Source organism: Mongoliimonas terrestris (genome assembly GCF_001927285.1).
Taxonomy (GTDB): Bacteria; Pseudomonadota; Alphaproteobacteria; order Rhizobiales; family Pleomorphomonadaceae; genus Chthonobacter; species Chthonobacter terrestris.
Map to the genome: position 1 here is coordinate 1 of NZ_MSIG01000012.1, position 111,894 is coordinate 111,894.

107 protein-coding genes and 1 tRNA gene (1 of these 108 only partly in view) are annotated in these 111,894 nt (G+C 70.2%); 49 read left to right on the forward strand and 59 right to left on the reverse strand.

Going from position 1 to position 111,894, the window contains the following annotated elements; translation table 11 throughout:
- Positions 1–219: 219 nt before the first annotated feature.
- On the forward strand, positions 220–1,107 hold the full coding sequence (gene cbbX, locus BUQ68_RS16400; protein ID WP_075217215.1) for a CbbX protein: 888 nt from the start codon (positions 220–222) through the stop codon (positions 1,105–1,107).
- 250 nt (positions 1,108–1,357) lie between these two features.
- Here cbbX and pqqE read toward each other — a convergent pair whose 3' ends face one another.
- From pqqE to BUQ68_RS16445, 9 genes are all read right to left on the reverse strand, one after another.
- Positions 1,358–2,482 carry a pyrroloquinoline quinone biosynthesis protein PqqE gene (gene pqqE / locus BUQ68_RS16405; RefSeq protein WP_075217089.1) on the reverse strand — a complete coding sequence of 375 codons (1,125 nt, stop codon included), beginning with the start codon at positions 2,480–2,482 and terminating at the stop codon, positions 1,358–1,360.
- Positions 2,479–2,778 carry a pyrroloquinoline quinone biosynthesis peptide chaperone PqqD gene (pqqD, locus tag BUQ68_RS16410; protein WP_075217090.1) on the reverse strand — a complete coding sequence of 100 codons (300 nt, stop codon included), beginning with the start codon at positions 2,776–2,778 and terminating at the stop codon, positions 2,479–2,481. Before pqqD ends, pqqE begins: the two co-directional genes overlap by 4 nt.
- 38 nt (positions 2,779–2,816) lie before the next feature.
- A complete protein-coding gene (pqqC, locus tag BUQ68_RS16415; RefSeq protein ID WP_075217091.1) occupies positions 2,817–3,599 on the reverse strand; it encodes a pyrroloquinoline-quinone synthase PqqC in 783 nt (260 codons plus the stop codon).
- Positions 3,596–4,543, reverse strand: a complete 948-nt coding sequence (pqqB, locus tag BUQ68_RS16420; RefSeq protein ID WP_075217092.1) for a pyrroloquinoline quinone biosynthesis protein PqqB — start codon at positions 4,541–4,543, stop codon at positions 3,596–3,598. The genes pqqC and pqqB overlap by 4 nt, the downstream gene beginning before the upstream one ends.
- A gap of 149 nt (positions 4,544–4,692) precedes the next feature.
- Entirely contained in the window at positions 4,693–4,770 is a 78-nt protein-coding gene (gene pqqA, locus BUQ68_RS24450; protein ID WP_139315263.1) for a pyrroloquinoline quinone precursor peptide PqqA, read from the reverse strand.
- A gap of 111 nt (positions 4,771–4,881) precedes the next feature.
- Positions 4,882–5,628 carry a trehalose-phosphatase gene (locus BUQ68_RS16430; protein WP_075217094.1) on the reverse strand — a complete coding sequence of 249 codons (747 nt, stop codon included), beginning with the start codon at positions 5,626–5,628 and terminating at the stop codon, positions 4,882–4,884.
- Positions 5,621–6,895, reverse strand: coding sequence for a glycerate kinase type-2 family protein (locus BUQ68_RS16435; RefSeq protein WP_075217095.1), 1,275 nt, complete (start codon positions 6,893–6,895; stop codon positions 5,621–5,623). Before BUQ68_RS16435 ends, BUQ68_RS16430 begins: the two co-directional genes overlap by 8 nt.
- 161 nt (positions 6,896–7,056) lie before the next feature.
- Positions 7,057–8,871, reverse strand: a complete 1,815-nt coding sequence (locus BUQ68_RS16440) for a YbhB/YbcL family Raf kinase inhibitor-like protein (protein ID WP_075217096.1) — start codon at positions 8,869–8,871, stop codon at positions 7,057–7,059.
- Between the two features lie 112 nt (positions 8,872–8,983).
- Positions 8,984–9,643, reverse strand: coding sequence for a protein-L-isoaspartate(D-aspartate) O-methyltransferase (locus tag BUQ68_RS16445; protein ID WP_075217097.1), 660 nt, complete (start codon positions 9,641–9,643; stop codon positions 8,984–8,986).
- 152 nt (positions 9,644–9,795) lie between these two features.
- Here BUQ68_RS16445 and BUQ68_RS16450 point away from each other — a divergent pair, with 152 nt between their 5' ends.
- From BUQ68_RS16450 to BUQ68_RS16470, 5 genes are all read left to right on the forward strand, one after another.
- Positions 9,796–10,506 carry a DUF4142 domain-containing protein gene (locus BUQ68_RS16450; RefSeq protein WP_075217098.1) on the forward strand — a complete coding sequence of 237 codons (711 nt, stop codon included), beginning with the start codon at positions 9,796–9,798 and terminating at the stop codon, positions 10,504–10,506.
- Between the two features lie 153 nt (positions 10,507–10,659).
- Positions 10,660–11,883 carry a BON domain-containing protein gene (locus BUQ68_RS24565; RefSeq protein WP_075217099.1) on the forward strand — a complete coding sequence of 408 codons (1,224 nt, stop codon included), beginning with the start codon at positions 10,660–10,662 and terminating at the stop codon, positions 11,881–11,883.
- A 147-nt stretch (positions 11,884–12,030) separates the two neighbouring features.
- Positions 12,031–12,615, forward strand: a complete 585-nt coding sequence (locus BUQ68_RS16460; protein WP_245293289.1) for an HPF/RaiA family ribosome-associated protein — start codon at positions 12,031–12,033, stop codon at positions 12,613–12,615.
- 118 nt (positions 12,616–12,733) lie between these two features.
- Positions 12,734–13,177, forward strand: coding sequence for a protein tyrosine phosphatase family protein (locus tag BUQ68_RS16465; RefSeq protein ID WP_075217101.1), 444 nt, complete (start codon positions 12,734–12,736; stop codon positions 13,175–13,177).
- 10 nt (positions 13,178–13,187) lie between these two features.
- Positions 13,188–14,336 carry an FAD-dependent oxidoreductase gene (locus BUQ68_RS16470; protein ID WP_075217102.1) on the forward strand — a complete coding sequence of 383 codons (1,149 nt, stop codon included), beginning with the start codon at positions 13,188–13,190 and terminating at the stop codon, positions 14,334–14,336.
- Positions 14,337–14,357: 21 nt separating this feature from the next.
- Here BUQ68_RS16470 and fdhD read toward each other — a convergent pair whose 3' ends face one another.
- Together fdhD and BUQ68_RS16480 are read right to left on the reverse strand one after the other, a co-directional pair.
- On the reverse strand, positions 14,358–15,173 hold the full coding sequence (gene fdhD / locus BUQ68_RS16475; RefSeq protein ID WP_075217103.1) for a formate dehydrogenase accessory sulfurtransferase FdhD: 816 nt from the start codon (positions 15,171–15,173) through the stop codon (positions 14,358–14,360).
- Between the two features lie 68 nt (positions 15,174–15,241).
- Positions 15,242–16,429, reverse strand: a complete 1,188-nt coding sequence (locus BUQ68_RS16480) for an acetyl-CoA C-acyltransferase (protein WP_075217104.1) — start codon at positions 16,427–16,429, stop codon at positions 15,242–15,244.
- A 119-nt stretch (positions 16,430–16,548) separates the two neighbouring features.
- Here BUQ68_RS16480 and BUQ68_RS16485 point away from each other — a divergent pair, with 119 nt between their 5' ends.
- The gene (locus BUQ68_RS16485) at positions 16,549–16,974 is read left to right on the forward strand and encodes a GFA family protein (RefSeq protein WP_075217105.1); all 426 of its coding nucleotides are present in this window, start codon (positions 16,549–16,551) and stop codon (positions 16,972–16,974) included.
- A gap of 161 nt (positions 16,975–17,135) precedes the next feature.
- The gene (locus BUQ68_RS16490; protein ID WP_075217106.1) at positions 17,136–18,482 is read left to right on the forward strand and encodes an alpha/beta hydrolase; all 1,347 of its coding nucleotides are present in this window, start codon (positions 17,136–17,138) and stop codon (positions 18,480–18,482) included.
- 82 nt (positions 18,483–18,564) lie between these two features.
- Here BUQ68_RS16490 and hmuQ read toward each other — a convergent pair whose 3' ends face one another.
- Together hmuQ and BUQ68_RS16500 are read right to left on the reverse strand one after the other, a co-directional pair.
- Positions 18,565–18,906 (reverse strand): heme-degrading protein HmuQ, encoded by a 342-nt coding sequence (gene hmuQ / locus BUQ68_RS16495; RefSeq protein WP_075217107.1) that lies wholly within the window; start codon positions 18,904–18,906, stop codon positions 18,565–18,567.
- 37 nt (positions 18,907–18,943) lie between these two features.
- Positions 18,944–21,223: a TonB-dependent hemoglobin/transferrin/lactoferrin family receptor gene (locus tag BUQ68_RS16500; RefSeq protein ID WP_075217108.1), complete on the reverse strand. Its 2,280-nt coding sequence runs from the start codon at positions 21,221–21,223 to the stop codon at positions 18,944–18,946.
- A 252-nt stretch (positions 21,224–21,475) separates the two neighbouring features.
- Here BUQ68_RS16500 and BUQ68_RS16505 point away from each other — a divergent pair, with 252 nt between their 5' ends.
- The 5 genes from BUQ68_RS16505 (at position 21,476) to trxC (ending at position 25,399) form a co-directional block, all read left to right on the forward strand.
- Complete coding sequence (locus BUQ68_RS16505) at positions 21,476–22,369, forward strand: heme/hemin ABC transporter substrate-binding protein (protein WP_075217109.1); 894 nt, start codon at positions 21,476–21,478, stop codon at positions 22,367–22,369.
- Entirely contained in the window at positions 22,366–23,448 is a 1,083-nt protein-coding gene (locus BUQ68_RS16510; protein WP_075217110.1) for a FecCD family ABC transporter permease, read from the forward strand. Before BUQ68_RS16505 ends, BUQ68_RS16510 begins: the two co-directional genes overlap by 4 nt.
- A gap of 2 nt (positions 23,449–23,450) precedes the next feature.
- Positions 23,451–24,245 (forward strand): heme ABC transporter ATP-binding protein, encoded by a 795-nt coding sequence (locus BUQ68_RS16515; RefSeq protein ID WP_075217111.1) that lies wholly within the window; start codon positions 23,451–23,453, stop codon positions 24,243–24,245.
- A gap of 353 nt (positions 24,246–24,598) precedes the next feature.
- Positions 24,599–24,949, forward strand: a complete 351-nt coding sequence (locus BUQ68_RS16520) for an ArsR/SmtB family transcription factor (protein ID WP_075217216.1) — start codon at positions 24,599–24,601, stop codon at positions 24,947–24,949.
- Between the two features lie 9 nt (positions 24,950–24,958).
- Positions 24,959–25,399 (forward strand): thioredoxin TrxC, encoded by a 441-nt coding sequence (trxC, locus tag BUQ68_RS16525; RefSeq protein WP_075217112.1) that lies wholly within the window; start codon positions 24,959–24,961, stop codon positions 25,397–25,399.
- Positions 25,400–25,479: 80 nt separating this feature from the next.
- Here trxC and BUQ68_RS16530 read toward each other — a convergent pair whose 3' ends face one another.
- Positions 25,480–26,772, reverse strand: coding sequence for an NAD(P)/FAD-dependent oxidoreductase (locus BUQ68_RS16530; RefSeq protein ID WP_075217113.1), 1,293 nt, complete (start codon positions 26,770–26,772; stop codon positions 25,480–25,482).
- Positions 26,773–26,908: 136 nt separating this feature from the next.
- Here BUQ68_RS16530 and BUQ68_RS16535 point away from each other — a divergent pair, with 136 nt between their 5' ends.
- From BUQ68_RS16535 to BUQ68_RS16555, 5 genes are all read left to right on the forward strand, one after another.
- Positions 26,909–27,244, forward strand: a complete 336-nt coding sequence (locus BUQ68_RS16535) for a rhodanese-like domain-containing protein (protein WP_075217114.1) — start codon at positions 26,909–26,911, stop codon at positions 27,242–27,244.
- A gap of 173 nt (positions 27,245–27,417) precedes the next feature.
- The gene (locus BUQ68_RS16540) at positions 27,418–27,618 is read left to right on the forward strand and encodes a YgaP family membrane protein (RefSeq protein WP_075217115.1); all 201 of its coding nucleotides are present in this window, start codon (positions 27,418–27,420) and stop codon (positions 27,616–27,618) included.
- Positions 27,619–27,633: 15 nt separating this feature from the next.
- On the forward strand, positions 27,634–28,623 hold the full coding sequence (locus tag BUQ68_RS16545) for an efflux RND transporter periplasmic adaptor subunit (protein WP_075217116.1): 990 nt from the start codon (positions 27,634–27,636) through the stop codon (positions 28,621–28,623).
- Positions 28,620–31,814 carry an efflux RND transporter permease subunit gene (locus BUQ68_RS16550; RefSeq protein WP_075217117.1) on the forward strand — a complete coding sequence of 1,065 codons (3,195 nt, stop codon included), beginning with the start codon at positions 28,620–28,622 and terminating at the stop codon, positions 31,812–31,814. The genes BUQ68_RS16545 and BUQ68_RS16550 overlap by 4 nt, the downstream gene beginning before the upstream one ends.
- Positions 31,815–31,942: 128 nt before the next feature.
- Positions 31,943–32,143 (forward strand): hypothetical protein, encoded by a 201-nt coding sequence (locus BUQ68_RS16555; RefSeq protein ID WP_139315260.1) that lies wholly within the window; start codon positions 31,943–31,945, stop codon positions 32,141–32,143.
- A gap of 197 nt (positions 32,144–32,340) precedes the next feature.
- On the opposite strand, the gene BUQ68_RS16560 is transcribed toward BUQ68_RS16555, so the two are convergent.
- The 11 genes from BUQ68_RS16560 to BUQ68_RS16610 all read right to left on the reverse strand — a co-directional run bounded on the left by BUQ68_RS16560 (position 32,341) and on the right by BUQ68_RS16610 (position 44,448).
- The gene (locus BUQ68_RS16560; protein WP_245293290.1) at positions 32,341–33,609 is read right to left on the reverse strand and encodes an ABC transporter substrate-binding protein; all 1,269 of its coding nucleotides are present in this window, start codon (positions 33,607–33,609) and stop codon (positions 32,341–32,343) included.
- Positions 33,610–33,858: 249 nt separating this feature from the next.
- Positions 33,859–35,445: an ABC transporter substrate-binding protein gene (locus BUQ68_RS16565; RefSeq protein WP_075217119.1), complete on the reverse strand. Its 1,587-nt coding sequence runs from the start codon at positions 35,443–35,445 to the stop codon at positions 33,859–33,861.
- 310 nt (positions 35,446–35,755) lie between these two features.
- Complete coding sequence (locus BUQ68_RS16570) at positions 35,756–37,225, reverse strand: MATE family efflux transporter (RefSeq protein WP_075217120.1); 1,470 nt, start codon at positions 37,223–37,225, stop codon at positions 35,756–35,758.
- Positions 37,226–37,307: 82 nt separating this feature from the next.
- Complete coding sequence (locus tag BUQ68_RS16575; RefSeq protein WP_083656648.1) at positions 37,308–39,149, reverse strand: dipeptide ABC transporter ATP-binding protein; 1,842 nt, start codon at positions 39,147–39,149, stop codon at positions 37,308–37,310.
- Between the two features lie 5 nt (positions 39,150–39,154).
- Positions 39,155–40,039, reverse strand: coding sequence for an ABC transporter permease (locus BUQ68_RS16580; RefSeq protein ID WP_075217121.1), 885 nt, complete (start codon positions 40,037–40,039; stop codon positions 39,155–39,157).
- A gap of 50 nt (positions 40,040–40,089) precedes the next feature.
- Positions 40,090–41,058: an ABC transporter permease gene (locus BUQ68_RS16585; RefSeq protein WP_075217122.1), complete on the reverse strand. Its 969-nt coding sequence runs from the start codon at positions 41,056–41,058 to the stop codon at positions 40,090–40,092.
- 251 nt (positions 41,059–41,309) lie between these two features.
- Complete coding sequence (locus BUQ68_RS16590; RefSeq protein WP_075217123.1) at positions 41,310–42,251, reverse strand: acetamidase/formamidase family protein; 942 nt, start codon at positions 42,249–42,251, stop codon at positions 41,310–41,312.
- Between the two features lie 214 nt (positions 42,252–42,465).
- The gene (gene arsC, locus BUQ68_RS16595; protein WP_075217124.1) at positions 42,466–42,882 is read right to left on the reverse strand and encodes an arsenate reductase (glutaredoxin); all 417 of its coding nucleotides are present in this window, start codon (positions 42,880–42,882) and stop codon (positions 42,466–42,468) included.
- A gap of 5 nt (positions 42,883–42,887) precedes the next feature.
- Entirely contained in the window at positions 42,888–43,589 is a 702-nt protein-coding gene (locus BUQ68_RS16600; protein WP_075217125.1) for an aquaporin, read from the reverse strand.
- Positions 43,586–44,095: an arsenate reductase ArsC gene (locus BUQ68_RS16605; protein WP_075217126.1), complete on the reverse strand. Its 510-nt coding sequence runs from the start codon at positions 44,093–44,095 to the stop codon at positions 43,586–43,588. Before BUQ68_RS16605 ends, BUQ68_RS16600 begins: the two co-directional genes overlap by 4 nt.
- A gap of 11 nt (positions 44,096–44,106) precedes the next feature.
- Positions 44,107–44,448, reverse strand: coding sequence for an ArsR/SmtB family transcription factor (locus BUQ68_RS16610; RefSeq protein WP_075217127.1), 342 nt, complete (start codon positions 44,446–44,448; stop codon positions 44,107–44,109).
- 282 nt (positions 44,449–44,730) lie between these two features.
- Here BUQ68_RS16610 and BUQ68_RS16615 point away from each other — a divergent pair, with 282 nt between their 5' ends.
- Entirely contained in the window at positions 44,731–45,075 is a 345-nt protein-coding gene (locus tag BUQ68_RS16615; protein ID WP_075217128.1) for a hypothetical protein, read from the forward strand.
- Positions 45,072–45,695 carry a DedA family protein gene (locus tag BUQ68_RS16620; protein ID WP_075217129.1) on the forward strand — a complete coding sequence of 208 codons (624 nt, stop codon included), beginning with the start codon at positions 45,072–45,074 and terminating at the stop codon, positions 45,693–45,695. The genes BUQ68_RS16615 and BUQ68_RS16620 overlap by 4 nt, the downstream gene beginning before the upstream one ends.
- A 70-nt stretch (positions 45,696–45,765) precedes the next feature.
- Here BUQ68_RS16620 and BUQ68_RS16625 read toward each other — a convergent pair.
- The 3 genes from BUQ68_RS16625 to BUQ68_RS23840 form a co-directional block, all read right to left on the reverse strand.
- A tRNA-Lys gene (locus tag BUQ68_RS16625) sits at positions 45,766–45,841 on the reverse strand.
- A 149-nt stretch (positions 45,842–45,990) separates the two neighbouring features.
- Positions 45,991–47,556 (reverse strand): 2-isopropylmalate synthase, encoded by a 1,566-nt coding sequence (locus tag BUQ68_RS16630; RefSeq protein ID WP_075217130.1) that lies wholly within the window; start codon positions 47,554–47,556, stop codon positions 45,991–45,993.
- A 163-nt stretch (positions 47,557–47,719) separates the two neighbouring features.
- Positions 47,720–47,857 (reverse strand): hypothetical protein, encoded by a 138-nt coding sequence (locus tag BUQ68_RS23840; RefSeq protein ID WP_175577832.1) that lies wholly within the window; start codon positions 47,855–47,857, stop codon positions 47,720–47,722.
- Positions 47,858–48,076: 219 nt separating this feature from the next.
- Here BUQ68_RS23840 and BUQ68_RS16635 point away from each other — a divergent pair, with 219 nt between their 5' ends.
- The gene (locus tag BUQ68_RS16635) at positions 48,077–48,250 is read left to right on the forward strand and encodes a DUF1328 domain-containing protein (protein ID WP_075217131.1); all 174 of its coding nucleotides are present in this window, start codon (positions 48,077–48,079) and stop codon (positions 48,248–48,250) included.
- A gap of 12 nt (positions 48,251–48,262) precedes the next feature.
- Here the strand turns inward: BUQ68_RS16635 and BUQ68_RS16640 are convergent, their stop codons facing one another.
- Positions 48,263–49,171 carry a PhzF family phenazine biosynthesis protein gene (locus BUQ68_RS16640; protein ID WP_075217132.1) on the reverse strand — a complete coding sequence of 303 codons (909 nt, stop codon included), beginning with the start codon at positions 49,169–49,171 and terminating at the stop codon, positions 48,263–48,265.
- A gap of 410 nt (positions 49,172–49,581) precedes the next feature.
- On the opposite strand from BUQ68_RS16640, the gene BUQ68_RS16645 reads away from it, so the two are divergent.
- The gene (locus BUQ68_RS16645; RefSeq protein WP_175577833.1) at positions 49,582–50,058 is read left to right on the forward strand and encodes a BA14K family protein; all 477 of its coding nucleotides are present in this window, start codon (positions 49,582–49,584) and stop codon (positions 50,056–50,058) included.
- A gap of 24 nt (positions 50,059–50,082) precedes the next feature.
- On the opposite strand, the gene BUQ68_RS16650 is transcribed toward BUQ68_RS16645, so the two are convergent.
- On the reverse strand, positions 50,083–50,790 hold the full coding sequence (locus tag BUQ68_RS16650; protein WP_075217133.1) for a hypothetical protein: 708 nt from the start codon (positions 50,788–50,790) through the stop codon (positions 50,083–50,085).
- 236 nt (positions 50,791–51,026) lie between these two features.
- On the opposite strand from BUQ68_RS16650, the gene BUQ68_RS16655 reads away from it, so the two are divergent.
- The 12 genes from BUQ68_RS16655 (at position 51,027) to BUQ68_RS16710 (ending at position 65,815) form a co-directional block, all read left to right on the forward strand.
- Complete coding sequence (locus tag BUQ68_RS16655; RefSeq protein ID WP_075217134.1) at positions 51,027–52,556, forward strand: class I SAM-dependent methyltransferase; 1,530 nt, start codon at positions 51,027–51,029, stop codon at positions 52,554–52,556.
- Positions 52,557–52,653: 97 nt separating this feature from the next.
- Positions 52,654–53,520 (forward strand): 50S ribosomal protein L11 methyltransferase, encoded by an 867-nt coding sequence (locus BUQ68_RS16660; protein ID WP_075217135.1) that lies wholly within the window; start codon positions 52,654–52,656, stop codon positions 53,518–53,520.
- Positions 53,521–53,610: 90 nt separating this feature from the next.
- Positions 53,611–55,425: an aminopeptidase P family protein gene (locus tag BUQ68_RS16665; RefSeq protein ID WP_075217136.1), complete on the forward strand. Its 1,815-nt coding sequence runs from the start codon at positions 53,611–53,613 to the stop codon at positions 55,423–55,425.
- A gap of 363 nt (positions 55,426–55,788) precedes the next feature.
- Positions 55,789–56,724, forward strand: a complete 936-nt coding sequence (lpxC, locus tag BUQ68_RS16670) for a UDP-3-O-acyl-N-acetylglucosamine deacetylase (RefSeq protein WP_075217137.1) — start codon at positions 55,789–55,791, stop codon at positions 56,722–56,724.
- A gap of 237 nt (positions 56,725–56,961) precedes the next feature.
- The gene (locus BUQ68_RS16675; protein WP_075217220.1) at positions 56,962–57,789 is read left to right on the forward strand and encodes an outer membrane protein assembly factor BamD; all 828 of its coding nucleotides are present in this window, start codon (positions 56,962–56,964) and stop codon (positions 57,787–57,789) included.
- 25 nt (positions 57,790–57,814) lie between these two features.
- Positions 57,815–59,479, forward strand: a complete 1,665-nt coding sequence (gene recN / locus BUQ68_RS16680; protein WP_075217138.1) for a DNA repair protein RecN — start codon at positions 57,815–57,817, stop codon at positions 59,477–59,479.
- A 293-nt stretch (positions 59,480–59,772) separates the two neighbouring features.
- Positions 59,773–60,375 carry a LysE family translocator gene (locus tag BUQ68_RS16685; RefSeq protein ID WP_075217139.1) on the forward strand — a complete coding sequence of 201 codons (603 nt, stop codon included), beginning with the start codon at positions 59,773–59,775 and terminating at the stop codon, positions 60,373–60,375.
- A gap of 126 nt (positions 60,376–60,501) precedes the next feature.
- Positions 60,502–62,661 (forward strand): NAD-dependent DNA ligase LigA, encoded by a 2,160-nt coding sequence (gene ligA / locus BUQ68_RS16690; protein ID WP_075217140.1) that lies wholly within the window; start codon positions 60,502–60,504, stop codon positions 62,659–62,661.
- Positions 62,662–63,051: 390 nt separating this feature from the next.
- Complete coding sequence (gene pncA / locus BUQ68_RS16695) at positions 63,052–63,684, forward strand: bifunctional nicotinamidase/pyrazinamidase (RefSeq protein ID WP_075217141.1); 633 nt, start codon at positions 63,052–63,054, stop codon at positions 63,682–63,684.
- A gap of 49 nt (positions 63,685–63,733) precedes the next feature.
- A complete protein-coding gene (locus BUQ68_RS16700) occupies positions 63,734–64,588 on the forward strand; it encodes a helix-turn-helix transcriptional regulator (protein WP_075217142.1) in 855 nt (284 codons plus the stop codon).
- Positions 64,589–64,784: 196 nt separating this feature from the next.
- The gene (locus tag BUQ68_RS16705; protein WP_075217143.1) at positions 64,785–65,519 is read left to right on the forward strand and encodes an AzlC family ABC transporter permease; all 735 of its coding nucleotides are present in this window, start codon (positions 64,785–64,787) and stop codon (positions 65,517–65,519) included.
- Positions 65,516–65,815, forward strand: a complete 300-nt coding sequence (locus BUQ68_RS16710) for an AzlD family protein (protein WP_075217144.1) — start codon at positions 65,516–65,518, stop codon at positions 65,813–65,815. Before BUQ68_RS16705 ends, BUQ68_RS16710 begins: the two co-directional genes overlap by 4 nt.
- A 14-nt stretch (positions 65,816–65,829) precedes the next feature.
- On the opposite strand, the gene BUQ68_RS16715 is transcribed toward BUQ68_RS16710, so the two are convergent.
- From BUQ68_RS16715 to mraZ, 17 genes are all read right to left on the reverse strand, one after another.
- The gene (locus tag BUQ68_RS16715) at positions 65,830–66,210 is read right to left on the reverse strand and encodes a type II toxin-antitoxin system VapC family toxin (RefSeq protein ID WP_075217145.1); all 381 of its coding nucleotides are present in this window, start codon (positions 66,208–66,210) and stop codon (positions 65,830–65,832) included.
- 2 nt (positions 66,211–66,212) lie between these two features.
- A complete protein-coding gene (locus tag BUQ68_RS16720) occupies positions 66,213–66,476 on the reverse strand; it encodes a type II toxin-antitoxin system Phd/YefM family antitoxin (protein ID WP_075217146.1) in 264 nt (87 codons plus the stop codon).
- A 135-nt stretch (positions 66,477–66,611) separates the two neighbouring features.
- Positions 66,612–68,387 (reverse strand): cell division protein FtsZ, encoded by a 1,776-nt coding sequence (ftsZ, locus tag BUQ68_RS16725; protein WP_075217147.1) that lies wholly within the window; start codon positions 68,385–68,387, stop codon positions 66,612–66,614.
- A gap of 115 nt (positions 68,388–68,502) precedes the next feature.
- Complete coding sequence (gene ftsA, locus BUQ68_RS16730) at positions 68,503–69,819, reverse strand: cell division protein FtsA (RefSeq protein WP_075217148.1); 1,317 nt, start codon at positions 69,817–69,819, stop codon at positions 68,503–68,505.
- Positions 69,816–70,589, reverse strand: a complete 774-nt coding sequence (locus BUQ68_RS16735) for a cell division protein FtsQ/DivIB (protein WP_139315261.1) — start codon at positions 70,587–70,589, stop codon at positions 69,816–69,818. Before BUQ68_RS16735 ends, ftsA begins: the two co-directional genes overlap by 4 nt.
- Before the next feature lie 137 nt (positions 70,590–70,726).
- Entirely contained in the window at positions 70,727–71,650 is a 924-nt protein-coding gene (locus BUQ68_RS16740) for a D-alanine--D-alanine ligase (protein WP_075217150.1), read from the reverse strand.
- 119 nt (positions 71,651–71,769) lie between these two features.
- The gene (murB, locus tag BUQ68_RS16745) at positions 71,770–72,723 is read right to left on the reverse strand and encodes a UDP-N-acetylmuramate dehydrogenase (protein WP_245293291.1); all 954 of its coding nucleotides are present in this window, start codon (positions 72,721–72,723) and stop codon (positions 71,770–71,772) included.
- Between the two features lie 133 nt (positions 72,724–72,856).
- Entirely contained in the window at positions 72,857–74,260 is a 1,404-nt protein-coding gene (murC, locus tag BUQ68_RS16750) for a UDP-N-acetylmuramate--L-alanine ligase (RefSeq protein WP_075217152.1), read from the reverse strand.
- A gap of 86 nt (positions 74,261–74,346) precedes the next feature.
- Entirely contained in the window at positions 74,347–75,477 is a 1,131-nt protein-coding gene (murG, locus tag BUQ68_RS16755; protein WP_075217153.1) for an undecaprenyldiphospho-muramoylpentapeptide beta-N-acetylglucosaminyltransferase, read from the reverse strand.
- 12 nt (positions 75,478–75,489) lie between these two features.
- Positions 75,490–76,647 carry a putative lipid II flippase FtsW gene (gene ftsW, locus BUQ68_RS16760; protein ID WP_075217154.1) on the reverse strand — a complete coding sequence of 386 codons (1,158 nt, stop codon included), beginning with the start codon at positions 76,645–76,647 and terminating at the stop codon, positions 75,490–75,492.
- A 14-nt stretch (positions 76,648–76,661) separates the two neighbouring features.
- The gene (gene murD, locus BUQ68_RS16765; RefSeq protein WP_075217155.1) at positions 76,662–78,071 is read right to left on the reverse strand and encodes a UDP-N-acetylmuramoyl-L-alanine--D-glutamate ligase; all 1,410 of its coding nucleotides are present in this window, start codon (positions 78,069–78,071) and stop codon (positions 76,662–76,664) included.
- 26 nt (positions 78,072–78,097) lie between these two features.
- Positions 78,098–79,183: a phospho-N-acetylmuramoyl-pentapeptide-transferase gene (gene mraY, locus BUQ68_RS16770; RefSeq protein ID WP_075217156.1), complete on the reverse strand. Its 1,086-nt coding sequence runs from the start codon at positions 79,181–79,183 to the stop codon at positions 78,098–78,100.
- A gap of 42 nt (positions 79,184–79,225) precedes the next feature.
- Entirely contained in the window at positions 79,226–82,105 is a 2,880-nt protein-coding gene (locus BUQ68_RS24570) for a UDP-N-acetylmuramoylalanyl-D-glutamyl-2,6-diaminopimelate--D-alanyl-D-alanine ligase (RefSeq protein WP_075217157.1), read from the reverse strand.
- 138 nt (positions 82,106–82,243) lie between these two features.
- Positions 82,244–83,986, reverse strand: coding sequence for a peptidoglycan D,D-transpeptidase FtsI family protein (locus BUQ68_RS16780; protein ID WP_425349547.1), 1,743 nt, complete (start codon positions 83,984–83,986; stop codon positions 82,244–82,246).
- A 5-nt stretch (positions 83,987–83,991) separates the two neighbouring features.
- Positions 83,992–84,384 carry a cell division protein FtsL gene (gene ftsL, locus BUQ68_RS16785; RefSeq protein ID WP_075217158.1) on the reverse strand — a complete coding sequence of 131 codons (393 nt, stop codon included), beginning with the start codon at positions 84,382–84,384 and terminating at the stop codon, positions 83,992–83,994.
- 1 nt (position 84,385) lies between these two features.
- A complete protein-coding gene (gene rsmH, locus BUQ68_RS16790; protein WP_075217159.1) occupies positions 84,386–85,411 on the reverse strand; it encodes a 16S rRNA (cytosine(1402)-N(4))-methyltransferase RsmH in 1,026 nt (341 codons plus the stop codon).
- Entirely contained in the window at positions 85,408–85,869 is a 462-nt protein-coding gene (gene mraZ / locus BUQ68_RS16795; protein WP_075217160.1) for a division/cell wall cluster transcriptional repressor MraZ, read from the reverse strand. The genes rsmH and mraZ overlap by 4 nt, the downstream gene beginning before the upstream one ends.
- 659 nt (positions 85,870–86,528) lie before the next feature.
- Between mraZ and BUQ68_RS16800 the strand changes: the two genes are divergently transcribed.
- Entirely contained in the window at positions 86,529–86,987 is a 459-nt protein-coding gene (locus BUQ68_RS16800; protein ID WP_075217161.1) for a MaoC family dehydratase, read from the forward strand.
- 19 nt (positions 86,988–87,006) lie between these two features.
- Entirely contained in the window at positions 87,007–87,447 is a 441-nt protein-coding gene (locus BUQ68_RS16805; protein WP_075217162.1) for a MaoC family dehydratase, read from the forward strand.
- A 26-nt stretch (positions 87,448–87,473) separates the two neighbouring features.
- Here BUQ68_RS16805 and BUQ68_RS16810 read toward each other — a convergent pair whose 3' ends face one another.
- Complete coding sequence (locus BUQ68_RS16810) at positions 87,474–88,409, reverse strand: helix-turn-helix domain-containing protein (protein WP_075217163.1); 936 nt, start codon at positions 88,407–88,409, stop codon at positions 87,474–87,476.
- Positions 88,410–88,656: 247 nt separating this feature from the next.
- Between BUQ68_RS16810 and BUQ68_RS16815 the strand changes: the two genes are divergently transcribed.
- From BUQ68_RS16815 to BUQ68_RS16835, 5 genes are read left to right on the forward strand one after another with little or no spacing between them, the layout of a single operon-like run.
- Entirely contained in the window at positions 88,657–89,697 is a 1,041-nt protein-coding gene (locus BUQ68_RS16815; RefSeq protein ID WP_075217164.1) for an amine dehydrogenase large subunit, read from the forward strand.
- Positions 89,694–90,224: a MauE/DoxX family redox-associated membrane protein gene (locus BUQ68_RS16820; protein ID WP_075217165.1), complete on the forward strand. Its 531-nt coding sequence runs from the start codon at positions 89,694–89,696 to the stop codon at positions 90,222–90,224. Before BUQ68_RS16815 ends, BUQ68_RS16820 begins: the two co-directional genes overlap by 4 nt.
- Positions 90,225–90,257: 33 nt before the next feature.
- The gene (mauD, locus tag BUQ68_RS16825) at positions 90,258–90,857 is read left to right on the forward strand and encodes a methylamine dehydrogenase accessory protein MauD (protein ID WP_075217166.1); all 600 of its coding nucleotides are present in this window, start codon (positions 90,258–90,260) and stop codon (positions 90,855–90,857) included.
- A gap of 32 nt (positions 90,858–90,889) precedes the next feature.
- A complete protein-coding gene (locus BUQ68_RS16830) occupies positions 90,890–91,429 on the forward strand; it encodes a methylamine dehydrogenase light chain (RefSeq protein ID WP_095407354.1) in 540 nt (179 codons plus the stop codon).
- 28 nt (positions 91,430–91,457) lie between these two features.
- Positions 91,458–91,973, forward strand: a complete 516-nt coding sequence (locus tag BUQ68_RS16835; protein WP_075217167.1) for a hypothetical protein — start codon at positions 91,458–91,460, stop codon at positions 91,971–91,973.
- Between the two features lie 90 nt (positions 91,974–92,063).
- Here BUQ68_RS16835 and efp read toward each other — a convergent pair whose 3' ends face one another.
- Complete coding sequence (gene efp, locus BUQ68_RS16840) at positions 92,064–92,633, reverse strand: elongation factor P (protein ID WP_075217168.1); 570 nt, start codon at positions 92,631–92,633, stop codon at positions 92,064–92,066.
- 116 nt (positions 92,634–92,749) lie between these two features.
- On the opposite strand from efp, the gene epmA reads away from it, so the two are divergent.
- Together epmA and BUQ68_RS16850 are read left to right on the forward strand one after the other, a co-directional pair.
- Complete coding sequence (epmA, locus tag BUQ68_RS16845; RefSeq protein WP_075217169.1) at positions 92,750–93,823, forward strand: EF-P lysine aminoacylase EpmA; 1,074 nt, start codon at positions 92,750–92,752, stop codon at positions 93,821–93,823.
- A gap of 131 nt (positions 93,824–93,954) precedes the next feature.
- Complete coding sequence (locus tag BUQ68_RS16850; RefSeq protein WP_075217170.1) at positions 93,955–94,440, forward strand: hypothetical protein; 486 nt, start codon at positions 93,955–93,957, stop codon at positions 94,438–94,440.
- A 453-nt stretch (positions 94,441–94,893) separates the two neighbouring features.
- Here BUQ68_RS16850 and BUQ68_RS16855 read toward each other — a convergent pair whose 3' ends face one another.
- From BUQ68_RS16855 to BUQ68_RS16885, 7 genes are all read right to left on the reverse strand, one after another.
- Positions 94,894–95,421: an adenine phosphoribosyltransferase gene (locus BUQ68_RS16855; RefSeq protein WP_075217171.1), complete on the reverse strand. Its 528-nt coding sequence runs from the start codon at positions 95,419–95,421 to the stop codon at positions 94,894–94,896.
- Between the two features lie 111 nt (positions 95,422–95,532).
- Positions 95,533–96,408, reverse strand: a complete 876-nt coding sequence (locus BUQ68_RS16860; RefSeq protein WP_075217172.1) for an S-methyl-5'-thioadenosine phosphorylase — start codon at positions 96,406–96,408, stop codon at positions 95,533–95,535.
- A gap of 203 nt (positions 96,409–96,611) precedes the next feature.
- Positions 96,612–97,490, reverse strand: coding sequence for a cytochrome c1 (locus BUQ68_RS16865; protein ID WP_075217173.1), 879 nt, complete (start codon positions 97,488–97,490; stop codon positions 96,612–96,614).
- A gap of 29 nt (positions 97,491–97,519) precedes the next feature.
- Complete coding sequence (locus BUQ68_RS16870; protein ID WP_075217174.1) at positions 97,520–98,812, reverse strand: cytochrome b; 1,293 nt, start codon at positions 98,810–98,812, stop codon at positions 97,520–97,522.
- A 26-nt stretch (positions 98,813–98,838) separates the two neighbouring features.
- Positions 98,839–99,402: a ubiquinol-cytochrome c reductase iron-sulfur subunit gene (gene petA, locus BUQ68_RS16875; protein WP_075217175.1), complete on the reverse strand. Its 564-nt coding sequence runs from the start codon at positions 99,400–99,402 to the stop codon at positions 98,839–98,841.
- Between the two features lie 494 nt (positions 99,403–99,896).
- A complete protein-coding gene (locus tag BUQ68_RS16880; RefSeq protein WP_245293292.1) occupies positions 99,897–101,822 on the reverse strand; it encodes an ABC transporter ATP-binding protein in 1,926 nt (641 codons plus the stop codon).
- 281 nt (positions 101,823–102,103) lie between these two features.
- Positions 102,104–103,966 (reverse strand): ABC transporter ATP-binding protein, encoded by a 1,863-nt coding sequence (locus tag BUQ68_RS16885; protein ID WP_075217176.1) that lies wholly within the window; start codon positions 103,964–103,966, stop codon positions 102,104–102,106.
- A 683-nt stretch (positions 103,967–104,649) separates the two neighbouring features.
- Between BUQ68_RS16885 and BUQ68_RS16890 the strand changes: the two genes are divergently transcribed.
- From BUQ68_RS16890 to BUQ68_RS16900, 3 genes are all read left to right on the forward strand, one after another.
- Positions 104,650–105,132 carry a tRNA (cytidine(34)-2'-O)-methyltransferase gene (locus BUQ68_RS16890; RefSeq protein WP_075217177.1) on the forward strand — a complete coding sequence of 161 codons (483 nt, stop codon included), beginning with the start codon at positions 104,650–104,652 and terminating at the stop codon, positions 105,130–105,132.
- 74 nt (positions 105,133–105,206) lie between these two features.
- Positions 105,207–106,148, forward strand: a complete 942-nt coding sequence (gene hemF, locus BUQ68_RS16895) for an oxygen-dependent coproporphyrinogen oxidase (protein WP_083656654.1) — start codon at positions 105,207–105,209, stop codon at positions 106,146–106,148.
- Positions 106,149–106,480: 332 nt separating this feature from the next.
- Entirely contained in the window at positions 106,481–106,720 is a 240-nt protein-coding gene (locus BUQ68_RS16900) for a hypothetical protein (protein ID WP_075217178.1), read from the forward strand.
- Positions 106,721–106,734: 14 nt separating this feature from the next.
- Here BUQ68_RS16900 and BUQ68_RS16905 read toward each other — a convergent pair whose 3' ends face one another.
- The 3 genes from BUQ68_RS16905 to BUQ68_RS16915 are packed head-to-tail and all read right to left on the reverse strand — an operon-like array spanning position 106,735 to position 109,195.
- Entirely contained in the window at positions 106,735–107,928 is a 1,194-nt protein-coding gene (locus tag BUQ68_RS16905) for a CCA tRNA nucleotidyltransferase (RefSeq protein ID WP_083656655.1), read from the reverse strand.
- Positions 107,925–108,572 carry a CoA pyrophosphatase gene (locus BUQ68_RS16910; RefSeq protein WP_075217179.1) on the reverse strand — a complete coding sequence of 216 codons (648 nt, stop codon included), beginning with the start codon at positions 108,570–108,572 and terminating at the stop codon, positions 107,925–107,927. The genes BUQ68_RS16905 and BUQ68_RS16910 overlap by 4 nt, the downstream gene beginning before the upstream one ends.
- Complete coding sequence (locus BUQ68_RS16915) at positions 108,569–109,195, reverse strand: DUF1285 domain-containing protein (RefSeq protein WP_075217180.1); 627 nt, start codon at positions 109,193–109,195, stop codon at positions 108,569–108,571. The genes BUQ68_RS16910 and BUQ68_RS16915 overlap by 4 nt, the downstream gene beginning before the upstream one ends.
- A 202-nt stretch (positions 109,196–109,397) precedes the next feature.
- Between BUQ68_RS16915 and BUQ68_RS16920 the strand changes: the two genes are divergently transcribed.
- The 3 genes in view from BUQ68_RS16920 to BUQ68_RS16930 are tightly spaced (at most 5 nt apart) and all read left to right on the forward strand, a layout consistent with a single transcriptional unit that may run on beyond the window.
- The gene (locus BUQ68_RS16920) at positions 109,398–110,408 is read left to right on the forward strand and encodes an AAA family ATPase (protein ID WP_075217181.1); all 1,011 of its coding nucleotides are present in this window, start codon (positions 109,398–109,400) and stop codon (positions 110,406–110,408) included.
- Positions 110,409–110,413: 5 nt separating this feature from the next.
- Positions 110,414–111,343, forward strand: coding sequence for a DUF58 domain-containing protein (locus BUQ68_RS16925; protein ID WP_075217182.1), 930 nt, complete (start codon positions 110,414–110,416; stop codon positions 111,341–111,343).
- On the forward strand, positions 111,340–111,894 hold the beginning of the coding sequence (locus BUQ68_RS16930) for a DUF4159 domain-containing protein (RefSeq protein ID WP_075217183.1). The gene runs 2,271 nt beyond the window's last position; the window shows 555 of its 2,826 coding nt (coding positions 1–555); its start codon is at positions 111,340–111,342; its stop codon lies beyond the right edge, outside the window. The genes BUQ68_RS16925 and BUQ68_RS16930 overlap by 4 nt, the downstream gene beginning before the upstream one ends.

Genomic DNA, 111,894 nt, shown 5'->3' on the forward strand with positions numbered 1-111,894 from the left:
GTCCGCGAAGGCGGACCAGCCACGCTTTGCCGCCGGCGAAGGATGCGTGGGTGGTCGGCCTTCGCAGACCATGACGATGGGGGTGGCGGGGTCGGACCACTCGCCCCCTTCCCCTTCGGCTGAAATGCGTGGATGGTCGGGGGGTTGCCGATCAGCACGGAAGGTGGGTCCAGTGTCCAGGCCTCCGGTATCATCCCGCGCCGCCGGGGCCCGTCCGGCATGACGGGCGGCGTCGATCTTCGCAGGGCCTTCGAGGACTCCGGCGTTGCGGCGGTGCTCGCCGAGCTCGATCGCGAGCTCGTCGGCCTGAAGCCCGTGAAGAGCCGGATCCGCGAGACCGCGGCGCTGTTGCTGGTCGACCGGGCGCGGGCGGAACTGGGGCTCGTGCACGAGACGCCGACCCTGCACATGAGCTTCACCGGCAACCCCGGCACCGGCAAGACCACCGTGGCGATGCGGATGGCGAGCCTTCTCCACCGGCTCGGCTATATCCGCAAGGGGCACCTGGTTTCCGTCACCCGCGACGATCTCGTCGGCCAGTACATCGGCCACACGGCGCCGAAGACGCGCGACGTCATCAAGAAGGCCATGGGCGGCGTGCTCTTCATCGACGAGGCCTATTATCTCTACCGGCCGGAGAACGAGCGCGACTACGGCCAGGAGGCGATCGAGATCCTGCTGCAGGTGATGGAGAACCAGCGGGACGATCTGGTGGTGATCCTCGCCGGCTACGGCAAGCGGATGGAGACCTTCTTCGAGAGCAATCCGGGTTTCCGCTCACGCATCGCCCACCACATCGACTTTCCGGACTACGCGGACGGCGAGCTGATCGAGATCGCCGAGCGGATGCTGGCGCGGCAGGCCTACCGGCTGTCGGACGCCGGCCGGGCGGCGTTCGCCGCCTATGTGGCGGCCCGGCGCACGCAGCCGCATTTCGCCAACGCCCGCAGCATCCGCAACGCGCTCGACCGGGCGAAGCTCCGGCAGGCCAACCGGCTGCTGGAGGAAGCGGACGGCGAGACCGGCGCGGACGCGCTGTCGACCATCGAGGCGGCAGACATCCTGAAGAGCCGGGTGCTGACCCAAGGGGGGCGGCTGGCGGGGTGAGCCGAGAGTGGCAGCGGTTACGGGGAGGACGGGAAGGCGTGGGTGGTCAGCCTGCGCGGACCATGACGATCGATGAGGATCGGGCTCCGGGTGTCGGACCGATCCTGACGGAAATGCTGATCAGCAGTCGGCAAGCGCCCTGCGCGCCACCGACCACCCTCCATCGTCTTGGTCCGCCTGAAGCGGACCATGACGATGGAGGAGGACGTAGTGGGTCCGGCCCGCCCTGCCCCCAAACGCCGCCCTGCCCTCAGAGGGTGCGGTACTCGTAGGCGGGGATCTCGCCGACTTCGCTTTCGGCTTCCGTCAGCGCCCGGATGGTGTCGCGGAGCGGCGACTTGATGCACATGGGGTCGGTCGCGGCGGCGTCGCCGGCGTAGGCCATGGCCTGGCAACGGCAGCCGCCGAAGTCGACGGTCTTGCGCTCGCAGGAGCGGCAGGGTTCCTGCATCCAGTCGGTGCCGCGGTAGGCGTTGAAGGACGCACTCTCGTTCCAGATCCAGGCGAGCGGCGTGTCGCGCGCGTTCTCGAAGGTGAGGTGCGGGATGGTGGCCGCCGCGTGGCAGGGCAGCACGGTGCCGTTCGGCTCGATGTTGATGCCGACCCGGCCCCAGCCACCCATGCAGGCCTTCGGGTAGATGGAGTGATGGTCCGGCGGCACGTAGTCGATGACGAGGATACCCTTCAGCCGCTCGCGCTCTTCCATCACGACGGCCGTGCAGGCGTCCACCATGGCGCGCGTCGGCAGCAGGGCGGCGCGGTTCTTCACCGCCCAGCCGTGGATCTGTGTGTTGGCGATCTCGATGCGGCGGGCGCCGAGTTTCACCGCAAGGTCAATGGTCTCGCGCACCTTGTGGAGGTTGCGCCGGTGCATGACGGCGTTGACCGTGAGCGGCAGGCCCTCGGCGCCGATCCATGCGGCAACCTTCATCTTATGGTCGAAGCCGCCGCGGTAACCGCCGACCAGATCGGCGGTTTCGGCGTCGGTGCCCTGGATGGAGAGCTGCACGTGGTCGAGGCCGCGGGCGGAGAGATCCTTCACGCGCGCCTCGGTGAGGCCGACGCCCGACGTGATGAGGTTGGTGTAGAGGCCGACCTCGCGGCCGACGGTGACGAGGGCCTCCAGGTCGCGCCGGGCGGCCGGCTCGCCGCCGGAGAAGTGGACGTGGAGCACGCCCATGGCGGCGGCCTGGGTGAGGACGCTCGTCCACTCCTCGGTGGTAAGCTCGTCGGCGCGCTTCACCATCTCCAGCGGGTTGGAGCAGTAGGGGCACTTCAGCGGGCAGCGGTGGGTGAGCTCCGCCAGCATGGCCATGGGCGGCGGCACGCGGCGGACGGCCTTCACGGGATCCGGCGAAACGACGGGCGCGTTCATGGCGCGATCTCCAGCATGCGCTTGTCCATCAGGTCCACGAGCATGCGGCGGGCGTCGCCGGCGATCTGCTCGCGGGGGGCGGCGTACTTCTCGGCGAGGACCCCCACGATCGCCGCGAAGGTGCGCGTGCCGTCCACCTCGCCGAGAATGGCGGCGGCGATCGGGTCCACCTTCACGGCGCGTTCCGGGGCGAGCAGCATGTGCGTCTCGCGCGCCTCGTCGAAGCGCAGGCGGACACCGCGGGCGATGCGCGGAACGGCGGTGTCGGGCAGGCGGTCCTCGGGCGTGGCGGTCATCGGGGTCCTTGCGCGGGTTCGAGGCGTCGAGGCGAGCCCTACTCGGCCGCCTCGCGGGTGACGGCCATGCCCTCGCCGGGGCGCCAGGCGCCGGGCGCCGGCATGGCGGGGTCCACATAGGCGAGCCAGAGGGCGTCGAGTTGGGCCCAGAGCACCTCCGTCTTGAAGGTGAGCGCGCCGAGGGCGGCCTGCTGCTCATCCACCGTGCGGGCGTTCTTCAGCACGTAGTCGAGCGCGAAGGTGGCGTCGCGCGGCGCCTGGTCGAGGCGGCGGCGGAAGTAGGCGATGACGCGCTCGTTGATGAAGTCGTAGTGGCCGAGCATGCCGGAGATACGCTCCTCGTGGAGCTGCGGGGCGAAGAGCTCGGTCAGCGACGAGGCGACCGCTTCCAGGAGGGATCGGTCGCGGACGAAGTGCAGATAGGCCTCGGTGGCAAAGCGGGTGGCCGGCAGGGCGCCGCGCTTGGACATGACATAGGCGCGGTCGAAGCCGAGGCCGTCGGTCAGCATCAGCCAGCGGTCGATGCCGCCCTCCCCGCCGTCGAGGCCGTCGTGGTCGGTGATGCGGTGCAGCCATTCCCGGCGCAGCGCGCGGTCCTCGCAGCGCGCCATCAGGGCGGCGTCCTTCTGCGGGATGATGGACTGGTAGCAGTAGCGGTTGAGCGCCCAGGCGCGCACCTGATCGAGGGTGCACTGGCCGCCGTGCAGCTTCTTATGGAAGGGATGCAGGCTGTGGTAGCGCTCAGCGCCGATCTTGCGCAGGGCGGCCTCCAGGTCGGCGGCGGTCATCGGGGTGCGGTCGGTGTCGTGGGCCATCGTCATGGGGTGACGTCCATTCCGTCGGTGGCGATCTCCCACCCCGCCTCCTCCACCGTCCGGCGCGCGGACGATCCCTCCCGGAGGGCCGGGTTGGTGTTGTTGATGTGGACGAAGATCCGGCGCTTCACCGGCACGTCCTCGAAGGCCGCGATGGACCCGTCCGGTCCGCTCATGGCCATGTGTCCCATGCGGCGGCCGGTCTTCTGGCCGACGCCGGCGGTGATCATCTCGTCGTCGGTGAAGACGGTGCCGTCGAAGAAGACGACGTCCGCGCCGGCGAGTCGGTCCTTGAGGCGCGCCGTCATGCGGGCGCAGCCGGGAACGTAGGCGACGCGTTCGCCGGACGGGCCGACGAGATCGACGCCGACGGTGTTCTCGCCTTCGAGGTCCGTCACCACCGTCTCGCCTTCCAGGTAGAGCGGCACCTTGCCGGGCACCGGGAAGAGCGTGGCGGTGACGCCCGGCACCAGGGTGAAGGGCGTGTCGAGAGCGACGGGCTCGAAGCGGACGAGAGTCCGGTCGAGCGCCTGGAAGATGGGGTTCTGGTCGATGACGCCCAGGATCTCGGCGGTGCCGAGGACCCGGAACGCCTGCTTCTCCCGCAGCCCCAGCAGGCCGGTCACATGGTCAATGTCACCGTTGGTGATCAGGACCGTGTGGATCGGCGTGTGCCGGCGCCCGACCACGGCCGGATCGGCCGGATGCAGCGCCGGGGTTCGGATGAGCTGAGTGGTGATCTCGGGGGAGGCGTTGAGGATGGCCCAGTCGGCACCGTTGGCGGTGACCGCCAGGGAGGACTGGGTGCGCGGCTCCAGGTCCTTCACACCGCGCCGGACGTCGGCGCAGTTGGCGCAGTTGCAGTTCCACTGGGGGAAGCCCCCACCGGCCGCGGCGCCGAGAACCAGAGCCCGAAGCCGCCCGTTGGCGGCTCCGTGCCCCGTGCTCATCTCGTCACCCGAAAGCAGTTCGCAACGAAGCGTTCAGACTTCGTCAGCGAGTCAATGTCCCCGATCGCAAGACCAGGAGCAGAACTCATCCGGCCTGATGATTTCGCCAAGCCGGAGAGCACTTTCGGGGCGCGAGACGACATTGGAAATCAGACTTCCGGCGGGAAGTACATGTTGATTTCCATGCCAACGCACATCTCTTCGATCTTCGGAGCAGTCCAGGCCATAGTTTCCTCCTGTGTGTTTGGCTGACAGTGGGACTTTTTCCCGATCCTGGCCGTCTTGCAAATTAAATCGATGTAATGATGTGGCGCACCGCGGGAAGCCCTTGCGAACAATCACTTATATCGATCGTGGTAGGCGTCGAGCAGGGCCCAGGTTTCGCTCTCCGAACCGATCACGTGGGCCGCATCCGGCGAGCGGCGGTGGACGGAGATGCCGAAACCGCCCGCCGTCCGGGCCGCCCGGAAGGCCGGCTCGTCCGGCGTGTCGTCGCCGATGTGGACCGGCACGCGGCCGGTGAAGGTCTCGGTCGCCATGAAGGCATCGAGCGCGTGGCCCTTGTGGGCGTCGAGCGGCACGATGTCGATGGCGACGCGCCCGCGCATCACCTTGAACTCGCCGTTGACGCGGTCGGTCAGGAGCGCGTGGAGCTGGCCGATGTAGGCGACGCCCTCCGTGTAGACGAGGCTGAGACCGCCGGGCTTCCACTCGATCTCCACGTTCGGGAAGAAGGCGGCCACGTCCTCCACGATCCCCTCGAACAGGCGCCGCTCCTCGGCGGTGAGGACCGGCATGACCCGCTTGCCGGAGGCGTAGCGCCGGTCCGCGCCCTGGAGCCCGCCGCAGGGCAGCACCAGAGGCGCGAGGAAGCGGTCGACCGATTCGACCGTGCGGCCGGTGAGGACCGCGAGCGCGCCGCCGAGGCGCTGCCTCAGGCTGTCGAGGAGCGCGATGCGCGCGGGCGTGATGCCGTGCTCCCGGGCGTCGTGGGTGGCGCCGATCAGGGTGCCGTCCACGTCGAGGAAGAGGGCGAGGCGGTCCGGCGGCGGCAGCCGCCCGGCAAGGGCTTGGAGGTCACTCAATCAGGATGGCTCGGAAGTCGTTGACGTTGGTACGGGTCGGCCCCGTCACCAAGAGGTCACCGAGCGTCATGAAGGCAGTATAGGCGTCGTTGCCCGCGAGGAAAGCCTTCGGATTGGTGCCGGACGCGAACAGCCGGTCGGACGAGGTGGTGTCGCAGAAGGCGCCGGCGTTGTCCTCCGAGCCGTCGATGCCGTCCGTGTCGGCGGCGATCGCCGTGACGCCGGGCACGCCGCAGATGCCGATGGCGAAGGCGAGAAGGAATTCCGCGTTGCGCCCGCCCCGGCCCTTGGCGCGCACCGTCACGGTGGTCTCGCCGCCGGAGAGGATCACGCACGGGCGGGCGAAGGGCTGGCCCTTGGCGACGACCTGCCGGACGAGGGCGGCGTGCACCTCGCCCACGTCGCGCGCCTCGCCCTCGATGGAATCGGAGAGGATGTAGGGCGTGAGGCCGGCCTCGCGCACCTTCGCGGCGGCGGCGTCGAGAGACATCTGGGCGGCGGCGATCACGTGGTGGCTGTCGCCGGCGAAATCCGGGTCGGTCGGCTTCGGGGCCTCGGCCTCGGGGCTGTCGAGCCAGGCCCGGGCGGCGGGCGGCAGGTCCATGCCGTAGCGCTCCACGATGGCGAGCGCGTCGGCGCGGGTGGTGCCGTCCGGAATGGTCGGGCCTGAGGCGACGAGCGCCGGGTCGTCGCCCGGGATGTCGGAGAGGACGAGCGAGACGACCCGCGCCGGATGGGCGGCACGGGCGAGCCGGCCGCCCTTGATGAGCGACAGGTGCTTGCGCACGCAGTTCATCTCGTGGATGGACGCGCCGGAGGCGAGCAGGATCTTGTTCACCGCCCGCTTGGCCTCCTTGCCGATGACGTCCGGCGGGAGCGAGAGCAGCGACGAGCCGCCGCCGGAGATGAGCGCGACCACCTGGTCGTCCGGCCCGAGATCCTTGACGAGGTCGAAGATGCGGCCGGCCGTTGCGGCGCCCTTCTCGTCCGGCACCGGATGGGCGGCTTCGACGATCTCGATGAAACGGGTCGAGTGGCCGTGTCCGTAGCGCGTGACGACGAGGCCCTCCACCGGGCCATAGCCTTTGGCGGTCCAGGCGTCCTCGAAGGCCGCCGCCATGGCGGCGGAGGCCTTGCCGGCGCCGACCACCACCGTGCGCCCCTTCACCGGCGCCGGCAGATAGGTGCCGATCACCTCCGCCGGGTCCGCGGCCGCCACGGCGGCATCGTAGAGGGATTTCAGGAATGCGCGCGGATCGGTCGTCACGTTTCGTCTCCTCCCCAGGATGGGATGCGGCCTCCTGGACCTACACCATCCGATGAAACGAGACGAGACCGCCGTCGAGACCGCGTCGTGTCGCAGCGGCGAAACATGGGGCGGGCAGGACGGTGCGGCCGGGGGCGGGGTCCCCGGCCGCATGGGTTGGCTCAGTTGCGGGCGAATGTGCCGACGATCTCGCCGGCGGCGAGCACATGGCCCTTCATGGCGTCCAGCACCGCCTGGCGGGTGGCGCCGGGCTTCAGGTCGAGGGTCTTGTCGAGGGCGAACACCTGGACGTGGTAGCGGTGGGCCTCATCGCCGACGGGCGGCTTCATACCGAAGTAGCCGGTGGCGCCCATGGAGTTGACGCCCTGCTTGAGGCCTTCCGGCTGCTGCAGGATGGGGGTCGTCGGCAGGCCTTCGCGCAGCGATGTGACCTCGGCCGGCACGTCGTAGACGATCCAGTGGGTGAAGGGCTTCGGCTGGTCCGCGTCCGGGTCGTCCATGACAAGGACGAAGGATCGGGTGCCCTCCGGCGCGCCGTCCCAAGAAACAGGCGGCGAGGCGTTGTCGCCATCGGCCGAGTACCGGGCCGGAATGGACTGGTCGGCGGCGAAGGCGGACGAGACGGAGAGGCTGGCGTCGCCGCTCGGCTCCACCATCGCGATGGCGATCTTGCCGTCCCGCGGCTGCTCGGTGGCACCGGTCGCCGGCGAGGATGCACTGCCGGTCGTCGGGGTGGCCGAGGCCTGACCGTCAGCGCCGGTGTGGGACACGCGGTAGATCACGCCGTTGGTGTCGTCGGAGACGAGCACGGCTCCGTCCGGCGTCACCGCAAGGCCGGTGGGGCGGCCGAGGAAGCCATAGCTGCCGTCCTCTTGCTGGATGAGGAAGCCCTCCAGGAAGTGCTCCACCACCGTCGGCCGGCCGGTGTCGTCCATGCGGATGCGGGCGATCTCGTAGCCGCTCGGCGGACGCCGGTTCCAGGAGCCGCGCATGGCGACGAAGGCGTCGCCGCGGTATTCCTCGGGAAAGCCGGTACCGTCGTAGAAGGCCATCTGCATAGGAGCGGCGTGGGGCGTGTAGCCGACCACCGGATTGGTGCTCTGCGCGCGCATGTCCTCCAGGGTGAGGCCTTCGGGCGGATTGTCCTGCGGGTTCAAGTCGCCCATGCCGTAGATGTAGGGCCAGCCGTAGTCCTTGCCCTCCTCGATGACGTTCACCTCCTCGATCTGCGCCTCGTCGCCCAGCCAGTCGATGCCGTGGTCGAAGCCGACGAAGGTGCCGGTCTCCGGCGCGAAGGCGAAGCCGATGGTGTTGCGCAGGCCTTTCGCAAAGATGGTGCGGCTGGTGCCGTCCTTGGCGGCGCGGAGGAGCGTGGCGCTCTCCGGGCTGCTCTCCGCGCAGGCGTTGCAGGTGGAGCCGACCGAGATGTAGAGCCGGTCGTCCGGGCCGACCGCCAGGGTGCGGTTCGGATGCTGGCCGGCGTCCGGCAGGTCGTTGATGATGCGGGTGAGCTCGCCGAAGGTGCCGTCGTCATTGATCGGCGCCGTGTAGACGTCGTTGACGGTGGCGAGGTAGACGGTCCGCCCGTCGATGGCGATACCGTGCATGTTCGGCCGGCTCGCCACGGTGCGCACGTCGTCGGCACGGCCGTCGCCGTTCTCGTCGCGCATCATGATGACGTCGCCGACGGTGCGGCGCGTGGCGTAGACGGTACCGTCCTCGGCAACCGCCAGCATCCGCGGGTTGATGAGGTCGGAGGCGAACACCGAGACCTCGAACCCGTCGGGCGCGCGCAGGAGCGCGGCCATTTCGTCGGCCGGCAGCTCCAGCTTTCGCGGTTCGAGCACGGTGCCGGTGATGGTGGCATCGGAATACTGGCCGACCGAGCCGACCGGCTGGGCGACCACGGGCGCCGTGCCGGCGGCGAGGAGAAGGGCGGCGCGCGCGAGGAGGCGCGGGGCGGTCGTCAAGGTCATGCGCGAGAAATCCCGTCCAGAGTGTGGGCCTCTGCCGAACAGGACCCACGGCGAATGGATCCGGGTGCACGATCACGAAAACGGGAGGGCGGAGCGGCCTGAAGCGAGCCGTCTAAGCATCCGGCGGGGTCTCGGCCCACCCATGCGCGCCAACGAGGGGCACGAAGGCGACGGGGCCGAGGGAGTCGCGGGCGAGCGAGCCGTCGGCGGTACGGGTGAGGCGGACGAGATCGAGGCGTGAGGGCTTCGGGCCGACCGGGATGATCAGGCGCCCGCCTGGCGCGAGCTGATCGATGAGCGGGTCCGGGATGTCCGGTCCGCCGGCGGTGACCACGATGGCATCGTAGGGCGCCCCGGCGGGCCAGCCGAGGGTGCCGTCGCCGACCACCACGCGGACCGATCCGAAGCCCTCGGCCGACAGCCGTTCGCGGGCGCCGTCCGCAAGCGCGTCCAGCCGTTCCACCGAGACCACGCGGCCGGCGAGGCTGGCGAGCACGGCGGCGCCATAGCCGGACCCGGTGCCGATCTCCAGCACCCTGTCGGTGGGCCGGAGGCACGCCGCCTCGGCCATCAGGGCGACGATGGTGGGTTGCGAGATGGTTTGCCCGGCGCCGATCGGCAGAGCCACGTTCTCGTAGGCGTGGTGGCGAATGTCGGCCGGCACGAAGGCCTCGCGCGGAACCGATGCCATCGCGGCGAGCACGCGTGCGTCGACGATTCCCTCGGCCCGTAATTGGGTGACCAGCCGCCGCCGGTCGTCTTCGATCGTCATGGGAACACCTTTGGCGTGGACCTCGGCTGGTGCCTTAAGCTGAAGCTAAGTCGCTCTTGAAAAAGGAACTTTCTCGCCTGACCAAGTGTTGCCGATGCAAGAACGGGTCCCTCGCCGCACAAGCGCGATCCCGTGTTCACGAGGAGAGATCCATGACCCTTCGTTCGCTTCGGCTCGCCGCCCTTTGCACCGTCGCCGCCATGGTGATGGTGACCGTTCCGGCGATCTCGCAGACCACCCCCACCGAGGTGCCGACCAATACGCCCGCCATCGCCCAGACCGGCGATGCGATGAAGGTGGACACCCCGACCTTCCTGCGGCTTGCCAGCAGCTCCAACCAGTTCGAGATCCTGTCGAGCCGGCTCGCCGAACAGCAGGCCAGCGACCCGCAGGTGAAGGCCTTCGCCGCCCAGATGATCGCAGATCATACGGCCGCCGGCGAGAAGATGCGCGCCGCCGTCCAGCAGGCCGGCCTGCAGCCGACCGCCATGCCGGAAACGGAAGGCGATCTCGACATGCGGCACAAGGAGATGCTGGACCAGATCGCGCGCGCCGAGGGCACCTTCGACGAGGCCTATGTGCGCGCCCAGTACCAGGCCCACCAGGAGGCTGTGCGGCTGTTCAACTCCTACGCGGAGAGCGGCGACCAGTCGGCCATCAAGGCCTTCGCGGCCGAGACCCTGCCGGTGCTGCAGCAGCACTTGGCGCACGTCTCCGAACTGCCGGGCGCCCCGGAGGGCGGCGGCACGCCGACCGGCGCCGTGGGCGGGCCGGAGAGCGAGGGCATGTCGTCGGACGGCACCCCGCCTGCTGGCACCAATCCTTTGCAGGGCAGCGGCGCGTCGCAGTCGCAGCCCCAGTAAGGCGGCCGAAGCCCGCCTTCAGCCGGCCAACGCCGGGATCCGCGACCGTCCGGCCTCGCGCGGCTCCCGTCCCACACGACCCGGGCGACCCCGTCGCGGCCCCAGTGCCGCGACGCGCCGCCCGCAGGCCGGAAATGCTTCAAGGAGAGATCCATGGCTCAGGACTGGCGTGATCAACGTGACCGTCCGGACGACCGCTTCCGGCAGGTCGACCCGCGCTCCCGCGGCCGCGAAGGCGGCGACTACGGGTCCTACCGCGGCCGCGAGGGCGGCGGTCGCTCCAACGACGACGGCTACCTGGACCGCGGCTATCAGGGCGGCGGCTGGAGCAACCAGGGCGCCGGCAGCGTCTCCGACAGCGGCTGGCACAGCCCGGACGACGACTTCCGCAACGACTACGGCACCGGCGCCGGCGACGTGGACCGCAGCGAGCCGCGCTACGGGAGCGGCCGCAGCCAGCCGGGTTTCCCGTCGTTCGGCGGCGGCGCTGAGGGCGGCGGTTATGGCGGCGGCGGACGCGGCGTGGCGTCGAGCGGCGGCCGCGGGTCCAGCGGCGGCGGCTACGGCGGATCCGGCCAGTCGGACGTCGGCGGCTACGGCGCCGCGTATCGTGGCGAGCGGGTGAACATGGACCGGCGCGGCGGCCTGGAAGGCGGCGGCATGGAGCGTGGCGGCGGCCTTGCGGGCGGCGGACGCGGGTTTGCCGGCGGCTATGTGGAGCCGGGCTACGCGTCCGGCGACTTCCGCGGCCAGCAGGGCGCCTTCCACGAGGAGCGCGGCTACGGCAACCGGCGCGACGACCAGGGCTGGTGGGGCGGCCCGACCGGCGACCGGCCGGGCTGGCAGCGCCTGGGTGAACAGGGCGGCCACCAGGGCCAGGGCCCTGTCCAGAGCGCGGGCGAGCATCGCGGGCGCGGTCCGCGCGGCTACCGGCGGTCGGACCAGCGGATCCATGACGACATCAACGATCGGCTGACCGACGATCCCATGCTGGACGCCCGTGAGATCGACGTGGAGGTCAAGGACGGCGAGGTCACCCTCACCGGGACCGTGGACAGCCGCCAGGCCAAACGCCACGCGGAAGATCTGGCGGAAAGCGTCTCGGGCGTTCTCCACTGCCAGAACAATCTGCGCATCCGGTCCACGGACCAGCCGAACCGGCCGGCGGCCGGCGGCATGGGCGGCTCCACGTCCGGGATCGGCGGCACCACCGGCGAGACCGGCGCCACGAGCGGACGCTCGAGCGGCATGCAGGCCGGCGGCGTTCCGGCCGGCACCGCCAGCCCGTCGACCTCGTCAGGAGCCGCGTCCGGCACCGCCTCGGTGACCGGGTCCGACACCGGATCGACCGGCGGCACCACCAACCGGCAACACTGAGGCCACTTGGCCAGGCGGAGCGAGGCGGGACCGCAAGCGGCCCCGCCCTTTTCTCGGCCGGGCGCGCCAGCGGCCGTCCCCCGGCACCGGCCGGGCGCGCAAACGGCCTTGCACCCCTCCCCCTCCGATCAGTCCAGCCAGGAGACCATGATGGACGTACCGCTGCAGATCGCCTTCAAGAACCTGGAGAGCTCCGCGTTCCTGGAAGCGCTCATTCGCGAACGGGTGGCCAAGCTGGAGCGTTACCACCACCACATCGTCGGCTGCCGGGTGCTGGTGGAGGTGCCGCACCGGGCTCCGGCCAGCGGCAAGGTGCCGATCGGCATCTCGGTCGAGGTGGAGGTACCGGGTTCCAAGAGCATCGTCGCCAAGGACCAGGAAGAGCGGCACGACAGCAAGAACGACCACACCACCGTGGTGAACCGCGCCTTCGACAAGGTGCAACGCCAGTTGGAAGACCACAACGCCATCCGCCGCGGGGAGGTGAAGGTGCACGAAGGCGCCGGCACCAGCGGCCGCGTGGTGCGGCTCTTCCCCGAGCAGAACTACGGCTTCATCGAGGTGGCCGGATCGGCGGACCTCTACTTCACCCGCAACGCGGTGGTCAGCGGCTCCTACGACGACCTTTCGGTCGGCGAGACCGTTGTGATCACCGTCGCCACCTCCGAGGGGCCGATGGGGCCGCAGGCGAGCAGCGTGCGACGGATCGGCCAGGAGGCCAAAGTGGTCTGACGAAACGGCCCGACGCATCCGGGCGCCCGGGCGGGCTTCGGCTCGCCCCGGCGCTTGGCCGCCGCGCCGGCGATGGTCTATGGTCGCGCGGACCCTTATCCGTCGGAGATTATCGCCCATGACCAGTCCCTTCCGGCCGCTCACCCAAGACGTCGCCGTGGCCCCGCAGATCGCCCTCGCCGACCTGAAGACCGCGGCGGAGGCCGGCTACCGGACCATCGTGAGCAACCGGCCGGACGGCGAGGACCCGGGCCAGCCGACGGCCGCCGAAGTGGCCGCGGAGGCGGAGGCCAACGGGCTCGCCTTCGTGCACCTGCCCTTCCAGGGCACCAACATGACGCCCGACCAGGTGAAAGCGCTCGCCGGCCTTCTCGCCGACCCCGAGACCGGCAAGGTGCTGGCCTTCTGCCGCAGCGGCACCCGTTCGTCGATCATCTATTCCGCCGCCGCCGTCGCCAACGGCAAGCCGCTGCCGGAGGTGATCGGCGACGCCGCCAAGGGCGGCTACGACCTCGCCCCCCACGCCCCGCTGATCAAGGCGCTCGCCGACGCGGCCCGCTGAGGCCGGCGCGATGCCGCGCGAGGTGGTGCTCGTCGGCGGTGGTCACGCCCACGTGCAGGTGATGACCGCCTTCGCCGAATCCCGGGCGGCGGGGCGACCCTGGCCGGACGCTAGGCTGACCCTCGTCTCGCCCGACGCGCGGACGCCCTACTCGGGCATGCTGCCCGGCCACGTGGCCGGGCTCTACGACCGCGACGAGATGCACATCGATCTCGACCGCCTCGCGGCCGCCACCGGCACCCGCTTCGTCCAGGCGGCGGCGACGGGTCTCGACCGGGCGGGCCGGCAGGTGCGGACGGCGGGAAGCACGGCCGTGCCTTACGATCTCGTCTCGTTCGACGTCGGCATCACGCCCGACCTTTCGGGCATTGCGGGCGCCGACAGCCTCGCCGTCGCCGTGAAGCCGATCGGCGGCTTCCTCGACAAGCTCTCAGATCTTCGCAGCGCCGCCGCAAGGGACGGCGGACCGGTTCGGCTGCTGATCGTCGGCGGCGGACCGGCCGGTGTGGAACTCGCCTTCGCGCTTCGCGCACGGCTGCGAGCCGATCGCGTCGCCATCGGGGCGGATCCGGACGCGGTTTCGCTGGTGCTGGCGACCTCGGGCCCGCTTCTGAAATCCCTGAACGCCGGGTTGCGCCGCCGGACGCGGGCCGCCCTCGCCGAGCGGGGGATCGTGGTTCGCGAAGGCGTGCGGATCGCCGCCGTGAGCGCGGACGGCGCCGTGACCGAGGCCGGTGAGCGGCTCCCGGCCGACCGGGTGGTGATCTCGACGAAAGCCCGCGCGCCCGCCTTCCTCGCCGACTTCGGCCTGCCGACGGGACCGGACGGCAGCCTGCTCACCCGCTTCACCCTTCAGAGCCTGACCGACCCGGCCGTGTTCGCCGTCGGCGATTGCGCCACCGTCGCCAACAATCCCAACCAGAAGGCCGGCGTGTTCGCCGTCCGGCAAGGGCCGGTGCTCGCCGACAATCTCGCCCGCGCTCTTGCCGGCAAACCGCTCCGGCCGTTCCGAGCCCAGACGGACTGGCTGGTGCTGATGACCACCGGCGACGGCAACGCCATCGGCGGTCGCGGCTCCCGCCTGGCTGTCTCCGGCCGCTGGGTCTGGCGCTGGAAGGACCACATCGACCGCGCCTTCATGGCCCGGTTCATGGGGTGACGGGGCGTTGGATGTCCGCCCTCAACCCGCCGCAGCGAGCGCCGGTTCGGGGAGTATGCGGTGGGGGTGGGTGAAGACCTCGAAGCTGTCGCCGCGGACGATGGCGGCGAGGGTGATGCCGGCGGCGTCGGCGGTGCGGACCGCGAGGGCGGTCGGGGCCGAGATGGCGGCAAGGACCGGGGCGCCGAGGACGGCGGTCTTCTGCACCATCTCGATCGACACCCGGCTGGTGATCACCACGATGCCGTCGTGGGTGGAAACGCCGGCGCGGGCAGTGTAGCCGATCAGCTTGTCGAGGGCGTTGTGGCGGCCGACGTCCTCGCGGACGGCGAGGAGCCCCTCCCCTTTCCGCCAGAAGCCGGCGGCGTGGGTGGCGCGGGTGGCGCGGCCGAGGGTCTGGACGTCCGACATGGCGTCCATGGCGGCGGCGATGTCGGCGCGCGAGACCGTGCCGCCGGCGCCGACGAGGCGGGCGGGCGCGCAGGCGGCCTGCAGGCTCTCCACGCCGCAGAGGCCGCAGCCCGTCGGCCCGGCGATCAGGCGCCGCCGTTCGGCGACGACCCGGCCAAGGTTGGGGACCAGCCACATCCGCAGCTCGAACCCCTCGTCGTGCTCGACGATCTCCAGGTCGCGGATGTCGGACGGCGCGCCGATGACACCTTCGCTCAGCGAAAAGCCGACGGCGAAGTCCTCCAGGTCGGCGGGCGTCGCCATCATGACGGCGTGGGTGGCGCCGTCGTGGACGAGGGCGATGGGCGTCTCGTCCGGCACCACGCGGTCGCGCGGCTCATGGGCCTTCGGGGAGACGCTGAGGGTGTCGACACGGACGGACGTCATCGGGGCTTCCTCTTCGCCGCCAATGTAGGGGCGCGGACGGCCGATGGGTAGCCCGTCCGCGCCGCCGGTCAGATCACCTCGACGGCGAGTGCAATGCCCTGGCCGCCGCCGATGCAGAGCGTGACGATGCCGCGCTTCAGGCCGTCGCGCCGCATGGAGTGCAAAATGCGCGTGGTGAGGAGCGCACCAGTGGCGCCGATCGGGTGGCCATGGGCGATGGCGCCGCCCTCCACGTTGACGATCGCCTCCGGGAAGCCGACCGCGCGCATGACCGCAAGGGCGATGGCCGCGTAGGCCTCGTTGATCTCCACCCGATGGACGTCGGCGAGCGTCCAGCCGGCCCGGTCGAGGGCCTGGGTGACGGCGGACACGGGGCCGAGGCCGAAGAGCTCCGGCTCCACCGCGGCAAGGCCGTAGGCGACCAGCCGGCCGAAGGGCGCAAAGCCGTGCAGGTCCGCATAGGCGCGGTCGGCGACGATCATGGCGGCGGCGCCGGCGTTGAGGCCGGGGGCATTGCCGGCAGTGATGGTGCCGGTGTCGCGGAAGGCGGGCTTCAGGCGGGCGAGGCTTTCCGCCGTGGTGTCGGGACGGGGCGCTTCGTCGGCCTCGAAGGACGTGGTCGCGCCACCCTTGCCCGGCACGGCGACGGGCACGATCTCGGCCTCGAACGCGCCGGCGGCGGCCGCGGCGGCGAAGCGCTGCTGGGAGCGGGCCGCCCAGCGGTCCTGCGCCTCGCGGCTGATCTCCATGCGGGCGACCAGGTCTTCCGCGTGCCAGCCGGAATGGCGGCCGGAAAAGGCGTCGTGGAGGCCGTCGGTCAGCATGGCGTCGAGGAGGTCGCCGGGGCCGAGCCGGTGGCCGAACCGGGCACCGGGGATCAGGTACGGGGCTCGGTCCATGTTCTCCATGCCGCCGGCCACCAGAGCGTCGCCGAGGCCGAGCCAGACCTCGCGGGCGGCGGACGCGATAGCCTCCGCGCCGGAGCCGCAGACCCGGTTGACGGTGACGGCCGGTACAGACACGGGCACGCCGCCTCCGATCGCCGCCTGGCGGGCGGGATTCATGCGGTTGCCGGCCTGGACGACGTTGCCCATGACGACCCCGGAGAGACAGGACGGATCGAGCCCGGCCCGGGTGAGCGTGCCGCGGATGGCGGTCGCGCCGAGGTCGACGGCCGGCACGCCCTTCAGGCTGCCGTTGAAGCCGCCGACGGGCGTGCGCACCGGGCTGCAGAGAACGACGTCGCGCGTGGTCATGATGCACCTCCCTCGCCCCCGAGACAGTTTGACGCACGCTGGCGGGGCCCGTCCAGAGCGCAAGACTGCGCATCATCCAGGCTGACCGAGGGGTGGATATCTCGCGGGCGGGGGAGCGCATGGACCAGGAGACCACGGCCGCGGGCGTCGCAATCGTGAGGACCGGCGGGTGCCTTTGCGGGGCGGTCCGGTTCAGCGCGCGCGGCGCGCCCGGCTTTCCGCACACCTGCTCCTGCGGGCAGTGCCGGCGGCATTCCGGCGCGCTCACCGTCGCCTGGGTGGAGTACCCGGCCGAGGCCGTCGCCTGGACCGGACCGGCCGGTCCGCCGGCGCGCTGGCGGTCCTCCGCCGGGTCGAGCCGCGCCTTCTGCCCGACGTGCGGCAGCACGCTCGGGGCGCTGGACGATGCGCCGGTGGTGGCGCTGGTCGTGGGGGCGTTCGATGTGCCTGACGATCCGGCGCTGAGGCCCGAGAGCCACTCCTTCGAGGCATCCCGACCGGGGTGGTGGTCGGTCTCCTGCGGGGCTGTGCCGCCGGTGGAATGAGGCGGAGCGGGTTCCGGGTCCGGGTCGCCGGGCACCATCGGGAAGTGCGCAAATCATCGTGAGCAATGCTGATCGGGAAGGTTCGGAACGGTGCGCTGCGGCGGTCGTTTCCAGGGAGAGGCGCGCCACGCGGGCGTGCACCGAAACACCTGGAGCTGCTCATGAAACCCGCTTCCCTCGCCGCCCTGGCGATCGCCCTGTCGGTCGGCACGTCGACCCTTGCCCTGGCCCAGACCACCCAGCCCGGCGCCACCACCATCAACCCGACCGAGACCGAGAACGACGCCGGCACCATCGAGCAGATGACGCCCGGCAACGATCCGGTGACGGGCCTCGACGCTCCGTCGCGCGGCGGTGCCGCAGCCTCCACCGGCGGCGGCAACGCCGGCGATGCGACCCGGACCGCCGCGGAGTCCGCCGCCATCGCGGCCGATCCGATGGCGCGCGCCGATGCCGACATGAAGACCGTGCTCGACGCGCTCGCCGGGCTGAACCCCAAGCCGATCGCCGACCTTTCGCCGGGTGATGCCCGCGAGCAGCCGACCCCGGCCGCCGCGGTGAAGAAGGTGCTGGAGGACCGCGGCGACAGCGCCGCGCCGTCCGACGCCGTGACGACCGAGGACGTGAGCTTCCAGGGCGCCGAGACCGAGATCCCGGCCCGCGTCTACAAGCCGGCGAATGCCGAGGGGCAGCTGCCGGTGGTGCTCTATTTCCACGGCGGCGGCTGGGTGATCGCCGACATCGACACCTATGATGCGAGCGCCCGGGCGATCGCCGAGAAGGCCAACGCCATCGTGGTGTCGGCGCATTATCGCCAGGCGCCGGAACACAAGTTCCCGGCCGCCCATGACGACGCCATCGCGGCCTACAAGTGGGTGTTGGAGAACGCGGACGACTGGGGCGGCGACCCGTCCAAGGTGGCCGTGATGGGCGAGAGCGCCGGCGGCAACCTCGCCATCAACGTCTCGATCGCCGCGCGCGAGCAGAACTTGGCTATGCCGGTGCACCAGGTGCTGATCTATCCGGTGGCCGGAACCGACATGGAGACCCGATCCTACATGGAGAATGCGGACGCCAAGCCGCTGAACAAGGCCATGATGGGCTGGTTCGTGGAACAGACCCTGGCGAACGACGACCAGATGTCCGATCCGCGCCTCGACCTCGTCGACGAGGCGGACGTCTCCGGCTTGCCGCCGACCACGCTGATCACGGCGGAGATCGACCCGCTGCAGACCGAGGGCCAGCAGCTCGCCAACAAGCTGCAGGCCGCCGGCGTGCCGGTGAACGGCCGCACATACCTCGGCGTGACGCACGAGTTCTTCGGCATGAACGCCGTGGTGGAGGACGCCGAGACGGCCCAGCAGCTGGTCGCGGACGACCTGCGGAGCGCCTTCGACACGGCCCCGTCCAACGCCGGCAATGCGGCGGCGACGGGCGGCTCGGACGACGCCGCCACCGGCGCGGTGACGCCGGCGAACGAGCCGGAGGCGCGTCCGGCGCAACAGTAATCCGGCGCGAGCCCCCTCCACAGACGCATGCGGCCGCCGGAGCGATCCGGCGGCCGTTTTGCGCATAGGGTGCGGCGGGCGGTCAGGCCGCGCTGTCGACGGTTTCGCCGGCGCGGTTCTCCATGATCACCGCCTGGAAGCCCTCGAACTGGGGGCCGCCGAGGTAGAGCGGCTTGGTGCTGCCGGCCCGGGCGTGCGCTTGGCGGAACTGCTCCGACTTGGTCCAGGCCTGGAAGGCCTCGAAGCTCTCCCACACCGTATGGGAGGCGTAGAGGGTGTGGTCGTCGTGGGCCGGGCCGCGGAGGAGGTGGAACTCCAGGTAGCCGGGGACCGTGTTGAGGTGGCGCTCGCGGGTCTTCCAGAGCGTCTCGAAGGTTTCCTCCTCGCCGCGGATCACACGAAAACGGTTCATGGCGATGTACATGGCGGATGCCTTTCTGTCGGTTGAGGGATAGGCGGGATCAGAACTGCAGGGTGGCGGTGAGCTTGAACGAGCGTCCGGGCTCGGAATAGTACTCCACCGGCTGGGCGAGGCCAGTCGAGCCGGGTGCGCCGGTGCCGGTCGGGTCCGGCACGTTGAGGGCGTCGTAATAGGTCTGGTCGAAGAGGTTGTAGACGCCGGCGGCGATGCGCAAGCCCTTGACCTGCTTGGGCTCGTACCAGCCGGTGAGGTCGACGACGCCGTAGCCGGGCGCCTTGAAGCCGCTGTCCACGTCGTCGCGGGCGGCGGCGAGCTTGGTGAGCACGTCAACGCCCCAGGTCTCGGTGGCGTAGCCGAGGCCGAGGATGGCCTGGAGTGGCGGGATGCTGTCGAGGTAGACGTCCGCGTCCGTGTCCTTGCCGCGCTGGACGGCGAGCGAGGCGAAGGCGCGCCAGTTCTCGGTGATGTCGACGCTGGCGCTCGCCTCCAGGCCGTAGATGCGGGCGTTCGCGATATTCTCGTAGCCGACGATGCCGCCCTGGGGGTAGAGGCCGCCGGGCGGGGCGATCTGCACCGTGTCGATGAAGTTCTTGTAGCGGGTGTCGAACGCTACGAGCGCCGCCTTGTAGCGCTCGCCCTCGTAGCGAACACCGACCTCGAAACCGTTGCTCGTCTCCGCCTCCAGGTCCGGGTTGCCGGTGCGCAGATAGGTGCCCTCCGCGCCGAAGCGCAGGTAGAGCTCGTTGACGGTCGGCGCCCGGAAGCCGGCCGCATACTGGCCGTATAGGACGACGTCGGGGGCGATGTCGTATTCGGCGAGGAGCTTGGGCGAAATGGCCCAATCGCTTGAGGATGATGGCAATTCGCCCGTGTAGGCGGCGCTGTTCGCGTAGTCGTCGGTCAGCTTGGGGTCGGCGGAATACCAGTCGAAGCGAAGGCCCGGCGTCAGCCGGAAACCCGGCGCGAGGCCGATCTCGTCTTCCACGAAGAGACCCACGGAGCGGGTGTCGACGGCCGGCATGTCGGCCTGATTGGTGTGCAAGTTGTTGCAGGCGACGTAGCGGCCCGTGTAGGGGCCTGTAGCCGGACAGCTGTCCGTGCCGGCGGAATACTGGGTGGTCTCGCCGGCGAAGAGGTCGAGGCCGGCGGTCAACCGGTGGGTGACGACGCCGGTCTCGAAGCGCGCGGTGGCGTCGCCGTTGAAGCCGAAGCCGGTGTCCTCCACGTCGTTCTCGCGGGTGAAGTCGCCGACGACGGAGGTGGTGCGGTAGGCGTCCACGGTGGCGGTGCGCACGAGGCGCTGCCAGTAGAGAATGGCCCGCGCCGCGTCCACCAGGCCGTCCTCCGGCGCCTCGTAGACATAGTCGAGCGACACGCGCTGGCGTACCACCGCCTCGCCGTTCCGGTAGTCGCCGGGCCGGTAGTTGCCGGTGAGGGTCTGGGTGGTGCGGCCGTCGAAGTCCTCGTCGCGCTCGAACATCTCGCCGGTGAGGCCCACCCGGTGGCCGCCGTCGAAGTGCTGGTGCAGTTTCACGAGGCCGCTGATCTGGTCGTAGTCCTCCGGGTTCGGCAGGGAGCGGGTGGCGCCGACACCGCCGACGCTGCCCTGGTTGTCGGTCTCGTGGCCGCGTCGATAGCCGCCCTGGACGAGGAGGAAGGTGTCCGCCACCCGGGTCGCCACGGCGGCGTTGCCGAACCAGCTGTCGTCGGCGGAATCATAGCCGGACTTGGTGAGGACCCCGAGGGTCTTGTCGCCCGGCAGGAGGTCCTCCGGGTCGAGGGTGCGCACGGCGACGACGCCGCCGAGGGCGCCGGAGCCGAAGGTGCTGCTGTCGGCGCCGCGCATCAGGTCGAGGGTGGACAGGCTGTCGAAGTCGAAGCTGTCCGTGCCGCCGTTCGCCTGCCGGGCGCCGTCCTGCAGGTAGGGGATGCGGATGCCGTCCACGGTGGTGAGCACGCGCGGGCCCTCCAGGCCGCGGATGTTCACGCTGTTGGTGCGCCGGTTGAAGGCGACGCCGGCGGTGCGGCGGGCAAGGTCGGTCAGGCTGTTCACCTGCGCCCGGTCGAGTTCCTGGCGCTCCACCGTTGTGGTGGACGGCATGGCGCCGGGGGCGGCGGCAGGGGCGGCGCCGCGCAGCGTCACCGGATCGAGCACCACCGGGTCGTCGGCCTCCGCCGTCGTTTCCGCTCCGACCTCGGCCGGTTGGGCGGCCGTCTGGGCGAGGGCGGCGGCGGGGGAGACAAGGGCGGTGCCAGCCGCCAGTACGGACAGGCGGACGACGCGATGGAGCCGGACAACGGACGATGGCAGCACGGGCATGGGTTCCTCTGTCGCCAGGACGCGCACCGCGGGCGGCGGTGGGACACGGGTGATGGGAAAGGGAAAGGAAGTGCTGGCGGGGCGGGCCGGGTCAGGGAGCGGCCGTCCATGGCTGACACTTGCGCTGGTACTTAAAGGTGAGTATCAGAGTCAAGTTATTTGTCGCGAACCCCTCGCGACCTTCACCCCGATGACCCGACCGACCGTCCGCCTCCGGCGCACGGCCCGGATGCGCTTTGCCTTGAGGCCCCCATGTCCCCTTCCCTCGCCCGTCTCCGCCGCCATTGGCTCGCCGTCGCCGGCGCCACCTTGCTCACCTTCGGCGCCGCCGCCGCGATCGCCGCGACGGCGGATCCGCGCCGCGTGGTGTCGGTCGGCGGCGCCGTGACGGAGATCGTCTATGCGCTCGGCGAGGACGCGCGGCTGACGGCGGTAGACACGACCAGCTACTTCCCCACTGAGGCAGGCGCCCTCCCGAAGGTCGGCTATTACCGGGCCTTGTCGGCGGAGGGGCTTCTCTCGGTCAACCCGGACCTTCTGCTCCTCCAGGACGGGGCCGGCCCACCGGACGCCCTGGCGGTGCTGAAGGCGAGCGGCATCGCCATCGCCGACGTGCCGGACGAGGTGAGCCCGGAGGGTCTCCAGGCGAAGATCCGGGCCGTCGGTCGTGCCCTCGGCGTGGAGGACAAGGCCGAGGCGCTGGCCGACCAGGTGGCGGCGGACTTCGAGGCGCTGGCGGCCGACGTGGCGCGGGTGGAGGTGCCGAAGCGGGTGCTGTTCGTGCTCTCGCTCGCCAACGGGCGGGCGACGGTCGGCGGCGCTGGCACGTCGGCCGACGCCATGATCCGCCTTGCCGGGGGCGTCAACGCGGCCGCCGACGTGGACGGCTTCAAGCCCATGGTGGACGAGGCCGTGCTGGCCGCGGCCCCCGACGTGGTGCTGGTGATGGCACGGCCCGGCGCGGAGATCCCGGCGACGGACGTGTTCGCCTCGCCGGGCTTTGCCGGCACGCCGGCCGCCGAGAAGGCCGGCTTCGTTTCCATGGATGCGCTCTATCTGCTCGGCTTCGGCCCGCGCACGCCGCAGGCGGCGCGCGACCTTGCCGCGTCGCTCTATCCGGACGTGGTGGAGCGCGACGCGCCGTGACGGAGGTGGCCGCCCTCCGCCGCCTCCGGCCGTCCGGCGACCGGACCGGCCGCGCCCTGGCGGTGACCGCCGGGACGCTGCTCCTGGCGCTGGCGGCCGGCGTGCTGTCGGTCTCCTCCGGGCCGACCGGCGTCGGCCTCGGCGATCTCCTCACCTATCTGACGGAGGGCGCGGCGGCGGTGGGCGACCGGGAGCGGCTGGTGCTGGAGGCGATCCGGCTGCCGCGCGCGATGCTCGGGGCGCTCGTCGGGGCGGCGCTCGCCGTCTCCGGCGCCATGATGCAGGGCCTCTTCCGCAACCCGCTGGCGGACCCGGGCCTCGTCGGCGTGTCGTCCGGCGCGGCGACGGCGGCGGTGGTCGTGATCGTGCTCGGCGCCGGCGTGCTCGGCCCGCTGGCCGCCCTCCTCGGGGTGCACCTCCTGCCGATCGCGGCCTTTCTCGGCGCTCTCGTCAACACGCTGGTGCTCTACCGGCTCGCCACCGCCAAGGGCCGGACCTCCACGGCAACGCTGGTGCTCGCCGGCATCGCGGTCGGCGCGCTCAGCGGCGCGGTCACCGGCCTGATGGTGTTCGGGGCGAGCGACGCGCAGCTGCGCGACTTCACCTTCTGGAGCCTCGGCTCCCTCGGCGGCGCCACGCCGGCCCGCATTCTCGCCATCCTGCCCTTCATCGCGGTGGTCTTCCTCGCCATCCCGTTCGTCGCCCGCGGGCTCGACGCCCTGGTGCTCGGCGAGGCGGAGGCCCACCACATGGGCGTGCCGGTGCAGACGCTGAAGCGGGTGGTGATCGTCTGCGTGGCGGCGGCGAGCGGCGCCACCGTGGCGGTGACCGGCACGATCGGCTTCGTCGGCATCGTGGTGCCGCACCTCATCCGGCTTGCCATCGGCCCCGGCCATCGCTTCCTGCTGCCGGCCTCGGCCTTCGCCGGAGCGGCGTTGCTGCTCCTCGCCGACACGGCCGCCCGCCTCGTGGTGGCGCCGGCCGAACTGCCGATCGGCATCGTGACGGCCCTTTTCGGCGCGCCGGTCTTCCTCGCCATCCTGATCAACCACCGCAACGGCCCCCTCTCGGGAGAGTGACCATGATCGACGCCGACGGCCTGATGCTGGAGCGCGCCGGACGGCGCCTCATCGACGACGTGTCGCTCCACCTGGAGCCGGGCACGCTCACCGCCGTCATCGGCCCGAACGGGGCCGGCAAGTCGACGCTCCTGCGCCTTCTCACCGGCGAGACCCGGCCGGACGGCGGCACGGTGCGCTACGGCGGCCAGCCGATCGGCGCGTGGACGCCGCGGGCGCTCGCCCGCCGCCGGGCGGTGCTGCCGCAGGCGTCCGCGCTCGCCTTCGCCTTCACGGTGCACGAGATCGTCCGCATGGGCGCTGTCGCCTCGGGGACGCGGGAGCCGGACCGGATCGCCGAGCGGGCGCTTGGTCAGGTGGGGCTCGGCGGGTTCGGCGGGCGGCTCTACCAGCATCTGTCGGGCGGCGAGCAGCAGCGCGTGCAGTTCGCCCGCGCCCTCGCCCAGGTGCCGGAGCCTGTCGACGGCGATACGCCGCGCTTCCTCTTCCTGGACGAGCCGACCTCCAGCCTGGATCTTCGCCACCAGATCGCGGTGCTCGATGTGGCCCAGCGGTTTGCCCGCGCCGGCGGCGGGGTCGTGGCGGTGCTCCACGATCTCAACCTTGTGGCGGAGTTCGCCGACACGGTGCTGGTGCTCCACGGCGGCCGTGTCGTGGCGGACGGGACGCCCGCGGACGCCCTTGCCGACCGGGTGATCGGGTCGGTCTACGGGGTGCACGGGACGGTCTGCCGGGTGCCGCAGGCCGGCACGCCCTTCGTGCTGCCGCAGTCCCGCCTCGCCGCTCCGCCGGCCTGACCCGCATGCCCCTCCCTGTGCCGGACCGACCGTCAGGGCAATCGCTCGAGACGAAGCGGAGCGGGATGTTCGTCCAGGTCGATCCGATCCGTTCGCCGTCATGGTCCGCGAAGGCGGACCACCCATGCATTTTTCGTGATTGAATTGCGAATCCGATCGGTTTCGGGTGGGTTGGGGTCATAACAAAGTCGTGGGTGGTCCGCCTTCGCGGACCATGACGGCGAGGATGGGGCATCCGCCGGCAGCCAGTCCCTGACCAAGCGCCATCAAGCGATTGCCCTGGGCCGACCATCCCATCCTTGCATTTTAGAGTATTCTAATATACGTGAGGAGAGTGTTTTTTGGAGACGGCGATGACGGACGACGCGCTGACCGGGACGGCGGCATCGGACCTTTGCGGGACCGGGCCGAGCGACCTGGAGATCCTGGAGGGCAAGGCCGAGCACGCGGCCCGGCTGCTGGCCGCCCTCGGCCAGCCGAAGCGATTGATGGCGCTCTGTCGGCTGGTCGACCAGGAGATGTCCGTCGGCGCGCTCGCCGAGGCGATCGGGCTCGGCCAGTCGGCGCTGTCGCAGCATCTGGCGCGCCTGCGCGACCTCGGCATCGTGGCGACCCGGCGGGACGGCCAGACCATCTACTACCGGCTCGCCTCCGACGATGCGCGCCGGCTGATCTCGGTGCTCTACGACATCTACTGCCGCTGAGGGAATGCCATGCCGGTCCACGTGGTCTGCCCCGCCTGCGCGGCGGTCAACCGGGTTCCGGACGACCGCCTCAAGGATGCCCCCGCGGCGCGTTGCCCCAAGTGCGGCGCCGCGCTCTTCCCCGGCACACCGATCGACGTGACGGGCGAGGATCTGCGCCGCCACGTGGCGCGCTCGGACCTGCCGGTGGTGGTGGACTGCTGGGCCACCTGGTGCGGCCCCTGCCGGATGATGGCGCCCGCCTTCGCCGAAGCGGCGGCGGGGCTTGCCACGCGGGCGCGCTTCCTGAAGCTCGACACGGACCGGGAGAGCGAGGCGGCCGGCGGGCTCGGCATCCGCTCCATTCCGACGCTCATCCTGTTTCGCGGCGGGCGCGAGATCGCCCGCCAGGCCGGCGCCCAGACGGCGCCGCAGATCCGCCGCTGGGTGGAGGCGCACGCGGGCGCCTGACTGGCCGAGTCGACTGGCCGAATTGACTGGTCGGACCGGTGGCCGGCGCCGCCCTTAGGCACGCGCCGGCCTGTCGCCCGTCAGACCGGTTCGTCGAAGCGGACCGCCTTCAGCTTGTCGATGCCGAGGGCCTGCAGGGCGAGGCGCTCGTCGAAGGGCTCGGACTTGCCCTGCCGGATCTTGTGCAGGAAGTACTTCTCGAAGCCGATCTTGGCCGCGTGCACCCACTTGCCCGACGACGACCAGTTGACGTTGCGCGGCGGGATCTGCGGCTGCGCCACGAAGGCGACGCCGCCGTCGCCGAAGTCGGCGAGGCAGACCGCGTTCCAGGTGGCCTCCGCGTCCGGCGCCTTGCCCTCCACCAGCCGGCCGATGTTGTGCGCCGTGGCGGTGACCATGCTCTCGATCATGAAGCCGGTCTTCGGCACGCCCACGGGCACCGGCGTCTTGCCGACCGGCGGGATGGCGACGCAGACGCCGACCGAGAAGATGTTGCCGAAGGCGGGGTTGCGCTGGTGCCGGTCGGCCAGGATGAAGCCGCGCGGGTTGGTGAGCCCCTCGATGCCGCGCACCGCCGACACCCCGCGGAAGGCCGGCAGGATCATCGAATAGCGGAACGGCAGGCTGTGGACCGCCTTGACCGACCCGTCGTCGGCGATCTCGCTCACCGTCATCTGCCCGGCGTCCACCTTGTCGATGCGGGCGCTGGTGATCCACTTCACGTGATGCTGGCGCATCTCGCTTTCGAGCAGCGACTTGGTGTCGCCGACGCCGTCGAGGCCGAGGTGGCCGATATAGGGCTCGGCGGTGACGAAGGTCATCGGCACCCGGTCGCGCACCTTGGCGTCGCGGAGCGCCTTGTCGAGCACGAAGGTGAACTCGTAGGCCGGGCCGTAGCAGGAGGCGCCCTGGGCGGCGCCGATGATCACCGGTCCGGGGTTGCGGACGAGGGTGTCGAACGCCTCCTTGGCCTTCAGGGCATGGTCGACGTGGCAGATGGACTGGGTGAAGCCCTCCGGGCCGAGGCCCTCGATCTCGTCGAAGGCGAGGTCCGGGCCGGTGGCGATGACGCAGTAGTCGTAGGAAACGGACGTGCCGTCGGTGAGGTCGATCCGGTTCTCCGCCGGATGGAGGCGGGCCGCTCCCTGCGGATGGAGTTCAATGTCGCGCCGGGCGAACACCGGCGCCAGGTCGACCTCGATGGCGGTCTTGTCCCGCCAGCCGACCGCCACCCAGGGGTTGGACGGCACGAAGCTGTAGGTGGAGCCCTTGTTGACCACCACCACCTCGTGGCCTTTCCCGAGCACGTCCCGTAGCTCGTAGGCCATGATGACGCCGCCGAGACCGGCGCCCAGAACCGCAACGCGTGCCATGTCGTCCTCCCCAAAGTGACGGCGCCGTCCTGGCGATCCGATCGGCGACGGATCGAACCGTCAGCGCGACCTTGCGGCACCTGAACCAACAGTATATTAGATGATACGAAGATACAAATTCTATTCGGAGTCGTCCATGTTCGGCCTTGGTCGTAGATCCCCGATCGCCACCCTCTCCCCCGCGGAGGCCCGCACAGCGGCGGAAGCTGGCACCATCCTGCTCGTGGATGTGCGCGAGGCGGGCGAATGGGCGGGTGGGCATGTCCCGGGCGCGGTGCACGCGCCGCTGTCGCGCCTCGCCACGGATGCCGCATCGCTGCCGACGGACCGGCCGGTGGTGTTCTACTGCCTGTCGGGCGCCCGATCGGCGCAGGCGGTTAGCCTCTGCCGACGGCTCGGGCTTGCGCACGACACCCACATGGCCGGCGGCTTCGGTCTGTGGCGGCACCAGGGCTTTCCGGTCACACGCTGAGGCGCTTTCCCGACACCGTGCATGGCCGCTCGGCCGGGTTCGCTCGGTCGGATCCGGCCGGCTGTTGGGGAGCGCTGTCGCGCCCGCGTCGGCCGCCGACGACGGCGGACAATGCGCTTGCGTTTTGCTCAGTATATTAGTATCTACTGAATTACAAACCTAAGGAGGCTGCCATGACTCTCGACAGGATGGTTCTCGCTTTTGCCGGCGTGATGGTGCTCGTCTCGGTCCTGCTCACCGCGACCGTGTCGCCGCACTTCGTGTGGTTCACCGTCTTCATCGGCCTCAACATGCTCCAGTCGGCCTTCACCGGCTTCTGCCCGGCCGCGATGATCTTCAAGGCGCTCGGCGTGAAGCCCGGCACCGCCTTCTGACACGGGAGAGGCTTGATGCGTTCGTATCCCGTCCGGTTCGCCGCCCTTTTTCTGGCCACCGCCCTCACGTCCGCGATGCCCGGCCTTGCGGTGCCGGCGGCGCGCGCGGCCACGCTGGTGGTCAACCCCGTGACCATCCCCGAGTGGAAGGCGGTCTACGGCCGGGTGGAGGCGCGCGACACGGTGCCGGCCCGCGCGCGGATCGGCGGCACGCTGGTGTCGCTGGAGGTGGCCGAGGGCGACACGGTAAGCGCCGGCCAGACCCTGGCGACCGTGCGGGACGACAAGATCGAGTTCCAGGTGAGCGCGCTCGACGCCAAGCTGCGCGCGCTCAACGCCCAGCTGGAGAATGCCATCGCCGAACTCGGCCGGGGCCAGACCCTGGTGGAGCGCGGCGTCGCCACCGCGCAGCGGCTGGACCAGTTGCGCACCCAGACCGACGTGCTCCGCAACGAGATCGCGGCGGCGGAGGCGGACCGGCAGGTGATCGTCCAGCAGGGGCAGGAAGGCGCCGTCATCGCGCCGACCGCCGGCATGGTGCTCACGGTTCCGGTGACGAGCGGCGCCGTCGTGATGCCCGGCGAGGCGATCGCCACCATCGGCGGCGGTGGCTTCTTCCTCCGCCTCGCCATCCCGGAGCGGCACGCGGGCACGCTCCGCCAGGGGGCGGAACTGGAGATCGAGACCGGCACGGACGTGTCCACCGGCCGTCTCGCCAAGATCTATCCGCAGATCGAGAACGGCCGCGTCATCGCCGACGTGGAGGTGGACGCCCTGCCCACCGCCTTCGTGGACGCGCGCCTTCTGGTGCGGGTGCCGATCGGTTCGCGGGAGGCTCTTCTGGTGCCGCAGGCGGCCGTCGTCACCCGATCCGGGCTCGATTTCGTCCGCGTGCAGACGAGCACGGGCACCGCCGAGCGGACGGTGGTTCTCGGCGAGGCGCGCGGCGGCGACGTCGAGGTGCTCACCGGCCTTGCCGGCGGCGACGAGGTGGTCCTGCCATGAAACTCGGCATCGCTGGCGGCCTGACGCGCGCCTTCATCGGCTCGGCGCTCACGCCCCTCTTCCTGGTGGCGGCCCTTGCCATGGGTCTCGTCGCCCTCCTGACGCTGCCGCGCGAGGAGGAGCCGCAGATCTCCGTGCCCATGGTGGACATCCATGTGGCGGCGCCCGGCCTTCGCGCCGAGGATGCGGTGAAGCTCGTCACCGAGCCGCTGGAGACCATCGTCAAGGCGATCGACGGGGTGGAGCACGTCTACTCCCAGACCCGCGACGACGCCGTCATGGTCACGGCGCGCTTCCTCGTCGGCACCTCGTCGGATGCGGCCGTGCTCCGGGTGCACGACCGGCTGCGCGCCAATCTGGATCGCATCCCCGTCGGCATCGCGGAGCCGCGCATCGTCGGCCGCGGCATCGACGACGTGGCCATCGTGGCGCTCACCCTGTCGCCGACGCCGGAGGGCGGCGACCGCATCACCGCCAACGACCTCACCCGCATCGCCCGGGAGCTGCGCACCGAGATCGCCAAGGTGGAGAATGTCGGCCTCACCTATCTGGTGGGCGAGACTGGGGAGGCCATCCGCATCGCGCCGGATCCGGAGCGCCTGGCGCTCGCCGGGGTGACGCTGCAGCAGCTCTCCGCCAAGGTCACCGGCGCCAACCGCGCCTTCCCGACCGGCCGCGTCCGCGACGGCGGCGGCCAGATCGACGTGGTGGCGGGCGAGACGCTGCAGACCCCCGCCGCCATCGGCAACCTCCTCCTCACCACCCGCGACGGCCGGCCGGTCTACGTGCGCGACGTGGCGGATGTGGACTTCGTCACCGACACGGCCGACCTGCATGTGGCGACCGTGACCCTCTCGGAGGACGGCGGGATCCGCCGCATGCCGGCCGTGACGCTCGCCGTCGCCAAGCGCGCCGGGTCCAACGCCGTGACCGTGGCCGAGGAGATCCTGCACCGGGTGGAAGGTCTTGAGGGCTCGCTGATCCCGGAGGGCGTCGCCGTCGAGGTCACGCGCGACTACGGCGAGACCGCCAACGAGAAGGCGAACGAGCTCCTCTTCCACCTGGGTCTTGCCACGCTCTCCATCATCGCCCTGGTCTGGCTGGCGATCGGCCGGCGGGAGGCGCTGGTGGTGGCCATCGTGATCCCGATGACCATCCTGCTCACGCTCTTTGCGGCGAACGTGATGGGCTACACGCTGAACCGGGTCTCGCTGTTCGCGCTCATCTTCTCCATCGGCATCCTGGTCGACGACGCCATCGTGGTGATCGAGAACATCGCCCGCCACTGGGCGATGGGCGACGGCCGCGACCGGAGCACCGCCGCCATCGAGGCGGTGGCCGAGGTGGGCAACCCGACCATCGTGGCGACCCTGACCGTGGTGGCCGCGCTGCTGCCCATGCTGTTCGTGTCGGGCCTGATGGGCCCCTACATGAGCCCGATCCCGTCGAACGCCTCGGCGGCGATGATCTTCTCCTTCTTCGTGGCGGTCATCGTCACGCCGTGGCTGATGGTGAAGGTGGCCGGCCGCGCGCCCGTGCACGGCCATGGCGGCGGGCATGACAACACCGGCGGCGCGCTCGGCCGGGCCTATGCGGCCGTCGCCCGGCCGGTCCTCTCGTCGAAGGCGGCGAGCTGGGCCTTCCTCCTGGTGGTGGGCGTGCTGACGCTCGGTTCGCTGGCGCTCTTCTACACCAAGGACGTGACCGTCAAGCTGCTGCCCTTCGACAACAAGTCGGAGCTCGCCGTGATGATCGACCTGCCGGAGGGCGCGTCCGTGGAGGCGACCGACGCGGTCGCCCAGGCGGTGGCCGAGGTGGCGCTCGATCTGCCGGAGGTGGTGTCGGTGCAGACCCACGCCGGAACCGCGGCGCCGTTCAACTTCAACGGCCTTGTCCGCCACTCCTATCTGCGCGCCGAACCGCATCTCGGCGACGCTCAGGTCAACCTGTCGCCGAAGGCCGACCGGGAGCGGGCGAGCCACACGATCGCGCTCGACCTTCGCGCGCGGATCGCCGCCCTCCCCGTTCCGGCCGGCACCTCGCTGAAGGTGGTGGAGCCGCCGCCGGGCCCGCCCGTGATGGCGACGCTCCTCGCCGAGATCTATGGCCCGGACCCGGAGACCCGCCGGGCGACCGCCAGGAAGGTGGAGGACGCCTTCCGGTCCGTGCCCTTCGTGGTGGACGTGGACAATTCCTTCGGCGCCCCCGCCCTGCGGGTGCGGGCGACCGTCTCCACCGACGACCTGGAGTTCTTCCACGTGGAGGAGAGCGACGTGTTCGACACGCTGTCGCTCCTCAACGGCACCACCACCGTGGGCTATTCCCACCGGGGCGGCGGGCGCACGCCCATCCCGATCGTGCTGCAGCGGCCGAAGGGCGAGACCGTGCTCGGCGAGCGTTTCCTCTCCACCCCGATCCCGGCCAACGTGCTGCCGGGCGACCGGGGCGTGGTGGAACTCGGCGACGTGATCCGGCTCCAGGAAGAGACAGCCTCCTTCCCGATCTTCCGCCACAACGGCCGGTACGCCGAGATGGTGACGGCGGAGCTCGCGGGCGATTTCGAGGCGCCGCTCTACGGCATGCTGGCCGTGCAGGCGGCAATCGACGCCATGGACTGGACGGGACTGCAGAAACCCGTGATCGCGCTCAATGGCCAGCCGACCGACGAGAGCGTCCCGACTCTTCTCTGGGACGGCGAGTGGGAGGTGACCTGGGTCACCTTCCGCGACATGGGCGCCGCCTTCGGCGTGGCGCTCCTCGGCATCTACATCCTGGTGGTGGCGCAGTTCGGCTCGTTCCGCCTGCCGCTCGTCATCCTGACACCGGTGCCGCTGACCTTCATCGGCATCCTCGGCGGCCACTGGCTGTTCGGGGCGCCCTTCTCGGCCACGTCGATGATCGGCTTCATCGCGCTCGCCGGCATCATCGTGCGCAACTCGATCCTCCTCGTGGACTTCGTCAAGCACGCGGAGAGCCCGGACCGGCCGTTGACGGAGGTGCTGATCGAGGCGGGATCCATCCGCTTCAAGCCCATTCTCCTCACCGCGCTCGCCGCGATGATCGGCGCGGCGGTGATTCTGACCGACCCGATTTTCCAGGGCCTTGCCATTTCCCTCCTGTTCGGACTCGCCTCCTCGACCCTCCTGACCGTGCTGGTGATCCCGGCCATCTACCGGGTGTTGCGGACCTGATCCACGCACCAACCAGGGAAGATCATAGGTCCGGTGACCAGCCGCAAATCATGCCTCCGCAATGGGCATCGTCATTGAAGCGGCAAGGGGGCCATGGTAGATTTTCCCAAGGGTTGGGGCCTGACACCATGACTGATTATCGCAGACGTCGGTTCGCTGCTTTCTGGCTCTTTGCCGGCACGGCGCTGGAGCTCCTGTTTTCTCTTCTGAAGGGAGCCATCGCCGTTCTGGCGCTCGTGACCGTGGGTGTCGTCTTCGGTGTGCTGATGGCGATCGTCTACACCTTCACCCTCAGGACCGCCTCCACCCCCAAGACATCATCCACCTGACCGTTCAAGCCCCGCAAACCCGTTCACGTCGGTGGACGGCGACCGGATCCCGGAGCGGATGACGGGTCGGCTGATTGGCGGAGGCGCAAGCGCGGCTGCCGAATTCGCCAGGCAGACCAGCGACGACCGAACTCCCGACCGTGCACGAATGCGACGGCGGACGTTGACCGTCCGCCGGCATCCCGCCGATCACCGGATCAGAACTTGCACTCGGTCTCGGGCTCGTCGTAGCCGAGCGTGTCGAGTTCGGTGTTCTGGTGCAGGAAGCCTTCCTGCGGCGAGACCGAGACGACCGTGTTGCCGTCGGCCAGGAGAACGGGCTGACGGACCTGGTTGTCCCAGGACCGGACGGTCAGCTTGCTGCCCTTGAAAGCCGCCACGCCGAGATCGGGTCCGCGCATGTAGGAAATCAGCGTCGCCTTGTCTCCGGACTTCGTCCGTGTGGCGGCCTCGCCGATCATCCGCACGGCCAGCCAGGCGCTGCCGTCGCGCGACCGCATGCGGCGCTTGTTGAGGTCCACGAACCGGTTCTGGAGCTGGTAGGCGCCCCACTGCTCGTGGTCCTCGCTCCAGTTGGTCGGCTGCAGGCCGCCGGAGCCGGCGACGGGGCGCGGCGTCCAGGTGCGGTAGGGGACGTATTCGCCGAAGATCTCGCTCTCGTCGGCGACCACCACCACGTCGTGGTCGGGGGCGTTCTGGGTGAACACCGGCAGCTGGCGCTGCACCTGCACGTGGCCGGTGTCGGTGCGCCGGGCGGTGTCGCGCTCCTGGTATTCGCGCTCCTCGACGATCTCGGCGCCGAACCGGGTCGCCGCCCGCTTCAGCGCGTCGGACCAGAGCTTGTCCTGGGGGAGCGCCCCGGTCAGCAGGAACCAGCGCGGCCACTGCTTCCAGACGAGATACTGGGCAAGGCCGTCCGCCAGCATGGCGTAGCTCGGCACCGTGTGGATGATGTTGGCGCGGCAGGAGGCGCCGCGAAGGGCGTCCTCCTTGGCGGCGACGTTGAAGATGAAGCGGTTCTCCGCACCGGAGGCATCCGACAGGGATAGGAGCACGTCCGCCGGAACGTCGGCGAGGATGAAGGCCGCGCCGGCCGCCTCCAGTTCGGTGGCCGCCGCAAGCGCCGCCTCCGGCGTCTCCACCTCGCGGGTGTCGAGGGTGAAGTTGTGGCCGGTGAAGCGGCCGGTGGTGTTGTTGTCCTCCACGGCCATGAGCGCCCCGGCGATGCCGTCGTCCTTCGGCGGCATCTTGGACAGCGACAGGGTGACGTAGGGCTTGGACCACCGGATGTGCCCGATCCGAACCTCGATCGGCTCCGGCGCCTGCTTCTTGGGCCGCGCGGCCGCCGGCGCGCCTTCGGTCGCGGGCGCGGTGGACTGGGCGCCCGCCGGGGCCAACGTCCCGGCCATCGCCAGGATCACCGCCACAGCCGGGACCACACGGTTCATCGTCCAACGAACGTTCATCTGTCTACCTCCCTACCCGGGCCTTGGAGGGTCCGGTTTCTTGCGCGGCGTTCGCGAATGGCCGGAGGGTCGGCCTAGGGGCGGCGGCGTTCAAATTACAAATCGGCAAGATTCGACTTGGAAAGCAGGCGGCTGGGTCCGACGCGGTCGGCACCTGGTTCGGAGCGTTACGACCATGAGAGAAAGCCCGGGCGCGGCGTTCGCCGCGGCCCGGGCTCGTGGTCGGTTTCCTCGGATGAGCAGGGCCGCTCAGGCCTCCTTGGCGAGGGCGAACAGCGAGCGCGGCATCTCCCACTCGTAGGGGTTGCCCGCGACCGCCGCGTTCAGCACCGAGTGCTGGTGGACGTAGCACGGGATGACCGTGCCGGATTCCATCGCCACCCGGGTCAGCGCCGCCTTGTAGAGCGTCACCTGCTTCTCCTTGTCCGGCTCGCCGATCGCCGCCTCGATGGCGGCCCGGAGCGCGCCGTCCGGATCGAACTTGCTGCCGTTGTAGGGGCTGCCGTTCGCAAACGTCAGGTCCATGGCGTCGTGGGCGTTGCGCCGGTTCATGTAGTCCACGTAGGCGGGGCGCTTCAGCCAGATCTGGTCCCAGTAGGTGCTGGTCGGCCACTGGTTGACGCTGACCTTGATGCCCGCCGGCTTGACGCTTTCGGCGAACACCACGGCAAGGTCCACCATGCCGGGGAGAAGCGGCGAGGTGAACAGTTCGAACTCGATGCCGTCCGGATAGCCGGCCTCGGCGAGGAGCGCCTTGGCGGCCTCGATGTCCTGCGCCCCGTCGCCCATCGCCTCCGGGAAGATCGGGTCGCCCGGCGGCACGGGGACGTCCGGGGTGATGGTGCCGTTGCCCTGGTAGACGGTGTCCAGGATCAGCTTGCGGTCGACCGCCAGCTTGATGGCGCGCCGGACCCGAACGTCGTCGAAGGGCTTGGCCTCCTGGCTGAGGAAGATGCCCCAGTACTGGGCGTTCGGCAGGAAGGCGATGCGCACGCTCGGGTCGGTCTTGAGGTCCTTCAGCACCGCAGCGTCGACGCCGTCGACGATGTCCATGGCGCCGGAGGTCACCGCCTGCACCTTGGCGCTCTGGTCGGGGATGTAGACGCACTGGATCTTCTCGGCGGCCGGAACGCCCTCCATCCAGTAGCCTTCGAAACGCTCCACCTCCCAGGCCTCGCCGGGCGCAAAGGCGGTAAGCTTGAACGGGCCGGTGCCGACCGCGGTGGACACGTCCACCTCGCCGACCGTGCCCTCCTTGATGATGCCGATGATGAAGCGGGAGAAGGACTCCACCAGAAGCGTGTCCGGCCGCGTCATGTTGATCTTGAACACGTGGTCGTCGACGATCTCCAGACCGTCCGGCGTGAAGCTGGCCGAGAGCCGCTTCTGCAGCGCCGAGCCGAGGGTTTCGTCCAGGTGGCGCTTGATCGTGTAGACCACGTCCTTGGTGGTCAGCGGCGACCCGTCGTGGAAGAGCACGCCCTTGCGAAGCGTGAAGGTCCAGGTCTTGGCGTCGTCGCTGAGGGTCCAGCTTTCCGCCAGCCAGGGCTTGAACGTCCAGTCCGGGCCGCGGCGGACCAGCGTCTCGTAGATGACCGCGACCAGTTCGAGGCTGCCGCCGTTCTGCACGGTGGCCGGGTCGAGCTTTTCGCCGGCAAAGCTGTCGCCGATGCCGAACCGGATGACGCCGCCGGGCGCCGCGGCGGCCGGGCCGAGGCCGACGCTCATCAAGGCGGTCCCGGCGCCGAAGGCCATGACGGCGGCGAGGAAGCTGCGGCGGTCGAAGGTGAGGACGTCGGCTTCAAGGCGGTCGGCGGCAGGCTCGGTCGGCAACATGGATGGACCCCACACGGCTGTTCTTGGATGGGCGATCCAAACCCATTGCCGCACAAGCAACCATCACCAACAATCAAACCGTCCGAGCGCCCGCGGGCCGACTGAATCTTGAGCACAAGTCCAGAAATAACACAGGCTCAATCTTCGGATTAAAAGCCTACACTTCCTGAAATGTTCGACAAATCGCAATTGTATACGATCATGCCATGAAAGGGGTCCATGATCTACACCGAGAGGTGGCTGTTTTGACTGAACGGTCGAGACCAGATGGACGCATCGTCGGCCACCGCATCCCCGCCGCCCCGCCGGTTCAGCCGACCTCGGCCAGGCGCCGCGGCTCGGTCGCCGCCCCGGACGGCAGGTTGGCGAGGCTCAGGCGGTTGTAGCGCATCATCAGGAACGCCCCGACCGTCACAGGACCCGCGACGAGGCCGCACCAGATACCCACCACCTCCAGGCCAAGGCCCATGGAGAGGAGGAAGCCGAGCGGCAGACCGAGGCCCCAGTAGGTGCAGACGACGATCTTCATGGCATAGCGGTTGTCGTTGTGGCCGCGGAGGACGCCCATGCCGGTGCCGTAGAAGCCGTCGGCGATGATGAAGAGCGCCGACAGGAGAAGGAGCGACCGGGTGATGGCCAGCGTCTCCGCGTTGGCGGGATCGGAGAGGTCCATGAAGACGCCGATGAAGGGATCCGGCATGACGTAGAGCAGCACCCCGACGCTGCCCATGGAGGTGACGCCGAGCACGATGCCGACGAGGCCCGCCGTGCGCGCTTCCCCGTAGGCCCGCGCGCCGCGCCGGAAGGCGATGCGGAGCGCCGCCGCGTCGCCGCAGGAAGCCGCGAGCGCATAGGCGACGCCGCCGAAGTTGAGCGCGATCTGGTGGGCGGCGAGCGCCGGGGCGCCGAACTGCCCGATGACGAGGGTGATCACCAGATAGTAGATGCCGTCGACCCCCTGCATCACGCCGATCGGAAAGCCGGCCTTCAGCGTGGTGCGAAGCGGCGCCGGATCGAACCCGGTGAAGGGCACCTGCCGGCGCGCCGGGCCGAGGTGCACGGCCGACAGCATGGCGACCGCCGTCAGAGCGTTGGTGATGACGAGCGCGATCGGCACGCCGATCCAGCCCATTTCGGGGAGGCCCGCCCAGCCGTTGACCAGCGACAGGCCGAGGGCGGTGTAGAGGGCAAGACCGATGGGCGTCAGCGCATAAAGGATCCACGCCATGCCGAGCACCGGCAGGATGCTCCGCATCAGGCCGAGCCGGAGGATGTTGGCCGCCTCGGCCCAGCGCATCACGTCGAGGCAGCGCTCCGTCTCCGCCACGATCTCCGGCGGCTGGCCGAGCGCCAGGAGAAGGCCGGGCGCCACCGTCATCCAGCCGAACGAAAGCAGCGACAGGGCGAGCGTCAGGTAGAGGCCGTTCCAGTAGAGGCTCGCCACGCCGCCGGACGCACCGGCGCCACGCGCCTCCGACACGGCGACGCCGACCACCAGGAGGATGCCGGCAAGGATGTTGGTGCTGACCGCCACCCGGATGGCGAGCCCGCCGGCCGCCAGCACGTCGGACCCGATCCAGCCGAACATCACCAGCGTCGCCGTCGACATGGCGAGGTGGGAGAGATGCCCCATGGCGAGCGGCCCGGCGAGCGAGATGGTCTCGGTCACATGGGTCCGGAGCGGTTCCGCCCCCCGGAGCGGCGGCGGGCGATGGCGCGCGGTGTCCGGGTCGAGGGCCTCCGGGGCCTGGAGGCTGACGGTATCATCAAGGCGCTGCACGGGATCACATCGGTCTGGAGGAGGCGAAGCGGGCCGCCCCGGCCGGTTGGTCGGGCGCGACGAGCGTGCGGTCGGGGGCGGGTCAGGCGAGGTCGAAGGTCGGCACGGCGGCGATCAGGTCGCGGGTGTAGGGCTCCTGCGGGTTGGTGAAGAGCCCGTCCGCGTCCTGCGCCTCCACCACCTGACCGTTCCGCATGACGAGGATGCGGTCCGCGATGGTGCGCACCACGGCAAGGTCGTGGCTGACGAAGACGACGGCGACGCCCGCATCCGCGGAGATCTCGGCGATCGTCTCCAAGACGGCCGCCTGGACGGACACGTCGAGGGCGGAGGTGACCTCGTCGCAGAGGAGAAGCTTCGGCGAGGCCAGGAAGGCCCGCGCGATCGCCACCCGCTGGCGCTGGCCGCCGGAGAGCTCCTGCGGCATGCGGTCCGCGAACGCGGCCGGCAGGCGCACACGCTCCAGGCTTTCGCGCACCCGCCGCTCCCGCTCGGAGGCGGGAAGCTTGCCGTGGAAGAGCACCAAGGGGCGCATCAGGATCTGACGGATGGTGTGGCGCGGATTGAGCGAGGCGTCCGGGTTCTGGAACACCAGCTGGATGTCGCGGCAGAGCCAGCGCGGCCGGTCCACCGCGAGGGCGTCGAGCCGGGTGTCGCCGAAGCGCATGTAGCCGGCCGTCGGGGCGACGAGGCCGGAGATCATCTTCAGCACCGACGACTTGCCGCTGCCGCTTTCGCCCACGATGCCGATGCGCTCGCCGGTCTTCAGCTTGAACGACACCTTGTCGACGGACGGCCGCGGCGCGCCGCGATAGTGGAGCTCCACCTGATCGACGATGAGGAGCGGGTCGGCGTCCGGGATCGCCACCCGCGAAAGCGCGACGGGCGACGGTCCGCCCCCGGCAAGCGCCTCCGCCCGGTGGCAGCGCGCCTCCACGCCGCCGGGAAACCGGCGGGCGGGCACGGCCGCCCCGCAGCAGGCCGCCTCCGCATAGGGGCAGCGGGGTGCGAAGCTGCAGTCGTCGAGAACGGCACCGGCGGGCGGCAGGCCGGGAATGCCCGGCACAAGGCGGGGATCCTCCAGCCGCGGGCTGAGGCCGAGGAGGATTTTCGTATAGGGGTGGCGCGGCCGCGCCAGCACCACCGGCGTCGGCCCCTGCTCCACGATCTGGCCGGCGTACATGACGGCGAGGCTGTCGGCGAGATTGGCGAGGAGCGCCAGATTGTGGCTGACGTAGAGGACGGCGATCCGCGTCCGGTCCACGATGGAGCGCAGGAGCGCGGAGATGCGGGCCTGGGTGGTGACGTCGAGGCCGGTGGTCGGCTCGTCGAGGATCAGCACCTCCGGCTCGCAGCAGAGCGCGATGGCGAGCGCCACCCGCTGCTGCTGGCCGCCGCTGAATTGGAACGGATACTTCTTCAAGGCGACCGCCGGATCGGGGATGTCCACGAGCGTGAACAGCTCCAGCATCCGCCGCTTCAGCGCCGCGCCGGAGAGCCCGCGGTGGCGGCGTAGCGGCTGGGCGAGCTGGCGGCCGACCGTCATGGCCGGGTTGAGGGCGAGCGAGGCGCTCTGCGACACGTAGGAGACCCGGTTGCCCCAGAGCGCGCGGCGGGCGAGCGGGTCGAGGGCGAGCACGTCGGTGCCGGCAAGGAGCGAGCGGCCGGTCACCGTCTCGCTGCCCTGGCGGAAGCCGATCGCCGCCTTGGCGGTGGTGGACTTGCCGCAGCCGGATTCGCCGGCAAGGCCGAGGATCTTGCCGGGCTCCAGGGTGAGGTCCACCGACCAGACGGTCGGTGCCCGCTCCGGCCCGCCGTAGCGCACGGTGAGGCCGCGGATGGCGAGGCCGGCGGTCGGCGGATCGAAGGACCCGGCGGTGTCGGTCGGGTCGGCGGCGGGGCGCGGGTCGACGATGTCGAGCATCTGGATCAGGCTCCGTGTCCGCTGGCCGCGCCGGTGCGGCCGGTGAATTGGCGCACCACCGCGTCGGCCGTCAGGTTGAGGCCGATGGAGAGGCTTGCGATGGCGATGGCCGGCACGATGGCGACGAGCGGCGCCTTCTGCAGGGAGGACCGCGCCTCCTGGATCATCAGGCCCCAGTCCGCCTGGGGCGGCTGCACGCCGAGGCCGAGGAAGCTCAAGGTGGAGAGCGCGATGATCCCCCAGGTGATGCGGAGGGCGAAGTCGACCGACACCGGGCCGAGGATGTTCGGCAGGATCTCGCGGGTCACGACCGAGAGCGCCGCCTCGCCCCGCGCCTGGGCCGCCTGCACGTAATCCGCCTGGGTTTCGCCGAGCACCGCCCCGCGGATGACCCGGCTCGCCCCCGGCGCGTTGGTGAGCGCGATGGCGGCGACCAGCACAGGGGTCGACGGCCCGAAGGCGGCGACCAGGATGAGGATCTTCAGGAGCGCCGGCAGGCTCATCAGCAATTCGAAGAAGCGGCTGACGACGAGGTCGAACCAGCCGCCCTTGTAGGCCGCCACCAGGCTGAGCAGCCCCGCCGTCAGATAGGTGAGCACCACCGCCATCAGGGGGATCATCAGGATGCTCTGGCCGCCCCAGAGGAAGCGGCTGAACACGTCGCGGCCGAGATGGTCGGTGCCGAGGAGATGCACCATGCTCGGCGGCTGGTTGGACGGGGCGAGGTTCACCGCCGTCGGATCGAACGGCGCCAGCATCGGGCCGACCAGGATGAGGAGGAGGCTCGCCCCGGTGAGCGCCACGCCCACGCGGCCGTCGCGCGCGGCCAGCACCAGGCGCCACATCGGCACCCGGTCGGCGATCGGTCTCTCGGCAAGCACGAGCGACATGGGGGGAGCCCTCGGCGGATGGGCGGCGCCAGGGCGACGCCGCGTGTGGATCAGGCGGCGCGGAACCGCGCCTTGGGATTCAGCCAGAGCATGGCGAGGTCGACGGCGATGTTGATGACGACGATCACCACGGCGAACATCATGACGATGGCCTGGGTGGTGAAGACGTCACCGCTGCCGATGGAGGCGACGAGGAGCGCGCCGAGGCCGGGGAAGCCGAACAGGAAATCCACCACCACGACGCCGGAGACGGCGTAGACGAGGTTCACCCCGATCACGCTCATCAGCGGCAGGGCGGCGTTGCGGAACGCGTGGTCCCAGCTCACCTGCCGCTCGGAAAGGCCGCGCAGACGCGCCGCGTCCACATAGGGCGAGGCGAAGGCCTCGATCGCCGAGGCGCGCGCCACCCGGGCGATGTGCGGCATCAGGAGGAGCCCAATGGTGGCGGCCGGCAGCACGAAGGTCATCGCCCGCGCCCAGGCGTCGCCGAACGAGAAGGCCATGCCGGCCTGGGTCGGGAACCAGCCGAGCCAAACGACGAAGACGAGGTAGAGCGCGATGCCGATGAGGAATTCCGGCATGGAGGCGATCACCAGGAGCCCGGTGACGACCCGAAAGTCCGCCTTGCTGCCGGCCCGGAGCGCCAGCTGCACGCCGATCACGATGCCGGCGGCGACGCCGAACAGGGAGCCGAGGGCCGCGAGTGTGAGGCTGCGGTTGAGCCGGGTCAGCACGTCGTTCGAGACCGGGCGGCCGGTGACGATGGAATGGCCGAAGTCGCCGATCGCGAAGCGGGAGATCCAGTCCACGTAGCGGACGGCGACCGGCGCATCGAGCCCGTTCTTGGCGACGAAATCGGCGATCTGGGCGGCGGAGACCTCGCGGCCGAGCACGCTGCGCGCCACGTCCTCCGGAGCCTTCAGGTTCATCAGCCCGAAGGTCACCATGGAGATCACGATCAGCGTCACCACGTTGGCGCCGAGGCGTGTGGCGATCGGCTTCAAAAGGCGCAGGCTCACGGGCCGTCCCCTCCGGGTCGCGCGCTTGTCGGTGCGCGGGCGGCCCACCCGTCCTGGCGGCCTCGACCATGGAGAGGACGATAGGTCGGGGCGGCGGCTCCCGACCATCGGCAATGAACTGAGCACTGTTCGGCCGCCCGCTGCCGCCGCCAGGGGCTCGGATGGCTATTTTAGCGCCAATGCGTGATCGATCCCGCGGCCTTGGCGGTTCGCGGACGACCCGCCGGCCACCTGCGGCCCCGACGCCGTCGTCAGCCGTTCAGCAGCGCCTTCTCCAGCATCATGTGGATGCCTTTGACGCCGTTCACGGTCTGGGTGACCCGAAGGTCGCCGGCGAGGCTGCAGAGCATGTAGGCGTCCTCGCGGCTGAGGCTGGTCCGCTCGGTGATGAGGGCGATCATGTCCCGGAGCGCGATCTTCGCGCAGGCATCAAGGCTGGCGTCGAGGCCCATGGTGATGAAGTGGGTGGGCGTCTCGGCGCGCGGGTGGGCGAGCGTCATGTCGTGCCGCACCACGAACTGGAAGGTGCCGGTCAGCGCCGTCTCGATGGCGGTGATGTTCACCTCCCCGTCGCCTTGCGCCCCGTGGCCGTCGCCGCAGGAAAACAGCGCGCCTTCCGTGAAGACCGGCAGGTAGAGCGTTGTGCCGGCGACCAGTTCCTTGCAGTCCAGGTTGCCGCCGTAGGGCTGCGGCGGCGCCGACGAGATGGCGCCCCAGGCCGGCGGCGGCGCGACGCCCATCACCCCGAAGAAGGGTCGGAGCGGCAGCTTCAGGCCCCAGGGCAAGGTGCCGGTCATGGTCTCCGCATCGAGCGGAATGAGCGTGAAGGTGATCCGGTCGAAGTCATGCGGCAAGGTGCCGGCGGTCGGCAGGATCAGGTTGAAGCCCCAGTCCTGGAAGAGCGTCACGTCGAGGATCCGCACCTCCAGCACCGACCCGGGCGTCGCCCCCTCCACAAAAACCGGCCCGGTGAGAATGTGCGGGCCGATCTTCTGCGGAACGTGCGCATGCACCTCCAGCACCTCCGGCGGGATGCGGAAGCCCTGCCCGCGGGGCAGGTACTGGGGCGCGCCCGTGACCGTGTCGATGGTCACCGTGGCGCCATCCGGCACCCTGAGCACGGGCGCAAGCCCCCCGTCGAAGTGGCCCCAGTGGCAGGTCTTCGCACCGGCGGAAAGATGAAAATCGGTCATGGGGGCTTTCGGCGAAATGGTCGGACTGACGGGCGCGGGCCGGCGACACCGCTGCCGCCAGCCGATGCAAGTCCGATGCCGGTTCGCTGACGCGGCCGCGCAAGAGCGCTTTCCGACCGGACGGAATCGTCAGGTCGACAAGAAATCGCTCCAGATACGGAGGCCTGGGGCAATCTCTCATCGATCAGGTCGTGCAACCTGATCGGAGGATGCTCTAGGTCGCGCCGCCCACCGGGACCGCGACGACCTCGCCGTCCTCCTTGGTGAAAGTCTCCGGCGGATTGTCCAGCAGGTCGAGGACCCGCTCGGACGGCCGGCAGAGACGGACGCCCTTGTCCGACACCACGATCGGGCGGTTGATCAGGATCGGGTGCTCCATCATGGCGTCGACGAGGGCCTCGTCGCTCAACGTGGGGTCCGCCAGACCGAGATCGGCGAAGGGCGTGCCCTTCTCGCGCAGCAGCGCGCGCGGCGTCAGTCCCATGCGGGCGATCAGGTCGACGAGCGTGTCCCGGCTCGGCGGGGTCTTCAGATACTCGATGACCACCGGTTCCTCGCCGCTGGCGCGGATCATCGCCAGCGTGTTGCGGGACGTGCCGCAGGCGGGGTTGTGGTAGATGGTGACGGTCAAGGGGTTCACTCCGCTGGGGTGGCAACCGGAATGGTCGTGGATTTCGGGGTCGCCAACAGCCAGCCTATCAGCCCGGCGGCGAGGAAGGCTCCGGCGAACTCGGCGAGGACGAACCCCGGAAGGTCGGCGGGACGGATGCCGGAAAAGGTGTCCGTCAGGCTGCGCGCGATGGCCACGGCCGGGTTCGCGAAGGACGTGGAGGCGGTGAACCAGTAGGCCGCCGTGATCGTCAGGCCGACGAGCACCGGAATCGCATCCGGCCGGAACCGGAGCCCCGCCAGGATGACGGTCACCAGGGTGAAGGTGGCCACGACCTCGGCGAACCATTGGGCGGCTCCCGTTCGGACGGTCGGGGAGACGGCGAGGACGGCGTGCTCGAACATCACATGGGCGACGACCGTGCCGGCGATGCCGCCGGCCACCTGAGCCGCCGCATAGGCAAGCCCCTCCGCCGCCGCCAGATCGCGCCGCGCCACGAACACCGCTGTGACGGCGGGATTGAAGTGCGCCCCGGAGATCGGCCCGAGGATGGTGATGAGGACCACCAGGATGGCGCCCGTCGGGATCGTGTTGCCGAGGAGCGCCAGGGCGACATCCTCGGTCAGGCGATCGGCCATGATGCCGGACCCGACCACCGTCGCGACGAGGATGGCGGTTCCGAGCGCCTCGGCGACCAGACGGCGACGAAGATCCGGACGGGCGGTCACGGAGCCGTCTCGGCCGTGCGGCCGATGTCGTCCAGCTTCTTCTGGAGCGACAGGCGGTCGAGGCTCGACACCGGCAGGCTGGTGAAGATGCCGATCCGGGTGTTGAGCTGGCGATAGGCGTCCGCGAAGGCGAGCGCCTTCTCGCTCTCGCTGCCTTCGACGGCGGCCGGGTCCGGAATGCCCCAGTGGGCCGTCATCGGCTGGCCGGGCCACACCGGACAGGTCTCCGCCGCCGCGTTGTCGCAGACGGTGAACACGAAGTGCATCTGCGGGGCGCCTTCCTCGGCGAACTCGTCCCAGTTCTTCGACCGCGCGAAGCTGGTGTCGTAGCCCGTCTGCTGCAGCAGGCGGATGGCGAACGGGTTGACCTCGCCCTTCGGCTGGCTCCCCGCGGAGAAGGCCCGGAAGCGGCCTTGACCGACCCTGTTGAGAATGGCCTCGGCCAGGATCGAGCGGGCCGAGTTGCCCGTGCAGAGGAAGAGAACGTTGAATTTGCCTTCGGACATCGGGCGCTCCTTCAGCAACCGCAGTCTGAGGTTGGCGGCGGGACGAGCCCGGCGCACACCTCCGGATGCCCACCGCAGCAGTCGGCGGTGAGAAACGTGATCAGGTCCCGCACGCGGTCGATCCGGACCGCATAGCGGATGTTGCGGCCTTCCCGCCGCGCGGTGACGAGGCCCGCCCGCTCCAGCGTGGCGAGATGAAAAGACATGGCCGTCGGCGCCACGGCGAGTTCGGCGGCGATCTCACCGGACGGCAAGCCGTCCGGACCGGTTCGGATCAGCAACCGGAAGGCGTCGAGGCGGACCTGATGCCCGAGGGCGATGAAGGCGGGAACGGCCTGGATGTCACTGAGCATGCGATACTGCAAACATCCTTGCAGTGTCACAGTCAAGGCCCCCTGCGGACGGTCGCTTTCCGTTTCGAGCAATGCGTTGGTGCGCGGCGGCGGCAGGCCGGCGGCCGCCGCACCCGCGCGTGGGCCAGCCGGTCAAGTCTGGCGCCAGCCTATGCGCCACCAGGTCCGCCAACCGATAGCGTCGCCGTCCCGTAGCGGCCGGATCGGGGACTGCCCTCAGTCGACACCGGCGCAAACGAATGTCTCTTTGTGAATTCTTCGAACTCGCGCGTGGCCCCTTCGATGCGTTCTGGCCGAACAATCCTGATCCTGGCGTTCGTCATCGCCGCAACGGCTACGACGGTGCTCGGCGCGCGCCTGGTGGCGTCCACCCTCTACTGGTCCCGTCACCAGGACGCCCCGATCGAAACGTGGATGACGGTCGGCATGGTGTCGCGGTCGTACGACGTTCCGCGGTCCGTCGTCGCCGAGGCGGTCGGCGTTCCGGACGGCACGGGTGACCGACGGCCGCTGGCGGAGATCGCGTCCGGCCAGGGCATCGCACCCGACGATCTGATCGCTCGCGTCAACGCCGCGATCGCCGACCATCGGGCGGCGGACGCGAAAAGGACCGGGAGCGAGCCATGATCGACCAGCTCATGGCGGCGGTCGGCGCCTGGGGGGCGCCCGCCCTCTCGGTCATCCTGGCGATCAACTGCCTCGGCCTGCCGTTCCCGACGTCGCTCCTGCTCCTGGCGGTCGGCGCGATCGCCGCCGACGGCGGGCTCTCGGCCACATCCGTTCTGGCCTGGGGCATCGGCGGCGCGGTGGCGGGCGATCAGGCGGGCTACTGGGCCGGCCGTGTGGGCGGACGCGGCGCGATCCGCGCGGTCTCGGCGCGGTTCCATCTCGGTGCGGCGCTCGCCCGGGCCGAGGCGGTCTCCGAACGCTGGGGCGCGGTCGGCGTCTTCCTCACCCGCTGGCTGCTGAGCCCGGTCGGCCCCTACGTGAACCTCGTCGCCGGCGTCGGGCGCATGCCCTGGACGCTCTTCACCGTCTGGGGCCTCCTCGGCGAAGTTATCTGGGTGGCCCTCTACACCGGCCTCGGCTATGCCTTCGCCGACAGCATCCCCGCCGCCGCGGACCTCCTCGGCACCGCGACCTGGTTCCTCCTCGCCGCCGCCGCAACCGCCGCCCTCGGCTGGACGCTGCTCCGCCACCGCCCCAGACACGCCGACGCCCACTCGCCAGGCGCGCCGCGGCCGTAAGCCGATGCGATCACACAGCCGCCTCAGAGGCGGTGGGTTTCCGACGGATGGTTGTGTGGTTTGGAGAATTTGGTGGGCGCGACAGGGATCGAACCTGTGACCCGCTGATTAAGAGTCAGCTGCTCTACCGACTGAGCTACGCGCCCGTCCAGGGCCGGCGGCGAGGCGCCGTCCCGTTGGGATGGCGGGCTTATAGCCGGGGGCGCGGCGGGCCGCAACCCCCTTCTTGCACGGAACCGTCATTTTCGGGCTAGACGCCTGAACAAAAACGATTTTCTCGCCCGTCAGCAGCCCCTCAGACCGCCACGGCCTGAGGGTTCACCCGGCCGCGGTTGCCGCCGAGCTTGTTGACGGCGGCCACATAGGCCTTGGCGGAGGCCACCAGCGTGTCGGTGTCGGCGGCGCGGCCGGTGACCTGGCGGCCGTGCTCCTCCAGCCGCACGGCCACGTCGGCCTGGGCGTCGGTGCCCTCCGTGACGGCGCTCACCTGGTAGAGGCGCAGCGTCGCCTCGTGGGGCACGATGGCCTTGATGGCGTTGAAGGTGGCGTCCACCGGGCCGTCGCCGTTGGCCATCTTGGTCACGTGGCTGCCGCCCACGTCGAGCGTGATGGTGGCGGTCTGCGGGCCCGCCGTGCCGGCGATCACCGTGAGGGCGATCACCTTGATGCCCTCGCCGGCCGCCTGCAGCTCGTCGGAGACCAGCGCCTCGATGTCCTCGTCGAACACCTGCTTCTTCTTGTCGGCGAGGTCCTTGAAGCGCCGGAAGGCGTCCTCGATGGCGTTGTCGCCGAGGGTGAAGCCCAGGTCCTTCAGCTTCTCCTTGAAGGCGTGCCGGCCCGAGTGCTTGCCCATGACGAGCGAGGTGGACTTCACGCCCACGTCCTCCGGCCGCATGATCTCGTAGGTCTCCGCGTTCTTCAGCATGCCGTCCTGATGGATGCCGCTCTCGTGGGCGAAGGCGTTCTGGCCGACGATCGCCTTGTTGTACTGCACCGGGAAGGCGGAAGCGCTGGAGACCAGCTTGGAGGCCTTCACCAGCATCTGCGACTTCACGCCCGTCACGAAGGGCAGCACGTCGCCGCGGGTGCGGATGGCCATCACCACCTCCTCCAGCGCCGCGTTGCCGGCCCGCTCGCCGAGGCCGTTGATGGTGCACTCGATCTGCCGGGCGCCAGCGCGGATGCCGGCCAGCGAATTGGCGACCGCCATGCCGAGGTCGTCGTGGCAGTGGGTGGAGAACACCGCCTTGTCGGCGTTCGGCACCCGGTCGAGCAGCATGCGGATCAGGGCGTAGTATTCCTCCGGCACGGAATAGCCCACCGTGTCCGGGATGTTGATGGTGGTGGCACCGGCCTTGATCGCCGCCTCCACGCAGCGGCAGAGGAAGTCGTGCTCGGTGCGCGAGCCGTCCTCGGCGGACCATTCCACGTCGTCGGTCCACTGGCGGGCGCGGGTGACCGAGCTGATCACCTTCTCGTACACCGCCTCCGGCTCCAGCTGCAGCTTGTACTTCATGTGGAGCGGCGAGGTGGAGATGAAGGTGTGGATGCGCTTGGCATGGGCGTGGCGCAGCGCCTCGCCGGCCCGGTCGATGTCGTTGGCCGACGCGCGGGCGAGGCCGCACACCACGGCGCGCTTCAGGCGCTTGGCGATCTCCGACACGGCCTCGAAGTCGCCGTTGGAGGCGATCGGAAAGCCCGCCTCGATCACGTCCACGCCCATCTCGTCCAGGAGCTCGGCCACCTGCAGCTTCTCGTCGAGGGTCATCGACGCGCCAGGGGACTGCTCGCCGTCCCGCAGCGTCGTGTCGAAGATCACGATGCGGTCCTTGGGCGAGGCGGCGGCTACGGTATCGGTCATCTCGGTCGTCCTTCGGAAGCATGTCGAACCCGGAGCCGGCCACCCGTTCAGGGCTTGGCGCTGCGGCATCGGCGGGCGAACAGGTGTCGTCCCGGGAGGGATCCCCTCCCCTTGTGGCGCATCGTCCCCTGAGAGCCCGGCCCGTGACAAGGCCAGCCGACGCTCAGGGGCGGCTAAGGAGAAGCGGGAGCGGAAGAAGGCCGGAGAGCGAACGGACGAGCGACGACGCCATGGCGTCGGCTTCGGCCGGCAGGGTGTGCCGTCCGGCGGTCGATGCGATCGGATGAGCCGCGATCGTCATGGGGACCAGTCTCGTCTCGTGCAGCTAGCCGCCATCGCGGGCGGGCGCCGGTTCGTCAGGTGGGTTTCATGCCCCATCGGGCCGGCGAATGCAAGGCGTCGGCGCGGCGGACGGTCGCGCCGCGGGCGATTTCCTGGAACACGCGCGCCGGTCCGGCGGTTCTCACCCCGAGCGGAAGCGGAACCGCCGCCGCCACCACGGGGACACGGGGATCAGACCATGCTGAAGTGGGCCATCATCTTTCTCGTCATCTCGCTGGTCGCCGGCGCGCTCGGCTTCAGCGGCATCTCCTCGGCGGCCGGCCGGATCGCCAAGATCCTGTTCGCGGTCTTCCTGGCGATCTTCGTCATTCTGCTGATCCTGGCGATCACCGCCGGCGAGATCATCTTCTGACCGGCGCCAGCGTCAGATCAGCAGTTCGCCGCGGGCCACAAGCACCGCCTCGCCGCTGATGCGGCCGCCGTGCAGGCGGCCCTTCTCCACCACCAGCTCCAGCTCGATCCGGCTCGGGCGGCCCATGGCGTAGCCCTGCTCGATCACCACGGTCTTCTCGCCGTCCGGGGCGCCGTCGAAGCGCATCAGGACGCCGGCGAAGCAGGCGGCGGCGGAGCCGGTGGCCGGGTCCTCGCCGATGCCGAGGTCGGGCGCGAACATGCGGGCGTGGAAGTCGCCGTCCTGGTGCACGCACTCGCGGGTGTAGGTGAAGACATTCACGCCCTCGCCGCCGAAGCCGCCGAGCCAGTGACGGGGCTCCAGGCGGATGTCGTCAAGCGACGCCCGGTCGCGGATCGGCACGAACACGAACGGATTGCCGACCGAGAACACCGTCGGCACGTGGTTCTCAAAGCCGATGTCCTGGCGGTTGAGCCCGAGCGCGGAGGCGGCGAGGCCCACGTCGCCGCGGAAGGGGTGTTCCTCCGGCAGCTTCGGCACGTCGAACATGGCCCGGCCGACCTTGCCGGGCGAGAGCACGACGCCGCAGCGCACGATCCCGATGTTCTCCTCCAGCACCACCATGGCCTCGGTGGTGCGGCTGATCTCGCCCATGCGCTCGGCGGCAAGCAGCACGGCCGTTCCGACGGTCGGATGGCCGGCGAAGGGCAGCTCGACTCCCGGGGTGAAGATGCGGACCTTGGCGGTCAGCCCTGGCCGCGGCGGCGGCAGCACGAACACCGTCTCGGAAAGGTTGAACTCCCGGGCGATCGCCTGCATGGCGTCGGTGTCGAGGCCTTCGCAGTCGAGCACCACCGCCAGCGGATTGCCGGCGAGCGCACGGTTGGTGAAGACGTCCAGAATTGCGTATCGGCGCGCCAAGCGTGTCATCCTCGGGTCGATCGGCCCGCCGGTCGGACAGGCCCCTCCGTGCGAACGATAGGACAGATCGGCCTCTCGGAGCTACCATCGAATGCCGCAGCCGTCGAACGCGGTTGCCGAGCCGTCACCGGTCGTCGGCACGAACGGCCGGACGGCACCCGGCGCAACCATGACCTGGCTCCCGCAAGGCCGGTCGATGGGAACGGACGCGGCGGCAGCGGAATTTTCGTCCCGAAGCGCGCGTTTGCCACAGGTCCGCCGTCGATCGGGTGGAGGCTTGCGGCCGACGGATGCGCGGGACACCCTCGGCATCCGGCCTCGGCGCGGCATGCGCGGCGGACGACAACCGGCGATGGCCGTCACGCCGGGCGGACCGCGAATCGGGCGGACGGCAGATTTGGGAGGACACCATGCAGCGCCTGAAGACCTTCGCGGCGGCCGTCATGATCGTCGTCACGGCGGCGACCGGCACGCTCGCCACCGCGACGCCCGCCGATGCCCGCGACCGGCATCGCCATCACCGGGGCGACGTGGCGGCCGGTGCCGCACTCGGCCTCCTCGGCGGCGTCATCCTCGGCGGAGCCCTGGCGGGGCCGCGCTACAGCTACGGCGCGCCGGCCTATGGCTACGGCCCGGTCTACGCCCCGCCGCCGGTCTACTACCGCCGTGCACCGCGCTATCTGCCGCCGCCGGTCTATGCGGTGCCCCGCCACTATGGCGAGCGGCGCGTCTACCGCTCGCCGCGCTACGTGGAGCGGCGCTACGGCGCCCGCTCGGCCCACGTGGACTGGTGCCATTCCCGCTACCGGTCCTATCGGGCCGCCGACAACAGCTGGGTCGACTACAGCGGCCGCATCCGCAACTGCCGCTCGCCCTACGGCTCCTGATCCGCGCGGCGACGGACGGCCGTTTCAGCCGCCGAGCACGTGGCGGGCGTGGAGGTGCGCGTAGCCGGGCGACGCGTCGGTGAGCTCCGACGCGGCGCGCACCACCACGAGCCCGTCGAGTTCGGGCTCGGTCTCCCGGGCCGAATGCGCCGTGATCCGCTCCACCAGCGCGTCGGCCGGTTCGGCGAAGCGGAAGATGCGGCCGACCGACACGCGCGGCCCGTCGAACGCCACCAGCATACCGGCGACCGTCGCCTCGGCGGCGCCAAGGCCGGTCTCCTCGGCCAGTTCCTTCTCGATGGAGCCGACGAGGTTCACCCGTCCGTCGGCCGTCACGTCGCCCGGCTCCAGGTTGCCGCCGGGGGGATAGATCTTGCCGGCGTTCGCCGTGTGGCGCCCCATCAGCCCGTAGATGAGCGCCCCGTCGGACGACAGAATCAGCGCCGAGCCGAAGAGGTTGCGGATGCCGAACTCCGGAAAGCCCCAGTCCCGCCACGCCAGATAGTCCGCGAAGGCGCCTTCCTGCGCGGTGCCGGTCAGCACGCCGTCGACGACTGTCAGCCCGCCCTCGCGCACCGGCGCCACCGCGGCCAGCACCCGGCCGTTCCAGAGCCGTGGGTTCTCGGCCAGCACCTTTGCCCAATAGGCGTCGATCCGCGGCCGTGCCTCGGGCGGGATCGCCCAGGCGCCGGGCACCACGGTGACATGGACATCGGTGATGGGACGGATCATCGCGGGCGGCCTCGGCGGCAACGGGAAAGCGGCGGGCAGCGAGGCTCGGCGCGGGATCCGCCAGCGATCCCGCACTGCACACAAGCTGTCAAGCGACGGCGGACGGCGCGGCGCGTCGGTCCGCTGCCAAGATGAATGCATTTCCTGTGATGTTCCCGCCCCGGACGATGGGCGCCCCCTCGCCTTCCTGCCGACCAAGGCGCACTGTTTCGCAAGGCGAATCAGGGGAATGCGCGATGGCCACGTGGACGTCCGGCTACGTTGCGGAGATCAGTTACACCCAGGGCTTCTATCGCGAACTGGCACCGACGCTGCTCCGGTTCGTGGCCCTCTCCAAGGCGATGCGGGCGCGCGGTGCCGATGAGCCCCTCTCCTATTGCGAGCTCGGCTGCGGCCAGGGCTTCTCGGTCAACGTGCTGGCGGCGGCCAATCCGCACATCACCTTCCACGCCACCGACTTCAACCCGACCCATGTGGCCGGCGCGCGCGCGCTGGCGGCCGCGGCCGGCACGGAGAACCTCACCGTCTACGACGACGCTTTCGCCGAACTCCTCGTCCGCGACAGCCTGCCGTCGTTCGACATCATCGCTCTCCACGGCATCTGGTCGTGGATCAGCGACGAGAACCGGCGCGTCATCGCGGCCTTCATCAAGGCGCACCTGAAGGTCGGCGGCCTCGTCTACATCTCCTACAACGCCCTTCCCGGATGGGCATCCGGCATGCCGCTTCGGCGCCTGCTCGTCGACCACGCCGGCGCCGCCACCGGGCCGATCGACAAGCGGATCGACGCCGCCCTCGCCTTCTCCGAGCGGATCCGGGGCGCGAACTCCGCCTATTTCCGGGCCAATCCCGGCGTCGGCGACCGGCTCGACCGGATGAAGAACGCCAGCCGCAACTATCTCGCCCACGAGCACCTCAACAAGGACTGGCAGCCCTTCTACCACGCCGACGTGGCGGCCGACCTCGACGAGGCCAAGCTCACCTTCGTGGGCTCCACGTCCGTGCTCGACCACGTGGACAACATCAGCCTCAGCCAGCCCCAGCGCGACCTCCTGGCGGACGTCTCGCACCCGGCGCTCCGCGAGACCGTGCGCGACTTCCTGATCAACCAGCAGTTCCGCCGCGACATGTTCCAGAAGGGACCGGTCGCCCTGTCGCCGCTCGACCTGCAGGACGACTGGGCCGACCAGCGCTTCGCCCTCACGGTGCGCCGGGCCGACGTCAACATGCAGGTGGACGGCACCGCCGGCCGGATGGGGCTCCTGCCGGAGGTCTACGGCCCGATCCTCGACGCCTTCGCGGACGGCCCGCGCACCGTCCGCCAGATCGCCAACGACCCGGCGATCGCCGGCCTCGGCTGGTCGCGCCTGCGGCAGGCGATCACCGTCCTCATCGGCAGTGACCAGATGCATCCCTGCCTGCCCGAAGCCGGCGACGCGGTGCGCGCCGTCCGCACCCGGGCGTTCAACCGCGCCGTCATGCTGAAGGCCCGAACGAGCGCCGAACTCACCCACCTCGCCTCGCCCGTCATCGGCAGCGGCGTGCCGGTCGACCGCTTCGGCCAGCTCTTCCTCCTCGCCGAGGCGGAGAACGCGCCCGACCCCGTGCGCTTCGCCGCCGCCACCCTGGAGGCGCTCGGCCAGCGCGTGGTGAAGGAAGGCCGCCGGCTGGAGGACCCGGAGGAGCATATCGCGGAATTCCGCGCCCAGTTCGAGACCTTCAACACCCGCCGTCGCCCGCTGCTCGCCCAGCTCGGCATCGCCTGACGGGCAGCAGTCCGCCCCTGGCGCGCGCCGCCGCCCTCTTGCCTCCCCGGGTTCCCGCGCCTAAACCACCGGCCGACCCATCACCGCCGGAGCCGCCATGCGCCAGTACCAGGTTGAGATCCGCGCCGACCGCGAGGAATCCGAGCGCATCGCCCGTCTGCTCGACGGCGCACTGGAGGACGAAGGCGCGCCCGTCTCCTGGTTCGAGACCCCGGACGGCTGGGCGGTGAACGCCTGGATCTTCGGCGACGATGCGGAGAGCGTGCGCGAGCGGGTGCTCGACATCCTCGGCGCGGACGGGTTCGGCGCTCCGGTCAGCGTCATCGAAACCCCCGACGAAGACTGGGTGAAGCTGTCGCTCGAAGGCCTGAAACCGGTGGTGGCCGGCCGCTTCGTCGTCCACGGCGCCCACGACCGGAAGAAGCTCCCCGCCGGCCTGATCGGCCTGGAGATCGAGGCGGCCCAGGCTTTCGGCACCGGCCATCACCCCACGACCTGGGGCTGCCTCGTCGCCCTCTCCCGGCTCTTGCCGACCTACCGCTTCCCGCGGGTCCTCGACCTCGGCACCGGCACAGGCGTCCTTGCCATCGCGGTCGCCCGGATGACCCGCCGCCCGGTCATCGCCAGCGACATCGACCCGATCTCGGTGTCGACCGCCGCCGAGAACGCCCGCCTCAACGGCGTGCCGTCGCTCGTGACCGCCGTGACCGCCGCCGGCCTCGACCATGCGGCGCTCCGCGGCACCTTCGACCTCGTGGTCGCCAACATCCTCGCCGACCCGCTGAAGGCCCTTGCCCCGAAGGTGTTCGCCCACACCGCGCCCGGCGCCGTCGTGGTGCTCTCCGGCATCCTCTCCACCCAGGCCCCCGCCGTCCTCGCCACCTACCGGTCCGCCGGCTTCACCCGGCTCTTCACCGTGCCGAAGGAAGGCTGGACGACGCTGGTGCTGGAGCGTCGGGGCTGACGGGCCCTGGTACGGGAAAGCGCGCGCGCCTTGACGCCCCGCCCGTCTGACCGTCACATCCTCCCTTCGCACCCGCCCGGAGCCCGGCCCATGTTCCAGACCTTCGACACCCTGAGCGATCCGTCCACCGGTCCGGCGCGGCTGGCGCTGCTGCGCGCGGAACTCGTCCGGCGGGGGCTCGATGGCTTCCTGGTGCCGCTCGCCGACGAACACCAGGGCGAATACATCCCCGCCGCGGCCCGGCGGCTCGCCTGGCTCACCGGCTTCACCGGGTCGGCGGGGCTCGCCGTGGTCATGACGGACGAGGCGGCCATTTTCGTCGACGGCCGCTACACGGTGCAGGTGCGCGCCCAGGTGGACACCGGCGTCTTCACGCCCCGGCACCTGATGGACGAGCCGCCGTCCGCCTTCCTGAAGGCCACCGTGAAACCAGGCAACCGGATCGGCTTCGACCCCTGGCTGCACACCGCCGCCGAGGTCGAGCGGCTGGAGAAGGCGCTCGCCGGCACCGGCGCCACCCTGGAGCCGGTCGACGGCAACCCCGTGGACGCGGTGTGGGAGGATCGCCCGGCACCGCCGCTCGGCGCGGTCACGCTCTTTCCCGACGCCATCGCGGGCGATAGCCGCGACGCCAAGATCGCCCGGATCGCGGCGGCCGTCACCGAGGCCGGCACCGATGCCGCGGTGCTCACCCAGCCGGACTCCATCGCCTGGCTCCTCAACATCCGCGGCGCCGACGTGCCGCACACGCCGCTGCCGCTCTCCTTCGCCCTGGTGCCGAAGGAGGGCAAGCCGTCGCTCTTCATCGACGGGCGCAAGCTCTCCAACGAGGTTCGCCACACGCTCGCCGACGCGGCGGAGCTCTTCGAGCCGATCGCCTTCGAGGCGGCGCTCGAGAAGCTTGGCCGGGCGAACGCCCGCGTGCTCGTCGACCGCGCCACCGCCGCCGCCCGCATCGCCACGCTCCTCGCGTCGACCGGCGGCACGGTCGTGGACGGGCGCGATCCGGTGGTGCTGCCGAAGGCGCGCAAGAGCGCCGCCGAACTGGCCGCCACCCGCGGCGCCCACAAGCGCGACGCGGTCGCCTTCACCCGCTTCCTCGCCTGGTTCGACCGGGAGGCGCCGAAGGGCGGGCTCGACGAGATCGCGGCCGCCAAGGCGCTGGAGGCCTTTCGCGCCGAAACGGGCGCGCTGAAGGACATCTCCTTCGAGACCATCTCGGGCGCCGGCCCCAACGCCGCCCTCCCACACTACCGCGTCTCCACCGCCACCAACCGGCCGATCCGCACCGGCGAGATCTATCTGGTGGACAGCGGCGCCCAGTACGAGGACGGCACCACGGACATCACCCGCACCCTGGTGGTCGGCGTGCCGACCGCCGAGATGCGGGACCGGAACACCCGCGTGCTCAAGGGCCACATCCGCATCGCCCGGGCGCGCTTTCCGAAGGGCACCACCGGCGCGCATCTGGACATCCTCGCCCGCCAGGCGCTCTGGGACGCCGGCCTCGATTTCGACCACGGCACCGGCCACGGCGTCGGCGTCTACCTCTCGGTGCACGAAGGGCCGCAGCGCATCTCCAAGACCGGGGGCGTGCCACTGGAGCCGGGCATGATTCTTTCCAACGAACCGGGCTTCTACAAGGAAGGCGCGTTCGGCATCCGAATCGAGAACCTGATCGTCGTCACCGAGCCGACCGCGATCGACGGCGGCGACCGGCCCATGATGGCGTTCGAGACCATCACCTTCGCGCCAATCGACCGGCGGCTGATCGAGCCCGCCCTCCTCAGCCCCGAAGAGCGCGCCTGGCTCGACGCCTACCACGCGGACGTGCGGGCGGTGGTGGCGCCGCACCTGTCCGGCGACGATCTCGCCTTCCTCACGGCCGCCACCGAGCCGCTCTGAGCGCCTCCAATCCGTCCCCATCCTCGCACGGCAACGGAGCCTTGGCGCCGCCAAGACGCGGCGGACTCATGGCAATACAACCAAGGATCGACGCGTAAGATTCGGTAACAAACCTTGATTGGCAGTGGCGTAACCGGCGTGGTTTAAGGCCGTTGTGAGTTCATGGGCCTCGCATGGGGGTCCTTCGGAAATCTGGGCCGACGGAAAGCCCACGGCACGCGCCGAACTGCAACGGGAGGGAATCCCGGTCACCCGCCGCGGGGGCGGCGGGTGGCGCATCATCCCAACCGGCCGCCGGGCGTATTTCCGGTGGTCGGGAATGCCCGGTCCGGGCGGCGCCATGACGAGAAGACAGACCCTTCGATGCGTAACCTCCTCGGCAAGCAGACCACACTGTCCCGTCGCGTAACCTTGACGGGCGTTGGCGTTCACTCTGGCAAGCCGGCCACCATAATCCTCTCTCCCGCCGAGGCCGACCGCGGCATCGTGTTCGTGCGCACCGGCACGGACGGTGCCGAGGTGGAGATCCCGGCGCGGTACGACACGGTGGTCGCCACGGAACTCTGCACCGTGATCGGTGCCGAGGGACACTCCGTCGCCACCATCGAACACCTGATGGCGGCCTTCGCCGCCCAGGGCGTCGACAACGCGATCGTGGAGATCGACGGCCCCGAGATGCCGATCATGGACGGCTGCGCCGCCGCTTTCCTGGCCGCCCTGCAGGAGGCCCGTCTGGTCGCCCTCAAGGCACCGCGCAAGGCCATCCGGATCCTGAAGCCGGTCCGCGTGGAGCAGGGCGACGCCTATGCGGAGCTGCTGCCCTACGACGGCACCCGCTACGACGTCACCATCGACTTCCAGGACCCGCTGATCGGCCGCCAGTCCTATGTGCTGGACCTTGCAGCCGCCACCTTCCGGCGCGAGATCGCCCGGGCCCGCACCTTCGGCTTCATGCGCGACGTGGAGAAGCTCTGGACCATGGGCTTCGCCCTCGGGTCCTCGCTGGAGAACTCCGTGGCGATCGGCGACGACCGCATCCTCAACCCGGAAGGTCTTCGCTTCTCCGACGAGTTCGTCCGCCACAAGACGCTCGACGCGGTGGGCGACCTTGCGCTCGCGGGCCGGCCCTTCATCGGCCACTTCCGCTCCTACAAGGGCGGTCACCGCATGAACTGGCTGGTGCTGAAGGCCCTGTTCGCGGACGAAACCGCCTACGAGGTGGTGGGCGAGCAGCGCACCGTGGAGACCGCCGGCGGTCTTTCCGTCGCGGCGCCCGCACTCGGCCCCGCCAAGGCCTGAAACGCCCCGATCACGACCGTCCGCGGCGCCAGCGCCTCGGACGTCCCGGCCGTTCGCCCCATCGCGCAAAGGCCTGATTTCCCGATCCTTGCCGCCGCCCCGCCTTAATCTTCCCCGAAGAGGGGCGGTCCGTAGCGCATGGGCGAACTTTGCGCTAGAACCGCTCCGGTTCAAGCAACGGGCCGGCGGCGAGTCTCTCCAATGCGGCGACTCGCTCCTTTCCGCCATGGGGTCTTCATGAGGCAGTCGTTCCTTCGTTCCGCCGTGGTCGCCGTCGCTCTGGCGAGCCTTACCGGTCTCACCGCATGCTCCGGCGACGACCCGCTGGAGCCCTTCGTGGAGATCCCGGCCGAGAAGCTCTACAACGAGGGCATCTTCTATCTGAAGGAAGGCAGCTACAGCCTGGCGACCGAGCGTTTCGACGAGGTCGACAAGCAGCACCCCTATTCGGAATGGGCGCGCAAGGCGCTCATCATGTCGGCCTACACCAACTACACGCGCGGCTCCTACGACGACGCCATCATCTCGGCGCGTCGCTACGTGACGCTCTACCCGGGTTCGGAGGACGCGGCCTACGCCCAGTTCCTGGTCGGCCAGTCCTACTTCAACCAGATGCCGGACGTGACCCGCGACCAGGCCCAGACCAACAAGGCCCTGGAGGCGATGACCGAACTGGTCCAGCGCTATCCGGAAAGCCCCTACGCGGCCGAAGGCCAGAAGAAGATCGACATCGCCCGCGACCAGTTGGCCGCCAAGGAGATGGAGACCGGGCGCTATTACCTGAACCGGCGCGAGTACATCGGCGCGATCAACCGCTTCAAGACGGTGGTCACCAACTACCAGACCACGCGCCATGTGGAAGAGGCCCTGATGCGCCTGACCGAGGCCTACTTCTCGCTGGGCGTGGTCAACGAGGCGCAGACCGCCGCGGCCGTGCTTGGCCACAACTATCCGGAAAGCCGCTGGTACAAGGACGCCTACGTGCTCCTGCAGACCAACGGCCTGGAACCGCGCGAGGAAGGGACGTCCTGGATCTCCAAGGCGTTCAAGACGGTCCTCGGCTGACGGCGCGAGGGGGGCTGCCGGGCGCATGCTGCAGTCGCTGGCGATTCGCGACATCGTCCTGATCGAGCGCCTGGAGATCGACTTCGCGCGCGGCCTCACCGTGCTGACCGGCGAGACCGGCGCCGGCAAGTCCATCCTGCTCGACGCCCTGTCGCTCGCCCTCGGCGGGCGCGGCGACGCCGGCCTCGTGCGCCACGGTGCCGACCAGGGCCAGGTCACCGCCGTGTTCGACCTGCCGGCCAAGCACCCCGCCCGTGCGATCCTCCGCGACAACGACATCGACGACGACGGCGACCTGATCCTCCGCCGGGTGCAGACCGCCGACGGCCGCACCCGCGCCTTCGCCAACGATCAGGCGGTGAGCGCCAGTCTCCTCCGCCAGATCGGCGCCCGGCTGGTGGAGATCCACGGCCAGCACGACGACCGCGCCCTTATCGACCCGGCGAGCCACCGCGCCCTCATCGACGCCTTCGGCGGCCTGGAGCCCCAGGTCGCGGCGGTCGCCACCGCTTACAGGGCCTGGCGGACGGCGGAGAAGTCCCTCGCCGAGCTCACGGCCCGGATCGAGGCCGCCCGCCGGGAGGCCGACTATCTCCGCGCCGCCGTGGAAGACTTGACGAAGCTCGCGCCGGCCGTCGGCGAGGAGACCGAACTCGCCGAGGCGCGCCAGACCATGATGCGGGCCGAGAAGGTGATGGGCGACCTTCGCGAGGCCTACGAGCAGCTGAACGGCACCGGCTCGCCGATCCCGGAGCTTGCCGCCCTCCTCCGCCGGCTGGAGCGCAAGACCGAGCTCGCCGCCATGGTGGAGCGGCCGATCGCCGTCCTCTCCGCCGCCCTCGACAACCTGGAGGAGGCGCGGCTGGAGTTCGAGGCGACTCTCCGCGCCGCCGACTACGACCCCGCCACCCTGGAGCGCACCGAGGAGCGGCTGTTCGCCCTCCGGGCGGCCGCGCGCAAGTACTCGGTGATGCCGGACGACCTTCCCGCGGTTGCCGCCCGCATGGCCGCGGACCTTGCCGACCTCGACGCCGGCGAGGACAAGCTCACCGCCCTCGTGAAGGAGAGCGCCACCGCCCGCGCGGCCTTCGACGTGGCGTCCGAGGAGCTCACCAAGCGCCGTCACGTGACCGCCCGGCATCTGGAGGCCGCCGTCGCCGCCGAACTGCCGGCCCTGAAGCTGGAGCGCGCCCGCTTCATCGTGGAGATTACCTCCGACCGGGAGGCCCGCACCGCCGACGGCGTAGACACCCTGGAGTTCTGGGTGCAGACCAACCCGGGCACCCGTCCCGGCCCGATGATGAAGGTGGCGTCCGGCGGCGAGCTTTCGCGCTTCCTCCTCGCCCTCAAGGTGTCGCTCGCCGACAAGGGCTCGGCGCCCACCCTCGTGTTCGACGAGATCGACACGGGCGTCGGCGGCGCCGTGGCGGAGGCCATCGGCACCCGCCTCGCCCGCCTGTCGGAAACCGTGCAGGTGCTCTCCGTCACCCACGCCCCGCAGGTCGCCGCCCGGGCCATGAGCCATCTCCTGATCGCCAAGGAGGCCGTCGACGACGGCGCCCGCGTGACCACCCGCGTCTCCCCACTCGACCGCCCCCACCGCCGCGAAGAGATCGCCCGCATGCTCGCCGGCAGCCGCATCACCGAGGAGGCCAGGAAGGCGGCGGAGAAGCTGATGGCGGGGGAGTGAGGTGTGCGGCCTGACGCCGACGACGGCAGGCCTTAGTGCCGACCAGGACAATGCGTGGGTGGTCCGCCTTCGCGGACCATGACGGTGAATGGCGAGACAAGGCGGACCGCTGCATGCCCGCCAGATCCGCGACAACCGTCGCCCATGCCTCGCAAGATCAGATCACACCACCCCACCCAACCCGCCAACCGTCATGGTCCGCGAAGGCGGACCACCCACGCAATGCGCCATATCAGCCCTCAGGCCCCTCCCCTCACCCCTGTTTGCGCTCCCTCAATGCCCCCGCGTCCGTCATGCTCTACTCACCCCTCATGACCGACCTTTTCGCCTTCGGCCTAGCCGTCCTCGCCCTCCTCGCCACGCCCGGCCCCACCAACACGCTCCTGGCCGCCTCGGGCGCGAGCGTCGGCCTGCGCCGCTCGCTGCGCCTGGTGCCGGTCGAACTCACCGCCTATGCGATGTCGATCGGCGGCCTCACCGTCGGGCTCGGCCCCACGGTCGGCGCCGAACCGGGCCTTCAGACGGGGCTGCGGCTCGCCGCCGGCGCCTGGCTCGCCTGGTGCGCCGTGCGGCTCTGGCGCGAGGCGGGCGGGCGCTTCGAAGGCGCGCGGAAACCGATCGGGCCTCAACGCATCTTCGTCACCACACTCCTCAACCCGAAAGCACTCGTCTTCGCCTTCGTGATCATGCCGCAACCGCCGTCCGTCGCCCACGCGGCCCTCTTCGCCGTGCTGGTCGCCGCCGTCGCTCTCGGCTGGGCGGCGCTCGGTGCCGCGATGGCCGCAGGCGCCGGCGGGCGGGCCTCCCCAACCCGGATCTACCGCCTGTCAGCCGTCCTCCTCGGCCTCTTCGCGTCGCTCCTAGCCGGATCGACCATGGCGGCGGCTGTCCTCTGACAGACGACGCGGGCAGCCCCGAAGGGTCGGACCCTTGCGACCGCAGGCCGGTGCTCCACCCTTGAGATCGGCCCGCGTCCGGTGTCGAATGCCGGCCGGAATCGCGTTGGTTGATCGAGGTGCCCCGTGTCGGACCAGTCCCTTGCCCTGAAGCCCGTGGAGAGCCTGACGCTGGAGGAAGCGCAAGCGGAACTGGGCCGTCTCGCCGCCGAGATCGCCGTTCACGACAAGGCCTATCACGGCGCCGACGCGCCCCTCATCACCGACGCCGAATACGACGCCCTCCGCGCCCGCAATCTCGCCATCGAAGAGCGTTTCCCCGAACTGGTGCGCGCCGACAGCCCCTCCCGCCGCGTCGGCGCCACGCCGTCGGAAGCCTTCGCGGAGATCCGCCACGCCCGGCCGATGCTCTCGCTCGACAACCTCTTCTCCGACGAGGACGTGGTCGACTTCGCGGACAGCGTGCGCCGCTTCCTCGGGCTTGGCGCCGACGCCCTGCCGGTCTTCACGGCCGAGCCCAAGATCGACGGCCTCTCGCTCTCCATCCGCTACGAGGGTGGCCGGCTCGCGGTGGCGGCGACCCGCGGCGACGGCCTCACGGGCGAGAACGTCACCGCCAACGTGCGGACCATCGCGGACATTCCCGACACCCTGCCGGCGGGGGTGCCGGACGTGGTGGAGATCCGCGGCGAGGTCTACATGGGCCGCAAGGACTTTCTCGCCCTCAACGAGCGCATGCGGGCCGAGGGCGGCAAGGTGTTCGCCAACCCGCGGAACGCCGCCGCCGGGTCGCTGCGCCAGCTCGATCCGACCATCACGGCCAAACGGCCCTTGCGCTTCTTCGCCTATGCGTGGGGCGACATGCCCCGCCTGGAGACGACCCAGTACGACACGGTCCGCCGCTTCGCCGACTGGGGCTTTCCGGTCAACGACCTGATGGTGCGCTGCCCCTCCGTGGAGGCCATGATCGCCCACTATCACCGCATCGAGGCCGACCGGGCGACGCTCGACTACGACATCGACGGCGTCGTCTACAAGGTGGACGACCTCACCCTCCAGGACCGGCTAGGCTTCCGCTCGCGCAGCCCACGCTGGGCGACCGCCCACAAGTTCCCCGCCGAACGGGCCTTCACGGTGCTGAAGGACATCGAGATCCAGGTCGGCCGCACCGGCGCCCTCACCCCCGTCGCCAAGCTGGAGCCGGTCACCGTCGGCGGCGTGGTCGTCTCCAACGCCACACTCCACAACGAGGACTATATCAAGGGCATCGGCCAGTCGGGCCTGCCGATCCGCGAAGGCCGCGACATCCGCGTCGGCGACACGGTGATCGTCCAGCGCGCCGGCGACGTGATCCCGCAGATCGTCGACGTGGTGACGGACAAGCGCGGCCCGGACTCCGTGCCCTACGTCTTCCCCACCCTCTGCCCGGCGTGCGGCAGCCACGCGGTGCGCGAGGAGCGCGGCGACGGGCGGCTCGACGCGGTGCGCCGCTGCACCGGCGGGCTGGTCTGCCCGGCCCAGCAGGTGGAGAAGCTGAAGCACTTCGCCTCCCGCAACGCCTTCGACATCGAGGGCCTCGGAGACAAGCAGATCGAGTTCTTCCACGCACTGGAGGAACCGGAGCTTCGCATCCGCACCCCCGCCGACATCTTCACCCTGGAGGCGCGCGAGGCGAAGAGCTTCAAGCGCCTGCGCGACTTTCCCGGCTTCGGCGCCACCTCGGTGAAGAACCTCTTCGCCGCCATCGAGGCGCGCCGGGCCATCGCGCTCAACCGGCTGATCTTCGGCCTCGGCATCCGCCACGTGGGCGAGACCAACGCCAAGATCCTCGCCCGCGCCTACGGCACCTGGGACCACTTCCAGGAGGCCATGATCGCCGCCGCCGACAAGCCCGGCGAAGCCTGGGCGGAGCTCAACGCCGTCGACGGCATCGGCACCGTGGTGGCCGAGGCGGTGGTGGACTTCTTCGCCGAGCCGCACAACCGCGACGCCGTCGCCGCCCTGTTGGCCGAGGTGCGGCCGGAGGCGATGGAGGCGCTGGTCGCGGTCGCCTCCCCGGTCGCCGGCAAGACCGTCGTCTTCACCGGCAGCCTGGAGAAGATGACCCGCGACGAGGCCAAGGCGACCGCCGAGCGCCTGGGCGCCAAGGTCGCCGGTTCGGTGTCGAAGAAGACCGACCTGGTGGTCGCCGGCCCCGGCGCCGGCTCCAAGCTCGCCAAGGCCACGGAACTCGGCATCGAGGTGATCGACGAGGACGCCTGGCTTGAGCGGATCCAGGGGCTCTGAACAGTTCGGACATTCAAGCGCCGCTCCCAATATCGTGATTGACACGGTCAATGGGAAAGTTCGCATTTTAACGATGTCAAAGCCTCCGGCGGCGATCCTAAAGACGTCCAGCACAGGAGGCACAGGACATGTCCGTTGGTAACTGCACGAGCTGCGGGTCGCAGGGCAGCCATAGCCCTGCCCCGTCATCGCGGGTCGAAGCCCCTGCTCCGGCTCCGGCGCCCGCTCCGGTGAAAGCCGCCGCGCCGGCCGGTACCGGGCGCGTCGTCGACGTCAGCGCCTGACACGGTGGCGTCGCGGCTTCCTCGCGGGTCGCGGCGCCCCCCTTGCCGGGCGGCGGCGGCATCGGCACTCTCTCCATCGCAACGCGACACCGGAGGCTCTCGGCCCATGTCCCTCGTCCTTCTTCCCACCGACGCCCTCATCGTGGTCGACGTGCAGACCGACTTCTGCCCCGGCGGCGCCCTTGCGGTGGCCGACGGCGACGCGGTGGTGCCGGTGATCAACCGGTTGGCGGGGCATTTCCGCAACGTGATTCTGACGCAGGACTGGCATCCGGCCGGGCACGCCTCCTTCGCCTCGTCGCACGCCGGCATGGCGCCTTTCCAGACGACGGAGATGCCGTACGGCACCCAGGTGCTCTGGCCGGACCACTGCGTGCAGGGCACGCCGGGCGCGGCGCTTCACCCGGACCTCTCCATCCCCCACGCCCAGCTGATCATCCGCAAGGGCTACCACCCGGCGGTCGACAGCTATTCCGCCTTCCAGGAGGCGGACCGGAGCACCCACACCGGCCTTGCCGGATATCTGCGCGAGCGCGGCATCGCCCGCGTCTTCGTCGTCGGCCTCGCCACCGACTATTGCGTCGGCTGGACCGCCCTCGACGCCCGAACCGCCGGCTTCGACGCCACGGTGATCGAGGATGCCACAAGGGGCATCGGCCTCGACGGCTCCATGGCGCGCGCCTGGGAGGCCATGGCCGCCGCCGGTGTCGGCCGCATGATGTCGACCGCGATCGTCTGAGCGCAATTTCCTTCAAGACGATCCGGCGCTGAACGGCTAGACCCTCGCCATGGACCTGATCGACCAGTCCGCCGCCCTCGACCCGGCGACGCTCGGCCGCGCCGACCGTGCCCGCTTCTGGCGCGAGACCCGCCACGGCGGGCTCGAATGCCTGAGCGCGTCCTTTCGCGAGCACCGGTATGCCCCGCACAGCCACGACACTTTCGTGGTCGGCGTCATCGAGGCGGGCTGCGAGGCCTATCGGCTGCGCGGCGTGCGTCATCTGGCAGGCGCCGGCGACCTCTGCTTCGTCAATCCGGGCGAGGTGCACGACGGCGAACCCTTCGACGACGGCTACGCCTACCGCATGACCTATCCGTCCGAGGCCCTGCTCGCCGCCGTGGCGGCGGACCTCGCCGGCACGGACACGGCACCCGTCCCTCACTTCCGCGACGGCGTGGTGGCGGACGCTGAGGCCTTCGCCCTCTTCGGCCGTGCGCATCGACTGCTGGAGGCCGGCACGACGGCCCTCGGGGCCGACGAGGCGCTTATCGCAGCCTACAGCCTGATCGTCGGACGCCACGCGGCCATGCCGGTCCAGCGCGTCGCGGACGCGCCAGCTGCCGTCGCGCGGGCGCGCGACTATCTCGACGCGCACCACACGGAGGATGTGGACCTCGCCGCCCTCGCCTCCGTCGCGGGCCTGTCCCGGCACCACCTGGTGCGGGCGTTCAAGCGGCACACGGGCCTCACGCCGCACGCCTTCCAGACCGACCGGCGCATCCGCACCGCCCGGCGCCTGCTCGGCGAAGGGCGCCCCCTTGCCGACGTGGCGGTCGCGTGCGGCTTCAGCGATCAGAGCCACCTGACGCGCGTGTTCAAGGCCCGGGTCGGCGTGCCCCCCGGGGCTTTTCGGGTGGCGTGACCAGCCGAACCACGCTCTTCTGACACGCGACGCCAGCGGCCGGCAGCGCAATTTCCTTCAAGACGCCCCGGCCCGCCGTCGCCATGGTGCCGCGGACCCGCGGAGTCGTCCCGCGCCACGGACGAACCGGCCGGGCCCTCCCGGTCGGGCCAACGACCCGGCCAACGGCCGCCCGCCAATGTGACCAGGACTTTGCATGCTTCTTCCCACCTCCCCGTCCGCCGATGCCCGCGCCGGCGTGGCGGACGTGCTGCCCGCCACCCTGGCGGTCATCCCCTTCGCGCTCCTCCTCGGCAGCCAGGCCGCACAGAAGGGCCTTTCGGCCCTCGACATGCTGGCCATGTCGTCCATCGTGTTCGCCGGCGGCTCGCAATTTCTCGCGGTCGGGCTCTGGAGCGACCCGGCCCCGTGGGCGACGCTGGCACTCGCCGCCTTTCTGATCAACCTCCGCCACGTTCTGATGGGCGCCTCGCTCGCCCACAAGCTCGGCCGGTTCACTGCCCTCCAGCGGTTCGCGGGCGCTCACCTGATGACCGACGAGACTTGGGCGCTCGCCGAACGGCGCGCGCTCGACCGGCCGTTGACGCCCGCCTACTGGTTCGCGTCCGGCGCCGTGCTTTTCGTCAGTTGGCAGGTGTTCACCGTGCTCGGCACCATCCTCGGCGGCCTCGTCGCGGAACCGGAGCGCTACGGCATCGACTTCGCCTTCCCGGCGGTCTTCATCGCCCTCGCCCTCGGCTTCTGGACCGGCTGGCGCACCGCCCCGGTGATGGCCGCCTCCGCACTCACGGCGGTCGCCGTCCACGCGCTGGTGCCGGGCGCCTGGTCGGTGATCGCCGGCGCCTTCGCGGGGCTGGCTGCCGCCGTGCTCACCGCCCCCGCCGAGGCGATCGAGCCCCCTGCTGGCGCCCAGCCGGAGCCGCGTCCATGAGCCTCGATCCGATCAATCTCGTCGCCATCCTGGCCATGGGCATCGCCACCTACGCCACCCGGGCGGCCGGTCTCATCCTCGCCGACCGGCTGCCGCGACGGGGCCGGGTCCGCGTCGCGCTCGACGCCCTGCCCCCGGCCGTCCTAACCGCCGTTATCGCGCCGGCCGTGCTCGCCGGACCGGCCGAGATGATCGCCGGCGCCGTCACCATGGTGGCGGCCTTCCGCCTGCCGCTCTTGCCGGTGGTTGCGATCGGCGTCGCCACCGTGGCCCTGGCGCGCCTCGCCCTCGGCTGAACGACACCGGCGGGTCAGCGGGCGGAGAGCATGGCGACACCATAGACGGCGAGCACCCGATCCGCCGTCACCAGCACCATGCCGCGCCGGTCCGCCTGGGCGACGAGCATCCGGTCGAACGGATCGCCGTGGTGCAAGGGCAGCGCACCCGCCGCTTCCGCGTCCGCCGCTTCGATGGGGAGGAGTGCGAAGCCATTCGCGTCAACGCGCTCGCGAATGGAACCGTCGAACTCCAATCGCCCGACGCCGCGCTTGATCGCGATTTCCCAGACAGTCGCAACGCTCACCCAGATCGTGTTCCGGGCATCAGAGAGAATCGCCGCCACTGCCGGCGACAGAGTTGAACGTTCCAAGTCCCACCAGATCAGCACGTGTGTGTCGATCAGATAGTTCACGTTCAGTCCGCGAGGCCTTGGAAAGCCTTGAGTACATCATCCGGAAGCGGATCGTCGAAGGTGTCGTGGAACACGACATCAGCAAACGCATGAGCTGGCTTGCGCTGCACCGGAGCCTCCGCCACCGCCGGCGCGTCGGGCAGCGGCACGAGGCGCGCGACCGGCTTGCCGTTCCGAGCGATCACGATCTCCTCGCCGCCGGCGGCGCGGTCGACCAGCGACGACAGACGGGATTTGGCCTTTTCCAGGTTGACGACGTCGGACACGGCACAGGCTCCTTCCTCGTCAAAGATGCGGATGCAAGGGCCTCACGTCAAGCGCGCCCGTCCGCCAGATGCGAAGCGGCCCGCAAGGTCTCCCCCGCGGGCCGTCGTCGATGGAAGCCTGTCCGACCGAACCGGTCAGTTCTGGCGGCGCAGGAAGGCCGGGATCTCCAGCTGGTCGTCCTCGCTGATCCGCTGCGGCTGCGGACGGCCCTGCGGGTCGAGGCGGCCGGCGGCGCCTTGCGGCTGGGCCGGGCGCTTGGCGTACTCGCTGACGGCCTGCGGCGCCGGACGGCCCTGCGGCGGCTGCGGAGCCCGCGGCGCCTGGGGCGCGGCGGCGGCCGGGCGGGCCTGCGGCGCGGCCTGACGCTGCGGCTCGACCGGGTGGTCGTCGTCGCGGCGGCCGAGGCCGACGCTCGCGAGGCGGCGCAGGAGGCTCATCGGCCGCCGCTCCTCCTCGTGCTCTTCGTGCACCGGCTGCGGAGCGGCCGTGCCACGGAACTCGCGCTGGGCCATCTCCGGGAACTCGGTGATCGGCGGGATGCGCCGCTGGGCGGCCGGACGTTCCGCGGCCGGCGGGATGTAGGGCGCCGGGGCGGGCTCGGCCGCGTCCATCACCGGGGCGCGGGGCTCCGGATCCGGCTGGGCGACGGGCTCGTAGTGGGCGGCGGCCGGCTGGTAGGGCTCGATGGTGACGCGCGGATCCTGGGTGGCGGCACCGCGCGGCGCCTCGTGGTGGGCAAGGTCGAGCGCGGCCTCGATGGCGGCGGCGGCCTCCACGGCCGCGGTTTCCGCCACCGGCTGCGGGGCCGGAGCGACCGGCGCGACGGCCGGACGGGGCGCGTAGGTCTGGCGCGCCTCGGCGGCGACGACCGGCGACGGCGCGCGGGCGGCGCGGCTCGACACGTCGGCGACGCGGGCCGCCTGGGTCTCGTGCTGCTGGATCGCCGCCTGGTCGATGCCGGTGGCCACCACCGACACGCGGATGACGCCTTCCAGGCTGTCGTCGAAGGTGGCGCCGAGGATGATGTTGGCGTCCTGGTCCACTTCCTCGCGGATGCGGGTCGCCGCCTCGTCCACCTCGAACAGGGTCAGGTCCTTGCCGCCGGTGATCGAGATCAGCAGGCCGCGAGCGCCCTTCATCGACACCTCGTCGAGCAGCGGGTTGGCGATCGCCGCCTCCGCCGCCTGGATGGCGCGCTTGTCACCCGAGGCCTCGCCCGTGCCCATCATGGCCTTGCCCATGCCGCGCATGATCGACCGAACGTCGGCGAAGTCGAGGTTGATGAGACCCTCCTTCACCATCAGGTCGGTGATGCAGGCGACACCCGAGTAGAGCACCTGGTCGGCCATCGCGAAGGCGTCGGCGAAGGTGGTGCGCTCGTTGGCGATGCGGAAGAGGTTCTGGTTGGGGATGACGATCAGCGTGTCGACCGAGGCCTGCAGCTCCTCGATCCCGGCGTCGGCGACGCGCATGCGCCGCACGCCCTCGAACTGGAAGGGCTTGGTGACGACGCCGACGGTGAGGATGCCGTGTTCACGGGCGGCGCGCGCGATGACCGGGGCGGCGCCGGTGCCAGTGCCACCGCCCATGCCGGCCGTGATGAAGACCATGTGCGAGCCGGCCAGATGATCGTTGATCTCGTCGATCACCTCCTCGGCGGCCGCGCGGCCGACTTCCGGCTGCGAACCGGCGCCGAGACCCTCGGTCACCGCCACGCCCATCTGCACGATCCGGTCCGACTTGGACATCGTGAGCGCCTGGGCGTCGGTGTTCGCCACCACGAACTCCACCCCCTGCAGGCCGGCGGTGATCATGTTGTTCACGGCGTTGCCGCCGGCGCCACCCACACCGAACACGGTGATGCGCGGCTTCAGTTCCGTCAGGTCGGGCATCTTCAAGTTGATCGTCATGGCACCCTCGTCATCCTCTTCGCCGGCTCGCGCTCGGGCGGCATATCAATGCGGCGGCAGTTCTTGTCGCCCTGATCGGTCACTGTCTGCGTGAAGCCACAACGGCATCCTGCCGTCAGAAGCTTTCGCGAATCCATTGTCCAACGCGGGATACGAACCCCCCGTTGGCGGCCAGCGCCACCGTCTTGCGGCGCGTGCTGTACTGTTCGATCTGCGCCACCTGCGGGTAGATCAGGAGGCCGACGCTGGTGGCAAAGGCCGCGCCGCGCGCCGCCTCCGGCAGGCCCGCGATACCGACCGGGCGGCCGAGGCGCACGTTGCGCCCGAGGATCCGCCGGGCAAGCTCGGTCAGGCCGGTGAGCTGGCTCGCCCCGCCGGTGAGCACGATCCGCCGTCCGACCCGGCCGGCGAAGCCCGAGGCGTGCAGCCGGTCGCGCACCACCTCCAGGATCTCCTCCACCCGCGGACGGATGATGTGGACGATCTGCGAGCGTGGCACGTGGCTCGGCACGTCGTCGTCTCCGACCGGCTCCACCGTCACCATGTCGCGCTCGTCGCTGTCGGTGGCGATCACCGAGCCGTGCAGCGTCTTGATCCGCTCCGCGTCTACGAGCCGCGCCGAGAGGCCGCGCGCCAGGTCCATGGTCACGTGGTGGCCGCCGAGCGCGAAGCCGTCCACGTGGACGAACTGGCCGTCGGCGAAGACCGCGATCTTGGTCGTCCCGCCGCCGATGTCGACGCAGGCGACGCCGAGCTGCGCCTCGTCGTCCACAAGGGCCGCAAGACCGGAGGCGTAGGGCGTGGACACCATGGTCTCCACTTCCAGGTGCGCCCGGTTCACGCAGATCTCCAGGTTCCGCACCGGCGCGCTATCCGCCGACACCACGTGGGTGTCGACCGAAAGCCGCTGGCCCAGCATGCCGCGCGGGTCGCGGATGCCCCGGTTGCCGTCGAGCGCGTAGCCGATCGGCAGGGCGTGCACGATGGCGCGCCCGTCCTTCACCGTGTGCTCGCTGCCGGCTTCCAGCACCCGCTGGATGTCGGCCTCGCCCACTTCGCGGCCGGAAAGGTCGAAGCCCGCCGAGAAGGTCTCGCTGCCGAGCCGGCCGCAGGAGAGCGACACGATCAGCGACTCCACCGTCAGGCCGGCCGACCGCTCGGCGGCGTCCACGGCGAGGCGGATCGCCTTCTCGGCCTGGTCGAGGTCCACCACCGAACCGGCCTTGATGCCGCGCGAGCGCTGCAGGCCGAAGCCCAGCACCTCGATGGCATGCGTCCGGCCGGGCAGGACATCGCCCATGGCCCGCGGGGTGAGTCGGGCGATGATGCAACAGATCTTGGAGGAGCCGACGTCGAGCACGGACACGATCACCGGCCGGCGGGCCGGCAGCGGGCGCATGCGCTGGACGCGGTGGTCGCCGGAGCGGCTCATGCGTCCCTCGCCTTCTTCTTCATCGCCTTCTCGCGAGCGAGGATCAGTTCGTCGCGCGCCGTCTTGGCGGTGTCGGAAAGGCGCACCACCATCCGATCGTCAAGACGCATGTCGACAACGGTGAGGTCGCGGGAAAGAAGGTCGGATTCGGCCTCCACCCGGGCGAGTTCGGCGGCCGCTACCGCCGGGTCCACCTCCGGCAGCATCACCTGCACGCCGTTGTCGAGGAAGAGGTCCCAGCGCCGGTGCGAGACCAGCATTGAGGCGCGGACCCGCGCCTTCAGGTCCGGCACGTCGTCGAGGATGGACATGATCTCGTGCACGCGGCTTTCCGCGCCGTCGCCCATCACGCGCGGCAGGCTCATGAAGCGCGGCTCCAGGCGGGTGGTGATCACCGCGCCGCCACCGTCCACGATGGCCACCGGATCCGTCGGAGTCTTCTGCCAGAGGGCAGCGGGAACGCGCTCCTCCAGCACCACGCGCAGCTGGTTCGGGTAGATCTTCATCACCGACACGGCGGAGAGCCACGGGTTCTCCGTCAGCCGCGCGCGGGCACCCGCCACGTCGTAGAAGAACAGCGACTGGCCGGAATGGATGGAGAGGGTGTCGAGCACGTCCTGCTCGTCGACCTCGCGCTGGCCCGTGATCTTCACAGCCGAGACCTTGAAGCCGATCTCCGAGGTGGCGTCGTTGAGCACGTCCCCGGTCTTGCCCGAATAGAGCATGCCGTAGGTGCCCCAGGCGGCGAGATAGAGGACGGAGGCCAGCACCCCCGCTCCGCGCGGCAGCGACTGCAGGATGCCCGCCGGCCGCCACACCGGCTGGCGGTGCAGGCGCGGGACGCCACGTCGACGGAACAGGGATCGCTTGGATCCCAGCCCGGACGCTGTGCCGAAGAACCTCGACGTCACCGCGCGCAACTTGCGTCCTCCACCATCCAGCTCACTAGAGCCGAAAAATCCATGCCCACATGGGCCGCCATCTCAGGCACCAGCGACGTCGCCGTCATGCCGGGCTGGGTGTTCACCTCCAGGCAGACGATGTCGCCGGTGCCGTCTCCACGGTCGTTGAAGCGGAAGTCCGCCCGGCTGACACCACGGCACCCGAGGGCGTTGTGGGCCTCGAGTGAAAGCTTTTGAACATAATGGTAAACAAAGGGTGAAAGAGGTGCCGGCAGGAGGTGCCGGGACCCGCCCGGTCGGTACTTGGCGTCGTAGTCGTAGAAGCCGGGACCGGTCGGAACGACCTCAATAATTCCAAGCGCTTGGTCGCCCATCACGCCGCAGGTCAGCTCACGGCCCGGCACGTAGGTCTCCACCATGACGAGATCGCCATAGGGCCAGTCAGAACTTCCTAACTCCTGTGGCGGAAAAGCCGCATCGGCCGGCACGATGAGCACGCCGAAGCTCGACCCCTCCGCCGGCGGCTTCACCACATAGGGCGGCGGCAGCACGTGTTCCTTCAATGCGTCGAAGCGGTTGACCAGCCGGTGCTCGACCACGGGAATGCCTGCCGCCTTCATCACGGCCTTGGCCTTGGGCTTGTTCATGGCGAGCGCCGAGGCGAGGACGCCGGAGTGCGTATAGGGAATCGCAAGCACTTCCAGGATGCCCTGGATGCACCCGTCCTCGCCGAACGGTCCGTGCAGAGCGTTGAAGCAGACATCCGGCCGGAGATCGTCGAGCACGCTGGCGATGGTGCGGTCCACGTCCACCCCCGTCACCCGGTAGCCCGCCGCCTCCAGGGCCGCCACGCAGGCCTTGCCGGAGTTGAGGCTGACCGGCCGCTCGGAGGACCAGCCTCCCATCAGGACCGCGACGTGTTTGGACATGGTGATTCCCTGTCGTCAGAATGTGATTGGTCTGCAACCGTCGCTGAGTGCGGTCTCCGATCAAGCGGCATGACCCGATCGATCAGAGACTGCTCTAAGCCCATGAATTCGGAGCACTTCTAGAGCCCGAGGAAAGGCTCCACCACGCGCCCGTCCTCGAAGCGGCCGAGGCGCTTGATCTCCCATTCGAGGCGAATGCCGCTCGTCTCCAGCACCCGCGCCCGCACCGTTTCGCCAAGGAGCTCCAGGTCGTGGCCGGAGGCGGCGTTGTTGTTAATTATGAAGTTGCAATGCATCTCGGAAACCTGTGCATCGCCTACGGAAAAGCCTCTGAGGCCGGCGGCGTCCACAAGCTTCCAGGCCGAATGTCCGTCCGGATTCTTGAAGGTCGAACCACCCGTGCGCGAGCGGATCGGCTGGGAATTCTCCCGGTGTTCGGCGACGGCCTCCATGTCGCGCCGGACGGCATCCCGATCCTCCGGCACCCCGTCGAAGAGGACGGACACGAAGATGAGGTCGGCCGCCGCGGCGGAATGCCGGTAGGCGTATCCCATCGCCTCCAGCGGCAGCGTGTGCAGCGCGCCGGTCCGGTCCACGGCCCGGACCTCCACGACGCGCTGCGCGGTCTCGGATCCGTGCGCCCCGGCGTTCATGCGCAGCGCCCCGCCGATCCCGCCGGGGATGCCGTGGTAGAAGGCGAAGCCCGAAAGGCCCACCTCCAGCGCAGCCGCCGCCAGCCGCTTGTCCGGCACCGCCGCGCCGACGCGAAGGCCGGTCTCCCCCACCCGCTCCACCTGGCCGAAGCCGCGCGCGGAGAGGCGGATCACCACGCCCGGCACGCCGCCGTCGCGGACGAGGAGGTTGGAGCCAAGGCCGATCACCATCACCGGCACGTCCGCCGGCAGCCGCTTCAGAAACGCCTGGAGGTCGGCCTCGTCCGCCGGCTGGAACAGCAGCTCCGCCGCGCCGCCCGCCCGGAACCAGACGAGATCCTTGAGGCTCCGATCGGGCTCCAGATGCCCGCGGATGTCCGAAACGTCCCCGAGGCGGGCGAGGAGATCGGCGCCGCTCACGGCGTGATTCCAGAGCAAAAGCGTGGGTGGTCCGCCTGCGCGGACCATGACGGTGAAAGGGTTGCGCCGACGGCCTCACCCGTCATGGTCCGCTTAAGGGGAACACCCAAGTATTTATCCGATCGCTCGACCGTCATGCCCCCGCCTCCAGCTCGCGCGGCAGCGCATAGGCCCACTGGGTGATGTTGCCGGCGCCGAGGAGCACCACCATGTCGCCCGGCCCGGCAATCTCCCGCACCATGCCGGCGAGGTCCGCCGGGGCGCCGAGCGCGCGCACGTCCCGGTGCCCGGCCGCCTTGGCGCCGGACACGAGCGCGTCCCGGTCGACACCCTCGATCGGGGCCTCACCGGCCGCGTAGACGTCGGCGATGATCACCGTGTCGGCGTCGTTGAAAGCCTTGCAGAAGTCGTCGAAGAGGCTCTGCAGGCGGCTGTAGCGGTGCGGCTGGACGACCGCCACCACCTTCCCGGACGCCCCGTCGCGGGCCGCGCGCAGCACCGCGCGGATCTCCACCGGATGATGACCGTAGTCGTCGAAGACGGTGATGCCGTTCCACGACCCGGTGCGGGTGAAGCGGCGCTTCACGCCCCCGAACGCCCCGAGCCCGCGCCGGATCGCGTCTGCCGGAATGCCCAGCTGATAGGCGACCGCGATCGCCGCCGTCGCGTTGGAGACGTTGTGCCGCCCCGGCATCGGCAGCATCAGGTCGCCGATCTCGGTCTCCTCGCCGGTGACCCGGTCGCGGATGGCGACGGCGAATCGCGAGGTGCCGTTCTCGAAGGAGAGATCGACGAAGCGCACGTCCGCCTGCCGGTTCTCCCCGTAGGTGATGATGCGCCGGTCCTCGATGCGGCTCACCAGGGCCTGCACTTCGGGGTGGTCCAGGCACATCACCGCGAAGCCGTAGAACGGCACGTTTTCCACGAACTGGCGGAACGCCGCCTGCACCCGCTCGAAGGTGCCGTAGTGGTCAAGGTGCTCCGGGTCGATGTTGGTGACGACCGCTACGTCCGCGGGCAGCTTCACGAAGGTGCCGTCGCTTTCGTCCGCCTCCACCACCATCCAGTCGCCCGCGCCCATGCGGGCGTTGGTGCCATAGGCGTTGATGATGCCGCCGTTGATCACCGTCGGGTCGATGCCGCCCGCATCGAGCAGCGCCGCCACCAGCGACGTGGTGGTGGTCTTGCCGTGGGTGCCGCCGATGGCGATCGCCTGCTTGAAGCGCATCAGCTCGGCCAGCATCTCGGCCCGCCGCACGATCGGCAGGTGCCGCTCGCGCGCGGAGACCAGCTCCGGATTGTCCCGCCGGATCGCCGACGACACCACCACCACCTCGGCCCGGCCGAGGTTCTCCGCCGCATGGCCGACGGTCACCGGAATGCCCTTCTGGCGGAGGCGCTCCACATTGGCGCTCTCGGCCACGTCCGAGCCCTGCACCCGGTAGCCGAGGTTCAGCAGCACCTCGGCGATGCCGCTCATGCCGATGCCGCCGATGCCGACGAAATGAACGGGCCCGATATCGCGGGGCATCTTCATGGCAACACTGTCCTTCGTCTCGAAATCCGCCGCGCGCGTCCGGCGCGGTCCCACTGCAATCCTGAGCCGGCTTTGCGCGGGGCCGATCAGGCCGCCGCCGCCGGCTCCGCCTTGAAATCCTGCGGCTTTCCGCCGCCCGCCACATGCTCCACCAGGTCGGCGAGCCGGGCCACCGCGTCCGGGCGGCCCATGCCGCGCGCCTTCTCCGCCATGGCGGCCAGCCGTTCCGGCGCTTCCATCAGCCCGGAGATCAGCGCCGCGAGCCGTTCCGGCGACAGGTCCGCCTGCTCGGCCATCACCGCGCCGCCCACCCGCTCCAACTCCAGGGCGTTGGTCTTCTGGTCGTTGTCGAGGGCGTGCGGCAGCGGCACCAGGATGGACGGCCGGCCGATCACCGCCAGCTCGCTCACCGTCGAGGCGCCGGAGCGGCCGACCACCAAGTGCGCCTTGGCGATCCGCGCCGGCAGGTCGGCGAAGAAGGGCGCCAGTTCGGCGGTCACGCCGAGCCCGTGGAACAGCACCTCCACGCGCGTCACGTCCTCCGGACGGGCCTGCTGCACGAGGCGGATGCGCTTGCGCAGATGCCCCGGCAGGTCCGCGAGCGCCGGCGGCACCAGGTCGGCGAACACCCGCGCGCCCTGGCTGCCGCCGAACACCACCAGCTCAAATGGGCCGCCGGGTTCGGGCGGCACGTAGGGCGTCGCCGCCTCGATCACCCGCGGGCGCACCGGGTTGCCGGTCACCACCGCCTTGGCGGTGGCCTCGCCGAGGAGGCCGGTGGTCGCGAAGGTGGTAGCCACCGCCGTCACCTTGGGGGCGAGGAAGCGGTTGGCCCGCCCGGCCACCGCGTTCGCCTCGTGGATGAGGGTCGGCACCCGCCGCGCCACCGCCGCCAGCATGGGCGGCAGGGTCGGGTAGCCGCCGAAGCCGATCGCCGCCCGCGGCTTGATCCGCCCCATGAGCGCGAAGGACTGCAGCCCGCCGCGCGCGATCTTCAGGCCCGAGCGCGCCATGCCGAGCGCCGAGCGGTCCCCGAAGGTGGCGGACGCGATCAGGTGCACCGCCTCCGCCGGAAAGTCCTGGCCGTAGGAGGCGACCCGGTGGTCGGTCGCCAGATGCACCGGGATGCCGCGGCGCTTCAGCTCGTGGGCGAGGCTTTCGGCCGGGAACAGATGCCCGCCCGTTCCGCCCGCCGTGATCAGCACCGGTTGGGTCATCCCGTCCTCCCGTCAGGCACGCGCCGGAAAGGCTTCGAACTCGATCGGCTGCACGAAGCGCGTCTGCTCCGGTCGGCGTCGCGTCAGGGCCAGGAGCATGCCCATGGACATGGCCATGGCGACCAGCGACGAGCCGCCGTAGGAGATGAAGGGCAGCGTCATGCCCTTGGCGGGCATCAGGTGCAGGTTCACCGCCATGTTGATGCAGCTCTGCAGGCCGAAGAGGATCACGAGGCCCGCCGTGGCGAGCCGCACGAAGCCGTCGTTCTCCCGCGTGGCGTGGCCGAACCCGCGCAGCACCGTGAAGGCGAACACCGCCACCAGGCCGATGCAGAGCACGAGGCCGAACTCCTCCGCCGCCACCGCGAAGATGAAGTCGGTGTGGCTGTCCGGCAGGATGCGCTTCACCGTGCCCTCGCCAGGCCCCTGCCCCCACCAGCCGCCACGCACGAAGCTTTCGATCGCCGTGTCCACCTGGAAGGTGTCGCCGCTGTCCGGGTTGAGGAAGCGGTCGATGCGCCCCTTCACGTGGGGGATTTCCGTGTAGGCGAATAGGATGCCCACGGCGCCGACACCGCCGAGCCCGATGATCAGCAGCCAGGACATGCCGGAAAGGAAGAGCAGCGCCGCCCAGGTGAGGCTCACCAGCATGGTCTGGCCGAAGTCGGGCTGCGCAATCAGCAGCGACATCACGATGCCGAGGAGGAGCGCGGAGAAGATCCGGCCCGGCATGTCCGGCCGCTTCTGCGTCTCGGCGAGCAGGAAGCCGCAGAGCACCACGAACACCGGCTTCACGAATTCCGACGGCTGCACCGACATGCCGCCGAGGTTGAGCCAGCGCCGCGCGCCCTTCACCTCGGGGCCGACGAACAGGGTGGCGATCAGGAGGAGCACGCAGACGCCGAAGAAGACGAGCGCGAACCGCCGGATCTGCCGCGGGTCCATGAAGGACATGGCGAGGAGCACGAAGACGGCCGGACCGGCGAAGAAGGCCTGCCGCTTCACGAAATAATAGCTGTCGGCGATGCCGATCCGCTCCGCCACCGCGGGGCTCGCCGCCAGCGACAGGATGATGCCGCCGAAGATCAGCGTCAGGAAGGCGGCGAGCAGCAGCTTGTCGACCGTGAACCACCAGTCGGCGATGAGGCCTCGTTCGGCGCGGGAAACCATCGGGCCGGCTCCTGTCAGAAGGGCGTGACGTCGGGTTGCGAGAGGGCGAGCGCCCGGAAATGGTCGCCGCGCACCTCGAAATTCTTGAACTGGTCGAAGCTGGCCGAAGCCGGCGACAAGAGCACCACGGCGTCCTGGCCGGTGGCCGCCGAGAAGGCCGCCGCCGCGGCGATCGCCGCCGGCACCGCCACGTCGAGCGTGCCGGCGATCTCATGCGCCACCTGTCCCTCCAGGGTCGCCGCGAAGGCCTCGGCCGCCTCGCCGATCAGAAAGGCCTTGGCGATGCGCGGGAAGTAGCCCGAGAGGGCCGCGATCCCGCCGGTCTTCGGCTTGCCGCCGGCGATCCAGAAGATGCGCTCGTAGCTGGAGAGCGCGCGCGCCGCCGCGTCGGCGTTGGTGGCCTTCGAATCGTTGACGATCGTCACCCGGCCGACGCGCCCGATCGGCTCCATCCGGTGGACGAGGCCGGGGAAGCTCATCAGCCCGGCCCGCACCTCGTCGAGGCCCATGCCGAGCGAGCGCACCGCCGCCACCGCCGCCGCCGCGTTCTGGGCGTTGTGCACGCCCCTCAGGACCGGGTGGCGCGACATCTCCGCGACGATCATCTGGGCGAGCCCGTGCGGTTCCGTCAGCCGCCCGGCGATCGCCCACACCCCGTGCTTGACACTCTCGTGGGTGGAGATGCGCTTCACCTCCAGCCCCATGTCCTCGCGCCGCTCGGCCATCGCCCGGCTGAACGGATCGTCGATGCCGACCACCGCCACGCCGGCGTTGCGCACCAGCCGCTCCTTCACGGCCGCATAGGCCTCCAGGGTGCCGTGCCGGTCCAGATGGTCCTCGGAGATGTTGAGCTGCACCGCCACCGTGGGGTCGACCGAGGGGGCGAGGTCGATCTGGAAGGACGAGCACTCCACCACGTAGACCCGGTCCGAGCCGCGCTCCGGCGCGAACGGCTCCAGCGACAGCACCGCCCGGCCGATATTGCCGCCGAGTTGCACGTCCTTGCCGGCCGCGGACAGGATGTGGGCGATCAGCGCCGTGGTGGTGGACTTGCCGTTGGTGCCCGTGATGGCGACGAACGGCGTCTTCGGCGCGACGGCGCGGCGCTCGCGGGCGAACAGTTCGATGTCGCCGATCACCTCCACGCCCGCCGCCATGGCGATCTCCACCGACCAGTGGGGCTTCGGATGGGTCAGCGGCACGCCGGGCGCCAGCACCAGCGCCGCGAAGGCGCCGAACTCGGTGTCGCGCCAGTCGACCACCGGAATGTCCCGCGCCGCGGCGGCCTCGCGGCTCTCCGCGTTGTCGTCCCAGGCGATCACGTCGGCGCCGCCGGCGATCAGCGCTTCCGCCGTCACGAGGCCGGAGCCGCCCAGGCCGAAGACGGCGACGCGCTTGCCGCGGTAGCAGGTGACGGGGATCATGGCTTTCCTCCTTGAGGATAAGGCGGTCAGCGCAGCTTCAGGGACGACAACCCGATCAGCGCGAGGACGACGGCGATGATCCAGAAGCGGATCACCACCTGCGACTCGGTCCAGCCGAGATGTTCGAAATGGTGGTGGATAGGCGCCATCTTGAAGACGCGCCGACCCGTGGTCTTGAACGAGAAGACCTGGATGATCACCGACAAGGCCTCCAGCACGAACAGCCCGCCGATGATGACGAGCACGATCTCGTGCTTGGTGGCGACCGCGATGGAGCCGAGGAGGCCGCCGAGGGCGAGCGAGCCGGTGTCACCCATGAAGATGGCGGCCGGCGGCGCGTTGAACCACAGGAAGCCGAGCCCGGCGCCGAGCACCGCCCCGCAGAGGACGGCAAGCTCGCCCGTGCCGGGCACGTAGGTGATCTGCAGGTAGTTGGAGAACACCACGTTGCCCGAGAGATAGGCAATCAGGCCGAAGCTCGCCGCCGCGATCATCACCGGCACGATGGCGAGGCCGTCGAGCCCGTCGGTGAGGTTCACCGCATTGCCGGCCGACACCATCACGAAGGCGCCGAAGGGGATGAAGAACCAGGAGAGGTTCAGCATCGCCTCCTTGATGAAGGGGAAGGCGAGCGCGGTACCGAGGCTTTCCGGCCCGGACGCCGCGATGGCCCAGGCGGCGATGCCGGCGATCACGAACTCGATGCCGAGCCGGAAGCGGCCGGAGAAGCCCTTGTGGCTCTGCTTGGTGACCTTCAGATAGTCGTCGTAGAAGCCGATCGACCCGAAAGCGAGCGTCACGCAGAGAACGATCCACACATAGGCGCTCTTCAGGTCCGCCCACAGCAGCGTGGAGACCACGAAACCGGAGAGGATCATCAGCCCGCCCATGGTAGGCGTGCCCTTCTTGGTGAGGAGGTGGCTCTGCGGACCGTCGGCACGGATCGGCTGGCCCTTGCCCTGGCGGATCTTCAGGGAGGCGATGATCGCCGGGCCGAACAGGAAGACGAAGAGGAGCGCGGTCATGACCGCCGCGCCCGTTCGGAAGGTGATGTAGCGGAACACGTTCAGGACGGAGACCTGTCCTGCGAGTTCGGCCAGAAGGACCAGCATACCAAAGAGCCCCCTGCGGCACCGCGCGGCGCGCGGCCCGCCTCAATGAGTGTCGTCGACGGTGCCGTTGCGCTTGATCAGCGCGTCCACCAGCGGGCCCATCCGGCTGCCGAAGGACCCTTTGATCATCACCGCGTCACCGGTGCGGACGTCGTCGAGAAGCGTCGCTTCCAGACCGGCCGACGTCTCCGCGTAAGCGCCGCGCATGCCGCGCGGCAACGCCTGCCAGAGCGATTTCATCAGGGGACCGCAGAGATAGGCCTTGTCCACCTTGGCCTCGGTCAGCGCGCCGAGGAGGCCGGCGTGCAGGTCCGGTCCCTCCGGTCCCAGTTCCAGCATGTCGCCGAGCACGGCGATGCGTCGGCCGAGCGTGCCGAGCGACGTCTGGCCGAGCAGCGCCACCGCGGCGGCGACCGACGTCGGGTTGGCGTTGTAGCTCTCGTCGATCAAGACGGCAGTGCCGCCGGCCGTGCGCAGCCGGTGCCGCTTGCCCCGCCCCTTCGGCTGCTCCAGCCGCTGCAGGGCGAGACCTGCGCGGACGAGATCGGCGCCGACGAGCTTGGCGGCGGCCAGCACCGCCAGCGAGTTGTCGACCAGATGCCGGCCCGGCGCGCCGATCTTGTAGGTGATCTCCTCGCCGAGGATGTCGGCCGTCACCGTCGAACACACCTCGTGCAGCATGCACTTGATGAGCCGCGCCTCCGCCGCCGCGTCGGCGCCGAAGCCGATGACCGCCGCACCGTGCGCCCTGGCGGCCGCCTCGATCAACGGGAAATGCGGGTTGTCGCGGTTGAGCACCGCCGTGCCGCCGGGCTCCAGGCCCTCGACGATCTCCGCCTTGGCCCGGGCGATCCCCTCCACGGTGTCGAAATGCTCCAGGTGGACCGCCGCCACCGTGGTGACGATGGCCACGTGCGGGCGCACCAGACGGGTCAGCGGCGTGATCTCGCCGGCGTGGTTCATGCCGATCTCGAACACGCCGTAGCGGGCCGTCCGCGACAGCCGCGACAGGGTCAGCGGCACGCCCCAATGGTTGTTGAAGGAGGCGACGGAGGCATGCACCGGCCCGTCGGCGCCGAGGGCGAAGCGCAGCGCCTCCTTGGTGGAGGTCTTGCCGACCGACCCGGTCACCGCCACGATCCGGGCGTCGGAGCGCGCCCTGGCGGCGGCGGCGAGACGGCGGAGGCCGTCGAGCACGTCGTCCACCACCAGAAGCGGCACGGCCTCGGTCGGGTAGGTGAGCGCCCGCTCGTCGCTCACCACCGCGACGGCCGCGCCGCGCCGGAGGGCCTCCTCCACGAAGTCGTGTCCGTCGAACCGGTCGCCCGCGATGGCGAAGAAGGCGTCGCCCGGCTCCACCGTCCGGCTGTCGATCGAAACGCCGTTGATCGGCACCGTCAGCGCGCCGATCATCTCGCCGCCGAGCGCCTCCAGGAATTCGCTCTTCGGCCAGAGCGCGTTCTCCTCCGCCGGCCCGGCCGGCAGCGCCGCCCGGATGGCCTCGTGGTCGGAGAAGGGCAGCACGGTGCCGCCGACGATCTGGCCCGTTTCGTGGCCCTTGCCGGCCACCAGGAACACGTCGCCGTCGCCGAGAAGGCCGATGCCGTGGCGGATCGCCTCCGCCCGGTCGCCGATCTCCAGCGCGGAGGGCGCGCCCGCGAGAACGTCCCGCCGGATGTCCGCCGGGTCCTCCGACCGCGGGTTGTCATCCGTCACGATGGCGACGTCGGCGAGTCGCTCGGCCGCCGCCCCCATCTCCGGCCGCTTGCCCTTGTCCCGGTCTCCGCCGGCCCCGAAGGCCACCACCAGCTTGCCGTCCACATAGGGACGGAGCGTTTCGAGTGCCGTCTCCAGCGCCGCCGGCGTATGCGAATAGTCGACGAAGATGGGCGCCCCGGACGGCGCGTAGGCGACGAGCTCCAGCCGCCCCACCGCGCCCTTGATCTCACCGAGCGCGTCGAGCGCCTCGCCGAGCGGCACGCCCACGGCCGCCGCGATACCGGCCGCCACCAGCGCGTTCGACACCTGGAAGGCGCCGACCAGCGGCACCCGCACGGTGCGCGGCCCGGCGCCGATGTCCACGGTCACCACCTGGGCGAAGCCGTCGCGCGTCACGTCGATCACCCGGATCGCCTTGCCGCCGCGCCCGACCGTCATCACGTCCAGCCCGGCGATCCGGGCGGCGGCGAGGAAGGCGTCGGAATAGCGGTCGTCCGCGTTCACCACCGCGCCCGCGCCCGGCTCCAGGAGCGCGTTGAACAGGCGCAGCTTGGCCGCGCAGTAGTTCTCCATGGTGCCGTGATAGTCGAGATGGTCGCGCGACAGGTTGGTGAAGGCGCCGGCGGCGATCTTCAGCCCATCGAGCCGCCGCTGCACCAGCCCGTGCGAGGAGGCCTCCAGCGCCACGTGGTCGACACCCTCGCGGGCGAGTTCGGCCAGGGTCCGGTGCAGCGTCACCGGGTCCGGCGTCGTCAGGTTGCCGTAGCGCGTCTCGCCGTTGACCACGACGCCGATGGTGCCCACGGAGGCGGCCGGCACGTTCCGCGCCTCGAAGATCTGGCGCACGAAGGCGGCCACCGAGGTCTTGCCGTTGGTGCCGGTCACCGCCATGACGGTCTTCGGCTGCGGCGCGTAGAAGCGCGACACCAGCTTGGCGAAGCGCCGCTGCGGATCCGGATCGCGCAGCACCGGCACGCTCACATCCGCCGGCAGGTCCTCGCCCTCGCCGACGAGGATGACCGAGGCACCCGCCTGAACCGCCTGCGGGATGAAGCTCGTGCCGCGCACTTTGCTGCCCGGCAGCGCCGCGAAGAGGGCGCCCGGCTGCACATGGCGGCTGTCGGCCGTCACCCCGGTGATCACCAGCCGGCGCACGTCGGCGTCCGGGGTGAAGATGTCGGGGGCGAGTTCGGCGAGCTTCATGGGTTGCGTCCGGTCTCTCGGTTCCGTGATCTCGAATCGGCGCGGACCGTGCCCCCACTTCATGATGGAAATGAGGACAGGTCCAAGCACCAAGGTGGCGGTACGCACAGGCCCTGTCGAGACGCGACAGGGAGAGCCTCAGTAGGAGGCCAGCAGCGGCAGGTCGACCTCGTCGAAGCGCGGCATCACCCCCAGCATGGGCGCGATCCGGCTGATCACGTTGCCGGCCGTCGGCGCCGCGTTGAGGCCCGAAGTGGCGGCCATGCCGGGCTTCTCCGGGTTCGGCTCGTCGATCACGATCAGCACCAGATACTGCGGATCGTCGATCGGGAAGGAGGCCAGGAAGGCGTTGAAACGCTTGTTGGAGGAGTAGCGCCCGTTGACGACCTTCTCGGCCGTCCCGGTCTTGCCGCCCACCCGGTAGCCGGGGATGTTGGCCCGGGAGCCGGAGCCCTTGAGGGCGTTGAGCCGCATCAGGTAGCGCATCTCCTCACTGGTCTGCGGCGACAGCACCCGCTTCGCCTTCAGCCGGGCCTCGTCCTCGCTGCGCGGAAAGAAGGTCGGCGGAATGAGATGCCCGCCGTTCATCACCGCCGAGGCCGCCATGGCGGTCGCCAGCGGCGACACCGAGATGCCGTGGCCGAAGGACACCGTGATGGTGACGAGGTCCGACCAGCGCTTCGGCAGGATCGGCCCGGCCACCTCCGGCAACTCGGTCGGCGGCTTGTCCATCAGGCCCATGCGCTTCAGGAACTCCTGCTGGCCCTGCTGGCCGACCTTCAGCGCCTCGCGGCCGGTGCCGATGTTGGACGAATAGATGAAGATCTCCGGCACGGTGAGCACCCGGTGCTTGCCGTGGAAGTCGTTGATGGTGAAGCCGCCGACGCGCAGCGGTACGCTCGCGTCGAAGCTGTCAGTCATCTTCACCTTGCCGCTGTCGAGGGCCATGGCGGTGGCGAAGAGCTTGAAGGTGGAGCCCATCTCGAAGACCGATGCGGTGATCCGGTTCATCCGGTCCGGCTGCAGCGCCTCCACCGGGTTGTTCGGATCATAGTCCGGCAACGACGACAGTCCGACGATCTCGCCGGTCTTCACGTTCATCACGATGCCGGCGGCGGCGAGCGCGGTGTACTTCTCCATGGCGCTCGACAGCTCGTCGTGGAGCACGTGCTGCACGGAGAGGTCGAGCGACAGCTTCACCGGCTCCAGGTTGGGCGTCATGGCGAAGCCCAGCTGGTGCAGGTCGCCCAGCCACTGGTCGTCCACGTACTTCTCGATGCCGGCGATGCCCTGGTTGTCCACGTTGGTGTGGCCCACCACGTATCCGACCGAGCGGCCCGACGGATAGAATCGGCGGCTCTCGGTGAGGAAGCCGACGCCCGGCAGGCCGAGCTTGTGCACGGCCTCCTGCTGGCCCGCTGTGATCTCGCGCTTCAGCCACACGAAGCCCGCCTTGGAGGCGAGCTTCTGGCGCACGGCGTCCGTGCCGAGGTCCGGGAAGACGGTGGCGAGCAGTTCCGTCGCCTCGTCCGGATCGACGATCCGGCGCGGTTCCGCGTAGAGCGAGGCGGTCTTGATGTCGGTCGCCAGAATCTGGCCGTTGCGGTCCACGATGTCGGGCCGCGACGCCGCGATCGCGCTCTGGGCCGAGCCGAGCGCCACCGCGTCCGCCGGCGTCGACAGGCCGAACTGGACGAGGCGGCCCGCAATGGTGCCGTAGACGGCGACGAAAGCCACCATGGCGATCACCAGCCGGTTGCGCGTGGTGTCGCCGGCATCGCGGCGACGCAGGGCGGCCGAACGGGGCAGCGCCTCGGCGGCGTCCTTGCGGGTGCCGGGCTTCGTGAAGGACAGCCTGAACGAGCTCGCCATGGCGCGCATTCCCTTCACTGGAGTTGGATTGTCGGGCCGTCGAGCGGCACGGCCTTGGCCGAGCGCTCCACCGGACCGGGTTCGGACGACACCTCGGGCATCTCCTCCGCCGGGATCTCCACCGGCTTCGGCGGAATGTCGGCGAGGGTGCCGACCTGCTCCGGCTTCATGGGCTGAAGATCGAGGATGTCCGCGTGGCGGGTGACGAGGTCCTGCAGGCGGCTCGGCTGGGTGAGCACGCTCCACTCGGCCTTGAGAAGGCTGATCGCCTCCTGCTCCTGGGCGATCTGGCGCTGCAGGCGGGCGACGTTCGCCGCGGCGATCTCCGCCTCGTACTTCATGTCGTAGACGGCGGCCGCGCTCAGCACCATCAGGAAGATCAGGAGGGCGTTGACGAAACGCGTCATATCAGGCTCTCCGGACCGAGGGCTGGAACATCGGCAGGCCGAGCGCCTGGCCGTCGAGGGGCCGCGCGGTCGCCGTGGTGCGCGTCGCGAAACGCAGCTTGGCCGAGCGGGCACGGGGGTTGCGGGCGCATTCGGCCTCGCCGGGTTCGACGGCCCCCTTCTCGATCAGCCGGAAGGTCGCGGGCGGCAGCGTAGCCTCGGGAAGGTGGCGCGAGCCTTGCGCGACGGTCCGGCTGCGGTCCTGGACGAAGCGCTTCACGATCCGGTCCTCGAGCGAATGGAACGTCACCACGGCCAGCCGGCCGCCGTCCGGCAGCAGCCGCTCGGCCGCCGCCAGCGCGTCGACCAGTTGGTCAAGCTCGCGGTTCACGTAGATGCGGATGGCCTGGAAGGTGCGCGTCGCCGGATGCGCCTCGCCGAACCGCTTGGCGCCCAGCACCTTCTCGATCACCCGGACGAGGTCGCGCGTGCGGGTCAGCGGCTCGGCGGCGCGCGCCGCCACGATCGCCTTGGCGATCCGGCCGGCCTGCCGCTCCTCCCCGTAGAGTTTCAGGATGAGGGCGATGTCGCGCCCGTCCATGGCGTTGACGACGTCCGCCGCCGACGGGCCGTCGAGGCTCATGCGCATGTCGAGCGGGCCGTCGTTGCGGAAGGAGAAGCCGCGCTCCGCCTCGTCGAGCTGCATGGACGACACGCCGATGTCGAGCACCACGCCGTCGACCGGAGACGCGCCGGCCGCCGCCGCATGGGCGTCGAGGTCGGAAAAGGCGCCGTGCACGAGCTTCAGCCGGCCCGCCATCTCGGCCTCCAGCGCTCGGCCGGCCGCGATCGCCGTCGGGTCGCGGTCGATGGCCACCACCAGCCGCGCCCCGGCGGCGAGCAGCGCGCGGGTGTAGCCGCCGGCCCCGAACGTGCCGTCGACGAAGACGCCGCCCTCGATCGGCTGCAGCGCGTCGAGCACTTCGGCCAGGAGAACCGGCACGTGCGGCGCGTCGGCGCCGGTCTCGTCCATCGGGGTTCCGGTCATTGCACCGGCCCTCCCTCGAGACGGGGCGACCGGCGCAGCGCGAGCGCGCGCTTGCGCGCCTCGGCCTCATGCTCCAGGTAGCGCTTCGGCTCCCAGATCTGAAACTTGTAGCCCTGGCCGACGAAGGTCACCTCGTCAACGATGCCGGCATACTCCATCAGCGTGGAGGTCAGCCCCACGCGACCTTCCGGGTCCATGGTGAGGCGCTCGGAGAGGCCGTAGAAGGCGGTGGAGAGGTAGTCGTGCTCTTCGGTGAAGGGCTCGAAGCGCGCCAGACGCTTCTCGATCTCGCCGAGCAGGCCGTTGCCGCCGGCATCCACCGCCATCATGTCCAGCGAAGGGTAGCAGTAGAGCCCTTCGAACCCGTCCTTGGCCAGCACCTGACGGAACGACGCCGGGACGGAGACCCGTCCCTTCTTGTCGATCCGGTTGGTGGTGCGCGAGACGAAGCCGCTCATCGGGTTCCCTGGGGGCCCTGCCCTGACAATCACCTGCCGGCCTGCGCGGGAGGGAAATGCGTATCGGCGGACCCTGCCCCGGTGCGACACCGGATAAGCCCCCCGACCCCTCGTCCGTCGCCGTCGATCGGCACACGAATTCCCGCTCCGGTGGCGAGCACCGGCGATCTCGCCAGCCGAAACTTCGACCGGTCCGACGCTTGGTTCGGGATGCGTTTGGGATACCATGGGAGCCTATGGGCGTCAACGCGACGGACCCCTGGTTGGCGGGCTCCGGACACGTATCACCATTCAGACTTATTTAGGATTAACAAAGCGTTGACGGGCAATCTTCAAACCCTGCCAAGGGCCTGGGCCTACAAATATGAAACTAGTTATGTGTTGCATTTAAGTCGCAAACGTGGACCCGAAACCGCGGTTTTCCGGGCTGGTTTTGGACCCCTCACCCGGGTGATCTCCCTCGCAATGGACGCTGCATCAGACGGTTGTGCCGCTATCCACAGGGCTGTTGATAACCCGGCACCGATTGCGTCCCATCTTTTCCCACGGCCGACCGACGACACGGCGTCGGACCGCCCTCCGGCCAAAGGGTGACCTCGCCTTCACGAGGCGCATCGTGCTAGCAGTCGGCACATGACGTGAAGGGAAGGAAGTTGCCCATGAACCCGCCGGATGCGCCCGCCCTGAAGGGCTTCGAGAGCTTCACGGCAGGCGACGGCGGCAGCCTCGGCACGGTGGAGATCACGGCCGCGGACGTCGTCGCCTTCGCGTCGGACTGGGACCCTCAGCCCTTCCACCTCGACGCGGAGGCCGGGCGGGCCTCGCCGCTCGGCGGCCATGCGGCGTCCGGCTGGCATACGGCGAGCCTCCTCATGCGGCTCCTTGCCACCAACCTCCTGAAGGGCGTGAAGTCCATGGGCTCGCCCGGGGTGCGCGACCTGAAATGGCTGCGGCCGGTGCTCGTCGGCGACACGCTCGAAGCCACCTTCGCGGTGCTCGCCGTGCGGCCGTCCGCGACCCGGACCGACCGGGGCTATGTGGACGCAAGCTTCCAGATGACCAACCAGCACGGCGAACCGGTCTTCGCCATGACGACCACCATCATCGTCGGCCGCTGAGCGGCGCGGAGATCGACCCATGCGCTTCGACGACATCCCCCTCGATACGCCCGTCCCGATCGGCAGCCACACCTTCACGGAGGAGGCCATCCTGGCCTTCGCGCGCCTCTACGACCCGCAGCCCTTCCACACGGATCCGGAGGCCGCGGCATCCAGCCACTTCGGCGGCCTCTGCGCGTCCGGCTGGCACACCGCCGCCGCCTGGATGCGGCTCACCGTCGACCAGGCGAAGCGCGACGCGTCGCTCGCCGGCATCTCGCCAGGGATCGACGAGATCCTGTGGAAGCGGCCGGTCTTTGTGGGCGACACGGTGACCTACACGAACACCGTCCGCGCCAAGCGCCGCCTCGGCTCCCGGCCGGGTTGGGCGATGATCACCAACGAGGCCGTCGGCACCAACCAGAACGGCGACGAGGTCTATCGCATGCGCGGCCCGGTGATGGTGCCGATCGACGACTGACCGATCCGCGCTTCAGGCGATGCGCATCAGTGATCGCGCCCGCCCCGCGCGGTGCGGGACGGCGGCTCGCCGTAATAGGCCGCGTAGGTCGCGGCGAAACGGCCGAAGTGCAGGAAGCCCCATTTGGCGGCGATGTCCGTCACCGTGGCGCCGGTGCGGGCGGCGGCCAGCAGGTCGCGGCGTGCCCCGTCCAGCCGCCGGCTGCGCAGCCAGGTCCCCGGCCCCACCCCGACCGTGCGCATGAAGGCCTCGCGCAGCACCCCCGGCGACACGCCCGCGCGGGCCGCCAGATCCGCCACCGTCAGGTCGTCGGCCTCGCTCGCCTCGGCGATGTCGCGCGCGGTCCGGAACAGGCGGGCGTCCGGCTCCACCCGGCGCGAGCGACTGCCGTGCGCGGACACCAGTCCGTGCACGAACTGCAGCCGGTCGAGCACCATGCCGGGCAGCACCGCCGCGAGATCGCCGCCCACACCGGCCTCCAGCGTGGCGAAATGGGAGAGCAGCGACATAAGCCACGACGACAGGAAGCCGAACGCCTCGCCGGCCGGCACCGTGCTCGGCGACGCCGCACCCGGCTCGGTCTCGCCGAGCGCCGTTTCCGCCGCGGCGATGAACAGAAGGTCGCTGTGGCTGCCGAAGGCGGCGGTCTGCTCCTCCGACCGGCGCAGGATGGCCAGCGTGTCCCCGCCGAGCGCCACCGCGTTCAGCCGCCACGGTCCGCGACCTCCAAGGCTGCAGGCGTAGACCACCTGGCCCGATGGGGGTGCGGTGCGCTGCTCCACCGGCAGGTTGATCCGCTCCCGGTGCACCGTCACCGGCCCGAGCGCGAGCGTCTCCAGCACGCCCCGGTACGCGCCGGGCGACAGCTGGCAGTAGGACTGCGACCACCCGTCGAGCCCGCGTTCCTGCTCGGCCGCATCCGCGTAGACCACCCTGGAATAGGGCGACGACAATTCGGCCATGGCAGCCCCCGCTTGCACACACCGCCCATCGATGCGGCAGCTTCTGGCCTGCCCATCGATTAGGCAGACATGTACGCCCAAACCGGATAGCCCCGTCAAGAGCGACAGCCGTAGGGTCTGCGGGAGAGCCCAAACGCGGGAGGCATCCACGGTGTTCTTGAGATCCATCTTCGCAGTCGCGGCGTCCGTCGCCCTCTCGGCTCCGGCCCTTGCGCAGGACCCGCTCCCCCCGGAGACATTCGGCGTCATGTCGGCCATTGCGCCCGGCCCGAACGTGATCGTCTACCAGGAGAGCCTGTCCGGTCCGGGCAGCCTCGTGGTGCTCGGCGCCGACGATCTGGCCATGAAGGGCACCATGCCGAGCGGCAGCTTCGGCACCATGCTGGTGGACCCGGCCGGCAAGGTCGCCTACTCCCTGTCGACCTTCCTGAAGCGCTACGCCTACGGTCCGATGGAGACCGTGCTGCAGATCTACGACGTGGACACGCTGACCGTGAAGTCGGAGGTGATCCTGCCGCCGAAGGGCGTCATGGCGCTCTCCTACGCCGCCCTCCTCCAGCAGAGCGCCGACGGCAAGTTCATCTTCGCCCAGAACGCCACGCCCGCCTCGTCCGTCACCGTCGTCGACCTCGCCGCCGGCGCGGTGGCGCAGGAGATCCCGACGCCCGGGTGCTGGGGCATCTATCCGGCCACCACCGGCAGCAGCTTCAGCACCATCTGCGGCGACGGCAGCCTGATGACCTACGCCCTCTCCGCCGACGGCAAGACCGCCACGGAGACCGTCGGCCTCGACATCTTCGACCCGGACGCCGATCCGGTGTTCGCCACCACCGCCCGGTCCGAGGCGGGCATCGTGATGGTGACCTTCCTCGGCAACGTCATCATCGCCTCCGACGCCGACGGCACCCCGAAGAAGGTGGACAGCTTCTCGCTGACCGAGGGCGTCGAGGGCGGCTGGGTGCCGGGCGGCTACAATCTCGTCACCTACAGCAGCGGCCTGAAGCTCCTGTTCGTGCTGATGCATTCCGGCGGCTACGACGGCAGCCACAAGAACCCGAGCGAAGAGGTCTGGGCCGTCGACCTCGCCAAGAAGGCCGTGGTCGGCCGCATGCCGCTCGCCGGCGCCCTGTCGATCACCGCCGCGCCCGGCGACAAGCCGGTGCTCTACACCCTGATGGCCGACATCAAGCTGGTCCGCCACGAGCTCGACCTCGCCGCCTACGCCACCAAGGTCGCCGGCGAACTGCCGCTCGTCGACCTGCCCTTCCTCGCCACGGCCACCCCATGAACGGCGGGCTCCTCTTCCTGGCGGCCGGCGGCGCGGTGGTGTTCACCGCCCTCCTGTTCGCCCGGGCGCTCGTCCACAAGCTCTCGGACGTGACCGCCTTCTCCGGCTTCGTCGCCGACTACGGGATCCTGCCGGAGCGCTTCGTGCGCCCGGCCACCCTCGGCCTCGTCGCCGCCGAGGGCGCCATCCTCGTCGCTCTCGTGGTGCCGGCGCTCTGGCCCGTCGGGCCGGTGCTCGCCGCCTTGATGCTCCTCGCCTACGCGGCGGCCATCGGCCAGGCGGTCCGCATGGGCCGGCGCTGGATCGAGTGCGGCTGCGGCGGCGCGGTGCAGCCGGTGTCCTGGGGGCTGGTCGGCCGCAATGTGGCCCTCGCCGCCCTGGCCCTCCTCGGCGCCGCCGGCTCGCCCTTCTCCCTTGACGTCGGCGAGGCCACCGCCGTGATCGCCAGCGGCTTCACGGTCTTCCTCGGCTATCTCCTGGTCGAGCAGATCCTCGGCAACGCCGCCTACCTCAAGCCCCGCACCTGAGCGACCCGCGTCCCAGTCAAAGGTCTTCGATCCATGAATGCACTCACCTTCGTCGTGGCGGTCCTGGTCCTGATGGTCATCGGGCTCACCGTCGCGCTGTTCGCCCTCGCCCGTCAGGTCGGCGTGCTCTTCGAGCGGGTCTCGCCCATGGGCGCCCTCGTCAACGACACCGGCCCCAAGGTGGGCGACGCCTCGCCGGTCTGGCGGCTGAAGAGCCTCACCGGCGGCGAAATCACCATCGGTCCGCGCGCCGACCGGTCCACCCTCGTCTTCTTCCTGTCGCCCACCTGCCCGGTCTGCAAGAAGCTGCTGCCCGTGCTCCAGTCCGTCCGCACCGCCGAGAAGAGCTGGATGGACGTGGTGCTCGCCTCCGACGGCGAGCGCGCCAAGCACGAGCGCTTCATCGAGACCGCCGGCCTCAAGGCCTTCCCGTACGTGCTCTCTGAAGAGCTCGGCATCTCCTACCGCGTGTCGCGCCTGCCCTTCGCGGTCCTCATCGACCCGGCCGGCATCATCCGCGCCAAGGGCCTCGTCAACAACCGCGAGCAGTTGGAGAGCCTCTTCAACGCCAAGGAAATGGGCGTCGCCTCCATCCAGGACTACCTCGGCGGCGCTCCCGTCGCCAGCCACTGAACCCGCACCAATCCCGAAGAGGAGCCACGGCCTTGACCGGTTTCTTCGACACAATGCTCGCCCGGCTGGACCGGCTGACCGAGACGGGGGCCCGCCGGGTCGCCCAGACCAGCGGCCGCCGCAGTTTTCTCGCCAAGGCCGGGACGCTGATCCTCGGCGGCGCCCTCGCCCCCATGCTGCCGTTCGACAAGAGCCACGCCACCGGCACCGGCGGCGGCGTGGCCACGGGCTCGGACCCGCTCCAATGCGACTACTGGCGCTACTGTTCGCTCGACGGCACCCTCTGCACCCAGTGCGGCGGCAGCCTCAGCATGTGCCCGCCGGGCTCGGAAGCCTCCACCGTCAGCTGGGTCGGCACCTGCCGCAACCCGGACGACACCCGGGACTACCTGATCAGCTACAACGACTGCTGCGGCAAGACCTTCTGCGGCAATGCAACCTTCTGCAACTTCAATGAAGGCGAGAAGCCCGGCTACCGGATGGCGCTCCACAACGACATCAACTGGTGCATGGCCAACACGTCCGTCGGCTATCATTGCACCGTGGCGGTGCTGGTCGGCCTCGCCGAGTGACCGGCGCCGGGACACCCGGAGAGGTGCGATGATCCCTCGTTCCCGTCCCCCGCGGCGTGCTGTCCTGCCGCTTGCCGCCGCCACGCTCGTCCTGGCGGTGGCGGCCGGCGGCCCTACCGGTCCGGCCCGGTCCGCCCAGCCGGACTGGGCGGCCACCAATTACACGCCGCGCACCAACTACGTGCTCCGCTGCAGCGGCTGCCACGGGATCGCCGGCACGGGTGCGGCGGCGAAGGCCGGCGTGCCGGATCTCGCCGGCTATGTGGGCGCCTTCGCGGCCGATCCGGACGGACGCTCCTACATGACCCGGGTGCCGGGCGTGCGGAGCGCCAACCTCGATCCGGCCAAGACCGCCGCCGTCCTCAATTACGTGCTGGAGGCCTTCGCCGGCCCGTCCCTCAAGCCAGGCACGCCTCTCTTCACCGCCGAGGAGGTCGCGGCCGCCCAGGCCCTGCCGCGCACCGACATCGTGGCGCTCCGCCGCCAGGTGGTCGCCCGGTTGAAGGCCGACGGCGTTCCCGTCGCGGCCTATCCCTGGCCCTGACGGGCGACCTGACCGCAACACCCAGAACGCAAAAAAGGCGGCCCGCACGGCCGCCTTTCGCTTGTGTCCAGTGAACCGCCACGCCGACCGTCAGTCCTTGGCGCGCTCCACATAGGAGCCGTCGACGGTCATCACCACGATGCGGGTGCCGGTCGTCACGAACGGCGGCACGTTGGTGCGCACGCCGTTGGAGAGCACCGCCGGCTTGTAGCTGGAGGTCGCTGTCTGGCCCTTCATGGCCGGCTCGGTCTCCACCACCTCCAGCACCACGCGCGCCGGCAGCTCGATCGACACCGGCACGTCGTTGTAGACGCCCACATGGCATTCCATGTTTTCGGCGAGATAGGCCGACTGGTCGCCGATCACGTCCTTCGGCACGGAGATCTGCTCGTAGCTCTCCATGTTCATGAAGGCGAAGCCCTGCTCGTCCTCGTAGAGATAGGTGTAGGGCCGCTCGTCGATAAAGGCGCGCTCCACCTGCTCGGTCGTCTTGTAGCGCACCGAAACCTTGGTGCCGTCGACGATGCGGCGCATGTCGATCTGCGTGGTCGGCGTGCCCTTGCCCGGGTGGAAGTTTTCCGCCGAGAGCACAACGTGGAGCTTGTCGTCGAGCTCCACCACGTTGCCCTTGCGGATCTGGCTGGCGATGACCTTGACCATGGCGTAATCGATGTCTCGAGTTGTCGGCAAAAACGGATCGGCCCACGCCGGTGGTCCGGCGCGGCCTCTTGCTGGCGTCTCTCCTGACATTTTCGAGCCGGAAAAGGAAGAGGGCATTGACGGGCAATTCGACGGGCCGTGCCGCAGAGCCAGCCGCCTCGCCCTGGTGGTCGCCGGAGCGGCACGCCGCCCGCCGCCCCTTCCTGGCTGCCCGCAGCCGCCTGAAGGCCGCCGTGCGGCGCTGGTTCGAGGACGAGGGCTTCACCGAAGTGGAATGCCCCGCCCTGCAGGTTTCCCCCGGCAACGAGGCGCACCTCCACGCCTTCGCCACCGACCTCGTCGGCCTCGACGGCAGCCGTCGGACCCGATACCTGCACACGTCGCCGGAGTTCACCGCCAAGAAGCTTCTCGCCGCCGGCGAGACGCGGATCTTCGACTTTGCCCGCGTCTTCCGCAACCGCGAGGGCGGCCCGCTGCATTCGCCGGAGTTCACGCTCCTGGAATGGTATCGCGCGAACGCGCCCTACACGGCGCTGATGGACGACTGCGCCGCCCTCCTCCGCCTCGCCGCTGACACGCTTGACGTGGACCGGTTCCAGTGGCGCGGCCGCACCGCCGACCCGCGCGCCACGCCGGAGCGCCTCACCGTCGCGGAAGCCTTCGCCCGCCACGCCGGCCTCGACCTCCTGGCCACCCTCACGGACAACCCCGCCGCCCCGGACCGCGAAGCCCTCGGCCGACAGGCCGCCGCCGCGGGCTATCGGGTCGTCGCCGACGACAGCTGGACCGACATCTACTCCCGCGTCCTCGTCGAGGCGGTGGAGCCCCACCTTGGCTTCGGCCGGGCCACCATGCTCTGCGAATACCCGGTGTGCGAAGCCGCCCTCTCCCGCCCCTGCGCCCACGACGGCCGGGTTGCGGAGCGCTTCGAGCTCTATGTCTGCGGCGTGGAACTTGCCAACGCTTTCGGCGAACTCACCGACCCGGTGGAGCAGCGCCGCCGTTTCGAGGAGGAGATGGCGCTCAAGGCCGCGCTCTATGGCGAGCGCTATCCGATCGACGAGGACTTCCTCGCCGCTCTCGCCCACATGCCGCCGGCTGCCGGCATCGCCCTCGGCTTCGAGCGGCTGGTCATCGTCGCCGCCGGCGCCCGCTCCATCGACGACGTCGCCTGGGCGCCGGTGGTCTGATCCGCGGACCATCCCCCGGCCGCCTGTCCCGGATCGACACGATCGTCACGGCGGGGCTTCCTCCGTTGCATTAAGCATGTTTTAACCGTGCCACGCTCCGCCCCCGAGACCCACCGACCGAGGGACATGCCATGGCCCGCCTGCTCCTTGTGCTTCTTTCGATGCTGGTCGCCTGCCCGGCCCTGACGACGGCTGCCGCCGCCGACTGGCAGACCTACACCAACGCCCGCTTCGGCACGACGATCGACTATCCGGCGGACATCTTCCTGCCGACGCCCGACCCGGAGAACGGCGACGGCCGCCGCTTCGTGTCCGCCGACGGCGAGGCCATGGTCACGGTGTTCGGCGGCTACAACGTGGACCGCCTCTCCCTCACCGACCTCCTCGCCGCAGCCAACGAGGACGTCAGCGACGGGGAGATCACCTACCAGACCAACGGCCCCCGCTGGTTCGTCATGTCTGGCTTCCAGAACGGCAAGATCTTCTACCGCAAGCTGATGCTCACCCGCACCCTGGACGTCGCCCACACGGTGGAGATCATCTACCCCGCCGACGCCAAATCCACCTACGACACCCTCACCGCCCGCATCTCCAAGTCGCTGACCTGGAAGTTCTGACGCGGCCGGCGACGGGTCGATCGGGCGCCGCCGCCGATCGTCATGGTCCGCGAAGGCGGACCAGCCACGCGTTCCCCGGCCACCGCATATGCGTGGATGGTCCGGCGATACCGGACCATGACGAGGTTGGAGCAAACACGCCGGCGCCTGTTCGAAATCGTCACCCCGGCGAACGCCGGGGTCCAACCGCACGCCCCATCACCCACGCCAGCCAACATCCGGCCTGCGTTCGTTGGATCCCGGCTTTCGCCGGGATCACGAGGTCGGTTGCGGCATCACGCGCGCGCCGTATCGGATCAAGCTGTGCTCATCCGCCCCAACCCCGATCGTCATGGTCCGCGAAGGCGGACCACCCACGCATTCCCCGGCAACCGCGCACGCTTGGACTGCCCCGCCCAGCCGGACAATCACGAGGGCCACAGATCGGCGCGGCCGAAAACGCCCGCCCCTTGCCTAATGCCCCGCGAACTCGATCAGCGTGCGCACCGGCACGTCGAGCGCGCGCAGCTTGTCCGCGCCGCCGAGGTCCGGCAGGTCGACGATGAAGCAGGCGGCTTCCACCACGGCGCCGAGGCTGCGGATCAGGGTGGCGGCGGCGACGGCGGTGCCGCCGGTGGCGATCAGGTCGTCCACCAGGATCACCCGCTCGCCCGGCAGGATGGCGTCCTTGTGGACCTCCATCTCGTCCACCCCGTACTCCAGGCTGTAGGCGATCGACACCGTCTCGTGCGGCAGCTTGCCCTTCTTGCGGATCGGCACGAAGCCGGACGAGAGCTGGTGCGCCACCGCGCCGCCGAGGATGAAGCCGCGCGCCTCGATGCCGGCCACCTTGTCGATCTTACCGCCCGCCCAGGGCTGCACCAACTCGTCCACCGTGCGGCGGAAGGCACGAGCATTGCCAAGCAGGGTGGTGATGTCGCGAAAGACGATGCCAGGCTTCGGATAGTCCGGAATGGCACGGATCGTGTCGGCAAGATTCATCGGTCGGTTTCCTCGCGCCGGCGGGGCCTTCGCCGGCCTCTGATCGCCTTTCCTACAACGGGCCGGCGGCGCCCGCGAGCCCAAAGCCCGGGCGCCCCGACCGGCCGGCGCTCAGCGCCCGAGCACCCGCCCGGCCACCGCGTCGAGCTTGGCCAGCATGGCGGGGTCGCGCGCCTCCGGCCGGGTGATGAGGGCGAAGTCGAGGGCCCGGTCCGAGCCGACCGGACAGGGCGGATGCACGCGCGGGATGGTGCGGGCGAGCCGGCCGACCAGCGCCTGCGCCTTGTGGGCGTTCTGGTGCAGCACCTTCACCACCTGCGCCACGTCCACCATGTCGTGGTCGGGGTGCCAGCAGTCGAAGTCGGTCACCATGGCGACGGTCGCGTAGCAGAGCTCCGCCTCGCGGGCGAGCTTGGCCTCCGGCATGTTCGTCATGCCGATCACCGCGCAGCCCCAGGACCGGTAGAGCTCGCTCTCGGCGAGGGTGGAGAACTGCGGCCCCTCCATGGCGAGATAGGTCCCGCCCCTGACCACCACGATCCCCTCCTCCGCCGCCGCGGCAGCCACCGCGTCCACGAGAAGCGGGCTCACCGGATGGCCGAAGGCCACATGGCCGACGCAGCCCTCCCCGAAGAAGGACTTCTCGCGGGCGAAGGTCCGGTCGATGAACTGGTCGACCAGCACGAAGGTGCCGGGCGGCAGGTCTTCCCGAAGCGAACCCACGGCGGAGACGGACACGAGATCGGTCACGCCCATCCGCTTCATCACGTCGATGTTGGCGCGGTAGTTGATGCCGGACGGCGACAGCCGGTGCCCGCGCCCGTGTCGGGGCAGGAACACGACGGTGAGCCCGTCCACCGTCCCCACCCGCACCTGGTCGGACGGAGCGCCCCACGGGCTTTCCACCGTCACCCAGTCGGCGCCCTCCAGCCCGGGCAGGTCGTAGAGCCCGGACCCGCCGATCACACCCAGCACCGTTTCCGTCATGACCCCGCCTCGTCATCAACACGCTGATCCGGAGGAGACCACGCCGGGGCCGCGAGGGGAAGCCGCAGGGCGGCACCACACAGCCTGTGGGACCATTCGTCCCCGGCGGATCGTCGCCTCCCCTACCGACCAATCCCCCCGCAAACGACGAAGGGCCCCGTCGCCGGGGCCCTTCGCTGAGGTCGGATCGGAACGGGCGCGGATCAGTGCGCCACGTCGCTCCAGATCTTGCGCTTGGTCAGGTAGAGCAGGCCCGCGAACACGGCCATGAACACCATGGCGTGGAAGCCCAGGCGCTTGCGCGCGTCCAGGTGCGGTTCGGCCGCCCACATCATGAAGGCCGCCACGTCCTTGGAATACTGGTCCACGGTCATCGGCGTGCCGTCCGTGTACTCCACCACCTCGTCGGAGAGCGGCGGCGCCATGGCCAGCGACATCCCCGCGATGAAATACGGGTTGTAATACTGGCCCTCCGGCACGGTCACGCCCTCCGGCGGGTCCTGGTAGCCGGTGAGGAGGGCATGGATGTAATCCGGACCCTGCTCCTGATAGGGCACGAACACGTCGAACACGAACTGCGGGAAGCCGCGCTCCACCGCCCGCGCCTTGGCGATCAGCGACAGGTCCGGCGGCAGGGCGCCGCCGTTGGAGGCCCGGGCCGCCGCTTCGTTCGGGAAGGGCGACGGGAAGGCGTCCTTCGGCTCGCGCGGACGCTCCAGCGGATCGCCCACGTCGTCGACGCCGTCCACGATGGTGTACTCGGCCGCCAGCGTCTTCGCCTGCTCCTCGGTGAAGCCCGGCCCGCCCTCTTCGGCAAGGTTGCGGAACTTCACAAGGCTCATGGCGTGGCAGCTGGCGCACACCTCCTTGTAGACCTTGTAGCCGCGCTGCAGCTGGCCCTTGTCGTAGGTGCCGAACGGGCCGGCGAAGCTCCAGTCCACATACTCGGGCTTGTGGATCGGGTAGTGGGTCGGGGCGTGTTCCCCGCCCTCCTCTTCGGCCGCGATCGCGGCGAAGCCGCCGAAGCCGAGGCCGACGCCGAGAACGGCGGCGGCAGCCCAACGGATCATGGTCTTGCTCATGGTGCTATCGATCCTTCCGTCGGGACAGGTCAGTGCTTCTCGGGCGATGCCGTGGCGCCGACCGGATGCGCGTGGCCGCCGTTCTTCGCCAACACCGCGTCGGTGATCGAGACCGGCAACGGCTTCGGCGTCTCCAGGAAGCCGAGCAGCGGCAGCACGATCAGGAAGTGGGCGAAGTAGTAGGCGGTGAAGAGCTGCGCGGCGAGCACGTAGCCGCCCTCCGCCGGGCGCGAGCCCAGCCAGCCCAGCATCACGCAGGTGAAGGCGAACACCCAGAAGAAGATCTTGAACAGCGGGCGGAAGCGCGCCGAGCGGACCTTCGAGGTGTCGAGCCACGGCAGGAACACCAGGATGGCGATCGACCCGAACATGGCGATGACGCCGCCGAGCTTGGAGTTGATCGGCCCGATGTCGAAGGTGATGGCGCGCAGGATGGCGTAGAACGGTAGGAAGTACCATTCCGGCACGATGTGCGCCGGCGTCACCAGCGGGTTCGCTTCGATGTAGTTGTCCGGGTGGCCGAGGTAGTTCGGCTGGAAGAACAGGAACCAGCCGAAGAACATGCAGAACACCACCAGGGCGAACACGTCCTTCATCGTCGCGTAGGGCGTGAAGGGCACCGTGTCCTTCTCGGACTTGGTGTCGATGCCGAGCGGGTTGTTCTGGCCCGTGACGTGCAGCGCCCAGATGTGCAGGATCACCACGCCGAAGATCATGAACGGCAGGAGATAGTGCAGCGAAAAGAAGCGGTTGAGCGTGGCGTTGTCGACCGCGAAGCCGCCGATCAGCAGCGTCTGGATTGGCTCGCCGATGAGCGGGATGGCCGTGAAGAAGTTGGTGATCACGGTGGCGCCCCAGAAGCTCATCTGGCCCCACGGCAGCACGTAGCCCATGAAGGCGGTGGCCATCATCAGGAGGAAGATGATCACGCCGAGGATCCACAGCACCTCGCGCGGCTCCTTGTAGGAGCCGTAGTACATCGCCTTGAAGATGTGGATGAAGACGGCGATGAAGAACATGGACGCGCCGTTGGCGTGCATGTAGCGCAACAGCCAGCCCCAGTTCACGTCGCGCATGATGGCTTCGACGGACTCGAACGCCATGGCCGAGTTGGCGGCGTAGTGCATCGCCAGGACGACGCCGGTGAGGATCTGCACCACCAGCATGAACACCAGGATGGCGCCGAAGGTGTAGAAGTAGTTCAGGTTGCGCGGCGTCGGGTAGGAGACCGCGGTGTCGTGCAGCAGGCGCACGATCGGCAGGCGCCGCTCAAGCCACTTCTCCGCCCCCGTCCGGGGCTCGTAGGTCGAATGACCAGACATGGAAATCTCCTCGCGAAGCGCTGGGGTCAGCCGATGCGCAGCCGGGTGTCGTTGACGAAGGTGTAGACCGGCACGGCCATGTTCTCAGGCGCCGGGCCCCGGCGGATGCGGCCCGCCGTGTCGTAGTGCGAGCCGTGGCACGGGCAGAACCAGCCGCCGAAATCGCCCTGCTGGCCAAGCGGGATGCAGCCGAGGTGGGTGCACACGCCGACCATGACGATGAGATTTTCCATGCCCTCGGTGGCCCGGTTCTCGTCGGTGGCGGCGGCGTCCGCGGCGGCGTTGTCGTTGCGCGCCAGCGGATCCTTGAGCTCCTCGATCGTCACGCCCTTGGCGGCCTCGATCTCTTCCGGCGTGCGGTTGCGGATGAACACCGGTTTGCCGCGCCATTGGACGGTGATGGACTGGCCCGGCTGGATCGCCGAGATGTCCACCTCGATGGAGGCGAGCGCGCGCGTGGAGGCGTCCGGGTTCATCTGGTCGATGAACGGCCAGAGCGAAGCCGCGACGCCGACCGCGCCCATCGCACCGGTGGTCAGGAACAGGAAGTCGCGGCGGGTCGGTTCGGCGGGGTTTGCGGTGTCAACCACGGGAAGTTCCTTCTGAACGAAAGACCTTGAGGCCCTCCCCGATGCCGCCGAGGGCCGGGCCGAAGATCAAGCGAGAGACCGCCCACGGCTGACCCCTCCTCTTCCTCGGCGGAAGCGCGGGGCCGGCGGCGAACGGGCAGCAAACCAACAGGGACGGGATGCGGGAACGCCGGCTCGGTGAGGCGCCGGCGGGGGCCCGCGGCCCCGATCGGGTGTCTTTTTGCACCATCGCTTGCTAATGTCCAGTTAGGCAGATGTGGGATGCCGACCATTCCGCCCTGACGCTTTGTCGCAACGCACCATTATCCACACCGATCACGTGATCGGCGAGCTAAAGGCCGCAAAGCAGAGCGATTTTCGCTCTGCCGCAGCCCGATACCGCGCCAGCTGCGCCGTTCCGTCGCAGCCCCGCTCGCCGGAACCGCCCCTTTCCGGCGCGAACGAAAGCGCCCGCCCCCCTCGCGGCGAGACACCCCTGTCGCCGCGCCCGAGTCTCAGGCGTCCACGCGCTCGATCACCGGCGCACCCCCGTCCGACATGTCCAGGAACCCGCCCGTCTGGCGCGCCCAGAGGCCCGCGTAGAGGCCGCCCTTGGCGACGAGGTCGTGGTGGGTGCCGACCTCTACGATGCGGCCGCGGTCCATCACCACCAGGCGGTCCATGCGGGCGATGGTAGAGAGGCGGTGGGCGATGGCGATCACGGTCTTGCCGGCCATCAGGTCGTCCAGGCTCTCCTGGATTGCCGCCTCCACGTCGCTGTCGAGCGCCGATGTGGCCTCGTCCAGCACCAGGATGGGCGCGTTCTTCAGAAGCACCCGCGCGATGGCGATCCGCTGCCGCTGCCCGCCGGAGAGCTTCACGCCCCGCTCGCCTACGTGGGCGTCGTAGCCCCGCCGCCCGCGCGCGTCGATCAGGTCCGCGATGAAGGCATCCGCCTTCGCCTGCCGCGCCGCCGTCACCAGCGCCGCCTCGTCCGCCTCCGGCCGGCCGTAGGTGATGTTGTCGCGGATCGAGCGGTGCAAGAGCGAGGTATCCTGAGTCACCACCCCCACCGCCGCCCGAAGGCTGTCCTGCCGCACGCCGGCGATGTCCTGACCGTCGACGAGGATGCGCCCCGACTGCAGGTCGTAGAGCCGCAGGAACACGTTCACGAGCGTCGACTTCCCGGCGCCGGACGGCCCCACGAGGCCGATCTTCTCCCCCGGCTTCAGCGTCAGGGTGATGCCGTCGAGCGCCGCCCGGCGCGGACCGTCCTCGGTCAGGCGACCGTAGTCGAAGCGCACGTCCTCGAACCGCACCTCGCCGCGCGGCACCGTCAGCGCCGGCGCGTCCGGCCGGTCGCGGACCTCCTGCGGCTTGGCGAGCGAACGGACGCTGTCCTCCAGGGTGCCGATCGAATCGTAGACGTCGCCGAGGTTGAACACCGCCGCCCGCGACAGGCCGTGGATCTGCACGAGCAGCGCCAGCACCGCCGCGATGTCGCCGGCGCTCGCCTCGCCCTGGCGCCAGAGTTCCACGCCGATCAGCGCCCCGGCGGTGAGCAGCAGCCCGTTCATGAAGGTGAGCGTCACGGCGAGCGAGGTCAGGTAGCGTTGCTGCACCGTGCTCGCCTCGATGCCGTTGACGAGCGCCTCGCGCACGTGCCCGTCCTCCCGGCCGATGCCGGTGAAGAGCCGCACGGTCATGTAGTTGGAATAGCCGTCGACGATCCGCCCGGTGAACACCGACGCGGTCTCCGACACCCGCCGCGCCGCCGCGCGGCTTCGCGGCAGGTAGATCCACAGCACCCCCACGAACGCCGCCGCCCAGAGGAGCACCGGCGCCACGAACCAGGGGTGCTGCGCGAGGAGGAAGGCCACGGTGCCGGCGAGGAAGAGCAGCGCGTAGAGCAGCTGGTCGGCCATCTGCCGGACGAGGCTGCGGATCGCCTGCCCGGTCTGCCCCACCTTGGTGGCGATGCGGCCGACGAAATCGTTCTGGAAGAAAGAGACGTCTGCCCGCGACACATACTCGTGGGTCCGCCAGCGCACCAGGGTGCCGACGTTGCGTAGCAGCGTCTGGTTGCGGACGAGCGACGACAGGATGGTCACCGCAGGGCGCACCACGACGAGGAGCACGGCGAAGAACACCAGGTCCCCCCAGTGCGCCGCCAGGAAGGCCTCCGACGGCGTCGCCGAGACGAGATCGACGATCCGTCCGATCATCCACGGGATGGCGATCTCCACCGCCGTCGTCATGGAGGTGAGCACGATCATCAGCACCACCGCCCAGCCGGTCTCCTTGAAGAAGGTCCGCACCACCCGCCACACCGTCGTCGGCGGCGCCAGCGGATGCCGTCCCTCCGTCGGCTTCAGCGGGTCGATGCGGCTTTCAAAGAAGCCGAACAGGCGGTCGATCATTCCGGCGGGCTTTGCGGTCATGGAAGGGAGTTGTGGGCAGGATGGGCCGGATGGCAAGGGCACGGCGGCCGGAACCTGTCAGCAGTGGGGTGGACGGGCGGGGCGGTGAGACCGGAGTCCGCCGATCACCGACATCGTCGCACACTCCGCGATCGTCATGGTCCGCGCAGGCGGACCACCCACGCTTTTCCCGGCCGCATCCGCTCGCCGACGGAATGCGTGGATGGTCCGGCAGAACCGGACCATGACGATGATGCAGCGAGAGCGCGACGCAACCGCTACCCCGCCCGCAACCCGGCTCCCTACTCCGCCGCCAGATCCCGCTCCTCCGCCATCTCGCCAACGTCGAGGAAGCCGCCCGTCTGCCGCGCCCAGAGGCCCGCATAGAGGCCGCCCTTGTCCACCAGCTCCTGGTGGCTGCCCATTTCCACGATGCGACCGCGGTCCATCACCACCAGCCGGTCCATGCGGGCGATGGTGGAGAGCCGATGGGCGATGGCGATCACCGTCTTGCCCTTCATCAGCTCGTCCAGGCTGTCCTGGATGGCCGCCTCCACGTCGCTGTCGAGCGCCGACGTCGCCTCGTCCAGCACCAGGACGGGCGCGTTCTTCAGAAGCACCCGGGCGATGGCGATCCGCTGGCGCTGGCCGCCGGAGAGCTTCACGCCGCGTTCGCCCACGAAGGCGTCGTAGCCCTTGCGGCCGTAGGTGTCCGAGAGGTCCGGGATGAAGAGGTGCGCGTGCGCCGCCTTGGCTGCCGCCAGCATCTCGTCGTCGGTGGCGGTCGGGCGTCCGTACTTGATGTTGTCCCGGATGGAGCGGTGCAGCAGCGAGGTGTCCTGGGTCACCATGCCGATGGCCGCCCGGAGGCTGTCCTGCGTCACGTCGGCGATGTTCTGCCCGTCGATGAGGATGCGCCCGCCCTCCAGGTCGTAGAGCCGGAGGAAGACGTTGACGAGCGTCGACTTGCCCGCGCCCGACGGGCCGACGAGGCCGATCTTCTCACCCGGACGAATGGTCAGCGACACCCCGTCGAGCACGCCCTTGCGCTTGCCGTAGTGGAAGTGCACGTCGTCGAAGCGCACCGCGCCGCCCGTCACGGTCAGCGCCGGGGCGGCCGGCTTGTCCAGCACCGTGTGCGGCTGGGCGATCGTGGTGATGCCGTCCTGCACCGTGCCGACATTCTCGAAGATGCCCGTCACCTCCCACATGATCCAGCCGGACATGTTGACGATGCGGATGGCGAGGCCCCCGACCAGCGCGATGGCGCCGACGGTGATCGAGCCGAGGCTCCAGAGGTAGACGGCGAGCGAGCCCACCACCAGCAGGAGCACCGAGTTGGTGAAGCTGATCGACGTGGTCATGCCGGTGATCAGCCGCTGCTGATGGCGGAACTTGTTCGTGTGGTCGGTCAGCGCGTCGCGGGCGTAGTCGTCCTCCCGCTCCGCGTGGGCGAACAGCTTCACCGTCTGCATGTTGGTGTAGCTGTCCACGATGCGGCCGGTGAGGGTGGAGCGCGCCTCCGACATCACCTCAGCGGCCTTGGCGAGGCGCGGGATGAAGGTGCGCAGGATGACGAGGTAGACGCCGATCCACACCACGATCGGCGCGGCGAGCCGCCAGTCCGCCTGGAAGAACAGCACCAGCGCGCTCGCCACGTAGAGCGACACGAACCACAGCGCGTCCGCCACCGTGACGATGGATTCGCGCAGCGACGGGCCGGTCTGCACCACCTTGGTGGCGACGCGGCCGGCGAAGTCGTTGTTGAAGAAGGTGATCGACTGGCGGAGCACGTGCCGGTGGTTTTGCCAGCGGATCAGGTTGGTGAAGCCGGGCGCGATCGCCTGGTGCACCAGAAGGTCGTGCAGCAGCGTCGCCACCGGCCGCGCGACCACCACCACCAGCGCCATGCCGACGAAGGTCCAGCCGTGGTCGGCGAACACCCGCTCCGGCGTGGTGGAGGAGAGGAGGTCGACGAGTTCGGAGATGTAGCGGAACAGCTGCACCTCGATCAGCGCCACGAAGAAGCCCACCACCAGAAGGGCGGCGAGCACCGGCCACATCTGCCGCACATGGTGCCAGTAGAAGGCCCTCAGGTCCGACGGCGGCTGCACCACCGGGTGCGGCCGGAACGGATCGATCAGCTTCTCGAACAGCGCGAACATGACGGCCGACTCCTCGAACGGTCGCGGGCGCGCGGCGCGGCGGATCCGCGTCGCGGCGTCATCATCGGCCCCCTCGGGCCGCAGGTCCCCCTGCTGAAAACGGTGTGCGCTGTTGTGGACTGGGTGCATGTCCCGTCCAGCCGGACGTCTGGCCGGAGTGACGGGCCGCGTCGGGCGCATTCTTCGTTCCGCGGACGGACATAGCGCGTTTCAGATCGCTTCGGAAGGTCGCCGCGCCACTTCCGCGCCCGTTCCGGCCCTCCGATCGGCTCTCCCGCCCCTGCCGATGCCGCAGTGCCACACTCCGGCACCGGCGCGCGCGCCGGAACAGCAATCGGTCGAAAGGCTCGCCCGCAGGGCTGCGCGAACGATGTCCCGGAGGGAGGGGAGGCGACGTGGATCTCACGGCGAAATGGCCGTTGCACACATCAAAAATTCCTTATGGTGCGCCGCGTCATCACCCTTTTGAGGGATGCCGGCGGCGATCCGTTCGCCTACCAATGAGTGGCATCGGGGCGACGGATGGTTTCGTCATATTGCGGCGCACCTCCACGGGTGATCCCTCGCTCCGACTGCATCGACGGTCTCCTGACCACTGCGGACAAAACTCATCCGGGCCGAGGGTCCCTCATACCTCGGCCCGGATCCTTCCGCGGCAGGATCCGGGGCGCTATACCGGGGCGATGCAGCTCGCCCTCTACCAGCCCGACATCGCCCAGAACACCGGCACGCTCCTCAGGCTCGGCGCCTGCCTCGGCGTGCCCGTGCACGTGATCGGGCCGGCCGGCTTCGACCTCTCCGACAAAGCGCTGCGCCGGGCCGGCATGGATTACCTGGAGAGCGCCACCCTCGTCCGCCACGATGGCTGGACCGCTTTCCTGGCCTTCGTGGCGGCCAGGGAGCGGCGCATCGTGCTCGCCACCACGAAGGCGTCGCTGCCCTACACCGACCACGCCTTCGGGCCGGCCGACGTGCTGCTCCTCGGCCGCGAGTCCGCCGGCGTGCCGGACGCCGTCCAAGATCGGGCGGACGCGCGCGTCACCATCCCCATGCGGCCGGGCCTGCGCTCGATCAACGTGGCGCTTGCCGGCGCCATGATCCTCGGCGAGGCGTTTCGCCAGACGCAAGCCTTCCCGCCGACGGTTCTGCCCTCGCCCGATGGATGACAACGGCCGCGTTCCAGCCTAAACCGGCAGCATCGCCCGTCCGCGCGCAGGCGCCGCCGAAGGACCTCATCCGCATGTCCGCCACCTTGAAGTTCGTCGCCCCCAACCCCGCTGTCGCCCTTGCCGATGCCAAGGTGCCGGACGGCATCGAGGAGAAGAAGGCCGCCGCCTTCGCCTGGTTCACGGACCTGCGCGACCGCATCGTCGCCGCCTTCGAGGCGATCGAGGACGACGTGAGAGGTCCGTTCGCCGACCTTGCCCCCGGCCGCTTCGTCAAGACGCCCTGGACGCGCACCGATCACAGCGGCGCCCACGGCGGCGGCGGCGAGATGGCGCTGATGCACGGCCGGGTGTTCGAGAAGGTGGGCGTCCACGTGTCCGCCGTGCACGGCGAGTTCGCGCCGGAGTTCCGCGGCCAGATCCCCGGCGCCGCCGAGGACCCGCGCTTCTTCGCCGCCGGCATTTCGCTGATCGCCCATTTGCGGAACCCGAACGTGCCGGCCGTCCACATGAACACCCGCATGGTGGTCACCACCAAGCAGTGGTTCGGCGGCGGCGCCGACCTGACGCCCGTGCTCGACCGCCGCCGCACCCAGGACGACCCGGACACGCTCGCCTTCCACGCCGCCATGCAGGCCGCCTGCGACGCCCATCCGGGCGTCGACTACGCCGCCTACAAGGCCTGGTGCGACGACTATTTCTACCTGAAGCACCGTGACGAGATGCGCGGCATCGGCGGCATCTTCTACGACTACCGCAACACCGGCGACTTCGACGCCGACTTCGCCTTCACCCGCGACGTCGGCCTCGCCTTCCTCGACGTCTACCCCCGCCTCGTGCGCGCCAACATGGAAACGCCCTGGACCGAGGCCGACCGCGAGGAACAACTCGTCCGCCGCGGCCGCTACGTGGAGTTCAACCTCCTCTACGACCGCGGCACCATCTTCGGCCTGAAAACCGGCGGCAACATCGCCAGCATCCTCTCCTCCATGCCGCCGATCGCCAAATGGCCTTGAGGAGACCGACGGGTAGTCGTCAAGAACCGGCTTCAGGTTGTACCGTCATCCCGGCGAAAGCCGGGATCCAGCCGACAGCAGCCCCGAGCACGCGCGTCACTTGAAAGCGTGGGTGGTCCGCCTTCGCGGACCATGACGATCGGTGCGATACACCCGGACCACCGGCGACCGGACCCCCGCGCCTCCCTCCCTAGGCTCCTCCCTCGTCATGGTCCGCGAAGGCGGACCACCCACGCATTTCCCTGAACTTCCGCCCTCAATCCATCATGTCCCTTGCATTTTAAACGGATTCGCAAAACTCCCCACCCATTCTCGCGGCGGGAGGTCGTTTCATGCGTGTCACGGAAGAACAGGCGAAGACCAAGTGGTGCCCCTTCGTGCGGATCGAAGGGTCCAACCGGCTGCACAACACGATGACGGACGGCTTTGATGCCGAGCATCGGTTCCAGCACTGTTTAGGGTCCACCTGCATGGCCTGGCGCGGCTTCACGGTCTCCCACGCCCGGGGCTACGGCGGCGTGGAGCACCACGGCTATTGCGGCCTCGCCGGCCGGCCCGAGCAGGACGGCTGACCCTTAGCGCGGGCTCACGCCTCCCCGAACCCGTCCTCGATCCACGCCGCCTCGCGCGCCTTCAGGGCGCGGCCGAGATCCGGGCCGGGTGCGATGCCCTCTCGGATGAGGTCGGCTCCGGTCACCGGGAAGGCCGGCGCCGTCCAGTCGCGCGCCACCGCGATCGTTGCCGGCACATCGGCCCCGGCGCGCGCGGCGGCCAGCAGCAGCGCCCCCGTGGCCGTGGCGCTGCCCGCCCGGTAGACCGCCTCCTTCACCGCCTGGACGGCGCTTTCCGGCCCGATCCGCGCCGCCCAGGCGGCGACGGCCGCGATCCGGTCGCGCTCGGTGTTGGAGAGCCGCAGCCGCTCGGCAAGCGCCGGCGCGTCGGCTTCCTCGGCCCCGGCGACGGCCGCGACGGCGAGCGCCGGATCCACCGGAACGCCCGCCGCCTCGGCGAGGGCGTGGAGCCGGGCGAGCGCGTCCGGGTCCGCCGGCCCGCCGAGCACCGCGGCGAGGATCCCCGTCCCGTCCATCAGCCGCACCGTCTTCGGCGCGCCCGGAGCCACCAGGAGCTTGCGCGTCTCCTGGCCGATCCGCTCCCGCGACAGCCGGTCGAGCCCGTCCTTCAGCGCCGCGCAGGCGGCAAGCCCAGCCGGGTCCGGCGCGCCGCTGCCGTAGACCGCATGGAATCGGAAGAAGCGCAGGATACGGAGATAATCCTCGCGGATCCGCGCCTCCGGATCGCCGATGAACCGCACCCGCCGGGCGAGCGCGTCCGCAACGCCGCCGACCGGGTCGAACAGGGTGCCGTCCGGGTCGGCGTAGATGGCGTTCATGGTGAAGTCGCGCCGGGCGGCGTCGGCGGCAAAGTCGTCGGTGAAGGCCACCACGGCCCGCCGGCCGTCCGTCTCCACGTCGGCACGGAGCGTGGTGACCTCGTAGGCCTGCCCCTTGGCGACCACCGTCACGGTGCCGTGGGCGATCCCGGTCGGGATCGCCTTCAGCCCGGCCGCGGCGGCGCGCGCCATCACGGTCTCCGGCAGGGCGTCGGTGGCAAGATCCACGTCGGCCACCGGCGCGCCGAGGAGCGTGTTGCGCACCGCGCCGCCCACCGCCCGCACCCGCGTGCCCTCCACCGCCAGCGCCGCCACCACCGCCCGGAAGCCGGACGCCCCGAGGAAGGGCGCCCCAGCGATCGAGGTCGGCGCGGGCCTTCCGGCCGTCATGCGTACACCTGTTCGTAGAGCACCCGCAGGATGCCGGCGGTGACGCCCCAGATCCGCCGCTCCTGCCAGGGCATGGCGTAATAGCGCCGATCCCGTCCCCGGAACGGGCGCTGCTCGATCAGGTGGTTGCCGGGCGTCATCAGGAAGGCGAGCGGCACCTCGAAAACGTCCGCCACCTCGTCGGGGTTGGGCGTCAGCGGCGCGTCCGGGTCGATCAGCCCCACCACCGGGAAGATCCGGAAGCCGGTGTTCGACACATAGGGATCGATCAGCCCCAGCGGCGTCACCAGCCGCCGGTCGAGGCCCACCTCCTCCTCCGCCTCGCGGAGCGCCGCCGCCACCGGGTCCGCGTCCGCCGGGTCGATCTTGCCGCCCGGCAGGGCGATCTGGCCGGCGTGGCTCTTCAGGTGGTCGGTGCGGCGGGTCAGAAGCAGCGTCGCCGCCCCGTCGCGCTCCACGATGCCGATCAGCACGGCCGCGTCGCGCAGCGTCAGCCCCTCCATGAATTCCATCAGCGACGGATCGGTCACGTGGTCGCCCGCATGAAGGCGCGGCACCAGCCGCGAGGCGTCGAGCCCGTGCAGCCGGTCCCGGCGGGTCATCAGGTCCGCCACCGTGAAGGGTGGCGCGTCGATCGCCGTCATGCCGTCCCGCCCGCCTCCCCGTCGCCCGTCGCCCCGCCGTCGTCCATCGCGTCCTCCGGCAACGGATGGAACACCCCGCCCGCCCAGACGCCGAGGCCGCCGTCCGGCCCCGGCTCGATCAGCGCGGCGAGGTCGTGGGTGAGCGCCCGGGTGAAGCGCGCCTCCAGCCCGGCCCGCACGTGGAGATAGGGCTTCAGCCCGTCCGTCCGCGGGTCCACCACGAAGCGGATGCGGTGGTCGTCTCCGGCTTCCGCCAGATCGCCCACGTTGGTGCGCACGGTCAGCCGCCGCTCTGCCCCGTCGCCCTCGGCGTGCATCTCCACCGCCTGGAAGGGCGCGTCCGCCACGCGGATCCCGACCTTCTCCACCGGTGTCACCAGCACGTACCGGTCGCCCTCCCGCTTCAGCACGCTGGCGAACAGCCGCACCAGCGCCTCCCGGCCGATTGGCGAGCCCAGATAGTGCCAGCGGCCCTCTGGGTCGATGTCCATGTCGAGATCGCCGCAGTCCGGCGGGTTCCAGCGCTCCACGGGGGGTTTGCGACCATCCGGCGCAGCCCGGGCGATGAGAGCGGCCAGACCGTCGGCGCTGGCGGCCGAAGAGGCCCGTTCGGGGTCGGTCATGGGCGTCCTTTCGTGGTTTGGAGCTTCACGCTGTCGTGACCGGGGGTTCACTGCGCCGCCACCTTTTCGCCGTTTCGCGTCGGTCCCGTGGACGACTGAGCTTCGGCGCCCATCTACACTGTGCAGGATGGGATGCGTCGTCCGCAAAGAGATGTCAAACTCCGAGATCGCGGCGACAAGACCTGAGGAGTCGGGAGAACTCATGAGCGCACCCTTCATCGCTTCAACGGCTGCCGACACCGATCGGATCGTCGCCGATGCCGAATCCGCCGTCGAGCGGATCGTCGCGGCCCGCACGGCGATCGCCCGCGTGATCTTCGGCCAGGAGAGCGTCGTGGAACGGGCGCTGATCACCGTTCTGGCCGGCGGCCACGGCCTCCTGGTCGGCGTGCCCGGCCTTGCCAAGACCAAGCTCGTGGAGACCATGGGCACCGTGCTCGGCCTCTCCGAGCGGCGCATCCAGTTCACTCCGGACCTGATGCCGTCCGACATCCTCGGCTCCGAGGTGCTGGAGCAGGCCAGCGACGGCTCGCGCGCCTTCCGCTTCGTCAAGGGCCCGGTGTTCGCCCAGCTCCTGATGGCCGACGAGATCAACCGCGCCTCCCCGCGCACCCAGTCGGCTCTCCTGCAGGCCATGCAGGAGCGGCACGTGACGGTCGCCGGCCAGCGCCACGACCTGCCCGAGCCCTTCCACGTGCTCGCCACCCAGAACCCGCTGGAGCAGGAAGGCACCTATCCGCTGCCCGAAGCCCAGCTCGACCGCTTCCTCCTCCAGATCGACGTGCTCTATCCGGATCGCGATTCGGAGCGCCGCATCCTCCTGGAGACCACCGGCGCCGACGAGAGCGTCGCCCAGCCGGTGCTCAACCCGGCCGAGATCATCGGCCTGCAGCGGCTCGTCCGCCGGGTGCCGGTCGGCGACACCATCGTGGAGGCCATCCTCGACCTCGTCCGCTCCGCCCGCCCCGACAGCGGCGTCGGCCGCCACAGCACGGCGATCGCCTGGGGTCCCGGCCCCCGCGCCTCCCAGGCGCTGATGCTCACGGTCCGCGCCCGGGCGCTTGCCCAGGGCCGCCTGTCGCCCTCGCTCGACGACGTGCGCGCCCTCGCCGAGCCGGTGCTCCAGCACCGCATGGCGCTCACCTTCGCGGCCCGCGCCGACGGCGTCACCATCCGCGACGTGATCGCCGACCTCACCGGCCGGATCGGGTGACCCTGATGGCGGTGTCCCCCCGGTCCGCCGACGCCACCCTCCTGACGCCGTCCATGACGGCGAGCGCCCGGTCGCTCGCCGCCTCCCTGCCGGAACTGCTGGTGGAGGCCCACCAGGTGGCCAACACGGTGGCGTCCGGCTGGCACGGACGGCGCCGCGCCGGCCACGGGGAGGACTTCTGGCAGTTCCGCCCCTTCCAGTTCGGCGAACCCGCCCGCCGCATCGACTGGCGCCGGTCCGCGCGCGACGAGGGCCACCTCTACGTCCGCGAGCAGGAACTGGAGAATGCCCACACGGTCTGGATGTGGGCCGACCTCTCCGCCTCCATGCGCTTCGCCTCGCGCCTTTCCTCCGCCACCAAGCGCGACCGCGCGGTGGTGCTGATGATCGCGCTCGCCGAACTCCTCGCCCGCTCCGGCGAGCGCATCGGCCTCCTCGGTCACGGCCGGCCGATCGCCAGCCGCGCCGCCGCCGAACGGCTCGCCATGACGCTCTCGCACCTGGAGAACGACGCCGCCCGTCCGGTCTCCTCCGCCGTCCGCCGCTTCCACGAGGTGGTGCTCTTCGGCGATCTCCTCGATCCGCCCGACGTGATCGAGGCGGAACTCGCCCGCCTGTCCGGTGCCGGCGCCCGGGTCCACCTCATCCAGGTGATGGACCCGATCGAGGAGACCTTCCCGTTCACCGGCCGCACCGAGTTCGTCGACCCGGAGACCGGCGGCCGCCTCACCGCCGGCCGGGCCGAGGCCTGGCGGAGCGGCTATCTGGCCGCCCTCGCCCGCCAGCGCGATCTCCTCACCCGCGCCACCCGGCGGTCCGGCTGGAGCTTCCTCATCCACCACACCGACAAGCCCGCCGCCGAGGTGCTTCTCAGCCTGCACGGACGGCTTGCCGCCGGCATGGCGCACACGGGCGTGGGCGGAGGCGCCGCATGATGGGTCTGCCGCTTGCCTTCGCCGCGCCCTGGGTGCTCGCCGGCCTTGTCGCCCTGCCGGTGCTCTGGTGGCTCCTCCGGGTCACCCCGCCCCGTCCGAGCCTCGTCACCTTCCCGCCCATGCGCCTTCTCAGCGACGTGCGCGTGGAGGAGGAGACACCCGCCCGCACCCCGTGGTGGCTGACGCTCCTGCGTCTCCTCCTCGCGGCCCTCGTCATCATCGCGCTCGCCGGCCCCACCTTCCGGCCCGCCGCCGACCGGCTCACCGGTGCCGGCCCGGTCTGGCTCCTCGTCGACAACGGCTACTCCGCCGGCCCGGACTGGGAGGCGCGCCGCGCCACCGCCGAGGGCGTCATCACCAACGCTGCCGACGCCGACCGGCCGGTGCTGGTGGTCGGCACCGCCGACGGTCTCTCCCGCGAGATCGGCGCCGCCAATCCGTCCGACGCCCGCTCGCGCCTTGCGGCCCTCGCCCCGCGCGGCTGGTCGCCGGATCACGGCGCCCTCGCCCAGGCTCTCGCCCGCGCCGCCGAGACCGCCGCCCCTGGCGAC

Excerpts from the sequence above, each read along its gene's own strand:
- cbbX (WP_075217215.1), top strand. The coding sequence starts at position 220 with ATGACGGGCGGCGTCGATCTTCGCAGGGCCTTCGAGGACTCCGGCGTT.
- pqqE (WP_075217089.1), bottom strand. The coding sequence starts at position 2,482 with ATGAACGCGCCCGTCGTTTCGCCGGATCCCGTGAAGGCCGTCCGCCGC.
- pqqD (WP_075217090.1), bottom strand. The coding sequence starts at position 2,778 with ATGACCGCCACGCCCGAGGACCGCCTGCCCGACACCGCCGTTCCGCGC.
- pqqC (WP_075217091.1), bottom strand. The coding sequence starts at position 3,599 with ATGACGATGGCCCACGACACCGACCGCACCCCGATGACCGCCGCCGAC.
- pqqB (WP_075217092.1), bottom strand. The coding sequence starts at position 4,543 with ATGAGCACGGGGCACGGAGCCGCCAACGGGCGGCTTCGGGCTCTGGTT.
- pqqA (WP_139315263.1), bottom strand. The coding sequence starts at position 4,770 with ATGGCCTGGACTGCTCCGAAGATCGAAGAGATGTGCGTTGGCATGGAA.
- BUQ68_RS16440 (WP_075217096.1), bottom strand. The coding sequence starts at position 8,871 with ATGACCTTGACGACCGCCCCGCGCCTCCTCGCGCGCGCCGCCCTTCTC.
- BUQ68_RS16445 (WP_075217097.1), bottom strand. The coding sequence starts at position 9,643 with ATGACGATCGAAGACGACCGGCGGCGGCTGGTCACCCAATTACGGGCC.
- BUQ68_RS16450 (WP_075217098.1), top strand. The coding sequence starts at position 9,796 with ATGACCCTTCGTTCGCTTCGGCTCGCCGCCCTTTGCACCGTCGCCGCC.
- BUQ68_RS24565 (WP_075217099.1), top strand. The coding sequence starts at position 10,660 with ATGGCTCAGGACTGGCGTGATCAACGTGACCGTCCGGACGACCGCTTC.
- BUQ68_RS16460 (WP_245293289.1), top strand. The coding sequence starts at position 12,031 with ATGATGGACGTACCGCTGCAGATCGCCTTCAAGAACCTGGAGAGCTCC.
- BUQ68_RS16465 (WP_075217101.1), top strand. The coding sequence starts at position 12,734 with ATGACCAGTCCCTTCCGGCCGCTCACCCAAGACGTCGCCGTGGCCCCG.
- BUQ68_RS16470 (WP_075217102.1), top strand. The coding sequence starts at position 13,188 with ATGCCGCGCGAGGTGGTGCTCGTCGGCGGTGGTCACGCCCACGTGCAG.
- fdhD (WP_075217103.1), bottom strand. The coding sequence starts at position 15,173 with ATGACGTCCGTCCGTGTCGACACCCTCAGCGTCTCCCCGAAGGCCCAT.
- BUQ68_RS16480 (WP_075217104.1), bottom strand. The coding sequence starts at position 16,429 with ATGACCACGCGCGACGTCGTTCTCTGCAGCCCGGTGCGCACGCCCGTC.
- BUQ68_RS16485 (WP_075217105.1), top strand. The coding sequence starts at position 16,549 with ATGGACCAGGAGACCACGGCCGCGGGCGTCGCAATCGTGAGGACCGGC.
- BUQ68_RS16490 (WP_075217106.1), top strand. The coding sequence starts at position 17,136 with ATGAAACCCGCTTCCCTCGCCGCCCTGGCGATCGCCCTGTCGGTCGGC.
- hmuQ (WP_075217107.1), bottom strand. The coding sequence starts at position 18,906 with ATGTACATCGCCATGAACCGTTTTCGTGTGATCCGCGGCGAGGAGGAA.
- BUQ68_RS16500 (WP_075217108.1), bottom strand. The coding sequence starts at position 21,223 with ATGCCCGTGCTGCCATCGTCCGTTGTCCGGCTCCATCGCGTCGTCCGC.
- BUQ68_RS16505 (WP_075217109.1), top strand. The coding sequence starts at position 21,476 with ATGTCCCCTTCCCTCGCCCGTCTCCGCCGCCATTGGCTCGCCGTCGCC.
- BUQ68_RS16515 (WP_075217111.1), top strand. The coding sequence starts at position 23,451 with ATGATCGACGCCGACGGCCTGATGCTGGAGCGCGCCGGACGGCGCCTC.
- BUQ68_RS16520 (WP_075217216.1), top strand. The coding sequence starts at position 24,599 with ATGACGGACGACGCGCTGACCGGGACGGCGGCATCGGACCTTTGCGGG.
- trxC (WP_075217112.1), top strand. The coding sequence starts at position 24,959 with ATGCCGGTCCACGTGGTCTGCCCCGCCTGCGCGGCGGTCAACCGGGTT.
- BUQ68_RS16530 (WP_075217113.1), bottom strand. The coding sequence starts at position 26,772 with ATGGCACGCGTTGCGGTTCTGGGCGCCGGTCTCGGCGGCGTCATCATG.
- BUQ68_RS16535 (WP_075217114.1), top strand. The coding sequence starts at position 26,909 with ATGTTCGGCCTTGGTCGTAGATCCCCGATCGCCACCCTCTCCCCCGCG.
- BUQ68_RS16540 (WP_075217115.1), top strand. The coding sequence starts at position 27,418 with ATGACTCTCGACAGGATGGTTCTCGCTTTTGCCGGCGTGATGGTGCTC.
- BUQ68_RS16545 (WP_075217116.1), top strand. The coding sequence starts at position 27,634 with ATGCGTTCGTATCCCGTCCGGTTCGCCGCCCTTTTTCTGGCCACCGCC.
- BUQ68_RS16550 (WP_075217117.1), top strand. The coding sequence starts at position 28,620 with ATGAAACTCGGCATCGCTGGCGGCCTGACGCGCGCCTTCATCGGCTCG.
- BUQ68_RS16555 (WP_139315260.1), top strand. The coding sequence starts at position 31,943 with ATGACTGATTATCGCAGACGTCGGTTCGCTGCTTTCTGGCTCTTTGCC.
- BUQ68_RS16560 (WP_245293290.1), bottom strand. The coding sequence starts at position 33,609 with ATGAACGTTCGTTGGACGATGAACCGTGTGGTCCCGGCTGTGGCGGTG.
- BUQ68_RS16565 (WP_075217119.1), bottom strand. The coding sequence starts at position 35,445 with ATGTTGCCGACCGAGCCTGCCGCCGACCGCCTTGAAGCCGACGTCCTC.
- BUQ68_RS16575 (WP_083656648.1), bottom strand. The coding sequence starts at position 39,149 with ATGCTCGACATCGTCGACCCGCGCCCCGCCGCCGACCCGACCGACACC.
- BUQ68_RS16580 (WP_075217121.1), bottom strand. The coding sequence starts at position 40,039 with ATGTCGCTCGTGCTTGCCGAGAGACCGATCGCCGACCGGGTGCCGATG.
- BUQ68_RS16590 (WP_075217123.1), bottom strand. The coding sequence starts at position 42,251 with ATGACCGATTTTCATCTTTCCGCCGGTGCGAAGACCTGCCACTGGGGC.
- BUQ68_RS16605 (WP_075217126.1), bottom strand. The coding sequence starts at position 44,095 with ATGTCCGAAGGCAAATTCAACGTTCTCTTCCTCTGCACGGGCAACTCG.
- BUQ68_RS16610 (WP_075217127.1), bottom strand. The coding sequence starts at position 44,448 with ATGCTCAGTGACATCCAGGCCGTTCCCGCCTTCATCGCCCTCGGGCAT.
- BUQ68_RS16615 (WP_075217128.1), top strand. The coding sequence starts at position 44,731 with ATGCGTTCTGGCCGAACAATCCTGATCCTGGCGTTCGTCATCGCCGCA.
- BUQ68_RS16620 (WP_075217129.1), top strand. The coding sequence starts at position 45,072 with ATGATCGACCAGCTCATGGCGGCGGTCGGCGCCTGGGGGGCGCCCGCC.
- BUQ68_RS16630 (WP_075217130.1), bottom strand. The coding sequence starts at position 47,556 with ATGACCGATACCGTAGCCGCCGCCTCGCCCAAGGACCGCATCGTGATC.
- BUQ68_RS23840 (WP_175577832.1), bottom strand. The coding sequence starts at position 47,857 with ATGACGATCGCGGCTCATCCGATCGCATCGACCGCCGGACGGCACACC.
- BUQ68_RS16635 (WP_075217131.1), top strand. The coding sequence starts at position 48,077 with ATGCTGAAGTGGGCCATCATCTTTCTCGTCATCTCGCTGGTCGCCGGC.
- BUQ68_RS16645 (WP_175577833.1), top strand. The coding sequence starts at position 49,582 with ATGCAGCGCCTGAAGACCTTCGCGGCGGCCGTCATGATCGTCGTCACG.
- BUQ68_RS16650 (WP_075217133.1), bottom strand. The coding sequence starts at position 50,790 with ATGATCCGTCCCATCACCGATGTCCATGTCACCGTGGTGCCCGGCGCC.
- BUQ68_RS16655 (WP_075217134.1), top strand. The coding sequence starts at position 51,027 with ATGGCCACGTGGACGTCCGGCTACGTTGCGGAGATCAGTTACACCCAG.
- BUQ68_RS16660 (WP_075217135.1), top strand. The coding sequence starts at position 52,654 with ATGCGCCAGTACCAGGTTGAGATCCGCGCCGACCGCGAGGAATCCGAG.
- BUQ68_RS16665 (WP_075217136.1), top strand. The coding sequence starts at position 53,611 with ATGTTCCAGACCTTCGACACCCTGAGCGATCCGTCCACCGGTCCGGCG.
- lpxC (WP_075217137.1), top strand. The coding sequence starts at position 55,789 with ATGCGTAACCTCCTCGGCAAGCAGACCACACTGTCCCGTCGCGTAACC.
- BUQ68_RS16675 (WP_075217220.1), top strand. The coding sequence starts at position 56,962 with ATGAGGCAGTCGTTCCTTCGTTCCGCCGTGGTCGCCGTCGCTCTGGCG.
- recN (WP_075217138.1), top strand. The coding sequence starts at position 57,815 with ATGCTGCAGTCGCTGGCGATTCGCGACATCGTCCTGATCGAGCGCCTG.
- BUQ68_RS16685 (WP_075217139.1), top strand. The coding sequence starts at position 59,773 with ATGCTCTACTCACCCCTCATGACCGACCTTTTCGCCTTCGGCCTAGCC.
- pncA (WP_075217141.1), top strand. The coding sequence starts at position 63,052 with ATGTCCCTCGTCCTTCTTCCCACCGACGCCCTCATCGTGGTCGACGTG.
- BUQ68_RS16700 (WP_075217142.1), top strand. The coding sequence starts at position 63,734 with ATGGACCTGATCGACCAGTCCGCCGCCCTCGACCCGGCGACGCTCGGC.
- BUQ68_RS16705 (WP_075217143.1), top strand. The coding sequence starts at position 64,785 with ATGCTTCTTCCCACCTCCCCGTCCGCCGATGCCCGCGCCGGCGTGGCG.
- BUQ68_RS16710 (WP_075217144.1), top strand. The coding sequence starts at position 65,516 with ATGAGCCTCGATCCGATCAATCTCGTCGCCATCCTGGCCATGGGCATC.
- ftsZ (WP_075217147.1), bottom strand. The coding sequence starts at position 68,387 with ATGACGATCAACTTGAAGATGCCCGACCTGACGGAACTGAAGCCGCGC.
- ftsA (WP_075217148.1), bottom strand. The coding sequence starts at position 69,819 with ATGAGCCGCTCCGGCGACCACCGCGTCCAGCGCATGCGCCCGCTGCCG.
- BUQ68_RS16740 (WP_075217150.1), bottom strand. The coding sequence starts at position 71,650 with ATGTCCAAACACGTCGCGGTCCTGATGGGAGGCTGGTCCTCCGAGCGG.
- murC (WP_075217152.1), bottom strand. The coding sequence starts at position 74,260 with ATGAAGATGCCCCGCGATATCGGGCCCGTTCATTTCGTCGGCATCGGC.
- murG (WP_075217153.1), bottom strand. The coding sequence starts at position 75,477 with ATGACCCAACCGGTGCTGATCACGGCGGGCGGAACGGGCGGGCATCTG.
- ftsW (WP_075217154.1), bottom strand. The coding sequence starts at position 76,647 with ATGGTTTCCCGCGCCGAACGAGGCCTCATCGCCGACTGGTGGTTCACG.
- murD (WP_075217155.1), bottom strand. The coding sequence starts at position 78,071 with ATGATCCCCGTCACCTGCTACCGCGGCAAGCGCGTCGCCGTCTTCGGC.
- mraY (WP_075217156.1), bottom strand. The coding sequence starts at position 79,183 with ATGCTGGTCCTTCTGGCCGAACTCGCAGGACAGGTCTCCGTCCTGAAC.
- BUQ68_RS24570 (WP_075217157.1), bottom strand. The coding sequence starts at position 82,105 with ATGAAGCTCGCCGAACTCGCCCCCGACATCTTCACCCCGGACGCCGAC.
- BUQ68_RS16780 (WP_425349547.1), bottom strand. The coding sequence starts at position 83,986 with ATGCGCGCCATGGCGAGCTCGTTCAGGCTGTCCTTCACGAAGCCCGGC.
- ftsL (WP_075217158.1), bottom strand. The coding sequence starts at position 84,384 with ATGACGCGTTTCGTCAACGCCCTCCTGATCTTCCTGATGGTGCTGAGC.
- rsmH (WP_075217159.1), bottom strand. The coding sequence starts at position 85,411 with ATGACCGGAACCCCGATGGACGAGACCGGCGCCGACGCGCCGCACGTG.
- mraZ (WP_075217160.1), bottom strand. The coding sequence starts at position 85,869 with ATGAGCGGCTTCGTCTCGCGCACCACCAACCGGATCGACAAGAAGGGA.
- BUQ68_RS16800 (WP_075217161.1), top strand. The coding sequence starts at position 86,529 with ATGAACCCGCCGGATGCGCCCGCCCTGAAGGGCTTCGAGAGCTTCACG.
- BUQ68_RS16805 (WP_075217162.1), top strand. The coding sequence starts at position 87,007 with ATGCGCTTCGACGACATCCCCCTCGATACGCCCGTCCCGATCGGCAGC.
- BUQ68_RS16810 (WP_075217163.1), bottom strand. The coding sequence starts at position 88,409 with ATGGCCGAATTGTCGTCGCCCTATTCCAGGGTGGTCTACGCGGATGCG.
- BUQ68_RS16815 (WP_075217164.1), top strand. The coding sequence starts at position 88,657 with ATGTCGGCCATTGCGCCCGGCCCGAACGTGATCGTCTACCAGGAGAGC.
- BUQ68_RS16820 (WP_075217165.1), top strand. The coding sequence starts at position 89,694 with ATGAACGGCGGGCTCCTCTTCCTGGCGGCCGGCGGCGCGGTGGTGTTC.
- mauD (WP_075217166.1), top strand. The coding sequence starts at position 90,258 with ATGAATGCACTCACCTTCGTCGTGGCGGTCCTGGTCCTGATGGTCATC.
- BUQ68_RS16835 (WP_075217167.1), top strand. The coding sequence starts at position 91,458 with ATGATCCCTCGTTCCCGTCCCCCGCGGCGTGCTGTCCTGCCGCTTGCC.
- efp (WP_075217168.1), bottom strand. The coding sequence starts at position 92,633 with ATGGTCAAGGTCATCGCCAGCCAGATCCGCAAGGGCAACGTGGTGGAG.
- BUQ68_RS16850 (WP_075217170.1), top strand. The coding sequence starts at position 93,955 with ATGGCCCGCCTGCTCCTTGTGCTTCTTTCGATGCTGGTCGCCTGCCCG.
- BUQ68_RS16855 (WP_075217171.1), bottom strand. The coding sequence starts at position 95,421 with ATGAATCTTGCCGACACGATCCGTGCCATTCCGGACTATCCGAAGCCT.
- BUQ68_RS16860 (WP_075217172.1), bottom strand. The coding sequence starts at position 96,408 with ATGACGGAAACGGTGCTGGGTGTGATCGGCGGGTCCGGGCTCTACGAC.
- BUQ68_RS16865 (WP_075217173.1), bottom strand. The coding sequence starts at position 97,490 with ATGAGCAAGACCATGATCCGTTGGGCTGCCGCCGCCGTTCTCGGCGTC.
- BUQ68_RS16870 (WP_075217174.1), bottom strand. The coding sequence starts at position 98,812 with ATGTCTGGTCATTCGACCTACGAGCCCCGGACGGGGGCGGAGAAGTGG.
- BUQ68_RS16880 (WP_245293292.1), bottom strand. The coding sequence starts at position 101,822 with ATGACCGCAAAGCCCGCCGGAATGATCGACCGCCTGTTCGGCTTCTTT.
- BUQ68_RS16885 (WP_075217176.1), bottom strand. The coding sequence starts at position 103,966 with ATGTTCGCGCTGTTCGAGAAGCTGATCGATCCGTTCCGGCCGCACCCG.
- BUQ68_RS16890 (WP_075217177.1), top strand. The coding sequence starts at position 104,650 with ATGCAGCTCGCCCTCTACCAGCCCGACATCGCCCAGAACACCGGCACG.
- hemF (WP_083656654.1), top strand. The coding sequence starts at position 105,207 with ATGTCCGCCACCTTGAAGTTCGTCGCCCCCAACCCCGCTGTCGCCCTT.
- BUQ68_RS16900 (WP_075217178.1), top strand. The coding sequence starts at position 106,481 with ATGCGTGTCACGGAAGAACAGGCGAAGACCAAGTGGTGCCCCTTCGTG.
- BUQ68_RS16905 (WP_083656655.1), bottom strand. The coding sequence starts at position 107,928 with ATGACGGCCGGAAGGCCCGCGCCGACCTCGATCGCTGGGGCGCCCTTC.
- BUQ68_RS16910 (WP_075217179.1), bottom strand. The coding sequence starts at position 108,572 with ATGACGGCGATCGACGCGCCACCCTTCACGGTGGCGGACCTGATGACC.
- BUQ68_RS16915 (WP_075217180.1), bottom strand. The coding sequence starts at position 109,195 with ATGACCGACCCCGAACGGGCCTCTTCGGCCGCCAGCGCCGACGGTCTG.
- BUQ68_RS16920 (WP_075217181.1), top strand. The coding sequence starts at position 109,398 with ATGAGCGCACCCTTCATCGCTTCAACGGCTGCCGACACCGATCGGATC.
- BUQ68_RS16925 (WP_075217182.1), top strand. The coding sequence starts at position 110,414 with ATGGCGGTGTCCCCCCGGTCCGCCGACGCCACCCTCCTGACGCCGTCC.